This window comes from Actinokineospora cianjurensis (genome assembly GCF_003663795.1).
Classification (GTDB): domain Bacteria; phylum Actinomycetota; class Actinomycetes; order Mycobacteriales; family Pseudonocardiaceae; genus Actinokineospora; species Actinokineospora terrae.
The window spans coordinates 1,035,837-1,149,881 of the sequence record NZ_RCDD01000002.1 but is presented as its reverse complement, the minus strand read 5'-3'; the positions used below and the strand labels follow the sequence as shown (position 1 = coordinate 1,149,881).

Annotated in this window: 106 protein-coding genes, 1 tRNA gene and 1 riboswitch (2 of these 108 running past the window's edge); of the genes, 60 read left to right on the top strand and 47 right to left on the bottom strand. The window is 71.1% G+C overall.

Features of this window, described 5'->3' with window-relative positions; all coding sequences use genetic code 11:
• Together CLV68_RS33440 and CLV68_RS19615 are read right to left on the bottom strand one after the other, a co-directional pair.
• Positions 1 to 458, bottom strand: partial view of a YcaO-like family protein gene (locus CLV68_RS33440; protein WP_147460070.1) — the 5' portion only. It extends 1,447 nt beyond the left edge of the window; the window shows 458 of its 1,905 coding nt (coding positions 1-458); the start codon lies at positions 456 to 458; its stop codon lies beyond the left edge, outside the window.
• A 1,553-nt stretch (positions 459 to 2,011) separates the two neighbouring features.
• Positions 2,012 to 2,085, bottom strand: a tRNA-Leu gene (locus CLV68_RS19615).
• Between the two features lie 144 nt (positions 2,086 to 2,229).
• On the opposite strand from CLV68_RS19615, the gene CLV68_RS19610 reads away from it, so the two are divergent.
• Positions 2,230 to 2,829: an ANTAR domain-containing response regulator gene (locus CLV68_RS19610; protein WP_177215666.1), complete on the top strand. Its 600-nt coding sequence runs from the start codon at positions 2,230 to 2,232 to the stop codon at positions 2,827 to 2,829.
• Between the two features lies 1 nt (position 2,830).
• On the opposite strand, the gene CLV68_RS33435 is transcribed toward CLV68_RS19610, so the two are convergent.
• Positions 2,831 to 4,702: a fibronectin type III domain-containing protein gene (locus CLV68_RS33435; protein WP_170224450.1), complete on the bottom strand. Its 1,872-nt coding sequence runs from the start codon at positions 4,700 to 4,702 to the stop codon at positions 2,831 to 2,833.
• A gap of 265 nt (positions 4,703 to 4,967) precedes the next feature.
• Between CLV68_RS33435 and CLV68_RS19600 the strand changes: the two genes are divergently transcribed.
• The 5 genes from CLV68_RS19600 (at position 4,968) to CLV68_RS19580 (ending at position 10,631) form a co-directional block, all read left to right on the top strand.
• On the top strand, positions 4,968 to 6,200 hold the full coding sequence (locus CLV68_RS19600; protein ID WP_121392237.1) for a branched-chain amino acid ABC transporter substrate-binding protein: 1,233 nt from the start codon (positions 4,968 to 4,970) through the stop codon (positions 6,198 to 6,200).
• A gap of 75 nt (positions 6,201 to 6,275) precedes the next feature.
• A complete protein-coding gene (locus CLV68_RS19595) occupies positions 6,276 to 7,205 on the top strand; it encodes a branched-chain amino acid ABC transporter permease (RefSeq protein WP_121392236.1) in 930 nt (309 codons plus the stop codon).
• Positions 7,202 to 9,040, top strand: coding sequence for a branched-chain amino acid ABC transporter permease (locus CLV68_RS19590; RefSeq protein ID WP_121392235.1), 1,839 nt, complete (start codon positions 7,202 to 7,204; stop codon positions 9,038 to 9,040). The genes CLV68_RS19595 and CLV68_RS19590 overlap by 4 nt, the downstream gene beginning before the upstream one ends.
• Entirely contained in the window at positions 9,037 to 9,921 is an 885-nt protein-coding gene (locus CLV68_RS19585) for an ABC transporter ATP-binding protein (protein ID WP_121392234.1), read from the top strand. Before CLV68_RS19590 ends, CLV68_RS19585 begins: the two co-directional genes overlap by 4 nt.
• Positions 9,918 to 10,631 carry an ABC transporter ATP-binding protein gene (locus CLV68_RS19580; protein ID WP_092780781.1) on the top strand — a complete coding sequence of 238 codons (714 nt, stop codon included), beginning with the start codon at positions 9,918 to 9,920 and terminating at the stop codon, positions 10,629 to 10,631. Before CLV68_RS19585 ends, CLV68_RS19580 begins: the two co-directional genes overlap by 4 nt.
• Positions 10,632 to 11,984: 1,353 nt before the next feature.
• Here CLV68_RS19580 and CLV68_RS19575 read toward each other — a convergent pair.
• Positions 11,985 to 12,425 carry a hotdog fold thioesterase gene (locus tag CLV68_RS19575; protein ID WP_092780778.1) on the bottom strand — a complete coding sequence of 147 codons (441 nt, stop codon included), beginning with the start codon at positions 12,423 to 12,425 and terminating at the stop codon, positions 11,985 to 11,987.
• A gap of 43 nt (positions 12,426 to 12,468) precedes the next feature.
• Here CLV68_RS19575 and polA point away from each other — a divergent pair, with 43 nt between their 5' ends.
• The 4 genes from polA to CLV68_RS33430 all read left to right on the top strand — a co-directional run bounded on the left by polA (position 12,469) and on the right by CLV68_RS33430 (position 17,052).
• Positions 12,469 to 15,183: a DNA polymerase I gene (gene polA, locus CLV68_RS19570; protein WP_211346647.1), complete on the top strand. Its 2,715-nt coding sequence runs from the start codon at positions 12,469 to 12,471 to the stop codon at positions 15,181 to 15,183.
• A 33-nt stretch (positions 15,184 to 15,216) separates the two neighbouring features.
• Positions 15,217 to 15,918 carry a DUF3592 domain-containing protein gene (locus tag CLV68_RS19565; protein WP_121392233.1) on the top strand — a complete coding sequence of 234 codons (702 nt, stop codon included), beginning with the start codon at positions 15,217 to 15,219 and terminating at the stop codon, positions 15,916 to 15,918.
• 202 nt (positions 15,919 to 16,120) lie between these two features.
• Complete coding sequence (locus CLV68_RS34050; RefSeq protein ID WP_170224449.1) at positions 16,121 to 16,264, top strand: hypothetical protein; 144 nt, start codon at positions 16,121 to 16,123, stop codon at positions 16,262 to 16,264.
• A gap of 296 nt (positions 16,265 to 16,560) precedes the next feature.
• Positions 16,561 to 17,052, top strand: a complete 492-nt coding sequence (locus CLV68_RS33430) for a Rossmann-fold NAD(P)-binding domain-containing protein (RefSeq protein ID WP_147460068.1) — start codon at positions 16,561 to 16,563, stop codon at positions 17,050 to 17,052.
• Between the two features lie 680 nt (positions 17,053 to 17,732).
• Here CLV68_RS33430 and CLV68_RS19555 read toward each other — a convergent pair.
• From CLV68_RS19555 to CLV68_RS19545, 3 genes are read right to left on the bottom strand one after another with little or no spacing between them, the layout of a single operon-like run.
• Positions 17,733 to 18,320, bottom strand: coding sequence for a TetR/AcrR family transcriptional regulator (locus CLV68_RS19555; RefSeq protein WP_246009980.1), 588 nt, complete (start codon positions 18,318 to 18,320; stop codon positions 17,733 to 17,735).
• Entirely contained in the window at positions 18,317 to 20,296 is a 1,980-nt protein-coding gene (locus CLV68_RS19550) for a YhgE/Pip domain-containing protein (protein WP_121392230.1), read from the bottom strand. Before CLV68_RS19550 ends, CLV68_RS19555 begins: the two co-directional genes overlap by 4 nt.
• Entirely contained in the window at positions 20,293 to 20,919 is a 627-nt protein-coding gene (locus CLV68_RS19545) for a P-loop NTPase family protein (protein ID WP_121392229.1), read from the bottom strand. The genes CLV68_RS19550 and CLV68_RS19545 overlap by 4 nt, the downstream gene beginning before the upstream one ends.
• 135 nt (positions 20,920 to 21,054) lie before the next feature.
• Between CLV68_RS19545 and CLV68_RS19540 the strand changes: the two genes are divergently transcribed.
• On the top strand, positions 21,055 to 21,345 hold the full coding sequence (locus CLV68_RS19540) for a hypothetical protein (protein ID WP_121392228.1): 291 nt from the start codon (positions 21,055 to 21,057) through the stop codon (positions 21,343 to 21,345).
• Between the two features lie 310 nt (positions 21,346 to 21,655).
• On the opposite strand, the gene CLV68_RS19535 is transcribed toward CLV68_RS19540, so the two are convergent.
• The 3 genes from CLV68_RS19535 to CLV68_RS19525 form a co-directional block, all read right to left on the bottom strand.
• Entirely contained in the window at positions 21,656 to 22,435 is a 780-nt protein-coding gene (locus CLV68_RS19535; RefSeq protein WP_121392227.1) for a maleylpyruvate isomerase family mycothiol-dependent enzyme, read from the bottom strand.
• Between the two features lie 581 nt (positions 22,436 to 23,016).
• Positions 23,017 to 23,937 (bottom strand): GNAT family N-acetyltransferase, encoded by a 921-nt coding sequence (locus CLV68_RS19530; RefSeq protein ID WP_121392226.1) that lies wholly within the window; start codon positions 23,935 to 23,937, stop codon positions 23,017 to 23,019.
• Positions 23,934 to 24,704 carry a class I SAM-dependent methyltransferase gene (locus CLV68_RS19525; RefSeq protein WP_121392423.1) on the bottom strand — a complete coding sequence of 257 codons (771 nt, stop codon included), beginning with the start codon at positions 24,702 to 24,704 and terminating at the stop codon, positions 23,934 to 23,936. The genes CLV68_RS19530 and CLV68_RS19525 overlap by 4 nt, the downstream gene beginning before the upstream one ends.
• A gap of 333 nt (positions 24,705 to 25,037) precedes the next feature.
• Between CLV68_RS19525 and rpsA the strand changes: the two genes are divergently transcribed.
• Positions 25,038 to 26,546, top strand: a complete 1,509-nt coding sequence (gene rpsA / locus CLV68_RS19520; protein WP_121392225.1) for a 30S ribosomal protein S1 — start codon at positions 25,038 to 25,040, stop codon at positions 26,544 to 26,546.
• 126 nt (positions 26,547 to 26,672) lie between these two features.
• A complete protein-coding gene (locus CLV68_RS19515; protein ID WP_121392224.1) occupies positions 26,673 to 27,245 on the top strand; it encodes a hypothetical protein in 573 nt (190 codons plus the stop codon).
• On the opposite strand, the gene CLV68_RS19510 is transcribed toward CLV68_RS19515, so the two are convergent.
• Positions 27,242 to 27,445, bottom strand: a complete 204-nt coding sequence (locus tag CLV68_RS19510) for a hypothetical protein (protein ID WP_121392223.1) — start codon at positions 27,443 to 27,445, stop codon at positions 27,242 to 27,244. The genes CLV68_RS19515 and CLV68_RS19510 overlap by 4 nt on opposite strands.
• A gap of 141 nt (positions 27,446 to 27,586) precedes the next feature.
• Between CLV68_RS19510 and coaE the strand changes: the two genes are divergently transcribed.
• The gene (gene coaE, locus CLV68_RS19505; RefSeq protein WP_121392222.1) at positions 27,587 to 28,759 is read left to right on the top strand and encodes a dephospho-CoA kinase; all 1,173 of its coding nucleotides are present in this window, start codon (positions 27,587 to 27,589) and stop codon (positions 28,757 to 28,759) included.
• Between the two features lie 6 nt (positions 28,760 to 28,765).
• On the opposite strand, the gene CLV68_RS19500 is transcribed toward coaE, so the two are convergent.
• Positions 28,766 to 29,881: a DUF5685 family protein gene (locus tag CLV68_RS19500; RefSeq protein WP_211346646.1), complete on the bottom strand. Its 1,116-nt coding sequence runs from the start codon at positions 29,879 to 29,881 to the stop codon at positions 28,766 to 28,768.
• 128 nt (positions 29,882 to 30,009) lie between these two features.
• On the opposite strand from CLV68_RS19500, the gene CLV68_RS19495 reads away from it, so the two are divergent.
• The 3 genes from CLV68_RS19495 to uvrB all read left to right on the top strand — a co-directional run bounded on the left by CLV68_RS19495 (position 30,010) and on the right by uvrB (position 33,474).
• Complete coding sequence (locus tag CLV68_RS19495) at positions 30,010 to 30,591, top strand: ribonuclease FAU-1 family protein (RefSeq protein WP_121392220.1); 582 nt, start codon at positions 30,010 to 30,012, stop codon at positions 30,589 to 30,591.
• A gap of 144 nt (positions 30,592 to 30,735) precedes the next feature.
• Positions 30,736 to 31,254: a ribonuclease FAU-1 family protein gene (locus tag CLV68_RS19490; protein ID WP_092780729.1), complete on the top strand. Its 519-nt coding sequence runs from the start codon at positions 30,736 to 30,738 to the stop codon at positions 31,252 to 31,254.
• A gap of 45 nt (positions 31,255 to 31,299) precedes the next feature.
• Positions 31,300 to 33,474 carry an excinuclease ABC subunit UvrB gene (gene uvrB, locus CLV68_RS19485; RefSeq protein WP_121392219.1) on the top strand — a complete coding sequence of 725 codons (2,175 nt, stop codon included), beginning with the start codon at positions 31,300 to 31,302 and terminating at the stop codon, positions 33,472 to 33,474.
• Between the two features lie 655 nt (positions 33,475 to 34,129).
• On the opposite strand, the gene CLV68_RS19480 is transcribed toward uvrB, so the two are convergent.
• Positions 34,130 to 35,263: a type I restriction endonuclease gene (locus tag CLV68_RS19480; protein WP_121392218.1), complete on the bottom strand. Its 1,134-nt coding sequence runs from the start codon at positions 35,261 to 35,263 to the stop codon at positions 34,130 to 34,132.
• Positions 35,264 to 35,411: 148 nt separating this feature from the next.
• On the opposite strand from CLV68_RS19480, the gene CLV68_RS19475 reads away from it, so the two are divergent.
• Positions 35,412 to 35,918: a TFIIB-type zinc ribbon-containing protein gene (locus CLV68_RS19475; RefSeq protein WP_246009979.1), complete on the top strand. Its 507-nt coding sequence runs from the start codon at positions 35,412 to 35,414 to the stop codon at positions 35,916 to 35,918.
• 1 nt (position 35,919) lies between these two features.
• On the opposite strand, the gene CLV68_RS19470 is transcribed toward CLV68_RS19475, so the two are convergent.
• Complete coding sequence (locus CLV68_RS19470) at positions 35,920 to 36,564, bottom strand: FMN-dependent NADH-azoreductase (protein WP_121392217.1); 645 nt, start codon at positions 36,562 to 36,564, stop codon at positions 35,920 to 35,922.
• Positions 36,565 to 36,655: 91 nt separating this feature from the next.
• Between CLV68_RS19470 and CLV68_RS19465 the strand changes: the two genes are divergently transcribed.
• The gene (locus tag CLV68_RS19465) at positions 36,656 to 37,111 is read left to right on the top strand and encodes a MarR family winged helix-turn-helix transcriptional regulator (RefSeq protein WP_121392216.1); all 456 of its coding nucleotides are present in this window, start codon (positions 36,656 to 36,658) and stop codon (positions 37,109 to 37,111) included.
• A 741-nt stretch (positions 37,112 to 37,852) separates the two neighbouring features.
• Here CLV68_RS19465 and CLV68_RS19460 read toward each other — a convergent pair.
• The 3 genes from CLV68_RS19460 to CLV68_RS34045 form a co-directional block, all read right to left on the bottom strand.
• A complete protein-coding gene (locus CLV68_RS19460) occupies positions 37,853 to 39,064 on the bottom strand; it encodes an MFS transporter (protein ID WP_121392215.1) in 1,212 nt (403 codons plus the stop codon).
• A 14-nt stretch (positions 39,065 to 39,078) separates the two neighbouring features.
• The gene (locus CLV68_RS19455) at positions 39,079 to 39,576 is read right to left on the bottom strand and encodes an ArsR/SmtB family transcription factor (protein WP_246009977.1); all 498 of its coding nucleotides are present in this window, start codon (positions 39,574 to 39,576) and stop codon (positions 39,079 to 39,081) included.
• A gap of 125 nt (positions 39,577 to 39,701) precedes the next feature.
• Positions 39,702 to 39,866 (bottom strand): hypothetical protein, encoded by a 165-nt coding sequence (locus CLV68_RS34045; RefSeq protein WP_170224448.1) that lies wholly within the window; start codon positions 39,864 to 39,866, stop codon positions 39,702 to 39,704.
• A 127-nt stretch (positions 39,867 to 39,993) separates the two neighbouring features.
• Between CLV68_RS34045 and CLV68_RS19450 the strand changes: the two genes are divergently transcribed.
• Both CLV68_RS19450 and CLV68_RS19445 read left to right on the top strand, forming a co-directional pair.
• On the top strand, positions 39,994 to 40,818 hold the full coding sequence (locus tag CLV68_RS19450; RefSeq protein ID WP_121392214.1) for a crotonase/enoyl-CoA hydratase family protein: 825 nt from the start codon (positions 39,994 to 39,996) through the stop codon (positions 40,816 to 40,818).
• Positions 40,819 to 40,882: 64 nt separating this feature from the next.
• Positions 40,883 to 42,580 (top strand): AMP-binding protein, encoded by a 1,698-nt coding sequence (locus CLV68_RS19445; protein ID WP_121392213.1) that lies wholly within the window; start codon positions 40,883 to 40,885, stop codon positions 42,578 to 42,580.
• Here CLV68_RS19445 and CLV68_RS19440 read toward each other — a convergent pair.
• Complete coding sequence (locus CLV68_RS19440; RefSeq protein WP_121392212.1) at positions 42,569 to 43,240, bottom strand: SAM-dependent methyltransferase; 672 nt, start codon at positions 43,238 to 43,240, stop codon at positions 42,569 to 42,571. The two genes, CLV68_RS19445 and CLV68_RS19440, sit on opposite strands and share 12 nt — an antisense overlap.
• 36 nt (positions 43,241 to 43,276) lie before the next feature.
• On the bottom strand, positions 43,277 to 44,632 hold the full coding sequence (locus CLV68_RS19435) for an FAD-binding oxidoreductase (RefSeq protein WP_246009976.1): 1,356 nt from the start codon (positions 44,630 to 44,632) through the stop codon (positions 43,277 to 43,279).
• An 80-nt stretch (positions 44,633 to 44,712) separates the two neighbouring features.
• Here CLV68_RS19435 and CLV68_RS19430 point away from each other — a divergent pair, with 80 nt between their 5' ends.
• The 8 genes from CLV68_RS19430 to CLV68_RS19395 all read left to right on the top strand — a co-directional run bounded on the left by CLV68_RS19430 (position 44,713) and on the right by CLV68_RS19395 (position 49,182).
• Entirely contained in the window at positions 44,713 to 44,895 is a 183-nt protein-coding gene (locus tag CLV68_RS19430) for a hypothetical protein (protein WP_121392210.1), read from the top strand.
• A 43-nt stretch (positions 44,896 to 44,938) separates the two neighbouring features.
• Positions 44,939 to 45,157, top strand: coding sequence for a hypothetical protein (locus CLV68_RS19425; RefSeq protein WP_121392209.1), 219 nt, complete (start codon positions 44,939 to 44,941; stop codon positions 45,155 to 45,157).
• 76 nt (positions 45,158 to 45,233) lie between these two features.
• The gene (clsA, locus tag CLV68_RS19420; protein WP_121392208.1) at positions 45,234 to 45,890 is read left to right on the top strand and encodes a cardiolipin synthase ClsA; all 657 of its coding nucleotides are present in this window, start codon (positions 45,234 to 45,236) and stop codon (positions 45,888 to 45,890) included.
• A 42-nt stretch (positions 45,891 to 45,932) separates the two neighbouring features.
• A complete protein-coding gene (gene gcvH, locus CLV68_RS19415; protein WP_121392207.1) occupies positions 45,933 to 46,313 on the top strand; it encodes a glycine cleavage system protein GcvH in 381 nt (126 codons plus the stop codon).
• A gap of 144 nt (positions 46,314 to 46,457) precedes the next feature.
• Positions 46,458 to 46,913, top strand: a complete 456-nt coding sequence (garA, locus tag CLV68_RS19410) for a glycogen accumulation regulator GarA (protein WP_092780691.1) — start codon at positions 46,458 to 46,460, stop codon at positions 46,911 to 46,913.
• A 6-nt stretch (positions 46,914 to 46,919) separates the two neighbouring features.
• The gene (ftsR, locus tag CLV68_RS19405) at positions 46,920 to 47,627 is read left to right on the top strand and encodes a transcriptional regulator FtsR (RefSeq protein ID WP_121392206.1); all 708 of its coding nucleotides are present in this window, start codon (positions 46,920 to 46,922) and stop codon (positions 47,625 to 47,627) included.
• Between the two features lie 162 nt (positions 47,628 to 47,789).
• Complete coding sequence (locus tag CLV68_RS19400) at positions 47,790 to 48,263, top strand: bifunctional nuclease family protein (RefSeq protein WP_054046144.1); 474 nt, start codon at positions 47,790 to 47,792, stop codon at positions 48,261 to 48,263.
• Between the two features lie 358 nt (positions 48,264 to 48,621).
• Entirely contained in the window at positions 48,622 to 49,182 is a 561-nt protein-coding gene (locus tag CLV68_RS19395; protein WP_092780686.1) for a MerR family transcriptional regulator, read from the top strand.
• Positions 49,183 to 49,185: 3 nt separating this feature from the next.
• Here the strand turns inward: CLV68_RS19395 and CLV68_RS19390 are convergent, their stop codons facing one another.
• Positions 49,186 to 49,965 (bottom strand): GNAT family N-acetyltransferase, encoded by a 780-nt coding sequence (locus CLV68_RS19390; protein ID WP_211346644.1) that lies wholly within the window; start codon positions 49,963 to 49,965, stop codon positions 49,186 to 49,188.
• A 78-nt stretch (positions 49,966 to 50,043) separates the two neighbouring features.
• A riboswitch (glycine riboswitch) is annotated at positions 50,044 to 50,146 on the top strand.
• A 185-nt stretch (positions 50,147 to 50,331) separates the two neighbouring features.
• On the opposite strand from CLV68_RS19390, the gene gcvP reads away from it, so the two are divergent.
• The 5 genes from gcvP to rnhA all read left to right on the top strand — a co-directional run bounded on the left by gcvP (position 50,332) and on the right by rnhA (position 57,052).
• Positions 50,332 to 53,205 carry an aminomethyl-transferring glycine dehydrogenase gene (gcvP, locus tag CLV68_RS19385; protein WP_121392205.1) on the top strand — a complete coding sequence of 958 codons (2,874 nt, stop codon included), beginning with the start codon at positions 50,332 to 50,334 and terminating at the stop codon, positions 53,203 to 53,205.
• 129 nt (positions 53,206 to 53,334) lie between these two features.
• Entirely contained in the window at positions 53,335 to 54,162 is an 828-nt protein-coding gene (locus tag CLV68_RS19380; protein WP_121392204.1) for an aldo/keto reductase, read from the top strand.
• Between the two features lie 159 nt (positions 54,163 to 54,321).
• On the top strand, positions 54,322 to 56,043 hold the full coding sequence (locus CLV68_RS19375) for a vWA domain-containing protein (RefSeq protein ID WP_170224447.1): 1,722 nt from the start codon (positions 54,322 to 54,324) through the stop codon (positions 56,041 to 56,043).
• Between the two features lie 53 nt (positions 56,044 to 56,096).
• The gene (locus CLV68_RS19370) at positions 56,097 to 56,612 is read left to right on the top strand and encodes a SecDF P1 head subdomain-containing protein (protein ID WP_121392202.1); all 516 of its coding nucleotides are present in this window, start codon (positions 56,097 to 56,099) and stop codon (positions 56,610 to 56,612) included.
• A complete protein-coding gene (gene rnhA, locus CLV68_RS19365; RefSeq protein ID WP_121392201.1) occupies positions 56,609 to 57,052 on the top strand; it encodes a ribonuclease HI in 444 nt (147 codons plus the stop codon). Before CLV68_RS19370 ends, rnhA begins: the two co-directional genes overlap by 4 nt.
• 652 nt (positions 57,053 to 57,704) lie before the next feature.
• Here rnhA and CLV68_RS19360 read toward each other — a convergent pair.
• From CLV68_RS19360 to CLV68_RS19335, 6 genes are all read right to left on the bottom strand, one after another.
• Complete coding sequence (locus CLV68_RS19360) at positions 57,705 to 58,106, bottom strand: DUF1801 domain-containing protein (RefSeq protein ID WP_121392200.1); 402 nt, start codon at positions 58,104 to 58,106, stop codon at positions 57,705 to 57,707.
• Positions 58,087 to 58,977, bottom strand: a complete 891-nt coding sequence (locus tag CLV68_RS19355) for a 3-methyladenine DNA glycosylase (protein ID WP_246009975.1) — start codon at positions 58,975 to 58,977, stop codon at positions 58,087 to 58,089. Before CLV68_RS19355 ends, CLV68_RS19360 begins: the two co-directional genes overlap by 20 nt.
• A complete protein-coding gene (locus CLV68_RS19350; protein ID WP_121392199.1) occupies positions 58,964 to 60,013 on the bottom strand; it encodes a hemolysin family protein in 1,050 nt (349 codons plus the stop codon). Before CLV68_RS19350 ends, CLV68_RS19355 begins: the two co-directional genes overlap by 14 nt.
• Entirely contained in the window at positions 60,010 to 61,332 is a 1,323-nt protein-coding gene (locus tag CLV68_RS19345; RefSeq protein ID WP_121392198.1) for a hemolysin family protein, read from the bottom strand. Before CLV68_RS19345 ends, CLV68_RS19350 begins: the two co-directional genes overlap by 4 nt.
• Before the next feature lie 452 nt (positions 61,333 to 61,784).
• Positions 61,785 to 62,987, bottom strand: a complete 1,203-nt coding sequence (locus CLV68_RS19340) for an MFS transporter (RefSeq protein WP_121392197.1) — start codon at positions 62,985 to 62,987, stop codon at positions 61,785 to 61,787.
• Positions 62,988 to 62,999: 12 nt separating this feature from the next.
• On the bottom strand, positions 63,000 to 63,599 hold the full coding sequence (locus CLV68_RS19335; protein ID WP_092780650.1) for a TetR/AcrR family transcriptional regulator: 600 nt from the start codon (positions 63,597 to 63,599) through the stop codon (positions 63,000 to 63,002).
• Positions 63,600 to 63,774: 175 nt separating this feature from the next.
• Here CLV68_RS19335 and egtA point away from each other — a divergent pair, with 175 nt between their 5' ends.
• From egtA to CLV68_RS19310, 5 genes are all read left to right on the top strand, one after another.
• A complete protein-coding gene (gene egtA, locus CLV68_RS19330) occupies positions 63,775 to 65,049 on the top strand; it encodes an ergothioneine biosynthesis glutamate--cysteine ligase EgtA (protein WP_170224446.1) in 1,275 nt (424 codons plus the stop codon).
• Positions 65,046 to 66,401 carry an ergothioneine biosynthesis protein EgtB gene (gene egtB, locus CLV68_RS19325; protein WP_121392195.1) on the top strand — a complete coding sequence of 452 codons (1,356 nt, stop codon included), beginning with the start codon at positions 65,046 to 65,048 and terminating at the stop codon, positions 66,399 to 66,401. Before egtA ends, egtB begins: the two co-directional genes overlap by 4 nt.
• A gap of 4 nt (positions 66,402 to 66,405) precedes the next feature.
• Positions 66,406 to 67,191: an ergothioneine biosynthesis protein EgtC gene (egtC, locus tag CLV68_RS19320; RefSeq protein ID WP_121392194.1), complete on the top strand. Its 786-nt coding sequence runs from the start codon at positions 66,406 to 66,408 to the stop codon at positions 67,189 to 67,191.
• On the top strand, positions 67,172 to 68,152 hold the full coding sequence (gene egtD, locus CLV68_RS19315) for an L-histidine N(alpha)-methyltransferase (RefSeq protein ID WP_121392193.1): 981 nt from the start codon (positions 67,172 to 67,174) through the stop codon (positions 68,150 to 68,152). Before egtC ends, egtD begins: the two co-directional genes overlap by 20 nt.
• 237 nt (positions 68,153 to 68,389) lie before the next feature.
• Positions 68,390 to 69,979 (top strand): alpha/beta hydrolase, encoded by a 1,590-nt coding sequence (locus tag CLV68_RS19310; RefSeq protein ID WP_246009974.1) that lies wholly within the window; start codon positions 68,390 to 68,392, stop codon positions 69,977 to 69,979.
• A 499-nt stretch (positions 69,980 to 70,478) separates the two neighbouring features.
• On the opposite strand, the gene CLV68_RS19305 is transcribed toward CLV68_RS19310, so the two are convergent.
• The 5 genes from CLV68_RS19305 to CLV68_RS19285 all read right to left on the bottom strand — a co-directional run bounded on the left by CLV68_RS19305 (position 70,479) and on the right by CLV68_RS19285 (position 76,483).
• Complete coding sequence (locus CLV68_RS19305; protein ID WP_147460067.1) at positions 70,479 to 70,772, bottom strand: hypothetical protein; 294 nt, start codon at positions 70,770 to 70,772, stop codon at positions 70,479 to 70,481.
• Between the two features lie 220 nt (positions 70,773 to 70,992).
• Positions 70,993 to 71,187, bottom strand: coding sequence for a hypothetical protein (locus CLV68_RS19300; RefSeq protein WP_121392190.1), 195 nt, complete (start codon positions 71,185 to 71,187; stop codon positions 70,993 to 70,995).
• A 292-nt stretch (positions 71,188 to 71,479) separates the two neighbouring features.
• Positions 71,480 to 74,299 (bottom strand): aconitate hydratase, encoded by a 2,820-nt coding sequence (locus CLV68_RS19295; RefSeq protein ID WP_121392418.1) that lies wholly within the window; start codon positions 74,297 to 74,299, stop codon positions 71,480 to 71,482.
• A gap of 232 nt (positions 74,300 to 74,531) precedes the next feature.
• Complete coding sequence (locus tag CLV68_RS19290; RefSeq protein ID WP_211346642.1) at positions 74,532 to 76,007, bottom strand: proline-rich domain-containing protein; 1,476 nt, start codon at positions 76,005 to 76,007, stop codon at positions 74,532 to 74,534.
• The gene (locus tag CLV68_RS19285) at positions 76,004 to 76,483 is read right to left on the bottom strand and encodes a hypothetical protein (protein ID WP_121392189.1); all 480 of its coding nucleotides are present in this window, start codon (positions 76,481 to 76,483) and stop codon (positions 76,004 to 76,006) included. Before CLV68_RS19285 ends, CLV68_RS19290 begins: the two co-directional genes overlap by 4 nt.
• A 228-nt stretch (positions 76,484 to 76,711) precedes the next feature.
• Here CLV68_RS19285 and CLV68_RS19280 point away from each other — a divergent pair, with 228 nt between their 5' ends.
• Positions 76,712 to 78,004: an NlpC/P60 family protein gene (locus tag CLV68_RS19280; RefSeq protein WP_425454864.1), complete on the top strand. Its 1,293-nt coding sequence runs from the start codon at positions 76,712 to 76,714 to the stop codon at positions 78,002 to 78,004.
• Between the two features lie 67 nt (positions 78,005 to 78,071).
• Here CLV68_RS19280 and CLV68_RS19275 read toward each other — a convergent pair whose 3' ends face one another.
• Entirely contained in the window at positions 78,072 to 78,818 is a 747-nt protein-coding gene (locus tag CLV68_RS19275) for a class I SAM-dependent methyltransferase (RefSeq protein WP_211346636.1), read from the bottom strand.
• Positions 78,819 to 78,986: 168 nt separating this feature from the next.
• On the opposite strand from CLV68_RS19275, the gene CLV68_RS19270 reads away from it, so the two are divergent.
• Positions 78,987 to 79,877, top strand: coding sequence for a MerR family transcriptional regulator (locus CLV68_RS19270; protein WP_121392188.1), 891 nt, complete (start codon positions 78,987 to 78,989; stop codon positions 79,875 to 79,877).
• A gap of 544 nt (positions 79,878 to 80,421) precedes the next feature.
• On the opposite strand, the gene CLV68_RS34040 is transcribed toward CLV68_RS19270, so the two are convergent.
• Positions 80,422 to 80,598, bottom strand: coding sequence for a hypothetical protein (locus tag CLV68_RS34040; RefSeq protein ID WP_170224445.1), 177 nt, complete (start codon positions 80,596 to 80,598; stop codon positions 80,422 to 80,424).
• A gap of 135 nt (positions 80,599 to 80,733) precedes the next feature.
• Here CLV68_RS34040 and CLV68_RS19260 point away from each other — a divergent pair, with 135 nt between their 5' ends.
• On the top strand, positions 80,734 to 81,297 hold the full coding sequence (locus CLV68_RS19260) for a GrpB family protein (protein WP_121392186.1): 564 nt from the start codon (positions 80,734 to 80,736) through the stop codon (positions 81,295 to 81,297).
• A 70-nt stretch (positions 81,298 to 81,367) separates the two neighbouring features.
• Here CLV68_RS19260 and CLV68_RS19255 read toward each other — a convergent pair whose 3' ends face one another.
• Entirely contained in the window at positions 81,368 to 83,383 is a 2,016-nt protein-coding gene (locus tag CLV68_RS19255; protein WP_246009973.1) for a S9 family peptidase, read from the bottom strand.
• Between the two features lie 155 nt (positions 83,384 to 83,538).
• Here CLV68_RS19255 and CLV68_RS19250 point away from each other — a divergent pair, with 155 nt between their 5' ends.
• Positions 83,539 to 83,958: a pyridoxamine 5'-phosphate oxidase family protein gene (locus tag CLV68_RS19250; RefSeq protein WP_121392185.1), complete on the top strand. Its 420-nt coding sequence runs from the start codon at positions 83,539 to 83,541 to the stop codon at positions 83,956 to 83,958.
• Between the two features lie 323 nt (positions 83,959 to 84,281).
• Here the strand turns inward: CLV68_RS19250 and ligD are convergent, their stop codons facing one another.
• Positions 84,282 to 85,238: a non-homologous end-joining DNA ligase gene (gene ligD, locus CLV68_RS19245; protein WP_121392184.1), complete on the bottom strand. Its 957-nt coding sequence runs from the start codon at positions 85,236 to 85,238 to the stop codon at positions 84,282 to 84,284.
• Between the two features lie 122 nt (positions 85,239 to 85,360).
• Here ligD and CLV68_RS19240 point away from each other — a divergent pair, with 122 nt between their 5' ends.
• From CLV68_RS19240 to CLV68_RS19215, 6 genes are all read left to right on the top strand, one after another.
• Positions 85,361 to 85,978: a PadR family transcriptional regulator gene (locus CLV68_RS19240; RefSeq protein WP_121392183.1), complete on the top strand. Its 618-nt coding sequence runs from the start codon at positions 85,361 to 85,363 to the stop codon at positions 85,976 to 85,978.
• Positions 85,957 to 87,219 carry an FAD-dependent oxidoreductase gene (locus CLV68_RS19235; RefSeq protein WP_121392182.1) on the top strand — a complete coding sequence of 421 codons (1,263 nt, stop codon included), beginning with the start codon at positions 85,957 to 85,959 and terminating at the stop codon, positions 87,217 to 87,219. Before CLV68_RS19240 ends, CLV68_RS19235 begins: the two co-directional genes overlap by 22 nt.
• Before the next feature lie 35 nt (positions 87,220 to 87,254).
• A complete protein-coding gene (mobA, locus tag CLV68_RS19230) occupies positions 87,255 to 87,812 on the top strand; it encodes a molybdenum cofactor guanylyltransferase (protein ID WP_121392181.1) in 558 nt (185 codons plus the stop codon).
• Positions 87,813 to 87,890: 78 nt separating this feature from the next.
• Positions 87,891 to 88,949, top strand: coding sequence for an AAA family ATPase (locus CLV68_RS19225; protein WP_170224472.1), 1,059 nt, complete (start codon positions 87,891 to 87,893; stop codon positions 88,947 to 88,949).
• Between the two features lie 65 nt (positions 88,950 to 89,014).
• On the top strand, positions 89,015 to 89,896 hold the full coding sequence (locus tag CLV68_RS19220) for a DUF58 domain-containing protein (RefSeq protein ID WP_211346681.1): 882 nt from the start codon (positions 89,015 to 89,017) through the stop codon (positions 89,894 to 89,896).
• A 2-nt stretch (positions 89,897 to 89,898) separates the two neighbouring features.
• Positions 89,899 to 90,882 carry a VWA domain-containing protein gene (locus CLV68_RS19215; protein ID WP_121392415.1) on the top strand — a complete coding sequence of 328 codons (984 nt, stop codon included), beginning with the start codon at positions 89,899 to 89,901 and terminating at the stop codon, positions 90,880 to 90,882.
• Between the two features lie 33 nt (positions 90,883 to 90,915).
• Here CLV68_RS19215 and CLV68_RS19210 read toward each other — a convergent pair whose 3' ends face one another.
• Positions 90,916 to 91,566 carry a DUF2461 family protein gene (locus tag CLV68_RS19210; protein ID WP_121392179.1) on the bottom strand — a complete coding sequence of 217 codons (651 nt, stop codon included), beginning with the start codon at positions 91,564 to 91,566 and terminating at the stop codon, positions 90,916 to 90,918.
• Between the two features lie 291 nt (positions 91,567 to 91,857).
• Here CLV68_RS19210 and fabG point away from each other — a divergent pair, with 291 nt between their 5' ends.
• The 3 genes from fabG to CLV68_RS19195 are packed head-to-tail and all read left to right on the top strand — an operon-like array spanning position 91,858 to position 94,399.
• On the top strand, positions 91,858 to 92,562 hold the full coding sequence (gene fabG / locus CLV68_RS19205) for a beta-ketoacyl-ACP reductase (protein ID WP_121392178.1): 705 nt from the start codon (positions 91,858 to 91,860) through the stop codon (positions 92,560 to 92,562).
• Positions 92,563 to 92,600: 38 nt separating this feature from the next.
• Entirely contained in the window at positions 92,601 to 93,368 is a 768-nt protein-coding gene (gene fabI, locus CLV68_RS19200; protein ID WP_121392177.1) for an enoyl-ACP reductase FabI, read from the top strand.
• On the top strand, positions 93,365 to 94,399 hold the full coding sequence (locus CLV68_RS19195; protein WP_121392176.1) for a ferrochelatase: 1,035 nt from the start codon (positions 93,365 to 93,367) through the stop codon (positions 94,397 to 94,399). The genes fabI and CLV68_RS19195 overlap by 4 nt, the downstream gene beginning before the upstream one ends.
• On the opposite strand, the gene CLV68_RS19190 is transcribed toward CLV68_RS19195, so the two are convergent.
• Positions 94,396 to 95,052, bottom strand: a complete 657-nt coding sequence (locus tag CLV68_RS19190) for a TetR/AcrR family transcriptional regulator (protein WP_121392175.1) — start codon at positions 95,050 to 95,052, stop codon at positions 94,396 to 94,398. The genes CLV68_RS19195 and CLV68_RS19190 overlap by 4 nt on opposite strands.
• A gap of 121 nt (positions 95,053 to 95,173) precedes the next feature.
• On the opposite strand from CLV68_RS19190, the gene CLV68_RS19185 reads away from it, so the two are divergent.
• Complete coding sequence (locus tag CLV68_RS19185) at positions 95,174 to 95,827, top strand: DUF4386 family protein (RefSeq protein WP_170224444.1); 654 nt, start codon at positions 95,174 to 95,176, stop codon at positions 95,825 to 95,827.
• Between the two features lie 165 nt (positions 95,828 to 95,992).
• Here the strand turns inward: CLV68_RS19185 and CLV68_RS19180 are convergent, their stop codons facing one another.
• From CLV68_RS19180 to CLV68_RS19170, 3 genes are all read right to left on the bottom strand, one after another.
• Positions 95,993 to 96,232: a hypothetical protein gene (locus tag CLV68_RS19180; RefSeq protein ID WP_147460066.1), complete on the bottom strand. Its 240-nt coding sequence runs from the start codon at positions 96,230 to 96,232 to the stop codon at positions 95,993 to 95,995.
• Positions 96,233 to 96,242: 10 nt separating this feature from the next.
• Positions 96,243 to 96,815, bottom strand: a complete 573-nt coding sequence (locus CLV68_RS19175; RefSeq protein ID WP_121392172.1) for a hypothetical protein — start codon at positions 96,813 to 96,815, stop codon at positions 96,243 to 96,245.
• Positions 96,816 to 97,426: 611 nt separating this feature from the next.
• The gene (locus CLV68_RS19170; RefSeq protein WP_121392171.1) at positions 97,427 to 98,221 is read right to left on the bottom strand and encodes a hypothetical protein; all 795 of its coding nucleotides are present in this window, start codon (positions 98,219 to 98,221) and stop codon (positions 97,427 to 97,429) included.
• 61 nt (positions 98,222 to 98,282) lie between these two features.
• On the opposite strand from CLV68_RS19170, the gene CLV68_RS19165 reads away from it, so the two are divergent.
• The 4 genes from CLV68_RS19165 to CLV68_RS19150 all read left to right on the top strand — a co-directional run bounded on the left by CLV68_RS19165 (position 98,283) and on the right by CLV68_RS19150 (position 103,443).
• A complete protein-coding gene (locus CLV68_RS19165; RefSeq protein WP_121392170.1) occupies positions 98,283 to 98,771 on the top strand; it encodes a YcxB family protein in 489 nt (162 codons plus the stop codon).
• Positions 98,768 to 99,991, top strand: coding sequence for a low temperature requirement protein A (locus tag CLV68_RS19160; RefSeq protein ID WP_121392169.1), 1,224 nt, complete (start codon positions 98,768 to 98,770; stop codon positions 99,989 to 99,991). Before CLV68_RS19165 ends, CLV68_RS19160 begins: the two co-directional genes overlap by 4 nt.
• A gap of 96 nt (positions 99,992 to 100,087) precedes the next feature.
• Positions 100,088 to 101,506, top strand: coding sequence for an ATP-binding protein (locus CLV68_RS19155; protein ID WP_211346635.1), 1,419 nt, complete (start codon positions 100,088 to 100,090; stop codon positions 101,504 to 101,506).
• On the top strand, positions 101,503 to 103,443 hold the full coding sequence (locus CLV68_RS19150; RefSeq protein ID WP_121392168.1) for a vWA domain-containing protein: 1,941 nt from the start codon (positions 101,503 to 101,505) through the stop codon (positions 103,441 to 103,443). The genes CLV68_RS19155 and CLV68_RS19150 overlap by 4 nt, the downstream gene beginning before the upstream one ends.
• 947 nt (positions 103,444 to 104,390) lie before the next feature.
• Here the strand turns inward: CLV68_RS19150 and CLV68_RS19145 are convergent.
• Positions 104,391 to 105,179, bottom strand: coding sequence for a hypothetical protein (locus CLV68_RS19145; protein WP_121392167.1), 789 nt, complete (start codon positions 105,177 to 105,179; stop codon positions 104,391 to 104,393).
• Complete coding sequence (locus tag CLV68_RS19140; protein ID WP_147460065.1) at positions 105,176 to 105,397, bottom strand: hypothetical protein; 222 nt, start codon at positions 105,395 to 105,397, stop codon at positions 105,176 to 105,178. Before CLV68_RS19140 ends, CLV68_RS19145 begins: the two co-directional genes overlap by 4 nt.
• A 283-nt stretch (positions 105,398 to 105,680) precedes the next feature.
• On the opposite strand from CLV68_RS19140, the gene CLV68_RS19135 reads away from it, so the two are divergent.
• Both CLV68_RS19135 and CLV68_RS19130 read left to right on the top strand, forming a co-directional pair.
• Entirely contained in the window at positions 105,681 to 106,937 is a 1,257-nt protein-coding gene (locus CLV68_RS19135; protein WP_121392165.1) for an Rv0361 family membrane protein, read from the top strand.
• A gap of 14 nt (positions 106,938 to 106,951) precedes the next feature.
• Positions 106,952 to 108,154 (top strand): TIR domain-containing protein, encoded by a 1,203-nt coding sequence (locus CLV68_RS19130; RefSeq protein ID WP_121392164.1) that lies wholly within the window; start codon positions 106,952 to 106,954, stop codon positions 108,152 to 108,154.
• Here CLV68_RS19130 and CLV68_RS19125 read toward each other — a convergent pair.
• Positions 108,143 to 108,982, bottom strand: a complete 840-nt coding sequence (locus CLV68_RS19125) for an ADP-ribosylglycohydrolase family protein (protein WP_121392163.1) — start codon at positions 108,980 to 108,982, stop codon at positions 108,143 to 108,145. The two genes, CLV68_RS19130 and CLV68_RS19125, sit on opposite strands and share 12 nt — an antisense overlap.
• A gap of 36 nt (positions 108,983 to 109,018) precedes the next feature.
• Here CLV68_RS19125 and CLV68_RS19120 point away from each other — a divergent pair, with 36 nt between their 5' ends.
• A complete protein-coding gene (locus tag CLV68_RS19120) occupies positions 109,019 to 109,801 on the top strand; it encodes an alpha/beta fold hydrolase (protein WP_121392162.1) in 783 nt (260 codons plus the stop codon).
• A gap of 64 nt (positions 109,802 to 109,865) precedes the next feature.
• Here the strand turns inward: CLV68_RS19120 and CLV68_RS19115 are convergent, their stop codons facing one another.
• The 4 genes from CLV68_RS19115 to CLV68_RS19100 form a co-directional block, all read right to left on the bottom strand.
• A complete protein-coding gene (locus CLV68_RS19115; RefSeq protein ID WP_246009972.1) occupies positions 109,866 to 110,996 on the bottom strand; it encodes a J domain-containing protein in 1,131 nt (376 codons plus the stop codon).
• Positions 110,997 to 111,530: 534 nt separating this feature from the next.
• The gene (locus tag CLV68_RS19110) at positions 111,531 to 112,676 is read right to left on the bottom strand and encodes a nucleoside 2-deoxyribosyltransferase domain-containing protein (RefSeq protein WP_121392161.1); all 1,146 of its coding nucleotides are present in this window, start codon (positions 112,674 to 112,676) and stop codon (positions 111,531 to 111,533) included.
• A gap of 32 nt (positions 112,677 to 112,708) precedes the next feature.
• Entirely contained in the window at positions 112,709 to 113,590 is an 882-nt protein-coding gene (locus CLV68_RS19105; RefSeq protein ID WP_121392412.1) for an ABC transporter permease, read from the bottom strand.
• A 113-nt stretch (positions 113,591 to 113,703) separates the two neighbouring features.
• On the bottom strand, positions 113,704 to 114,045 hold the 3' end of the coding sequence (locus CLV68_RS19100; protein ID WP_170224443.1) for an alpha/beta fold hydrolase. 2,520 nt of this gene lie beyond the right edge of the window; the window shows 342 of its 2,862 coding nt (coding positions 2,521-2,862); the start codon falls outside the window, past its right edge — the gene reads right to left on this strand; the stop codon is at positions 113,704 to 113,706.

Sequence of the window (114,045 nt, the reverse complement as noted above, 5' to 3'; positions counted from 1 at the left end):
ATAGGGGCGGCCTCGCGATCTTCAGTTTGGTCGACACTCCTGGTGCGCAGTCCTGATAATCGACAGGCCGCTTCCACTGCCTGAGCGAGTGGCGAGCGCCCAATAATGAGGGCAGACATGCTGCAGTACTCTGAGTACGTTCGGGCGGCGTCATCTTGAAAGTACTCGATGAACCGGACCTCCGGTTGACTGCTTTGAATCTTGAGACGCTCGATATCCCGCACGATGTCGAGGTCAAGCATTCCGGTCAGCAGTTTAACCGCTACTTCTCGCGCTCTCTTATTGATTCGGGCGGCGAGTTGATCAAGTGTATATTCGCCGTTGATGTATGGTTTGATTGTCGTTAGGAGCGCGAATATCGTATGTCCGGTAAAAGTGTACGAGCCGCTGTTTGTGAGCACGAAGGCTCCGTTTGGTGTCTCGGCGACGTAGGCGTCCGGTCGCAGAACCAGTACCACATCATCCCCAATGGGCCGTGTCTATAAGCTGATGGCTGTAGAGATCGGTGTCATAGTTCTGCTTCGTTGATCTGTGGTTGTCCGGGATCCAGATCATGTTGTCCCGTGTCGGAGGTGCCAAGTTGGCGACCATCCAGTGTGATCGCCCGGTTAAGTGCCCTATTGGCAAATTATTGGGCGAATTCGAACCCGGATCGATTCCAGCATAATCTCCCCAGAACGCTAGTGATCTCGCATGTGAGCATGCCGTCCGAATGAATTCGTGTCAAGGGTATCGCGAAACTATATGTAGCAATTGCCGGTCACGAGGGTAAGCCTGTGGCCGGTTGATAAAATGCGTGATCCGGACCTATTGCAGGCATGGGCCGCGGCAGCTGATGCAGATGAGGACAGGGTTGCTGCTATGGCGGGCGCAATCCCTGAGATGTCAAGCCGTCCATTTCCTGTTCATCCTACCCTTTTCCGAAGAGGGATCTCAAGTATGCGCCGCTGCTGTCGACTTCAATCAGGTAGTCCCGTGGAAACGCTGCAAGGCTAGCCGTACGCGCTCGAAGTTGCGTCAACACAGCGCTGCGGCAAGGCGCTGCCTCCGATATGTGGTACTTGCCATGTACGAACGAACGTAGTCAGAGCGGCTCTTGGTGCGCTAAACATCAGCTAACGAGAGCACGGAGTGCGAAGTTCTTGAGGCCCCATGGTAGGGTCGGATAGTGTGTGCGCATGGCCCGGTCCAAGGACAAGGCCAGGTTTGTCGGGCGGACCTGAGGTTGTGTCCCGGGGAGAAGATGTCGAACGACCCAGCTCGCCCTTCCGCAGGTACGGACTGCTTGGAGTGAGTGCCACGCGCGGGTGAAAAGTGGTGCGGGAACAATCTTCGATCTGCTCCCGCTCTCTGCATTCACTTCGCCTGGTCCAGATTGATTGGCAGTTCCTCGGAGACCTGCGACGACAAGGCCACTCAGCGAACTTGCGCTGGCGCGACGAGGGATCGGAACTACGTGGCGATATCGGTTCGCGTCGACTTGCGGTCAGGGGCTGGCCTGGCGGCGGGCCAGTGATGCGGCGGGACTACGTCGTATCTATACCCTCGCCGCACTTGAGGCAGTAGAGGCGGCGATGCTGGGCGGGGGCTGTCCGAGGATGGGACGAATGCCATCTATCGGGTGCTGCCCCGATCGGTGGCGCTGTGTGGACCGACACCGGTAACCGACGCGGTCCTAAGCGCCGCGCTCACCTCGGACGAATGCCTCCGACCTGAGGCTCGGGTGCGCGTCCTTATGGTTTGGCCGTTGCGGTGCAGCCTGCACAGATCGTCGAGTGGACGGGACACGCGATCTGAGTGCTGCTCTAGCCACGCACCGGTCATCGCAAGACTCGAACACCAAGCGCGCAAGCGCATTGGCCAGACCCTAAAGGGCACGGGTCGTCGTGGCGGTGGTTAGGGGGAGATCAGCTGTACGGGACCGAATCCGGCCGGACGCAGTCGGACAGGCAAGCAGCAGGCCCTGTCAGCGTTCGCGCTGGTCAGGGCCTGTTCTGTGAGGTCATGGGAGTGCCCCCGGTGCGATTCGAACGCACACTGGACGGATTTTGAGTCCGCTGCCTCTGCCGGTTGGGCTACGGGGGCGTCGGGGGGTGACTCTACGGGATGGGGTGTGGCGGGGTGGGGGGTGGGTGTCAGCGCGATCACGCGTGGTGGGGAGGGGGTGGGGGGCTACCTGGCGGTATGGTTCAGGCTCTGTCTTTCCTGGTTAAGTGGAGGAGGACCACGGTGAGCGATCTGGCTGCCGAGGCCCGGCCTGCCCCGCGGCGGGTGTTGGTGGCTGAGGACGAGGCGTTGATTCGGCTTGACCTGGTCGAGATGTTGCGGGAAGAGGGGTACGAGGTCGCCGGGGAGGCGGGGGATGGGGAGGAGGCTGTCCGGTTGGCCGGGGAGCTCCGGCCCGATCTGGTGATCCTCGACGTCAAGATGCCGCGGATGGATGGGATCGAGGCGGCGACGATGATCGCGGGGGAGCGGATCGCGCCGGTGGTGATGTTGACCGCTTTCTCGCAGCGCGAGTTGGTGGAGCGGGCGCGGGACGCGGGGGCGATGGCGTACCTGGTCAAGCCGTTCGCCAAGCACGACCTGGTGCCCGCGATCGAGCTGGCGGTGAGCCGGTTCGCCGAGGTGCAGGCGCTGGAGAACGAGGTCGCGGGGCTGACCGAGCGGCTGGAGACGCGGAAGGTCATCGAGCGGGCCAAGGGGCTGCTGATGAACAAGCAGGGCCTGTCCGAGCCCGAGGCGTTCCGCTGGATCCAGCGCACCGCCATGGACCGGCGGACCACCATGAAGGCCGTCGCCGAGGCCGTGGTCGACAACATCACGTAGCTCACGTGGTGGTGAATTGGGTGAGGGTTGAGCCGCGGGTGCCGTTGGTTCCGATGACTCTTACCTCTACCGCGTGCTCGCCCACCGCGCGGCCTGTTAGGGCTACCGGGATCGCGTAGCGGCCCGCGGGGGCTCCGGTATGGGATGACGTGGGGAGGCTGGCGGTCATTCGGCCGTCTACCCATAGCTGGAAGCCCTGTACGCCCTCCAGACTGCCGGTGTCCCATTGGGCTGCGGCGCCGTTAAGGGTCACTGTGAGGACGAGTCTTCCCTGTGCTGGTAGGGAAGGGGTTGTCAGGGGGCGGCCCGTGGAGTCGCCCAGGGTGAGCGTGGCGGTCGGCAGGGCGTTGACGGTTGGGCGTTGGCGGTTGGTGCGGGCGGGTTGGGTTGTTGTTCTGACTGACGCGATGGGGCCGGGGACCAGTTCCAGGTAGCTCTCTTGTACTAGCGCGCCCTGGCCGGCTCCGGGTGCGCGTACGACTAGAGGTGACAACGAGTCGGAGCCGTTGCCTCCCAATAGAGACTGCGGTACGTCGGCGATCACGGTTACCACTGACCCAGGCTCAGGCGGCGGTGGCGCTACCGGACGCGCGGGCAGTACTGCCGTGCCCAGTTGGATCCAGCTAGCACCCACGTCCATCCCCGGTGACACCACCATGGTCACGACAAGACGGGCCGACAGTGCTGTAGCCAGTGGACGCCGCAAGATGCCTGCCGAGGGTGCCGTTGCCGACGGGTCCAACACCTGCCGGGTAGCCAGGTTGACCGGCGTCTCCACTACCTGCGGAACCGGCGATGCCACCCCCGTGAACCCCGCCGACGCCACATGTACCCGCGCCCGACGCCCCTCAGGCCCCCGCACACCCACCAACAACCAAGCCGAACGCCACGACGGCACCACCGGCGACGACGCGATAACCCTGCCGTCCTGCGACAGCGTCACCCCGGTCGTAGTCACCCTGACCTCATACAAGTGCAACGCCCCAGCCCCGCGCGGCCCAGGAGCCTCGACGAACTCGCCCCGCTCACCCACCCGCGCGCCCGTGTCGTCCACAACGGCCCGCACCGTCCCCGGCGGCAACGACCCCACACCGTCCACGGACCCCACCCGGTCCGCCGGTCCCGGCACGAGGTCCAGCGTCAGCCGTCCACCAGGGCCCGCCGCGTCGGTCACCACCGCGACCCGGCCGAGGTCGCCGTCCGGTGTGGACTCGTCGAGAACCATGGGCGCACGCGCGCGCAGGACCGCCTCATCCGCGCCGCAACCGAGGTCGATCGGTAGTCCTACCTCGCCAACGGCGCGGGCGCCCAGATCGACGCACCCGCGGTAACCGGACAGGTGCCAGAGTGACCCGACCGTGTCCGCGCGCAGGCTCGAATCGTCCGGGAAATCGTCGAGGAGGCCGGTCAGGCCGCGCCGCCAGGAAGTATCACCCGGTCCGGGATTCCCCTTTGCCGGTGCGGGCGCCGAAACCTGGCCGAACGCGTCGACGGCGCGTACCTCGATCCGGTATTCCCGCCCGTCGACGAGCCCGTCGAGCTGCGTGTCCCTGGTGGCCACCAGTCGCGTGCCGGGTGACTGGTCCGCGCCGCTCCACCGGACCTCGTATCCCGTGGCCCTGGCCGCTTCCGCCCACGACACCACCAGCAGCCCCGGCGCCGCGCGGACCCGGAGGTCACGCGGAGTGTCCGGCGGCGCGCCGACTTCCGGTAGCACCACGTCATCGGCGGCGAAGCGGCTAACCCGTTCCGGCGACGGCATCGGCGCTGGTCCAGGCTTCGGCGGTTCGACCGGCGCCCGCAGCAACAGCACGGCAGCACCGATCGCGAGCCCGGCGGATCCCCAGGCCAGGACCCGGTTTCGCAGTCGCACGCCCCGCACCCTAGGTCCGCCGGTGACAGCGTGTGACACGTTGTTGTGAAGTTGAGACCGGGTCATGGTCGCGCTGTTCATGCCCGGATGTCCGGAGTGCGGACACCGCCCCATACTTTCGTTGCAGTCTGGTCACGAGGAGCCCAGGTGCGTGACTACGTCGCATTCGGTCACTACTTTCCGGCGCAACCCTCCAACAGGTATGAGGGCGAGGTTCGGCATGCTTACACGCATTGTCCGGACGAAAGCGGAGAAGGGACATCACGTGCGAAACCAGACGGTGAAGGCCGCGGTGCTGGTCGCTGGCGCGTTGTTGCTCGCAGCCTGTGGCACGAACAAGACCGAGTCGGGCTCCGGCGGGGGTAACAACCAGAGTTGCGACCAGAGCAAGGGCACCCTGGTCATCGGCGTCATCGCGCCGCAGTCAGGTGGCCTGTCCGCGCTCGGTCTCGGCATCCGGAACTCCGCGCAGCTCGCGGCCGCACAGGCCAACGAGAAGTGCGCTACGCCGGGCTACAAGCTCGAGGTGCAGACCGAGGACGACCAGGCGACCGCCCAGGTCGGCGCCCAGGCGGCGACCCGCCTGTCCTCCAACGCGAACGTCGTCGGCGTCGTCGGCACGCTGAACTCGTCGGTCGCGCAGAGCGTGCAGCCGATCCTCAAGGGCAAGAACATCGTCCAGGTGTCGCCCGCCAACACGAACCCCTCGCTGACCCGCGGCGCCGAGTACGGCACCGCGCCCAAGCGCCAGTTCGAGAACTACTTCCGCGTCTGCGCCACCGACGACCTGCAGGGCCCGTTCGCGGCCAAGTACCTGGTCGGCAAGGCGGGCAAGAAGTCCATCGCCATCATCACCGACGGCAAGACCTACGGCGAGGGTCTGGCCGCGGAGTTCAAGAAGCAGGCCGAGAAGGACGGCGCCAAGATCGTGGCGACCGCCAAGGTCGGCGAGAAGGACACCGACTTCAGCGGTGTCATCGGCACCATCAGCGGCTCGAAGCCGGACGCGGTCTACTACGGCGGTGAGTACCCGCAGGCCGGTCCGCTGTCCAAGCAGCTCAAGGACGCGGGCCTCAACATCCCCGTGATGGGCGGCGACGGCATCTACGACGGCAAGTACATCGAGCTCGGCGGCAAGGAGGGTGACCTGGCCACCTCGGTCGGCGCCCCCACCGACACGCTCGACACCGCCAAGGCGTTCGTGTCCGCGTACAAGGCCAAGGCGTACAAGGACGACTTCAGCGCGTACGGCGCGTTCTCCTACGACGCCACCAACGCCATCATCGGCGCGCTGTCGAAGACGCTGACCGGCGGCGGCGAGTGGTCCGAGGCCAAGCGGACCGACGTGATCAAGAACGTCCAGTCGTACTCCGCGGAGGGCGCGACCGGCGAGGTCAAGTTCGACGAGTACGGCGACAGCACCAACAAGCTGCTGACCGTCTACAAGGTCTCCGGCGGCAAGTGGGTGGCTGACGAGACCGGCACCTTCGGCGGCTGAGCCGGAACTTCTTGTCCAACCGCACGTGGCGGGGGCGGGCCCACCAGCCCGCCCCCGCCGCTCTTGGAGGTAGACGTGGCCACGCTGCTACAGCAGCTCATTAACGGCCTGGTGCTGGGTGGCTTGATCGCGCTCATCGCACTCGGCTACACGATGGTGTACGGCATCATCCAGTTGATCAACTTCGCGCACGGCGAGGTCTTCATGGTTGGCGGGTTCGCCTCGCTCGCCACGTACCGGTACTTCCTCCCGCCGAGCTGGCGCAGCGACTGGTGGCTGGCACTGCCGTTGATGGCCATCGGGGGTGCCGTGGTCGCCGTGGTCCTCGCGGTGGTCATGGAGCGCTTCGCCTACCGGCCCCTGCGCAACGCACCCCGCCTGGCACCGTTGATCACGGCGCTCGGCGTCTCGGTCATCCTCAAGGAGGTCGTCCGCCTCGGCTACCCGGGCGCGACCGCCCCCGTCCCCTTCCCCCGCGCCTTCGTCGACCACCAGTTCCGGTTCGAGTTCTTCGACGGCACCGTGAACATCGGCTCGACGGCGATCCTGATGATCGTGGTCTCCATCGTGGGCGCCATCGTCCTGCAGACCTACATCACCAAGTCCCGGATGGGCCGCGCGATGCGCGCGACCGCCCAGGACCCGGACACCGCCCGGCTGATGGGGGTCAACCCCAACCGCACGATCGTGCTCACCTTCACCATCGGTGGCGCGCTGGCGGGCATCGCGGGTGTGCTCTACGGCATCCACATCACCAACGTCGACACCGAGGTCGGCTTCCTCTACGGCATCTTCGCCTTCACCGCGGCCGTGCTCGGTGGTGTCGGCAGCATCAAGGGTGCCGTCATCGGCGGTTTCGCCATCGGCCTGATCAAGACCCTCTCCGGGCAGTACTTCCCCGGTGGGACGCAGTACGACCTGGTGTGGATCTTCGTCCTGCTGATCGTGGTGCTCGTCTTCCGGCCGCAGGGCCTGTTCGGTGAGCCGGAAAGGGTGCGCGCGTGAAAGAGTGGATCGAGTACCCGGACGGCTGGATCTGGCTCGGCCAGGTCCTGCTCGCCATCGCGGCCATCATCGCCGTCGTGTTCGTGCTGCGCCTCGGCTGGCGCGCGGCTGTCGCGTTCCTGGCCCCGCGCCCGGCGCTGGTCCGCCCACTGGGCCTGGCAGGCGGTGTCATCGCCGTCATCGGTGCCCTGCTGCCGTGGGTGACCTTCCGCCTCAACGACGGTCCCTACCCCGACAAGGCGACCCTGCAGTTCTTCGACGCCCCCTTCGCGCTGAGCGGGTTCCGCCTGCACACGCTGGTGCTCGGCGTCCTCGCCATCGTCGTGCTGTTCCTCCCGCTGCCCAGGCGCAGGGTGCTGCGCGCGCTCGGCCTCGGCGCGATCGGCATCGCGCTGGTGAACATCCTCTTCCCGGTGATCGACGGCGGCGGTCTCGGCGCGATCACCTCCGACGGCGAGACCTTCGCCTTCGGCGGCATCGCGACCCTCGTCGCGGGCCTGCTGCTGCTGTTCGCCGCCAAGACCGGTGGCGTGTTGGAACCGGTACCGCACTGGAAGGCCGCGGTCCCCAGGCTCGTCGCCTACGCGGTGCTGGTCATCTCCTTCGTCGTGCTCCTGCTCGTCGTCGCGATGATGCTCAACGCCGGTGGTCAGGGCGGTGTCGGCAACCCGTACGCTGGCCCGATCTTCCTGTCCCTGCTCGCCTTCCTGGCCGGTGTGCTCGGCACGCTACAGGCGATCGGCCTCACCACCTGGATCTCCGCGCTGTCGGACCAGCACAAGTGGTTCAGCGTCGTGGTGCTGCTGCTGGTGGCGCTCGGGTTGCCGTTCACCGAGGCGGGCACCGACTACTGGATGACGACGGCGGCCAACATCGGCGTGTACGCCGCGACCGCCATCGGCCTCAACATCGTCGTCGGCCTCGCCGGTCTGCTCGACCTGGGGTACGTGGCGTTCCTGGGCATCGGCGCGTTCGTCGCGGCGAACTTCTCAGGTGCCGCGGCCGCCGCGTTCGACATCGAGCTGCCGTTCGTGGTGGCGGCGATCATCGCCGCGGTCGTGGCGGGCATCTTCGGCGCCGTCGTCGGATCCCCGACGCTACGGGTGCGCGGTGACTACCTGGCCATCGTGACCCTTGCCTTCGGTGAGATCTTCAAGAAGGCCGCGCAGAACAACATCGGCGACCTGACCGGTGGCGCGAACGCCATCCCCAACGTGCCGCCGATCAACTGGTTCGGTCAGTCCTTCGAGAAGCCGCTGACCATCGGCTCGGTAGAGCTGCCTTCCGGCGTTCTCTACTACGTGCTGATCATCGTGCTGGTGGCTCTGGTCATGGTGGTGTTCGCGAACCTCAAGAACTCGCGCATCGGCCGTGCCTGGATCGCCATCCGCGAGGACGAGGACGCCGCGCGGGCCATGGGCATCAAGACCGGGCAGGCGAAGATCCTCGCCTTCCTGATCGGTGCGACGCTGGCGGGCCTGGCGGGCGCGGTGTTCGCGCACAAGACGTCCACAGTGGCCTACGACAGCTTCCAGTTCATCGAGTCGGTGACGCTGCTCGCCGCGGTCATCCTCGGCGGCATGGGGTCCATCCCGGGCGCCGTGCTCGGTGCCGCGCTGCTGCTGGTGCTGCCGGAGAAGCTGCGCGAGTTCTCCGACTACCGGCTCATGCTGTTCGGCCTGGCACTGGTGCTGATCATGCGGTTCCGGCCGCAGGGCCTGGTGCCCGACCGGCACCGCAGGGCCGAACTCGCCGACGAGGGCGCCGACGGGGTGCCGATCGAGGAGCTCAACGTGCACGACACCCCCGGTGACGAGAAGGCGGTGACCCGATGAGCGCGCCCCCGGTGCTCGCCGCCAACAGCGTGTCGATGGTCTTCGGTGGCCTCACCGCGCTGTCCAACGTCAGCCTGCGCCTGCAGGAGGGCCAGATCCTCGGGCTCATCGGGCCCAACGGCGCGGGTAAGACCACCTTCTTCAATTGCCTCACCGGCCTGTACTCGCCCACCACGGGCAACGTGCAGCTGCGCGGCAAGGTCCTGCCGACCGACCCGGCCGCGGTGACCGTCGCCGGTGTCGCCCGCACCTTCCAGAACATCCGGCTGTTCCCCAGCATGACCTCGCTGGAGAACGTCCTGGTGGGGCGGCACGCGCGGATGAAGCAGGGCCCGCTGGCCTCGCTGTTCCACGGCCCCGCCTACCAGAAGGGCGAGCGGGACGCGCGAGACCGCGCGCTCGAGCTGCTGGAGTTCGTCGGGCTCGGCAAGGCGCACGACGAACTGGCCCGCAACCTGCCCTACGGCGACCAGCGCAGGCTCGAGATCGCCCGCGCGCTGGCCACCGACCCGAAGGTGCTGCTGCTCGACGAGCCCACCGCGGGCATGAACCCGCAGGAGACCGAGGCGACGAGGCAGCTGATCTTCGCGATCCGCGAGACCGGCGTTGCCGTGGTCGTCATCGAGCACGACACGAAGTTCATCTTCTCGTTGTGCGACCACGTCTCCGTGCTCGTGCAGGGCCAGCTGCTGGTCGAGGGCACGCCGGACGTGGTGCGCGCCGACCCCAGGGTCATCGAGGCGTACCTGGGCAAGCCGCCGGACGAGGTCGAGGCCGAGGTGCGCCAGTACGCCGACGAGGTCGCGCACGGTGGGCCAGAAGCGACCCAGGTCATCCAGCCGGTCCGCGACCAGGACGGCCACGAGGGAGGCAAGCGGTGACCGCACTGCTGGAGGTGCAGAACCTCAGCGTCGCCTACGGCGCCATCGAGGCCGTCCGGGACGTGTCGTTCGCCGTCGGCGAGGGCCAGATCGTCAGCCTCATCGGCAGCAACGGCGCGGGCAAGACCACGACGCTGCGCACCATCTCGGGTCTGCTGCGGCCCAAGTCCGGCACCATCCTGCTGGAGGGCAAGCCGATCGCGGACCTCGCCGCGCACACCATCCTGGAACGCGGCGTCGCGCACTGCCCCGAGGGCCGCAGGCTCTTCGGCCGGATGACGGTCGAGGAGAACCTGCAACTCGGCGCCTACGTCCGCAAGGACTCCGGCGTCGCCGCGGACATGCAGCGGGTGTACGACCTGTTCCCGGTGCTCGGCCAGCGCCGAACCCTCAAGGCGGGCCTGTTCTCCGGCGGCGAGCAGCAGATGCTCGCCATCGGCCGCGCCATGATGTCGCGCCCCCGCCTGCTCATGCTCGACGAGCCCTCCATGGGCCTCTCGCCGATCATGACCCAGCGGATCTTCGACACCATCAAGGAACTGCAGGCCGCGGGCACCACCATCCTGCTGGTCGAGCAGAACGCCCTGGCGGCGTTGGCCCTGTCCGACCGGGGGTACGTGGTCGACCTCGGGCGCACGACGCTGGAAGGTCCGGGGCACGAGCTCCTGGCCGACGAGCGGGTGCGGGCGGCTTATCTGGGCGAGGACTGACGTTCTTCTGGGATTGGGCCGCATCCGGGGTTCCCGGGCGCGGCCCTTTCCTTTGTGGACAGTTGTGGTGACGGGGCTGGTTGCCGGGTTTTGGGCGGCTTTGTTTGCTGGTCGCTGATGTGGGTTACCTGCTGGGGCTCGACGTGGCGATCCTTGGCGCGACATTCACCCGGCTCAGCGACAGAAGTTGTCCACATGTGGATCTTCGGCGCCCTGTTTCAAGATCGCCTGTCGGTGGGTGCCGATAGACTGGCACTGGGACGCCCCCCGGAGTGGGTGGGGGCTGGGCGGGGGTCCTCGCGGGCGCGCGAGGCGGCGATTTCGGGGAGCCGTGTCTGGGTACCGGTCGCTTGGCGGGGGTCGGGGCTGGCCGGGTGGGGCGGGGATCGCGGGGCGGCAGGCTGGGGCAGGGGGCGCTGTGCTGTCGTGCGGGAGTGCTGGTGTTGGGCGAGAGCTGCGCCGTCGGGCGGGAGCGGTGACCTTGGGCTGGAACGGTGCAGTCGGGCGAGCGCGGGGCTGTCGTGCAGGAGCGGGGCTGTCGCGCGGGAGTGGAGATGTCGAGCAGGAGCGGCGATGTCGGGCGAGGGCGGTGCAGCCGGGCGGGAGCGGGGCTGTCGAGCCGGAGCGGGGCAGCCGGGCGGGAGTGGCGCCGTCGGACGAGAGTGGGGCTGTCGGGCGGCAGTGGCGAGCCGGTGATCTTGGGCTGGAGTGGCGCCGTCGCGGAGTCGATCGCCTGGATGCGGGCAGCGAGGGTTCGCCGCGTCGTCGCCCTGTCGCCCTGTCGTCGTGCGGAGGCGGCGCTGTCGGGCGGGAGTGCTGATGTCGAGCCGGAGCGGCGCTGTCGAGCCGGAGCAGTGCTGTTGGGCAGGAGCGGGGCAGCCGGGCTGGAGCGGGGCAGCCGGGCTGGAGCGGGGCAGCCGGGCTGGAGCGAGGCCGTCGGGCTGGAGCGAGGCCGTCGGATGGGAGCGGCGATGTCGGGCGAGGGCAGTGCAGTCGGGCGAGAGTGGTGCAGTCGGGCGAGAGTGGTGCAGTCGGGCGAGAGTGGTGCAGTCGGGCGAGAGTGGTGCAGTCGGGCGAGAGTGGTGCAGTCGGGCGAGAGTGGTGCAGTCGGGCGAGAGTGGTGCAGTCGGGCGAGAGTGGTGCAGTCGGGCGAGAGTGGTGCTGTCGAGCCGGAGCGGTGCTGTTGGGCAGGAGCCGGTGCTGTTGGGCAGGAGCGACGCTGTCCTGCGGGAGCAGCGCCGTCGGGCGGGAGTGCCGATGTCAGGCGGAAGCGGCGATGTCGGGCGGGAGCCGGGTGGCCTGGGGCTGGAAGCGTTCCAGGAGCACCGCCGGGCGGCACGACGGGCGTCGGGCCTACGCGGGTGGGGTCTCGCCGGGGGCCTTGGTGATGGTGACGCAGGTCAGGCGGGCGGTGCAGGTTCGGCGGTCGTGGTCGTCGGTGATGGTGATCTCGAAGGTCGAGGTCGTCCTGCCGACGTGCAGGGGGACGCAGACCGCGGTGACCAGGCCGGAGCGGACGGCGCGGTGGTGGGTGCAGGACAGTTCCAAGCCGACCGCGAGCTTGCCTTCGGGGGCGTTGAGCACCGCGGCGATCGAGCCGAGGGTCTCGGCGAGGACGGCGTTCGCGCCGCCGTGCAGCAGGCCGTAGGGCTGGAGGTTGCCCGCCACCGGCATGGTGCCCACCAGCCGCGTGGGGGTCCAGTCGGTGATGTCGATGCCGAGCTTGTCCGGCAGGAACTGGTCGGCCACCTCCGGGCGCGCCCCGGGCAGCTTGTCGCGGTCGATCCCGCTCATGGGTCCTCCGAAGGGTGTCGGTGCCCCACCCTAGACTCGGACCGTGCCTGCGAAGACTGAGACCCGTACCACCCCCCGGCTGCTGCTCATCGACGGCCACTCGATGGCGTACCGGGCGTTCTTCGCGCTGCCCAAGGAGAACTTCCAGACCGGCACCGGCCAGCACACCAACGCCGTCTACGGCTTCACCTCGATGCTGATCAACCTGCTGCGCGACGAGGCGCCCACCCACCTCGCGGTGTGCTTCGACGTCTCGCGCAAGACCTTCCGCACCGACCACTTCGCCGAGTACAAGGCGAACCGCAGCGCCAGCCCGGACGAGTTCAAGGGCCAGGTCAGCCTGATCGAGGATGTCCTGGGCACGCTGAACATCCCGAAGCTGGCCAAGGACAACTACGAGGCCGACGACCTCATCGCCACCCTGACCACGCAGGCCACCGCCGCCGGGTTCCAGGTCGCGATCTGCACCGGCGACCGCGACGCGCTGCAGCTGGTCACCGACGACGTCACCGTGCTCTACCCGGTCAAGGGCGTCTCCGAGCTGGCCCGCTACACCCCGGAGTTGGTGCAGCAGAAGTACGGCCTGACCCCGGCGCAGTACCCGGACTTCGCGGCGCTGCGCGGCGACCCCAGCGACAACCTGCCCAACATCAAGGGCGTCGGCGAGAAGACCATCACCAAGTGGATCCAGCAGTTCGGCTCCCTCGGTGAGCTGGTCGACCGGGTGGACGAGGTCAAGGGCAAGGCGGGCGAGGCGCTGCGCGCGAACCTGGCCGCGGTGCTGCTCAACCGCCAGCTGACCGAGCTGGTCCGCGACGTCGAGCTCGAGATCGGGCCGGACGACCTCGAGGTGCGCGACTGGGACCGCGACGCGGTGCACCGGCTCTTCGACGAGCTCGAGTTCCGGGTGCTGCGCGACCGGCTGTTCGCGACCCTGTCCACCGCCGAACCCGAGGCCGAGGAGGGCTTCGAGGTCAGCGGCGGCGCCGTCGCGGCGGGGGAGCTGCCCGGCTGGCTCGCCGCGAACGCCCCCAGGGGCACCCGGATCGGACTGTCCTTCCGGGAGGTCGCGACCGGCGTGTCCGGGCAGGCCGTGGAGCTCAAGTCGGTCGCGCTGGCCACGGCGGGGGGCGAGGGCGTCTACGTCGACGTCACCACCCTCACCGAGGACGACGAGAAGGCGTTCAGCGACTGGCTGGCCGACCCGCAGGCGCCCAAGCTCGCCCACGACGTCAAGCGCTCCCTGCACGCCATCCGCCACCGCGGCTGGGAACTCGCGGGCCTGGCCACCGACACCGCGCTCGCCGCGTACCTGGTGCGCCCCGGCCAGCGCACCTTCAACCTCGACGACCTGGTCTTGCGCTACCTGCAGCGCGAGCTGCGGGTCGAGGACGGCGACGGCGAGCAGCAGCTGTCCCTGCTCGACGACGAGGGCGACGACGACCGCAAGCTGGCCGCCGGGGAGATCCTGCGCGCCCGTGCGATCGCCGAGTTGGCCGACGCGCTCGACACCGCGCTCGCCGAGACCGGGCAGGCGCCGCTGCTGGCCGACATGGAGCTGCCGCTGCTGCGGGTGCTGGCCGAGCTGGAGGCGGTCGGCATCGCCGTCGACGGCGAGCGGCTGTCCATCCTGGAGTCGGAGTTCGCCGCCAGGGTGCGCGACGCCGAGCGGGCCGCGTTCGACGTGATCGGCAAGGAGATCAACCTCGGCTCGCCCAAGCAGTTGCAGGTCGTGCTGTTCGACGAGCTGCAGATGCCCAAGACCAAGCGCACCAAGACCGGCTACACCACCGACGCCGAGGCGCTGACCACGCTCTACGAGCAGACCGAGCACCCGTTCCTGGCGCACATGCTCGAGCACCGGGACGCCACCAGGCTGCGGGTCACCGTCGAGGGCCTGATCAAGTCGGTGTCCGAGGACAGCCGCATCCACACCACGTTCAACCAGACCATCGCCGCCACCGGCCGGTTGTCCTCCACCGAGCCCAACCTGCAGAACATCCCGATCCGCACCGAGGCCGGGCGCACCATCCGCGAGGCGTTCGTGGTCGGCGCTGGCTCCGCGGAGCTGCTCACCGCCGACTACAGCCAGATCGAGATGCGGATCATGGCGCACCTGTCGGAGGACGCGGCGCTGATCGAGGCGTTCAACTCCGGCTTCGACTTCCACGCCGCCACCGCCGCGCGCGTGTTCACCGTCGAGCCGACCGCGGTGTCGCAGGAGCAGCGCGCCAAGATCAAGGCGATGAACTACGGCCTGGCCTACGGCCTGTCCGCCTACGGCCTGTCCCAGCAGCTGCGGATCTCCACCGAGGAGGCCCGCGGCCTGATGGACGACTACTTCCAGGGCTTCGGCGGGGTCCGCGACTACCTGCACGAGGTGGTGGCGCGGGCGCGCAAGGAGGGCTACACCGAGACCCTGTTCGGCCGCCGCCGCTACCTGCCCGACCTCACCAGCGACAACCGGCAGCGCCGCGAGATGGCCGAGCGGATGGCGCTCAACGCCCCCATCCAGGGCAGCGCGGCCGACATCATCAAGGTCGCCATGCTCAACGTGCACCGCGAACTGGTCGCCGCCGGTCTGCGCACCAGGATGTTGCTGCAGGTCCACGACGAACTGGTGCTCGAGGTGGCCGACGGCGAGCGCGAGCAGGCCGAGGCGCTGGTCCGCGCGCAGATGGCGGCCGCGTTCTCGATGCGCGTCCCGCTCGACGTGTCGGTCGGGTTCGGCCAGTCCTGGAACGAGGCCGCGCACTAGTCGAAGATCCTCCCCGGAGCAGGGGAGGGGATCGTGCGGAGCGAACCGCTCGGTGGGTCCGCGGCGACGGCGGCGGTGCGCCGCGCGGTGCTGCGGTCGGTGGCGGGTCTGGTGGTCGGGGCGGCGCTGTTCGTCGCCGGTGGGCTGCTGGGCTCCGCGATCGACGGCAGGCGGGCCGACCTGCTCGCCGACGGGGTACGCGTGTCCGGTGTGGTTGTCGGCGTGGTGGAACGCGGCCGCTTGGCGTCCGGGTCGGTCGAGGTCCGGTTCGCGGTGGACGGTCAGGACCGGGTGCGTTCGCTGGCTCTTGTCGTGCCGGACGCGCTGCCGCGTGTCGGCGACCTGATCACCCTGTTCTACGACGCGGCGGAGCCGGAGCAGGTGGCGTCGGCGCAGGCGGGTACCGAACCGCCGTTGGTACTAGCGGCCGCCCACCTTGGTGCGTTCGTCGCCGCGGTAGGTCTAACGGCTGCGGGCGCAGTCCTCACCGGCAGGTGGTCCCGCCGGTTGTTCGCGGTCCGCCGCCACGGTTGGCGCTCCGGCACCGCTACCGCCGACTCCGGCGCGCTGCGGGTCAACCTGGACGTCGCGGGCGTGGTCGTCGTCGAGGCGCACCGCGCCCCCGCCCGCACTGGCCGCGTCCTGCTCGGCGGCACCACCGGGGCCGCGGTCCTCGTCTTCGCCGACGGCCGGGTGGTCTCGGGACGAGAGCTTCCTGGGCGGGTGCCGGACTGAGATCATGGCGTTCACCAGGGGGAGGTGACCGGGCTCGTGAGTCGGGTCGAGGGGTTCCGCGGCGCGCTGGTGTCCCTGCTGGCCGCCGTCGTGACCGACGTCCACCACAGCACGCGGACCGGGGACTGGATGAAGGTCCGCTTCGCCATCCCCGGCGACAAACGCGAGCACAACCTGCCCCTCGCTCTCCGCGATCATCCCGATGCTCGGCAGCCTCGCCCTGGTCGTCCTGGCGGGCCTGCTCGCGGTCAACGGCATCCGGGACGCGGTGGCGGCGCGACGGGTGAACCGGCCCGGTAGGCGCCGCGCGCGGGCCCCGAACGGCGACGGCAGGCACAGCCGCTGACCGTCCCCTTGAGTCACGGTGCTCGGCTCGCCGTGTCCCCGAGCGATCGCCGACGCCGGGCCGCACTCGGTGTGCCCGGTGATCCAGCACCTCTGGCCGTCCGCGACGACCGGGAATCCGGGCGTCGGGTGGGTTAGCTTTACCGGAGGACCCCCTCCGGTCCCTCCTGGACATCCCGCGTCGGCACGCCCGGTCGCCTGGCTCTGCCTCGGCCCGGTCGAGCGGCTCCGGGAGGTCCCGGGTACGGCGTGCGGAGCCGCGTCCCGACGGCACCGCCTGAGACTTCAGGAGGCGACGTGGCGATCAGAAGAGCGTTGGTACTCGGCGGCACCGGCATGCTTAACGGCTGCGCCTTGCGACTAGTGGCCAACGGCTGGCGCGTAGTGCTGCCATCCCGCCACTACGCCCCACTGCCTGCCGACCACCACACGGGTACCGGTAGGGCTATCTGGGTAGAAGCCGACTGGTCAAAACCCCACACCCTCGCCACCAAAGCCGCCCACGTCCTCGGCGCCCCCGCCGACCTCCTCATAACCTGGCTCCCCGACGAAGCCCTCCCCCCGACGCTGCGCGCCATAGAACCCCTCCTGGCCCCCGGCGCCCCGGTAGTCGAAACCCACGCCGCCCGCGACCGCTGGCCCACCCCACTCCCCAACCACCCCACCCACCACGTCGTCCTGACCCCCATCGGCTACGCGGGCCGCACCCGCCGCCCCACCCAAACCGAGATCACCGAAGCCCTCCTCCACACCACCCGCCGAGCCCTGGTCACCGCGGCCCACTCCTAGCCCTCGAGCGCCGCTTCCGAGTCTCGCCGTAGTTGTCCCGGTCTATGCCTAAGAAGCACGCCGCGAATCTCCTAACCCGCGCGACGAGCCCTACGCGGACTCCACCAGCGCAACCAGGACCCGCCTGCTCCGGCCCACTGCGCGCGAGTTCAGACCTGTCCACATCCCCGCCAACCATCCACAGCCCACTCCGCACCCCTATTGACAACCCGCTCGGCTCGATAGGTTCAGAGATGGGCCCCCGGCCCCCGGGAGGGAGGGCCCCGGCCGCGGAGTTGATCTTGGTCGGCGGCGGCTTCCGGGGCCGGGTGGGCCGGTTTTAGGGCCAGATGGGGCCGTTTTCAGGGTCGGGCGGGCCGGTTCTTGGGCTAAGTGGGGGCGACCTCACAGGGTCGGGCGGGCCGGTTCTTTGGGGCTAGATGGGGGCCGATTTCAGGGCCGGGAGGGGCGGTTCTAGGGCCAAGTGGGGGCGATCTCAGGGTCGGGCGGGGCGGCTTCGGGGTGGAGTTCGCGGTATGCGAAATGCACGGACCGGGCCAGGCGGCTTGGCGTGCAATGGGTGGGGTGGGCGGGTCAGCGGTGGGTTGGCCTGGGCCGCAGGGGATCCAGGCCCTGTGAGAGGCCGCCTGCCTCGGCTGGCCGGGCGCCGCTTGGGGGCGATCGGAGCCGCGGCGGGGTGCTCAGGGGGTGCGCAGTCCTCGTACCAGGCCGATCACCGAGTCCCGCACCTCGTCCAGGGTCTGCTCCGGGTTGAACACCAGCCAGTCCAGCGACACCACCAGCACCGTCCCGAACAGCGCCGACGCGGCCGTCGGGACCTGGACCCCGCCGGGCAGTTCCCCCGCGTCCGCGAGCACCCGCAGCTTCCCCCGGATGATCGACGTTACCTCCTCCCGCAGCAGCGACAGCGTCTGCTGCCACTGCCCGGGAGTCCGCCACAACTCGCTCACCAACAGCTGCGCGAACGTCGGGTACTCCGCGAAGAACCCCAACATCCCCCCGACCAACGCCGTCAACGTGTCCGCGGCCGACCCCTCCGCGCCCCGGAGTCTGGCGGCCAACAAATCGACCCCGTACCGCAGCAGTGCGTCGACGAGGCCGTCCTTGCTGCCGAAGTTGTAGTAGACCGTCCCCTTGGCAACGCCCGCCTCGGCGGCGATGTCGTCCACCGTCAGGCCGACCATGCCCTTGGTGCCCGCGAGCCGCAGGGTGGCGTCGAACAGCTTGCGCTTGGTGGCGTTGGTCCTACCGGGGCGCGTCGCCGTCACAGCACCAGTTCCGGCTTGAGGCGGGCTGGGGTCCACACGCGTTGGCGGCGGGCGGCCAGGGTCGACACGGTGAGTCCTCCGATCAGGTAGGCCAGCAGCACACCGACGTCGGTGCCGATGCCGCCGGAGGCGCCACCGTAGAGCAGGTGGCGCAGGCCGTCGACCACGTAGCCCATCGGCAGCACCCGGTGCAGCGGGATCAGCGCCTCCGGCAGCGTCTGCCAGGGGAACGTGCCGCCCGCGCTGATCAGCTGCAGGATCAGCACCACCAGCGCCACGAACTTGCCGACCGGGCCGAGGAACGCGTTGAGCGCGTGCACCACCGACACGAACGCCAGCGAGGTCAGCACCAGGAACCCGAGGGTGGCCAGCGGGCGCGCCGGGTGGATGCCGATCAGCGTGGTGACCGCGGCGAACATGATCACGACCTGGGCGACGCCGAGCGCGGCCGGGGTGAGCCAGCCCGCCAGCGCGGTGCGGGCCGCGGAGTGACCGGCGGCCATGGCGCGGGCCGAGAGCGGGCGGATCAGCAGGAACAGCACGAACGCGCCGATCCACAGGGCCAGGCCCAGGAAGAACGGGGCGAGCCCGGCGCCGTAGCTGCCCGCGCTGTTCTCGCCGACGGTGTGCACCGACACCGGGTCGCCGATGGTCTGCGCGGTGGCGTCGCGGGTCGCGTCGTCCGGGTGCGGGATCTGGCCGAGACCGGCGGTGAGGCCGTCGCGCAGCTGGACGGAGCCGTCGGACAGGGACTTGGTGCCCGCGGCGAGCTCGTCGGCGCCGGTGACCGCCCTGGTCTCGCCGTCGCGCAGCTGCAACGCCCCGGTGCGCAGCTGGGACGTGCCGGAGGCCAGGTCACGCGCGCCACCGGCCGCCTCGGAGATGCCACCCGAGAGCGCGGGAGCGGCCGCGGCGAGCGTCTCCGCCCCGTTCGCGACCTGGTCGGCGCCGGTGGCCAGCGCCCGCAGCTGCCCACTGGCGGAGTGCACCTGCGTGTTCGCCTGCTCGACCGGTGTGCGCAGGGTCCGCAGCCGCGCCAGCACCCGCTCGACGTCGGCGTCCGGCAGCCCGGCGTCGCGCAGGCTCTGCTCGATGCCCGTGTCCAGCTCGTCGAGGTGGTTCACCGCGGCCTGCGCGGCGGCCGACAGGTTCTCCGCCGTGCGCGCGGCCTGGTCGTTGCCGGTCGCGACCTTGCGCGCGCCGGTCGCCAGCTGCGTCGTCTGCGCGGGCAGGTCCTTCGTCTTGGACTCCAGGGTGTCCAGACCGGTCGACAGCTTCTTGGTGCCCGCCGCCGCCGCGGTGGTGCCGTCGGCGAGCTTGGTTGCCCCGTCCGCCAGTTCGCGCTGACCCGCCGCGAGCTGGCTCGCGCCCGTGTTGGCCCGCGACGCGCCGTCGGCCAGTTGCGACGCGCCGTCCGCGGCCTGCCGGGTGCGCTCGTAGACGGTGCCGAAACCGACCAGGAACTTCTCCGCCGCCTCCGTGCCCACCGACGCCGCGACCGACTCGCGCACCGCGCTGACCACCCGGTCCGCGATGGTGCCGACCAGGTAGTTGTTGGCGTCGTTGGTGGTCACCGTGATCATGCCCTGGCGCGGCGCGAAGTCCGACGACGACGCCAGCGACGCGGAGAAGTCGTCCGGCAGCGTGATCGAGAAGGTGTACTTGCCGGTGCGCACGCCCTCCTCGGCGGTCGGGGCGTCCACCTCCTGCCAGTCGAACTTCCCGGACGCGGCCAGCTGGTCGGCCACCTTGCGCCCCGCCTCCAGCCGCGAGCCGTCCGAGCGCGTGACGCCCTTGTCGGTCACCACGAGCGCGGCCGGGATCTTGTCCAACCGGTTGTACGGGTCGGCGTTGGCGTACAGGTAGAGCGAGCCGTAGAGCAGCGGCACCAGCACGAGCGCCAGGACGGCGAGCTTGGGCAGCGTGCCGGAGCTGATCCGGCGCAGCTCGTTGCGGGCGAGGCGGAAGACGCTCACAGGGTCGACTCCAGGGGGGCGGGCTGGTCCGACTCGCCGAGCCGGGCCGGGATCATGGGCAGGCGCAGCGCGGTGGACGTCCCGCACAGCACGACGACCGCGTGGCCGTCGCGGGCGTGCGCCATCGCCGTGGGCAGCCAGTCGGCCGGGTTGCTGGAGTGCCGGTCGGGGGTGTCGATCACCAGCAGCTCGGCGCCGGGGCGGCGCGCGGCCAGCCCGGTCAGCAGCGCGACCCTGGCCGCGCCGGGCACGTCCTCGAAGCGGGTCCCCGGCTCCAAGCCGTGCTCGTCGAGCAGCGCGGTGGTCGCGGTCCTGCGTTTGCGCGCCCCGGCCAGCGCCAACTCCTCGGCGATCACGTCGGCCACCCGCAGGTTCGGCTCCGGCGCGGTCACCTCCGGGGCGTCCACCAGCACGGCGTGCGCCCGCAGTTCACCACCCGACGGGGTGACAGAACCCTCCGACGGAGTGATGCGACCGGTCAGGGCGAGGCCGAACGCGGTATGCCCGGCGTTGGGTTCACCGGCGACCACCACCAGCTCACCCGCGCGCACCCGCAACGACGTCGGCTCCAGCAGCCGCCCGTGCGCGCCGGTGACCACGACCTGGTCCGCGTGGACCTCCATAGCGCCTCCCCGTAGTTGAACTGACTGGTCAGTTCAAATAGTGCGCCGGGTCGGCTCTGTTCGCAACCGGGCGCGGGGTGATCCCGGTGACTCGATCGGGGGAACCCGGGGACGAACCGGACCATCAGAACCCGCGTGACAAGACAGCTGAAACTGCTCATCGGCGGCCTGGTGTGCGCGCTCGCGCCCTACGTGTTCTTCGTCGGCATCACCGAGACCAAGCGGGTCAACGGCCAGGTCGTCGTCCACGAGTCACTCAACATCGGCGGCCTCATCGCCGCGCTCGGCGCCATCGCGATCGCCTGGACCATGGCGATGAAGTGGGAAACCACCGCCGACAAGGCCCCGCACTGGCGGATCGCCGCGGCCGTGATCGCCCTGCTGGGCGCCTTGCAGCTCGCGATCAGCCTCGACCTGGTCGGCTAGCCCTCCTCTTTTCACCCGGTTCAGCGACAGAAGTTATCCACATCTGGATCTTGGGTGGGGTGCTTTCAAGATCGACTATCGGGGGGTGCCGGTAGACTGGGCACTGGGACGCCCCCCGGTGTGGGCGGGGGCTGGGCCGGGACGGGACCGCGCGCGAAGCGGTTGGTTTGGGGCTAGAGGGCTCGTGGGGGTTAGAGGGCTTGCGCGGTGTAGGGGCGCCTGAGTTGGGTTGGGGTGTGGATTGCTCTGATCTCGGTCGCTGGTCTGCCGTGCCTTCTTTGACAGCTTGCGGCCGGGTCCGAGGGTGGGGTCAGTTGCTGGCGTGGGCGGTGTTGTCGAGCCAGTGGCGGGCGAGGGTGATGTCGCCGTCGGTGGTGGTGTTGGCGAGGGGGAGTCGTCGGGTCAGGGTCAGCAGGAGGGATTGGGCTGGGCCTGACACCGTCACGTCGGCTTGCTGGGTGCCGGGCTGCCAGGTGGCTCCGTCGGGTCGGCGTTCGACGAACCAGGCGTCGGTGGTGTCGGTGGCCAGCCAGTGCAGGGTCTGGCCGGTGCCCTGGATAGCGCGGGCGGACTCGGGCCGCTGCAGCGCCCAGGTGGGGGAGGTCAGCATCGTGAAGTGGTTGCTGATGAGCGCGGCCGCGATGTCGGCGTCGACTTCGGCCGGTCGGCCCGCCGCGGCGGCCGCGTCAAAGCCGTGGACGACGGCCTCGTTGAGCATGCTGGACAGCCAGAACCGCGTCCCGGACCGCCCGTCGCCCGCGGCGTTGAACACCGGGGCGTCCAGCGCGTCGTCGGAGCACGCGTTCGCGACCCGCTGGGCGGACTCCGACAACCATCCCTGCCACTGACGGGGATCGGTGGGGGGCACGGCCAGCTCCGTGGGCAGCTGGGTGGGGTCGGTGACGCGCCGCTCGATGATCTCCGCGACCCAGTGCTGGGCCTGGCCGAGGTGCCCGACCAGATCGGCGACGGTCCACTTCGGGGTCGTGGGCACAGCGGTACCGGGTCCGGCCGCCGTCGCCGACTCCGCCAGCCGCCGGGTGTGGTCGACGATCGCTCGCCGGGCGTGGTCCACGTTCAGCTCGGTCATGGTTGGTCCTCCGTCATCGTCCTGCTCCAACCACACGTCGAACGGCGCCAGCCCGGATCGACACACCCGCCGCGCCACTTTCCCGGCCCACGTCGAGAGCCGAGGCGCTGGCGTCCTGCTCTGTCCACTGTGGACGCACCGCTCGCCCGTCCGGCCGTTGTCGATCTCCCACCGATCGACTTGAGCCCGGCGCCGCCGCCAGCGGGGGCGCCCATGCACCTGACCTGGGGTTTCCCGCTCCGGCCGACCTCGACATTCACCCGTTCCAGCGACAAAAGTTATCCACATGTGGATCTTCGCGCGGCCGTTTCAAGATCCTCTGTCGGCGGCTACCGGTAGGCTGGGACCTGGGACGCCCCCCGGAGAGGGTGGGGGCTGGGGCCGGACTGGCGTGCGCGCGCGAAGCGGGGGCGGTGGGGCAAGAGCGGGGCGGTGGGGCAAGAGGCGCTGGAGGGTAAGAGGGCGCTGGAGGGTAAGAGGGCGCTGGGGGTGAGAGCGCGTTGTGGGGAAGTGGGCGTTGCGGGTAAGCGAGCGTTGCGGGTAGAGGGCGTTGCGGGGTAAGGGGATTCCGCTCAGGGGGGCTAGCGGATGGCGGTGGCGGGGCGGGTTTCCCAGACGGTCCATAGGGGGCGGTAGCCCTGGCGGGCCCAGAAGATCGGGGAGACCGGGTTCGGCGGGTTGTAGTAGAGGAACGAGCCGACTGTGGTGGGGCCCAGTAGTTCCGCGTGGGCGACGTCCATCAGGGTGCGGCCGACTCCGGTGCCTCGGGCGGATGGCAGTACGGACAGGCAGTTCACGTACCCCCAGCGCCCGTGGCGGACCCGGGTTTCCGCCCACGAGCCGCGCACGGAGTCGGTGTGCCAGCCCTCGGCGTGGCCGACCGGGATCCCGTCGACCTCCGCGATCCACACCGGGTCGCCCTGGGCGAGGTGGCGGCGCAGGGTTTCCCGCTTGATGCTCGCCGCGCCCGCGCGCAGGACGGCGCCGCCCACCAGGCTCGAGTACTCGACCTCGGCCATCGCGGAGGCCACCAGGGCGTCGAGGTCGCCGAGGACCGCGCGGCGGACCGTCGCGGGCGAGGTGCCGCCGGACGGGTCAGGGCCGCCGGTGCGGACGGCCAGGACCGCGAGCGGGACGAACCCGTGCGCGAGGAACGCCGCCGTCGCCGTGACGTCGCGGCTGGGCCAGGTCGACAGGCACGCCGAGTCGCGGCCGGGGGACAGGTTGGCCACGATCGACGGCCACCTGCGCAGCAGCGCGTCCACCCCGGCGCCGCCGCTCGACCCCACCATCGGGTGCAGCTCCCACACCTTCGCCGCCGACCACAGCGTCTGCGGCGTGCCGGGGTCCAGCGTGGTCTTCGTGATCATCCCGGCCACCCGCTCGCCGTCGGGCAGCGCCGCGGTGATCAGGTCGCCCGGCGGTGGCGCCACGGCGGCCGGCAGCAGCGGGTCGAGGGCGGCGAACCGGGCGGACTGCGCCTTGAGCAGGGGAGCGGTCACCGGCGGCAGCGGAAGATCGCGGTCCCCGGGAACAGTTCACCGCGCAACGGGCTCCACTGCCCCCACTCCTGCGTGTGCCCCTCCGGCCACTCCGGCTCGACCAGGTCGAACAGCTCTAAGCCTGCCGCGTTCAACGCCCGCACGTAGTCACCGAGCGTGCGGTGGTGCTCGACGTAGGTGGGCGTGCCGTCCTCGTCGACCTCTACATAAGGAGTGCGGTCGAAGTAAGAGCCCGTCACCCGGAGACCGTCCGGGCCCGGGTCGTCCGGGAAGATCCACCGCATCGGGTGGGTGACGGCGAACGTCCAGGTGCCGCCCGGCCGCAGGACCCGCGCCACCTCGGCGAACACCGCGCCGACGTCCGCGACGAACGGGACCGCGCCGAACGCCGAGCACGCGAGGTCGAACGACCCGGACGCGAACGGCAACCGCTCGGCGTTCGCCCGCACCAACGGCACGCGCGTCCCGGTCAGCGTGTTCGCCGCGGCCGCGTACCGCAGCATCCCGCTCGACAGGTCCAACGCCACCGCCCGCGCGCCCTGGTCCGCCAGCCACCGCGCACACGGGGCCGACCCGCAGCCGATCTCCAGCACGTCCTTGCCCGCGACCGGCCCGAGCAACCCCACCTCGGCCTCGCGCAGCCGCTCCGGGCACCACATGAAATCGCTGACGCCCAGGAACTCGCCGTGCTCGCGGTGGTAGTCGTCGGCGTCGGCGTCCCACCAGGCGATGTTCGCCGCGACCGACTCGGCGGAGCCCACCGCCATCCGCGCCACACCGGTCGTCCCCAAGGCATGCTCCGCGCTGGTCTCGCTCACCACCGGGTCATCCTGTCAGCCCGGACCCGGCAGGAACCGGCGGGAGGGTACCCCCGGGTTTGCCCGGCGATCGCGGGGCCGCGTAGGATACATCCGCGCGGTGGTAACGCGCTGCCCCGGGTTTCCTACCGCTGGGAAGCCGTCGGCGGGATGTGGTCCGGGGTGGCGTTCGTTGGCGGTGTTGGTTCCTGTGGTCCGGGTGTCCGTCGGCGGCACAACGCCGCGGCGCGCCCCAAGAACTGAACCCAGCGACCCCCAATCCGTACCGGAGCCACCTACCTAATGTCCACCGACACCACCATTGTCCCGGCTGCGTCCACGCCGAAGCAGCAGGTCGCCATCAACGACATCGGGACGGAGGAGGAGTTCCTCGCCGCGATCGACGCGACGATCAAGTACTTCAACGACGGTGACATCGTTGAGGGCACGATCGTCAAGGTCGACCGGGACGAGGTCCTGCTCGACATCGGCTACAAGACCGAGGGTGTCATCCCCTCGCGCGAGCTGTCGATCAAGCACGATGTCGACCCCGCCGACGTGGTCAGCGTCGGTGACGAGGTCGAGGCCCTGGTTCTCCAGAAGGAGGACAAGGAGGGCCGCCTGATCCTGTCCAAGAAGCGCGCTCAGTACGAGCGGGCCTGGGGCACGATCGAGGCACTCAAGGAGTCGGACGAGCCGGTCAAGGGCACGGTCATCGAGGTCGTCAAGGGTGGTCTCATCCTGGACATCGGTCTGCGCGGCTTCCTCCCCGCGTCGCTGGTCGAGATGCGCCGCGTGCGCGACCTGCAGCCGTACGTGGGCCGCGAGCTCGAGGCGAAGATCATAGAGCTGGACAAGAACCGCAACAACGTGGTCCTGTCCCGCCGCGCGTGGCTGGAGCAGACCCAGTCCGAGGTCCGCAGCGAGTTCCTCAACCAGCTGCAGAAGGGCCAGGTCCGCAAGGGCGTCGTGTCCTCGATCGTCAACTTCGGTGCGTTCGTGGACCTCGGTGGCGTCGACGGCCTGGTGCACGTCTCGGAGCTGTCCTGGAAGCACATCGACCACCCCTCCGAGGTCGTCGAGGTCGGCCAGGAGGTCACCGTCGAGGTGCTCGACGTGGACATGGAGCGCGAGCGCGTGTCGCTGTCGCTCAAGGCCACGCAGGAAGACCCGTGGCGCCAGTTCGCCCGCACCCACGCGATCGGTCAGATCGTGCCGGGCAAGGTCACCAAGCTGGTTCCGTTCGGTGCGTTCGTCCGCGTCGACGAGGGCATCGAGGGCCTGGTCCACATCTCCGAGCTGGCCGAGCGCCACGTGGAGATCCCGGAGCAGGTCGTGCAGGTCGGCAACGACGTCATGGTCAAGGTCATCGACATCGACCTCGAGCGGCGCCGCATCTCGCTCTCGCTGAAGCAGGCGAACGAGGGCTTCACCACCGAGACCGAGTTCGACCCGACCCAGTACGGCATGGCTGCCGAGTACGACCCCGAGGGCAACTACATCTACCCCGAGGGCTTCGACCCGGACACCCAGGAGTGGCAGGAAGGCTTCGAGAAGCAGCGCGAGGAGTGGGAGCGCCAGTACGCCGACGCGCACGCCCGCTACGAGCAGCACATGAAGCAGATCGCCAAGGCCGCGGAGGCCGACGCGGCCGCCGAGGCCGAGGGCGTCATCGCCAGCGCGACCGGCGGCGGCACCGAGCAGAACTACTCCTCCACCGGCGGCGGTGAGAAGCCCGCCCAGAGTGGCGGCACCCTCGCCAGCGACGAGCAGCTCGCGGCACTGCGCGAGAAGCTCTCCGGCGGCGTGTGAGCTAGCTGAGCTCCCCGAGGGCCCCGCACCTGTTCGCCAGGTGCGGGGCCCTCGGCTTTCCTGCGGACTTCGACAGGCCCCGAACGTGCTCTTTCGCCGGTGGGGATCGCGGTTTACCGTCTCCGGATGCGGACCCTGCTGCTGGCCCTGGTGATGGCGGTGGCGGCGGGCTGCACGTCGGCGCCGCCGCCCGCGGCCAAGGCGCCGGAGATTCCGCGGATCTCCACGAGCGCGGCGAAGCCGAGGGTGGAGCGGGTAGCGCTACCGGCGTCGTGCGGGCGGTTGCTGACTCGGCAGGATCTCGATGACGTGGTGGAGACCGTCATCACCGGGCGGACCGAGGTCGTGGTGGGGGTGGGGCTGCCGAAGATCGGTCGGACCGGTCGGATTGACTGCTACTACGGCATCCCGCAGGACCAGCCACCAGCAGCGGCGGTTCTTACCGTGGGCATGGCCGCTTACACCGATCAGACCTCAGCGCGGCAGCGGGTTCAGGAGACGGTCGACGCCGAGAGGGACAAGGGGATCGCGGCAGAGGAGATCAAGGTCGGTACGGATACCGGGTTCTTGATCGAAGGTGACACAAGGACCGTCGTAGTCGCGCACGGCACGCTCACGGTCGCGGTCACCGTCGCGAAGACCCTCGCCACTCCCGAACAGGTCGCGAAGCTGGCCGACCGGGCGCTCACCGAACGCTAAGCGGTACGGACCTGCGGGGCCCACGCGCGTTCCACGGCGGCCGCGGCAGCGCGGCGGCGCAAACCCGCGAGGCTGTGCCTGGCGGGCATCAGGACCACCGACCACCACGTCCGGTGTGCGGGCACGGACAGGTACTCGGTGCAGTGCACCAGGCCCGGCGTGCCGAGCCGGTGCCGTCCCCGGCGCCTCGTGTCGCGCATTGGTTCCTCCGCTTGGGTGATGGCCCTGAGGGCACCGTAGCCGGCTGAAGTGGCAAAACGCCGACATCCGCGCGGCGTGTCCCCGGCGCGCTTGTCAACAGTTCACCCGCCGACCACTCGGTGGTGGAAGAATGCGGCCCCATGCTGCGAGTCGGCCTCACCGGCGGGATCGGGTCAGGGAAGTCCACAGTGGCGGCCGCGTTGGCCGAGCACGGGGCGGTCGTCGTGGACGCCGACCGGGTCGCCAGGGAGGTCGTCGAGCCGGGCACCCGGGGGCTGGCCGCGATCGCCGCCGAGTTCGGGCCGGGCGTCCTCGTCGACGGCGTGCTCGACCGGCCCGCCCTGGCCGCCATCGTGTTCACCGACGACGCCGCGCGGCAGCGCCTGAACGCGATCGTGCACCCCCTTGTCCGGGAGCGCACCGCCGAGCTCGTCGCCGCCGCGCCGCCTGACTCGGTCGTCGTGCAGGACGTGCCGCTGCTGGTGGAGAACGGCATGGGCGCGCTGTACCACCTGGTCATCGTGGTCGACACCCCCGTCGAGGACCGGGTCCGCAGGCTGGTCGACCACCGCGGCCTCGCCGAGTCCGACGCCCGCGCCAGGATCGCCGCCCAGGCCGACGACGACGCCCGCCGCGCCGCCGCCGACATCTGGCTGTCCAACGCCGGGACCCCCGAGCAGACCAGGACCGCCGTCGACGCGCTGTGGACCGACCGGCTCGCCCCGTACGAGGCCAACACCCGCCTGCGCCGCTCGTTCAGCCGCGGTGCCCCCCGCGTCGTCGACTACGACCTGACCTGGCCAGCCCAGGCCGAGCGGCTCCTCGCCCGCCTCCGCCTCGCCGTCGGCGGCGCCGCCCTGCGCGTCGACCACATCGGCTCGACCTCGGTGCCCGGCCTGGCCGCCAAGGACATCCTCGACTTCCAGATCACCGTCCCCACCCTGGACGACTCCCTCGCCGAGGCGCTCTCGAACGCCGGGTTCCCCCGCGCGCACGGCTTCGACAGCGATGTCGGGCACCCACCCGGTTCGCCGGAGACCCCGAAGCACGTCCACGTCGGCGTCGACCCCGGCCGGTGGGCCAATGTCCACGTGCGAGCGCGGGACTCACCGTTCGCGCGCCTCAGCCTGCTGTTCCCCGCCTGGCTGCGCGCCGATGAGGGGGCCCGCGACGAGTACGAGAAGGTCAAGCGCTCGGTCGCGGGGGAGCACGCGACCATCCCCGCCTACGGCAACGCGAAGGAACCGTGGTTCGAGCAGGCCATCCAGCGCGCCGAGGCGTGGGCGACCGCGACCGGCTGGACGGCGGGCTGACCCAGCTCAGCAGTTGCAGTCGCAGCAACACCCGTCGCCGCAGGAGCAGCAGTCGCAGCACGAGCAGTCGCAGTTCGACGACTGGCACCAGCCGGACTTGGGCTCACCGGTCCACGGATCGCGATACGGGTCCGCGCAGCAGTACTGGCACGTGCAACACAGCACCATCGCGACACCGCACCCAGGCAGCGTCGACCGCTTCTTACCCCAACGCGGCGCGTCCTTGGGCGGGTTAGGAGGCGGTGCGTGCCCTGGCGTCTGGTGCGAGTGCTGGTGACCGAAGGTGCGATTAACGGCCGCGTCCAACTCGTGCACAAGGAGGGCGTGCACTAGTCCTTGGTCGGCGAAGTCCGCCTCGCGTAGAGCCAGCTTGACCCCGAGCACGGCGTCGTCACACAGCCTGCGCGCCTCGGCCATGTCGGTGCCGGTCGCGGCCAGCGGGTTCCACGCCCCGGACTCGGCGTCGGTGTCGATGTCCTCCACCGCGTCGAGCAGGTGCGCGACCCGGCCGAACAGCCGCCCGGCCTCCCCGAGCGCGGCAGCGTTGCCCGGCCGTCCGGCCAGGACCGCCGTGTGCGCGAACGCGGCCGCGGTGGCCGTCTCGGTCGGTTCGGTGGCCAGCAGCACCGACGACCCGGTGGCCAGACCGGACTCCAACTCGCCCTGCCTGCCGACGGCGTCGAGCAGCACCGCGGTGGAGAACCCGATCCGCTCACCCGTCGCCGCGCCCTGCCGCGCCCACCGGGTCGCGACCTTCCTGGCGACGCCCGCGACCGGGGCCCTGCCGAACGCGCCGTCACCGTCGTCGACGTGGTCGCGGACCTTCGCCGAGGCCAGCACCAGCGACACCGCGGCGGCCAGCCGAGCGCCCGAGCCATCCGCGACGGGGGCGGTCCGCATGCCGCGCAACGGGCACGGCCCGGCGACCCGGCGGGTGCCCACGGTCGGCGACTGGGCCTCGACCAGGGCGGAGACGACGAGGCCGTCGTAGTTGGTGACCGTGCGGGCGAGGTGCCCGTGGTCGTCGCGCAGCGCGAGGCAGAGCCCGCACAGGTGAGCCATCCACGAGGTGCGCAAGGTCGGCGACAACCGGTGCCTGCACGGCCGAAGGATCCCGAACACGCTGTCTGACCTCCACGAACTCCCACGACCCGACCGGGGCGGGAGCCTAGCGCCCATTCACCCGTACGGGGGGCAGAAACCCGCCAAAAGCTCTGGGCTTCTTCGAGGCCGGTAGGCACGATGTCGGCATGCGCGCGCGTGTCGAGCCCGTAGTCGGTGACCTGCCCATCCCGGTGACCCGCCGGGACGACACCTCTCATGAGGTCCACCCGCCCAAAGTGGAGCTGTTCGACCAGGTCGAGATGACCAATACCGACCCCAAGGGGTTCGTGCGGGTGGTCGAGACCTTCCGCGAGACCGAGCACGGCCTCTATATGTCGCGCCCGGTGGACGGCCACCCACGGATCGCGCACTTCGAGTCGTTGCTGCTACCCGAAGACGGCCTGCGGGTGTCGAAGTGGCGCGGTAGGTCTGGAGTGGACCTCGGGCACGACTTCTACCTGGACATCGTCGACATCACCCGCGACGGGCAGTGCTGGCGGACCGTGGACCTGTACCTGGACGTGCTGGTGCGCACGGGCCGCGACGTGCGGGTCGAGGACAGCGACGAGTTGCTCGCCGCGTTCCGGGCCGGGCTGGTCGACCTGTCCACGGCCGAGCGGGCGATGACCAGGACGCACACGACGGTGGCCGGGATCGCCGCCGCGGGGCACGACGTGGACGCCTGGCTGGCCGAGCGCGGCATCCCCGCGCCGTGGCAGCCCCGATAGTGGCTGGGGCGACTCTGCGTCAACGGTTCGGGACGGCGAGCGCGCGGATTTCGCCCAACCGATAGCTGAGCGCACACGATCTGTGACATAACGAATCGACCCCGGTAGTCACAGAACGCATGTCCGCGACTACGCTCTGGCCGCGTGGGCACGGCCATCACCCCGCAGCTGGTCGACATCGTCGACACGGTCACCGCGGTACGCAGCTACTCCTCCGGGATGACCCGGACCCTCCGCACCTGCCAGGTCGAGCGGTGGGGCCTGCGCATGGAGTGCCCGACCCCGGAGGACCCGTTCTCCGACGCCGAGGTGACCTGGCTGCTGCCGCACCTGAACCTGCGGCTCACCCAGAGCAAGCCCCGCTCCCGCCACGCCAAGGGCGGTCCGAGCGTGCTGACCGCGGTCCGGGTGCTGCGCGACGGCCGCACCTGGCGCACCACCGACCTGCTGCTCGGCCTGGCCGCGCCGGGCGGGACGACGGCCAGGATCGTGCGCTCGGAGGAGTTCGCCGCCGCGGTCGCGGGCCGGGTGCTGCGCGTGGGCGACGCCGACCTGGCGCTGTGCACGGTGCACCAGACCCTCGAGGAGCTCAGCCGCTTCCGCCACGACCTGTCCTCCTGGTTGGCCTACAAGCACGTCTTCGAGGTCTGGCCCCCCTTCTGACCGGCTCATCCCGGATTGTCGGTGCGCGGGCGTAACCTCGTCCCCGTGGCTTTCGCGACCGAGAAATCCCAGCAGAACGCACCCGTGCTCGCCCACTCCGAGCACCGGCCCGTCAGCGACATCCCGCGCTCCGACGGGAAGTTCCGGATGGCCGCGCCCTACCAACCCGCTGGCGACCAGCCCACCGCGATCGCCGATCTGGAACGGCGGATCCGGGCGGGCGAGCAGGACGTGGTGCTGCTCGGCGCGACCGGCACCGGCAAGTCGGCCACCGCGGCGTGGCTGGTGGAGCGGGTGCAGCGGCCGACGCTGGTGATGGCGCCGAACAAGACGCTGGCCGCCCAGTTGGCCAACGAGCTGCGGGAGTTCTTCCCGGACAACGCGGTCGAGTACTTCGTCAGCTACTACGACTACTACCAGCCAGAGGCGTACATCCCGCAGACCGACACCTACATCGAGAAGGACTCGTCGATCAACGACGACGTCGAGCGGCTGCGGCACTCGGCGACGATGAGCCTGCTGTCGCGGCGGGACGTGATCGTGGTCGCCTCGGTGTCGTGCATCTACGGCCTCGGCACACCGCAGTCCTACCTGGACCGCTCGATCGGGCTCACCGTCGGCGGCGAGGTCGATAGGGACACCTTCCTGCGCGCGCTGGTCGACGTGCAGTACGCGCGCAACGACATCGCCTTCGCCCGCGGCACGTTCCGGGTCCGCGGTGACACCGTGGAGATCATCCCGGCCTACGAGGAGCTGGCGATCCGGGTCGAGTTCTTCGGCGACGAGATCGACAAGCTGTACTACCTGCACCCGCTCACCGGCGACGTGGTCCGCGAGTGCGAGGAGCTGCGGATCTTCCCGGCGACGCACTACGTGGCGGGCCCGGAGCGGATGGAACGCGCGATCGGCGGCATCGAGCAGGAGTTGGAGGAGCGGCTCGCCGAGCTGGAGCGGCAGGGCAAGCTGCTGGAGGCGCAGCGGCTGCGGATGCGCACCAGCTACGACCTGGAGATGATGCGCCAGGTCGGGTTCTGCTCCGGCATCGAGAACTACTCGCGGCACATCGACGGCCGCGCGGGCGGCACCGCGCCCGCCACCCTGATCGACTACTTCCCGGACGACTTCCTGCTGGTCATCGACGAGTCGCACGTGACGGTCCCGCAGATCGGCGGCATGTACGAGGGCGACATGTCCCGCAAGCGCAACCTGGTCGAGCACGGCTTCCGGCTGCCCAGCGCCGTGGACAACCGGCCGCTGACCTGGGAGGAGTTCACCCAGCGGATCGGCCAGACGGTCTACCTGTCGGCGACCCCGGGCCCGTACGAGATGGGCCAGGCTGGCGGCGAGTTCGTCGAGCAGGTCATCCGGCCGACCGGGCTGGTCGACCCCGAGGTGGTGGTCAAGCCGACCGAGGGGCAGATCGACGACCTGGTGCACGAGATCCGCGAGCGGGCCGAGCGCGACGAGCGGGTCCTGGTCACCACGCTGACCAAGAAGATGTCCGAGGACCTCACCGACTACCTGCTCGAACTCGGCATCCGGGTCCGGTACCTGCACTCCGAGGTGGACACGCTGCGCCGCATCGAGTTGCTGCGCCAACTGCGCTCGGGCGAGTACGACGTGCTGATCGGCATCAACCTGCTGCGCGAGGGCCTCGACCTGCCCGAGGTGTCGCTGGTCGCGATCCTCGACGCGGACAAGGAGGGCTTCCTGCGCAGCGGCACCTCCCTCATCCAGACCATCGGCCGCGCCGCCCGCAACGTCTCCGGCCAGGTCCACATGTACGCCGACAAGATCACCGACTCGATGCGCCACGCCATCGACGAGACCGACCGGCGCCGCGCCAAGCAGACCGCGTACAACACCGAGCGCGGCATCGACCCGCAGCCGCTGCGCAAGAAGATCGCCGACATCCTCGACCGGGTCTACGAGGAGGCGGCCGAGTCGGACACCGTCCCCATCGGCGGTTCCGGCCGCAACACCTCCCGCGGCAAGCGCGCCACCGGCGAGGCGGGCACCAGCAAGTCCGCGGGCATCGTGTCCGACCGCGACGTCAAGACCATGCCGCGCGCCGAACTCGCCGACCTCGTCCAGCAGCTCACCGACCAGATGATGAACGCCGCCCGCGACCTGCAGTTCGAACTCGCCGCCCGCCTGCGCGACGAGATCCACGACCTCAAGCGCGAACTGCGCGGCATGGACGCCGCGGGCATCCGCTGACCCGGCACCCCGGGGCGGGTTGGTGATCGCCCGCCCCGGAGTGGCTGGTTCGCGCGCTGTGTCCTGTGTGGATGGACGGGGCCAGGGCCTGTCCTGTGAGTCATCGGGGCCTGCGGATGATGGCGGCGGTGGCGAGTTCGGTTGGGTAGTCGGTGGCGCGTTGTGCTCACCGCCAACCACGCCACCGACGACCGCCACCCGACACCAACGGCTCGATCACCGCCCACCATGGAGTGCCACGGGTTTTTCGGACAGTGGTTAGTGGGGTTTCAGGCTGCCAGTGGTGGTGCGTGGTGGTGGTTTTCGGCTTCGTTGGGGGCGATGTGTCCGGGATGGTCGGCGGTGAAATCGCGTTGGACGAGATCGGGTGTGGCATGGACGTCCGGTGCCGGGACGGCCGTGACCGGCCGGCGTCGTGGGTCCGACCGGGACCGGGCCCAGCTCGCGCATCAGCGCTCGCACGAGTTCCGGTCCGCGGATGACGGCTCGGCGCGCGAGTTCGACGCGTGTGGTTCGTGAGGTTCTATGCGGGCGGCCGGATAGATCGTTCCTGGTTCTCCCGCTCCCACTCCCGCAGCCGGGCACGCTCAAAATCCATGGCACTCCACCACACCCAAGATCACACCAGCAGGCAGATCGCTCACAGGACACGGGCCTAGTTGATGGCCACCGGCTGCGCCGCCGACGCGGGCTGGGGGATGCTGATCGCCGAGTCGGTGTAGCGCGCGACGGTGGCCCGCAACGCGTCGGCGTACCGGTAGATGTCCTCCACCCGGTCGATCGCCACCCGGGTCTCCACCTTGTTCTCGTCGAACACCCCGAGGTACTTCTTCGACCGGTTGAACCACAACCGCGCGATCGGCCTGCGGTTGTTGTCGTCGAGCAGCACCCCGAAGTACGTCTTCGTGTCCCTGGCCACCACCCGGTCGCTGCCCACCGCCGCGCACACGATGGCCCGCACGACCCGGAACCCCTCGAGCTCGTCCTCGGTGGTCACCACGTCCGCAGGCGTCTCCACCTCCACCGCCGCGCTCGGCTCAGGCGGGGCGCTCGGGACCGCGACGAACGTGTCCGGTCCGCCCAGCGCGTTCTTCAACCGGTCGTTGACCTGCTCGTTGACGAACTGGTGCCCCGCCTTGTCCACCAGCGTGGTGAACTGCTCGCGCACCTTCTGGGTGAACGACCCCTCGTACACCTTCGTCGTGAAGTAGCGGACCCACGCCTCCGACGGCTCCCGGAACTCCGCCGCCAGCGCCCGCTTGATCTGCCCGATGTACTTCAGCTCACCAGCCGCGCTGATCACCGAGTCGAGGTCGAACGCCTCCTTGCTCAGCTTCGCCAACTCCGGCAGCAGCGTCGGGTCGATGTCGGAGAAGTCCAGCACCAGGAACGGCTTCGCGTCCATCCGGTTGGGCGCGTCGAGGTCGGTGTAGAACTGGTACACCTCGCCGTTGGTCAGCACCGCGATCCTGGCGTTGGTGACCGAGAAGTAGCGGAACAGCTGCGAGGCGTGCTCCAGCTTGAGCGGGTCGTTGACCTTCTTCGCCTCGACCAGCACCTGCACCTGGCCGTTGTGGACGATCGCGTAGTCGATCTTCTCGCCGCGCTTGGTGCCCACGTCGGCGGTGAACTCGGGGATCACCTCGTCCGGGTTGAACACGTCGTAGCCGAGCACCCCGCTGATGAACGGCATCACGAACGCGTTCTTCGTCGCCTCCTCGGTCTCGATCGCCGCCTTGTGCTTGCGGATCTTCACCGCCAGCGCCTGAGCTCTCTCCGCGATCTCCATCGTCCACTCCCGGGCGCCGTCCTGCTTGCACGGCCTCGATTTCCACTGTGCGGAGAGTCGAGCCTGCCCGGCGCCGTGTTACGAGCGTGTCCGACTCGTGACTCAACGAGTCGATCACTCCGGTGTGGAGCGCCGGGGGGATATCGGGATGACCGGGATGGGACCGGTCGTCGATGATGGTCGGATGGGTGGGGTGCCGGAGCGGTTCGAGGACCCGTTGATCCGGCTGTACGCGTTGGCGGACGAGGGGATCCTCGTCGTGTGCCCGCGGTGTCGGGGGCGCGCGGTTGTCGTGCCCTGGCCGGATAGGGGAGGGGATGTGTTCGAGTCACCCCGGCGGTTGGCTTGCGCGGGGTGCGGCCACGTGGCGACGGTGGTGCCGGAGTGGTCGGAGTGGGGCGGGGCGACGGATCCGTACTTCGGGTTGCCGCTGTGGTTGCGGGCGCGGTGTTGCGGTGGGCGCACGGTGTGGGCGTTCAACGAGTCGCATGTGGACCTGCTGGAACGCTTCGTCGGCGCGCGGGTGCGGGAGCGGCGGGCGTCGCCGGGGACCATGAGCCTGGTGGCGCGGTTGCCGCGGTGGATGAAGACCGCGAAGAACCGGGACGAGGTCCTGCGGGCGATCGGCGCACTCCGCGCGTCCCTGACCGGCTGAGTCAGACCGCGGTCGTGGCGAAGGACTTGCCGGTGGTGGCGGCGAGGGCGTGGGCGGCGGTGGCGGACTGGTGGGCGAGGGGGATGAGGTCGGCCATCGCCGGGACCACCTCGGCGAGGGTCAGGTCGGCCTCGACGAGGGTGACGGTGGCGCCGAGGACGTCCTGGAAGATGCGGACCAGCCAGGGGGTGGCGTGGTCCCAGCCCTCGCGCGGGGTGCCGGGGGCGTAGCCGCCGCCGCGGGCGATGACGAGGGCGACCGGCTTGCCGGTGAGGGGCTGCCTGCCCGGGGCGAACCTGGGGTCGGTGATGAGCAGGTCGATCCAGGTCTTGAGGTGCTGCGAGGTCCCGAAGTTGTACAGCGACGTGGCGATGACCAGCGCGTCGGCGGCCGCGACCTCGTCGGCGATGGTGGTGGCGAGTGCGACGGCGGCGGCCTGGGCGGGTGTCCGCTGGTCGACCGGGGTCGGACCACCCGCGACGGCGTCGGTCCACGCGGTGCTCGGCACCCCGTCGACGGCCAGGTCGCGGCGGACGACGGTGCCGGTCGGGTTCGCGGCCACCCAGTTCTCGGTGACGGTGTCGGCGACCGCGCGGCTGACCGAGTCGGTCTGGCGGATGCTGCTGTCGAGGCGGAACAGGCTCATCGGAGTCCTCCGTGGTTCAGATCGTCTGTAGCACAGACTATCTTGCATGCGGAGTAAGTGACTGTCCATCCCGGGTCGGTAAGATGCGACCGTGACCACACCAGCCGTCGAGTCGGACCTGGGGTGGGCGCTGGGCGCGGTCTTCCGCCGGTACGTGCGCTCGGCCGAGCGGGTCCTGGCCGGGCTGCCCGGCGGTCCGCGCGGGTACCAGGTGCTCACCAGCGCCGTCGAGGGCGAGGCGTGCAGCCAGCAGACCCTCGCCCACCGCCTCGGCCTCGACAAGACCGTGATGACCTACCTGATCGACGACCTCGAACGCGCGGGCCTCGTCGAGCGCCGCCCCGACCCCGCCGACCGCCGCGCCCGCCTGCTCTCCGCCACCGCCGCGGGCCGCGACAGCCTCACCGCCACCGCCGCCGCCCTGCGCCGCGCCGAGGACGAGGTCCTCGCCCCACTCGCCGCCCCCGAACGCGACCTCCTACGCGACCTCCTACGCAAACTCGCCACCCGCGAAGACGCCAACGAAGCCTGCAACGCCCCTTGCTGAGTCGGTCCACTGTGGACTCTGTCTACTGTGGACACTCGGCGGCCTGGTGTGCTACTTGTCGATCTTCGTCCGGACGACTTGGTGCCCGGCTGCGGATGTCGGCGTACCTGCACGCGCCTGACCTGCGGCTTCATTCCTCGGACGTGCTGGCAATTCACCCGGTTCAGCGACAGAAGTTATCCACATGTGGATCTTCGACGGCTCGTGTGAAGATCGACTGTCGGTGGGTGCCGATAGACTGGCACTGGGACGCCCCCCGGAGTGGGTGGGGGCTGGGGCAGGACTGGCGTGCGCGCGCGAGGCCGGGGTGGTGGGGCCGCCGGTGGGTGCGGTGGGGGTGGGGTTGAGGGCGCGACGGGGCTGCTGTGGGAGGCGTTCCGGGAGGGCGATGGGGGTCCGCTGCGACTGGTGTTTCGAGGCCGTGGCGGGGGCGTGTTGTGGTGGCGTGACGGGGGCTGGGAGCGGCGTGTTGTGCCAGGGGCGGTCGGGCGGCAGGCATCGCTGAGGCGTGTTGTGGGGGCGCGGCCGGGCCTGTCGGAGGAGGGCATCGTCGAAGGGCGCGGCGGGGCGGTGATTGCTGGGCGGGGGCAGTTCGGGGAAGTGGGTGCATGTGTGTGTGTGGGGGGGGGGCAGTCGGCGGCGGGGTTGCGGCGGTCGTGGGTTGCGCTGAGTGCGCGTGGCGAAGCTGTTCAGTCGGCCGAAGCGGCCCGCCCCGCGGGTAGGCGTGGGGGTGAGCGCGGGTCAGGCGGGGGCGGGGGTTTGTTTGCGGGTCAGGGATCTGACGCTGGGGGTTAGGGAGGCTGCGAGGATGGCGAGGAAGGTGAGGGCGCTCAGGGCGGTGAGGGTGGCCGCGGTGCCGAAGTGCAGGGAGAGGGGGCCCACGGCGATCTCGCCCAGGGGCAGCGCGATGAACGAGCCGACGGCGTCGTAGGAGTAGACGCGGGCCAGGCGGTCCGGGGGGATGTTCTCCTGGAGGGAGACGTCCCAGGCTATTCCGAATTGTTCTATCGCGATGCCGCCGACGAACATGGCGGCGAGCATCAGCAGGACCTCGGGTGCGTGCGCCAGCACCAGCACCGGGACGGACTCCACGGCGATCAGGGCGGTGCCGAACAGCAGGGCGCGGCGCGGTTGCCAGCGGCTGGCGATGATGGCCCCCAGCAGCGCGCCGACCGTCTGCGCGCCGAGGATGAAACCCCAGGCGAGCCTGCCGAAGGTGGCGTCGGCGATGGACGGGCCCAGTACCTGCAGGCCGCCGGTGACCGCGGCGTTGACCACCATGAACGCCAGCACGATCGACCACACCCAGGTGCGGGCGGTGAACTCGGCCCACCCGGCGCGCAGGTCGGCGATCGGGCGGGTCGGCTCGCTGGCGGCGATCTCCGGCGCGCGGACCCTGGCGTAGCAGAACGACGCCACCAGGAACACCACCGCGGTCACCGCCATCGCCCACCCCGGGCCCGCGAGGGCGGCCAGCATGCCGCCGAACGACGCCCCGGTGATCAGGGCGGCGTTGATGCCCATCCGCACCACGGCGTTGGCCTGCAGCAGCAGCGGCGCGGGCACGGTCTGCGGGGTCAGCGCCGCCGCCGCGGGGAAGGAGACCGCGGAGACGGCGCCGTTGACCACGCTGAGCACGACCAGCAGCGGGATCGAGGCGAACCCGAGCAGGACCGAGAGCGCCGTCGCCGCCTGGGAGACGGCCGCGGCCAGGCTCGCGCCCTGCAGGATGACCCCGCGGGGGAGCCGGTCGGCCAGGACGCCGCCCATGAGCAGCAGCAGCACGTTCGCGATGGACCTGGCGCCGACGACCAGGCCGAGGGCCACCACCGACCCGGTCAGGTCGAGCACGGCGAACGCCAGCGCGACCGGCGCCACGGCGTTGCCCGCGTAGGTGGTCACCCGGCCGATGGCCAGCCTGCGGAACATCGGTACGCGCAGCGGGGCGAGCATCCCGGCCGACGAGGTCAACAGCTGTCCATCTCGAACATCGAGATCGTGGTGCTGACCCGGACCGTGCCCGGTGTCATCGGCGGTTGGGCCGCGTCGCGCAGCCGCAGCCCCAGTTCCCGCGCGTGCGCGACCATGTCCCGCCAGACCTGCGGGTCGACCCACAGTTCCGCGTCGGTGGCGGTCTCGGCGTTGCCGGGGGCGTCGCTCCTGCGCCGCGCGGTGCGCGCCCCCAGGCCCGCCGCCAGCGCCGTGGCCAGCAGGTGCTCGGAGTCGCCCGGCTCGCGCGGCGCGGCGACCGCGGGCGGGATGTGCCGGTACCGCTTGGCGATGCCGCCGCGGATCGGCACCTCCTCGACGATCTCCACCAGGTCCGCGTCGGCCAGTTTGCGCAGGTGGTAGCTGATGTTGGGCTGGCTGTCGCCGAGTTCCCGCGCCACCTCCGCCGCGCTCATCGCGCGGTCGGTGACCAGCGAGAGGATGCGCATCCGCAGCGGGTGCGCGAGCGCGCGCATCCCGTGCAGTGTCGAGCGTGTGTCCCCCATGTCCATACCGCGAGTTTCTGAATGCGGACCTACCGTGTCAAATGACTATGGTGCGGTCCCGCCGGTCCCACCCCGGCTGGGAGCGCTTCCGGTCCTCAGCTGGTGCGCGCCCGCCGCCTGCCGCCCTGGCTCGGCTTGGGGGCCGGGGTGTCCGCGGGCGGCGTGCTGACCTGTTGCGCCTCCGCGGCCGCCGCGCCCTCGGTCATCTCGCGCAACAGCTCGTCGAAGATCGGCGTCGACATCGCGCCCGTGTTCGCCATCCGCAGTCTCCCTCGCTACCTGGCTTGCCGAGGAACCTACCTCGCGCCCCGCCGTGCCCCGGTGATCACGACGCCACACGATCGGGGGAAGTGTCCGCGCCGGTTACCACTGAGTAAGGTCGCCGGTATGACGGAGGACCTGGTGTCGTTGACGGTCGAGGTGTCCGACCACGTGGCCGAGGTGACCCTGCTCGGGCCCGGTAAGGGCAACGCGATGGGGCCGGATTTCTGGCGCGAGCTGCCGGTCGTGTTCGGCGCGCTCGACGCCGACCCCGAGGTGCGCGCGGTCGTGCTGACCGGTAGTGGCGCCCACTTCTCCTACGGGCTCGACCTGCCCGCGATGATGCCGAGGTGGGGCGAGGTGCTCGCCGAGGGCGCGCTGGCCGCCCCGCGCGCCCGCTTCCACGACGAGGTCCGCGCGTTGCAGCACGCCGTGACGTCGGCGGCCGCGTGCCGTAAACCGGTGATCGCGGCCGTCAGCGGCTGGTGCGTCGGGGGCGGGCTGGACGTCATCGCCGCCGCCGACATCCGGGTCGCGAGCGCGGACGCCCGGTTCAGCCTGCGCGAGGTGAAGGTCGCGATCGTGGCTGACCTGGGCAGCTTGCAGCGACTCGCGGGGGTCATCGGTGAGGGTCACCTGCGGGAGTTGGCGCTAACCGGCAAGGACATCGACGCTGACCGCGCGCTGCGCATCGGGCTCGTCAACGATGTCTACCCCGACCAGACGGCCGCTCTTACCGCCGCGCGGGCCACGGCCGCCGAGATCGCCGCGAACCCGCCGCTGGCCGTGCAGGGCACCAAGGACGTGCTCGGCCACGAGCGCGAGCACCGGGTCGCCGACGGCCTGCGCTACGTCGCCGCCTGGAACGCCGCGTTCCTGCCGAGCAAGGACCTCGGCGAGGCCGTCCAGGCGTTCCTGGGGCGCAGGCCGCCGGAGTTCACCGGCCAGTAGCGCTGCTGGCCAACCCGCCGCGCCTGGGGCAGGCTCGGGGTCCACCCACCAGAGGGGAGCCGCAGTGACCGCAGCGTTCCGCGCCGCCCGGGATTTCCTGCTCGACCACCGCGAGGACTACGCCGCCGCCCGCGCCGGGTTCGCCTGGCCCAGGCCCGCCGAGTTCAACTGGGCGCTGGACTGGTTCGACGTCATCGCCGCCGACGGGCCGACCGCTGACCGGGTGGCGCTGTGGATCGTCGAGGAGGACGGGTCCGAGCGGAGGTGGACCTTCGCGGAGCTGTCCCTGCGTTCCGACCAGCTCGCGGCCTGGCTGCGGGCGCGCGGCGTGGCCAGGGGCGACCGGCTCGTGCTCATGCTGGGCAACCAGGGCGAGCTGTGGGAGACGGTGCTGGCCGCGATCAAGCTCGGCGCGGTGGTCATCCCGGCGTCCACCCTGCTCGGCCCGGCGGACCTGCGGGACCGGATCGACCGCGGCCAGGCCCGGCACGTCGTGGTCCGCTCCGGCGACACGGCGAGGTTCGACGACGTCCCCGGCGAGTACACCCGCATCGCGGTAGGGGAACCGGTCGACGGTTGGCTCAACTACGCGGACTCAGCCGACGCACCCGCGGACTTCACGCCAGACAGTCCCACCAAGGCCGACGACACACTGCTGCTCTACTTCACCTCTGGCACTACCGCGCAACCAAAGCTGGTGGAGCACAGCCACGTCTCTTACCCCATCGGGCATCTGTCCACGATGTACTGGATCGGGTTAGAGCCAGGAGACGTGCACCTCAACATCTCCTCGCCCGGCTGGGCCAAGCACGCCTGGAGCAACGTCTTCGCGCCGTGGAACGCGGAAGCCACCGTGTTCCTCTACAACTACACGCGGTTCGACGCCGCGGCGCTCATGGCCCAGATGGACCGCTGCGGGGTCACCAGCTTCTGCGCCCCGCCGACCGTGTGGCGGATGCTGATCCAGTCCGACCTCGGCCAACTCAGCACCCCGCCGGGCAAGGTCGTCGGCGCGGGCGAGCCGCTCAACCCCGAGGTGATCGAGCAGGTCTCCCGCGCGTGGGGCGTGACGATCCGCGACGGGTTCGGTCAGACCGAGACCAGCGTGCAGGTCGCCAACACCCCGGGGCAGCCGGTCAAGCCGGGGTCGATGGGCAGGCCGTTGCCCGGCTTCACCATCGACCTGGTCGACCCGGCCACCGGTGAGCCCGGCGACGAGGGCGAGATCTGCGTGGCGCTCGCCGACCAGCCCGTCGGCTTGATGACCGGCTACGCCGCCGACGGCGACCGCACCGCGGAAGCCATGCGCGACGGCCGCTACCACACCGGCGACGTCGGATCCCGGGACGCGGACGGCTACATCACCTACGTCGGCCGCGCGGACGACGTGTTCAAGGCGTCGGACTACCGGATCTCCCCGTTCGAGTTGGAGAGCGTCCTGATCGAGCACCCCGCGGTGGCCGAGGCCGCCGTCGTCCCGTCGCCGGACCCGATCCGCCTCGCGGTCCCCAAGGCGTACGTGGTGCTCGCCGCGGGCCACGAACCGGACGCCGACACCGCCCGGTCCATCCTGGCCTTCGCGCGCGAGCACCTCGCCCCGTACAAGCGGATCCGGCGGCTGGAGTTCACCGACCTGCCCAAGACGATCTCGGGGAAGATCCGCCGGGTCGAGCTGCGCGGCCGCGAGCGGGAGATCCGCGGCGGCGGCGCGAGCCCGTCCGGCGAGTTCACCGAGGACCAGTTCCCGGAACTACGCGCCTAGCCGCACCCGCAGCACGTTGTCGGTGCGGATGCCCTCGACCCCCTCCGGGCTGGTCGATGGCCGCTCGACGATGTCCTCGAGCTCGACCACCCACCGGTCGTCGAGCTCCAGGCCCGCCAGCACCTGGCCGGTGGTGGGGAAGTCGTAGTCGTGGCGCGGCTCCGCCATCCAGGTCGGCCAGCCGAAGTGGCCGACGACCAGCAGCACCCCGCCGGGCGCGACCGCGTCCGCCGCCCTGCGCAGTGCCCGCTGCCGCTCACCGGCCTGCTCGACGGGGGAGTGGAAGTACTGCGCGTTGACCAGGTCGAACCTGCCCTCGGGGAAGGTCTCGGCCAGGTCGTGGCGCTCGAAGGTGATCGCGTCGCTGACCCCGCGTTCGGCGGCGAGCTTCTTGGCGCGCTCCAGCGCGGTCGCGGACACGTCCACACCGGTCACCCGCCAGCCCCGCTCGGCCAGCCACACCGCGTCCCCGCCCTCCGCGCAGCCCAGGTCGAGCACGGTGCCGGGCGGCAGGTCGGCCGCCTCGCGCACGAGCAGGTCGTTGGGCTTGCCCGACCAGATCTGGTCGCGCTCCGAGTAGAAGGTCTCCCAGAACTCGGCCGCGGGCGGGGTGTCGGCCGTCGCGGACGCGTGGGTGCCGTGGGCGTGGGTGTCAGTCATGGGCCGATGATGCGTGCGGGCCGCGCGGGTGGCGAATTATGTTGCCGAACCAGCAACGAGCACGCCGGGGTTGAGCAGCCCGTCCGGGTCCCACGCGTGCTTGACGGCCCGGTAGAGCGCGCGTTCGACAGGGGAGCGGGTCAGCTCCAGCCATCGCGCCTTGGCCACCCCGACGCCGTGCTCGGCCGAGATGGTGCCGCCCTTGGCCGCGGCGGCACGCAGGACCCGATCGGTCAGCTCCAGCTCGGAGTCACCCGCGCCGACCACGTTCACATGGAAGTTGCCCTCCGCTAGATGTCCGAAGAGGACAAGCGTGGCTGTTGGCGCTACCTCGGTGACGATCGAACGCACCTCACGCTCGAACTCGGCAGCCAGTGCCGGCGGTACTCCTACGTCCAACTTCAGCGGTGGCCCCAACGCGTTGATCGCCTCGGCGTGCGCCTCGCGGTGCGTCCACAGTGTCCGCCGGGATGACTCGTCTACGGCAAGAGCCGAATCCCGCAGCCCTTGCAGTGTCTCGACAATCTCGCCAAGAGACTCCGTTGGGTCTACATCCGCTGCGCACTCCACGAGCAAGTACACCGGGTAGGACTCGGCGAACGGTGGCGCTACCTGGCGATGCGCGCACACGAGCCGCAAACCATCGTCGTAGAACACTTCGGCTGAGGTGAGAGAGGGGAGAACGCGAAGCGCCCCGATAGCGGCTACGGCGTCTTCCGTGCGGTCAAAGGCTAAAGTCGCTGTAGCGCGTTCACGGAACGCTGGGATCAGGCGCAACCTGGCCGCTGTCACCACCGCGAGTGTCCCCTCGCTGCCAACGAGTGACCCCGCGAGGTCGTACCCGGTGCTGTCCTTCGGTAGCCCGACAACCCTGCCGACAACCTCCCCGTTCGCCAGCACGCCTTCGACATCCACCACCTGGTCGCGCATCGAACCCCACCGTAGGACACGCAATCCACCCGCATTGGTCGCGACCAAACCACCGACGGTAGCGCTGTCACGAGACGCGATGTCGATCGCGAAGTCCATGCCGGCCTCAGCCGCATGCGCGGCTAGTGCTGTGAGCGTCACCCCGGCTCCAGCAGTCACCTGACGCGTGACTGGGTCTACCGGGCCCAGGTAGGTCAAACGGGTCAAGCTCAGTACAGCCTCGCCTTGGTAAGGGATTCCGCCGCCGACAAGCCCGGTGTTGCCACCCTGCGGTACGACCGCGACACCCAATTTCTGGCACACCCGCAGCACGCCCGCGACCTCGTCGCGGTCCGCGGGGCGCACGACCAGCCTTGCTGAACCGGTGAAGCGCCCGGTCCAGTCTGTCGCGAACCCGGCCACCACCTCGGGATCGGTCAGGACGTGCCGCGATCCGACCACCTCGCTGAGCTTGTCGACCACCCCACCGCTCGCAGCGCACATGGTTGGAATCGTCCCGGATGGGAACCCGGTTCACATACCCGAGTGGAGGAAGTCTCGATATGTCGGCTCTGACCGACCGCGGCCTCGATGACCTGCTCGCCTTCCGCTCCGCGCTGATCAAGGCATTCGTCCGCGCCGCCGACTGGCGGCAGACACCACCCTCGCGCGCAAGCCACTCGCTTAGCGCTGCCACGGGCTGGGAGCGCATCGATTCAGTTCGATTCGGCGGCCAAGAGAGCTAACACACACTCCCTGGCTGCCGACGTCCGGAGCGGAGGTAAGCCGATGAGTACCGAAACGATCTTCCACCAGGCCGGATCCGGTTCCGGGCCGACTTTGCCCACCGCGCCGTGCAGCGTCGTGTGGAGCCACGGGCACGCCTACGTGCTGGAGTACACCGGAGGTGCGGGCCGCTGGGTGGGGCTTGACGCCTTCGGTAGGCCCACCGCGCTCACCCCGGCCGCGCTTGAGCGGCAGGGCTGGACGCAGCACCGCGAAGCCTGACCGACCAGCACGGATACGACTAACTGGGGGACTGGGGGATAAAGAGCCGCCGAGTGGCCTGCCCTACTCTTCCCGCATGGCTGACGTGCGGGAAGAGGGGGCGGGTCCGGTAGACGGCTCGGGCGATCCAGGCCACGTGACCGGCCCCGATGAGCCGGTGATCTCGGACCGGGTCTGGACGATCCCGAACATCCTGAGCATGCTCCGGCTCACCGGGGTGCCGCTGTTCCTGTACCTGCTGCTGGTGCCGCAGGCCGATGGGTGGGCGCTGGCCGTCCTGCTGTTCAGCGGCCTCAGCGACTGGCTCGACGGCAAGATCGCCCGCTGGCTCGACCAGACCAGCAAGCTCGGCGCCCTGCTCGACCCCGCGGCCGACCGGCTCTACACGATCGCCACCATCGTCGCCTTCGTAGTGCGCGACATCGTGCCGTGGTGGGTCGCCGCCCTGCTGCTCGCCAGGGACGTCCTGGTCGCCGGGTGCATCCTCGTGCTGCGCCGCGCCGGATTCGGCCCCCCAGAGGTCACCTACGTGGGCAAGGCGGCCACGTTCAACCTCATGTACGCCTTCCCGCTGCTGCTGCTCGCGCAAGGTGGGTCCACCTTCGCCTCGGTGGTCCGCCCGGTCGCCTACGCCTTCATCATCTGGGGCGGGGTCTTGTTCATCTGGTCCGGCTTGCTGTACCTGGTGCAGACACGGGCAGCGCTGCGGTTGGCGCCCACAGCCGCCGTTTAAGCTCTGCGCCACACCACATCCCGGTCCGAAAGAGGGCGGCGCGTGATCCCCGAAGAACTCCGCTACACCGACGAGCACGAGTGGGTGGCGACCAAGGCCGACGACCTCGTCCGGGTCGGCATCACCGAGTACGCCCAGCAGCAGCTCGGCGACGTCGTGTTCGTCCAGCTGCCCGAGCTCGGCGACCGGGTCGAGGCAGGCGCCTCGATCGGCGAGGTCGAGTCGACCAAGAGCGTCTCCGACCTCTACGCCCCGCTCACCGGCGAGGTCGTCGCGGTCAACGACGCCGCCGTCGAGCAGCCCGACCTGCTCAACGACGACCCGTACGGCGAGGGCTGGCTCTTCGAGATCAGGGTCGACGACCCCGACGCGCTCGACGCCCTGCTCGACGCCGACGCCTACCAGGCCATCACCCAGGGCTGACCCCGCCGTGGGACGATCTTGGGGCGCTCGTCCGGCCGTGCTCGGCCCGCGGGAACCCCCCAGGGGGTACCACCGGTCCGGCGCCTGATCGCGCACGGTACGTTGGGAACTGTTCAGCGGAACTGACCAGCAGGAGGAGCTCAGGTGAGCACCAACGACGGGCCCGGCGTCCCGCCGGAGCAGTCTCCGGAACGGACTTCGGTCTTCCGGGCCGACTTCCTCACCGACCCCGAGGCCCAGCAGGCCGCCCCGGCGCCAGAACCCGCGGTCGCGGGTGTCGACGCGCTGCCGGCGGGCTCCGCGCTCCTGGTGGTCAAGCGCGGCCCGAACGCGGGGTCGCGATTCCTGCTCGACCGCGACACCACCAGCGCGGGACGGCACCCCGACAGCGACATCTTCCTCGACGACGTCACCGTCTCGCGGCGGCACGCGGAGTTCCGCCGCGAGGGCGGCGAGTTCGTGGTGATCGACGTCGGCAGCCTCAACGGCACCTACGTCAACCGCGAGCCGGTCGACCAGGCCGTCCTCGCGGGCGGTGACGAGGTGCAGATCGGCAAGTTCCGCCTGGTGTTCCTCACCGGCCCCGGCGCGGGGGCCTAGGGGCGCGTGACGGCCGCCGGTCGGCAGGCGCGGGCCGGGTCGAGCATCGGCGCCGTGCTCGCGCAGCTTCGGCCCGAGTTCCCGGACGTCACCATCTCCAAGATCCGCTTCCTCGAGGCGGAGGGGCTGGTCAGCCCGGAGCGCACGCCGTCGGGCTACCGGCGGTTCACCGCGGCCGACGTGGCGCGGCTGCGCTTCGTGCTCGCCGCCCAGCGCGACCACTACCTCCCGCTGAAGGTCATCAAGGAGCAGCTCGACCGCCCGGGCGGGCCACCGGAGCAGGTGGCCCGCCCGGTGCGCGGTCTCGTCTCCCTCCCCGAACTGCCCGAGCCCCCCGCGCCCGCGGTCCCGTTGACCCGGGCCGAGTTGCTCGACCGCGTCGGGATCCCCGAGCGCACGCTGGCGGAGCTGGAGCAGTTCGGCCTGCTCGCCGCGGCGGCCGACGGCTCGTTCGACGCCGACGCGCACGCCGTGGCGGTCACCGCGTCCGCGTTGGCCGACTACGGCATCGAACCCCGGCACCTGCGCGCCTTCCGCGCCGCGGCCGACCGCGAGGTGTCGCTGTTGGAGCAAGTGCTCGCACCCGTGTTCCGGCAACGCGACCCCGCGGCGCGGGCGCGCGCGGACGAGTCCGCCGACGACCTGGTGGCGTTGGCGATCACCCTGCACTCGCTGCTGGTGAGGACCGGTCTGCGCAGAGTGACCCAGAAGTAGCGCGCGGCGGCCGAGGCCGCCGGTGGTGAACCGATCATCCTGGAATAGACGTGAGATAGGCGGGCGTGGGGACCAGATGGCGGGTAGCGTCGAAGTAGGCGATGAGCGATCCTCGAAGGATTGGGACGCCGATGCCCCAGCGAGCGGAGGGAGGCGAGCCCGATGAGCGAGATGCGCGTCGTGGGGGTGCGGGTGGAGTTGCCCGCCAACCAGCCGATCTTGTTGCTGCGTGAGACCGAGGGAGAGCGGTACCTGCCGATCTGGATCGGATCGGTGGAGGCCACCGCGATCGCGCTGGAGCAGCAGGGGGTGCGGCCCGCCCGGCCGCTGACCCACGACCTGCTCAAGGACGTGATCGGCGCGCTCGGCCGCGAACTGGAGCAGGTGCGGATCACCGACCTGCGCGAGGGCACCTTCTTCGCCGAACTGGTCTTCGACGGTGACGTCCGCGTCTCCGCCCGCCCGAGCGACTCGGTCGCCCTCGCCCTGCGGGTCGGCGTGCCGATCCACGCCGAGGACTCGGTGCTGCAGGAGGCCGGGCTGATCATCCCGGACGAGCAGGAGGACGAGGTCGAGAAGTTCCGCGAGTTCCTCGACTCCGTCTCCCCCGAAGACTTCCGCGGCGCCGATACGTAACACCCTCTCCCGCCACCCACCCCCTCATCCCCGCCCGGCACCGTCCCCGACTTGGCAGGTCGCGGTCACTCGTCCGGTCTCCGGTTTGACGGGTGGGAGCACTCGGGGGACCGTGTGACAGTGCTCCAACAAGCGAGTACCGCGATGGACCCGCGCGTCGCGTTGACCTCCTCGCGCGCCCGTTTTACCGTCACAGACGAGCGAAACACGCTGAGGTCGCAGGCAGGGGTACCGCCAGCCGGTACCGCTACCACCCACCGCGCGACCCCACGTGTGTGCCGCTCGGCCGACGGTTCCCCAGAGCGGAACGGGCGGTCTCGTTCGCCGGCCATCGGTGGCCGGACGAGGGGAGGCAGGCGTGTTCGAGGAAGGTCCCGCCGGGGCTGACTCCGGTGAGCAGGGCGAACTGTTCCCGGACGCCTCGCTGCCCGACGAGCTCGTCGGCTACCGGGGTCCGGCCGCGTGCCAGATCGCGGGGATCACCTACCGGCAGCTCGACTACTGGGCGCGCACCGGACTGGTCGTGCCCACCGTGCGCAGCGCGCACGGCTCCGGCTCGCAGCGGCTCTACTCGTTCAAGGACGTGCTCGTCCTGAAGGTGGTCAAGCGGCTGCTCGACACCGGGGTCTCGCTGCAGAACATCCGGGTCGCGGTCGACCACCTGCGCAGGCGCGGGGTGCGCGACCTGGCCAGGATCACCCTGTTCAGCGACGGCACCACCGTCTACGAGTGCACCTCCCCCGAGGAGGTCGTCGACCTGCTCCAGGGCGGCCAGGGCGTGTTCGGCATCGCGGTCAGCGGCGCCATCCGCGAGATCAGCGGCACCATCCACGAGTTCCCCGCCGAGCGCGCCGACGGCGTCGAGATCCCGGCCGACGACGAGCTCACCCAGCGCCGCAAGGCCCGCAACGCCGGTTAGGCATCAGGGCAGCGTGTACGGGGTGGTCAGCGCGACGCAGGTGAAGCCGACCCGTTCCAGGATGGGCCTGCTGGTCGGTAGCGCGTCCACCTGCAGGTAGCGCACCCCGCGCTGTTGAGCCCTACGGGCGCGGTGACTGACCAGCGCCCGGTAGATCCCACGTCCCCGCCATGGTTCTAGCGTGCCGCCGCCCCAGAGGCCCGCGAAGTCGGTGCCCGGGTGATAGCTCGTCCGCGCCGCGCTGACCGCCTCGTCGCCCGCCACCGCCAGCACCACGTCCATCGAGCCCTCCGCCACCCCGGCCTGCATCTCCGCCCTGAGCCTGCTGTGGTCGTCGCCGAACGCCTCGTCGTGCACCCGGACCACGCGATCGATGTCCTCGTCCGAGGTCACGTCCAGCAGCTCCACGCCCGCGGGCGGCGCGAAGTCCGGCACGCTCGCGGTCTCGGCGACCATCACCGCCTCCACCGAGCCCGCCACCAGCCCGGCGCGGGTCAGCCGCTCGCCCAGGTCGGCGGGGGAGTCGTGGTGGTAGAGCTTCCACTCGCCGTGACCCTCGACCGTCCGCAGCCACGCCACAGCGGCCGCGATGGTCTGATCGGCGGACGCCCGGTCGAGTGACGACCACACCACCCCGGACCAGCTGTCCCGGCCGACGCCGACGTGCCTGCTCAGCCGGTCGTCGCGCTCGGCACTCGCCCGGACACCCGAGGGTGCCAGGTCGCGCCGCAGTTGCCGGTCGAGGACGGCCCGCACGGCCGCGATGTCCAGGTCGGAGCCCATGTGCGGCAGTCGACCGCGAACCGCACCCCGGCCGCAATCGAATTGCACCCCGGACGGGTTAGACTCGGGGAGCGTCGCTGAACCCGTGCGGGAGAGTCCGGCCGGTCCACCAGACCGGAACCGGCGCCGAAGGAGCAACTCCTCCCCGGAACCTCTCAGGCAAACGGACCGTGCGGGTGAGACGCCTCTGGAAAGCGGGCGACCCGGCACGACCGGGGAGCCCCGCCGAAGGTGCAAGTCGCGCGCCCGCTCCCGGGTCCGCGGTGAAGCTCTCAGGCGCCTTCGGGCACGGACAGAGGGGGAGGGCCACACGGGCGGACCGCCCGTGCCAGGCCCGACCCCTGCTGCACCGCCCCGAGGAGACCCATGACGACCGGCCGGATCCCGCTCGCCGCGCTCGAGCACGGCACCCCGTTCGCCGACCGCCACGTCGGTCCCCGGCCCGCCGAGCTGGCCAGGATCCTCGACGTCGTCGGTGTCGGGTCGCTGGAGGAACTGGCCCAGCACGCGGTGCCGGAGTCCATCCGCGAGGGCGACCTGGCCATCGACCTGCCCGCCCCGGCCACCGAGGTCGAGGCGCTGGCCGAGCTGCGCGACCTGGCCGCCCAGAACGCCACGCTCACCCAGATGATCGGCCTGGGCTACTACGGCACGCACACCCCGCCGGTCATCCGGCGCAACGTGCTGGAGAGCCCCGCCTGGTACACCGCCTACACCCCGTACCAGCCGGAGATCAGCCAGGGCCGCCTGGAGGCGCTGCTCAACTTCCAGACCATGGTCGCCGACCTGGCCGGGCTGCCCACCGCCAACGCGTCCATGCTCGACGAGTCGACCGCCGCGGCCGAGGCGATGACGCTGCTGCGCCGCGCGGGCCGCTCCAAGTCCAACCGGTTCGTCGTCGACGCCGACACCTTCCCGCAGACCATCGCGGTCATCGAGACCCGCGCCGAGCCGCTTGGCATCGAGGTCGTCGTGCACGACCTGGCCGAGGGCCTGCCGGTCGAGGACTTCTTCGGCGTGCTGTTCTCCTACCCCGGTGCCTCCGGCGCGGTCCGCGACTTCGCCGAGCTGACCCGCGAGGCGCACGGCCGCGACGCCAAGGTCGCCTTCACCGCCGACCTGCTCGGGCTGACCCTGCTGCAGGCACCCGGCGAGATCGGCGCCGACGTGGTCGTGGGCACCACCCAGCGCTTCGGCGTCCCGATGGGCTTCGGTGGTCCGCACGCGGGCTACATGGCCGTCGGCAAGGGCCTGGAGCGGCAGTTGCCCGGCCGCCTGGTCGGCGTCAGCACCGACGCCGACGGCAAGCCCGCCTACCGGCTGGCGCTGCAGACCCGCGAGCAGCACATCCGCCGCGAGAAGGCGACCTCCAACATCTGCACCGCCCAGGTGCTGCTCGCCGTGGTCGCCTCGATGTACGGGGTCTACCACGGCCCCGAGGGCCTGCGCGCCATCGCGACCCGCACCCACCGCATGGCCGCCGTCCTCGCCGAGGGCCTGCGCCGCGGCGGGGTCGAGGTGGCCGGGGCCGCGTTCTTCGACACCGTCACCGCCAAGGTGCCCGGTCGCGCCGCCGAGGTCGTTTCCGCTGCCCGCGGGCTAGGGGTCAACCTGCGCCTGGCCGACGCTGACACCGTCGGGATCGCGACCGACGAGACCACCACCCGCGCGCACGTCGACCTGGTGTGGAAGGCGTTCGGGGTCAGCGCCGACATCGACGCCCTCGACGCCGAGACCGGCGACGCGCTGCCCGCCGACCTGGTGCGCACCAGCGAGTTCATGACGCACCCGGTGTTCTCGACGCACCGCTCCGAGACCGCGCTGCTGCGCTACCTGCGCGCGCTGTCGGACAAGGACGTAGCGCTCGACCGCAGCATGATCCCGCTCGGCTCGTGCACGATGAAGCTCAACGCGACCGCGGAGATGGAGCCGATCACCTGGCCCGCCTTCGCCGACCTGCACCCGTTCGCGCCGGTCGAGGACGCCAGGGGCATCCTGAAGATCATCGCCGACCTGGAGGACTGGCTGGCGAAGCTGACCGGTTACGACGCGGTCAGCCTCCAGCCGAACGCGGGCAGCCAGGGCGAGTTCGCGGGTCTGCTGGCGATCCGCGCCTACCACCGGTCCCAGGGCCACGGTGAGCGCGACGTCTGTCTTATCCCGTCCAGCGCACATGGCACCAACGCCGCGAGTGCGGTCATGGCGGGCATGCGCGTCGTTGTCGTTGCCTGCGACGACTCGGGCAACATCGACCTGGACGACCTGCGCAAGAAGGTCGCCGAGCACAGCGCCGACCTCGCCGCCATCATGATCACCTACCCGTCCACGCACGGCGTGTACGAGGACACCGTGCGCGAGGTCTGCGGCCTGGTGCACGAGGCGGGCGGCCAGGTCTACGTCGACGGCGCGAACCTCAACGCGCTCATCGGCCTCGCCCGCTACGGCAAGTTCGGCTCGGACGTCTCGCACCTCAACCTGCACAAGACGTTCTGCATCCCGCACGGCGGCGGCGGCCCCGGCGTCGGCCCGATCGGCGTGCGCGCGCACCTGGCGCCGTTCCTGCCCAACCACCCGCTGCAGCCCACCGCCGGTCCCGCGACCGGTGTCGGCCCGATCAGCGCCGCCCCGTGGGGCAGCGCGTCGATCCTGCCGATCTCGTGGGCGTACGTGCGGATGATGGGCGCCGACGGCCTGCGCCGCGCGACGCTGACCGCGGTGGCCTCGGCCAACTACATCGCCCGCCGCCTCGACGAGCACTTCCCGGTCCTCTACACCGGCGCGGGCGGTTTCGTCGCCCACGAGTGCATCCTCGACCTGCGGCCGATGACCAAGGCCACCGGCATCACCGTCGACGACGTCGCCAAGCGGCTCGCCGACTACGGCCTGCACGCCCCGACCATGTCCTTCCCGGTCGCGGGCACCCTCATGGTCGAGCCGACCGAGAGCGAGGACCTCGCCGAGATCGACCGGTTCTGCGCCGCGATGATCGCCATCAAGCGCGAGGTCGACCGGGTCGCCGCCGGTGAGTGGCCGCTGGCGGACAACCCGCTCGCCAACGCCCCGCACACCGCGGCGTCGATCACCGGCGAGTGGGACCACCCGTACACGCGCGAAGAGGCCGTGTTCCCCGCCGGGCTCGGCGCGCCCAAGATCTGGCCGCCGGTGCGCCGCATCGATGGCGCCAAGGGCGACCGGAACCTGGTCTGCTCCTGCCCGCCGCTGGACGCCTACAGCAGCTGACAGGCTTTGTCGAGAGTGGCCCGCCGAGTGGTTGTCGGCGGGCCACGCCCGTTTCACCGGGGGAAGATAGCGCTGCCCCACGGTGTTGGGTGCCACTGAGGACTGTCCCCGAGAACGGTGAGGAACCCCATGCCGAACGTCCCTGGCGTCACGCTCAACGACGGCACCACCATCCCGCAGCTCGGTTTCGGGGTGTGGCAGGTGCCCGACGACGTCGTCGGTGCCGCGATCAGCACAGCGCTAGAGGCCGGGTACCGCAGCATCGACACCGCGGCCGCGTACCGCAACGAGACCGGTACCGGTAAGGCCATCGCCGAGTCCGGCCTGGCGCGCGACGAGATCTACGTGACCACGAAGCTGTGGAACACCGACCAGGGCTACGACTCGACGTTGCGCGCCTTCGACGCCAGCCTGGAGCGCCTCGGCCTCGACCAGGTCGACCTGTACCTGATCCACTGGCCGACGCCCTCGCGCGACGCCTACGTCGACACCTGGCGGGCCTTCGAGAAGATCCGCGCCGACGGCCGCGCCCGCTCCATCGGCGTGTCCAACTTCCACGTCCCGCACCTGCGCAGGCTCTTCCAGGAGACCGACGTGGTGCCGGTGCTCAACCAGGTCGAGCTGCACCCGAACCTGCCGCAGGCCGAGCTGCGCGCCTTCCACGCCGAGCACCGCATCGCGACCGAGGCGTGGAGCCCGCTCGCCTCCGGCGCGTTGCTGTCCGACGCCGCGGTCGCCGGGCTGGCCGACAAGCACGGCAAGAGCGCCGCGCAGGTGCTGCTGCGGTGGCACGTCCAGCTGGGCAACGTGGTGATCCCCAAGTCGGTCACCCCCGAGCGGATCAGGGCGAACATCGAGGTCTTCGACTTCGAGCTCGACGCCGACGACCTCGCGGTGCTCGCCGGGCTCGACACCGGGCAGCGGGTCGGCCCGAACCCCGAGCAGTTCAACGGGTAACGGTGAATTTCCTCCCGCTTCACCTGGGTTGACGCATATCGAACCCCTAATAGAGTGCATGGCGCCTGGCGCGGACACGGACCGGCATATCCGTCGCGCGGAAAGGACGCAATGTCACGGCATCGGGGGCAAGTGAGCGGCAGAAGAGTGAGCGTGGGGGTGATCGCCTTCGGTCTGGTCTCCCTGCTGGTATTGGGCTGGGCGGGCTGGGGGTGGCTCAGCGCTCGCCTGGACCGGGCGGCCGCCACCGAGCAGGGCTGCCCGGCGGGCGCCGAGGTGCTCCGGGTGGCGGTCTCCCCGTCGGCCGAGCGGCCGGTGCGGGAGGCCGCCAACCGGTGGAACTCCGGTCCCACCGTGGTCGACGAGCACTGCGTGCGGGTCAACATCGGCTCCGCCGAGTCGGCCGCGGCCTACGCCGGGCTGACCGGCGAGTGGAACACCCGGGAACTGGGCGACCGCCCGGACGCGTGGCTGCCGGAGTCGTCGCTGTGGACCGACCGGTTGGCCGCGACCGACGACGCGCTGCTGGCCGCCGCGCCGGAACCGGTGGCCAGCAGCCCGGTCGTGCTGGCCACCCCGGAACCGGCGGCCGAGGTGCTGACCAGGGCGGCCCGGTTCCGCTGGGCCGATCTGGCCGCGTTGACCTCGGACACCAACGGCTGGACCAGGTTCGGGCACGCGGACTGGGGACGGCTGACGGTCGCGCTGCCCGCGCCGCTGACCAACCCGGCGAGTGCACTTGCCGTGCAGAGCGCACTGGTGGGGGTAGCGCAAGAGAGCCCGGTGACTCAGAACGCGCTGGCGCGACAACCGGTCTCGTCAGCGCTATCCGCCCTGGCGCGTGCGCAACCTTCTGAGGTGCCGGACACGACACGTGCCGCGTTGGCCGCGTTGGGCGAGAGCCCGGACATGGCCGACGCCCCGTACGGCGCGGTGGCGACGCTCGAGGTGGACCTGTACCGCCGCAACCTGGGTGACGACGGCAGGCCCGCGGCCAAGCGCCCGCTGTGGGAGGTCGTCGCCGACGGTCCGACGCCGGTGGCCGACTTCCCGTTCGTGGCGCTGACCGGTCCCGACGTGGGTCCGGTGCGCACCGAGGCAGCCGACCGGTTCCGCGCGTTCCTGCAAGAACCCGCGCAGCAGCGCGAGTTCTCCCGAGCGGGCCTGCGCGGCAAGGACGCCCCGGACCGGCCGACCGCGGCGATGGGCATGTCCTGGGCCGAGGTCGGGCCCGGGTTCGCCAGGTCGGACCCCAACACCACGCAGCGGATCGCCACCACCTGGGCCAACGCGGTGGAGGGCGGCGGCATCGTGACGATCATGGTGGACGTCTCGCGCACCATGGGCGGCGACGGCGGTGACGGGCGCAGCAGGCTCGACTGGGTCAAGGACGCGTTGAAGGGGTACACGGACTACACCGTCTCGGGTTCCCTTGGCCTGTGGCCGTTTTCGCGCTCCCTGGAGAAGGGGAAGCCTTACGCGGTAGCCGTACCGACAGGGCCTGTCACCAACCGGCGGGCATCGCTACATGTCGCCATCGACGGTCTTACGCCTAACGGGGCCACGGACTTCTATGAGTCCGTTGTGGCTGGATACCGCTCTGCTGTTCAGGGTTACGTTCCCGGGCGCCGAAACCAGTTGGTGGTAATCACCGACGGTGGCGCTGACGGTGCGATGTCGTTGTCCCAGGCCAAAGCCGCTCTCCGGCGCGTGTCGGAGAAGGGCAAGCCGGTGCCGATCGACGTCATCGCCATCGGTCGCGATCCGGACCGTGCGGCGTTGCGCGACCTCGCCACGTCCACCGGCGGGACGTTGACCGTGCTGCCGGACGCCCGCGGTGTCGTGGGCGCCCTCGGGCAGGCCGTCACCGTCCGGGATTGAGCCTGTGGACAAGTGGCGGCACCGGATCGGGACCTGGCCCTAGGATCCTGTCCATGCGGAAACCGATCCTCGCCCTGCTCCTCGCCGCCGTGCTCCCGCTGGCGGCGTGCGGCTCCGACGCGACCCCGGCCGCCCCGCCGTCCACGGCTGCTTCCGCTGCCGGTGGTGGGCTGCTCGCGGCGCGGGTGCCGGTGGAGCTGCGGCCGGTGACCTCGGTCAAGCCGGGGCTGGAGGTGTCCGGGCCGGACGAGGTGATCGGGCCGGACGAGTCGGTCTACACGCTGGGCCCGTCGATCGGCGAGTTCACCGAGTTCAAGGACGTCCGCCCGGAGAAGACCGACTACGGGTGGGTGATCACCATCGACCTGCCGTCGGCCACCTCGGCGGTGTTCGCGAAGTGGACCACCGAGCACGTCGACGAGCAGCTGGCGGTCATGGTCGACGGCAAGCTGGTCTCCGCCCCCAAGATCGCCTCCCCGATCACCGGCGGCGCGCTGCAGATCTCCGGCAACTTCACCGAGGCATCGGCCAAGCAGCTGGTCACCGACATCACCGGCGAGACCCCGTGATCGTCGAGATCTACACCGACGGCGCCTGCTCACCCAACCCCGGCCCCGGCGGCTGGGGCGCCCTGCTGCGCTACGGCACCCACGAACGCGAACTCTCCGGCGGCACGGCCGAGGAGACCACCAACAACCGCATGGAGCTGATGGCCCCCATCGCCGCCCTGGAGGCCCTCACCCGCCGCTCCACGGTGAAGCTCTACACCGACAGCACCTACGTCCGCAACGGCATCACCAAGTGGGTCACCCAATGGCGCGCCAACGGCTGGAAAACCGCCGCCCGCCAACCAGTCAAGAACGTCGACCTCTGGCAACGCCTGGAAGAAGCCGTAGCCCAACACGACGTCGAATGGCACTGGGTCAAGGGCCACAACGGCCACCCCGAGAACGAACGCGCCGACCAGTTGGCGGTAGCGGGCATGCGCGCGGTACTGACCAGTGGATGACCACCGCACCCACACGCTCCCCAACGAGTGGCACCTCGACGGCCTGCCCTGGTGGAACACCGCAACCCCTGCCGGCGCCAACTGGTAGAGACTGCGCCACGTTGGCCCCAACCTGCCCCCAACAACGTTGGCCGACCACGCGCTCCTCGGAGTCACCGGTCCCAACTGGTCGAGACTGTGCGACGTTGGCCCCCACGCGCCCCTCTCAGGCGTTTGCTCCAACATGCCCCTCCCAGGCGTTGGCCGAACCGCGCTCCTCGGAGTCGCTGGTGCCAGGCCGGCTCGATGGGGTGGACTTGTTTTGTGTGGGGGGACAGCAGCCGTAGCGTCGTTCACGCGGCAGGGCCTGCTTTTGGGCCCCTGCTTTGTGGTTCTGCCACGGTTGTTGTAGGGGCCCCGCGCAAAACAAGTTCGCCGCATCGAGCAAAGCTCGTAACTCGCGTCTAGGCCAATGCCGCAGGCGAGGCGTTCATCGTCGACGCCGCAGGCGAGCACGAGAGCCGGATCCCTCTCAGCCCAAGATCAAACCCGCCGAAGCACCCCCCGATATACAGCTTACCGAGCACCACCGACAGAACGCCCCGACCGAGCCAGCCCCCTGTGGACAACCCCCATCCACAAGATCAAACCGCCCCAGCCACCCGCCCCGCCATCAGCCGCCCATCTCCAACGCGGCCTGATACGACCGCGTGACGACAGCGCGCAGTACCGCCGAGTCCACCTCATCCACCCGCCTCAAGTACAGGCAAGACTTCCCCGTCGTGTGCTTGCCAAGCCCAGCAAGCAGATCCGCGTAATCCTCCAACGACCCAGTCAAGTACAACACAGTCTGAGCCTTGCGCGGAGAGAACCCCACAGCAACAGTGTCACCCTCCCGCCCCGTGTCATACCGGTAATGGCGTGACCCGAACCCGATGATCGAGGAGCCCCACAGCACCGCGGGCTGACCCGTCACCTCAGACATGAGCGCCACCAACAACTCGGCATCCGCGCGCCGCCGCGCGTCCGGGACAGCGGCCAAGAACTCCGGGATGTCACTCGCAGTGGGTTCCAACGTTGACCTCTTTCAACAGCCGCCGACACAATCCGATCAGTTGAGCCCGCAACGGTGCCGCGCGTTCGGCAAAAGCCGACTGCGCACGCACATACTCCGCCCGCCCCCGCTCCGTCTCGATCCGCACCGGCTCGTACCCCAAGTCGGACAAGTCATACGGACTGGCCCGCATGTCCAACGTCCGCACGTCCACCGCCAACTCGAAGCAGTCCACAACCAGCGACGACGGCGCGAAAGGATCCAGCTTGTATGCCCACTTGAACAGGTCCATGTTCGCGTGCAAGCACCCCGGCTGTTCCAGCGCCACCTGCCCCTCCCGGCTCGGTTCGAGCGTGTTCAGCGGCCGGGCGGGTGGGGTGAAGAAGCGGAAGGCGTCGAAGTGGCTGCACTTGATGGTCGAGGATTCCACCACCTCGTCCGTCCCCGAGGGCCCCAGGCGCAGTGGCCAGGCGGCGTGGCGGAGGTCGGGGGTTCGGTACACCATGGCCCACTCGTGCAGGCCGAAGCAGCCCAGGCGTGGTGGGCGGGAAGCGGTGGCGGACAGCAGGTCCTGGATGAACGAGGCGGTGGCGGTGCGGCCGGGGGAGAGGGGGCCGAGGGTCACGCCGTCAGGGGTTGAGCGATAGGCGGGCCAGCGCAGGTACTCCTCGGCCGAAGGGCCTTCCAGCACGACGCCGGGGCCGGGGTGCCAGCGTTCCAGGTGGGCCGGGCGGTGCGAGTAGTAGGTGAACAGGAAGTCCAGGACCGGGTGCTTCTCCTTGCGCTGCCTGCGTTCCTGGTGCGGGTCGGTCCAGCGGCGGGCTCGGGCCACGTGGGCGTCGCGCAGGTCGTGCCAGGTCTGCTCGGGCAGCAGGCTCTCAGGTGGTGTCACCGATGTGTGTCCCGTCGCGCACCGTGCCAACGTACTCCTCCACCAGGTCCTCCAGCGCCACCACGCCCAGCACCTCGCGGTCGGCCGACACGGCCTTGGCCAAGTGGCTCTGGGTGCGCCGCAGCGCGGCGAGCGCCTCGTCGAGCCGGGAGTCGGCAGGCAGTTCCGGCAGGCCGCGCACCCTGGACCAGGCCACCCTGGTCGCCGGGTCGGAGTCGACCTGGTCCAGGACGTCCTTGACGTGGACGTAGCCGTTGAGGGTGCCGTCGGGCATGCGGACCGGGAAGCGGGAGAAGCCGGTCTCGGCGACCGCGTCGGCCACCGCGCCGACCGTCGGCGGGTGCGGCACCGTCTTGAGCTTCTCCAGCGGTACCAGCACCTCGGCGACCGTGCGCCCGGCCGAGGACAGCGTGTTGGTCAGCCGCCGGTGCTCGGAGTCGTCGAGCAGGCCCTCGCGGCGGGACTCGGCGATCAGGGTGGCCAGCTCGTCGGAGGTGTAGGAGTTCTCCAGTTCCTCGCGCGGCTCGACCCCGAACCGGCGCAGCACCGCGGTGGAGATCCGGGTGAACATGCCCAGCAGCGGCCGGACCAGCTTGCAGAACGCCAGGTGCACCGGCACCAGCGTGGTCGCGGCCCGCTCCGGCCCGGCGATGGCCAGGTTCTTGGGCACCATCTCGCCGAGCACCGTGTGCAGCGTGACAACGATGCCCAGCGCCAGCGCGAACGCCACGCCGTGCACGACCGCCTCCGGCAGCCCGAGCGCGCCGAACGGGCCCTCCAGCAGGTGCGCGATGGCGGGTTCGGCCAGCGCGCCCAACCCCAGCGAGCACACCGTCACCCCCAGCTGCGCGCCCGCGATCAGCAACGGCAGCTGCCTGCCCGCCTCGACCGCCAGCGCCGCCCGGGTGTCGCCCTCCCTGGCCAGCGCCTCCAGCCGGTCGCGGCGCGCGGTGATGATCGCGAACTCCGCGCCGACGAAGAACGCGTTGCCCAGCAACAGCAGCACGGTGGCGCCCAGCGCCAGCACGTCGCTCACGTGCTCACCCCCGGCAGCCGCGCCACGCGCAGCTCGGCGACCCGGTGCCGGTCCATCCGCAGCACCGTGATCCGCCAGCCGTCGACCCGGATCTCGTCGTTGACCTCGGGGATGCGGCCCAGGTTCGTCAGCACCAGCCCGGCGACCGTCTCGTACTCGCCGGTGGGCATCCGGAACCCGGTCGCCTCGGCCAGCTCGTCGTCGCGCAGCAGCCCGGACACCAGCCAGCTGTCGCGGCCGAGCGGGCGCACCGGGTTCACCTCGCCCCGGTCGTGCTCGTCGCGCACGTCGCCGACGATCTCCTCGATCAGGTCCTCCAGGGTGACCAGCCCGGCCGTGCCGCCGTACTCGTCGACCACCAGCGCCACCTGCAACCCGGAGCCGCGCAGCCGGTCGAGCAGCACGTCGCCGCCGAGGGTCTCCGGCACGGTCGGGACCGGCCGCGCCAGCGTGGCGACCCTGGTGCCCGCCCGCTGCTCGCGCGGCACGCCGAACACCTGCTTGACGTGCACCACGCCGTGCACGTCGTCGAGGTCGCCGCCGTGCACCGGGAACCGGGAGAACCCGCTGCTGCGGGCCAGGTCGATCAGGTCGACCACGGTCGCGTCGGAGCGCAGGGCCTGCACCCGCACCCGCGGCGTCATCAGCTCGTCGGCGGTGCGGTCGCCGAAGCGCAGCGAGCGGCTCAGCAGCGTCGCGGTGCCGGTGTCGATCGCGCCCGCCGCGGCGCTGGAGCGGACCAGACCACCCAGCTCCTGCGGGGACCGGGCCGAGCGCAGCTCCTCCTGCGGCTCCACGCCCAGGCCGCGCACGATCCAGTTGGCCGACCCGTTGAGCGCGTTGATCAGCCAGCGCAGCACCGAGGCGAACACCGCCTGGGCGCCCGCGACGGCCCGCGCGGTCGACAGCGGGCGGGCGATGGCCAGGTTCTTGGGCACCAGCTCGCCGAACACCATCGACAGCGACGTGGCCACCAGCAGCGCGATGACCAGCCCGACGGCGTCCACCGCGGTCTCGCCCATCCCGGTCAGCGCCAGCAGCGGCTCGACCAGCGCGGCCAGCGCCGGTTCGGCGATGTAGCCGGTGATCAGGGTGGTGATGGTGATCCCGAGCTGCGCGGCCGACAGCTGGAACGACAGCGACCGGTGCGCGCGCTTGATGGCCAGCGCGCGCCGGTCACCGACCTGGTCGGCGTGGTGGTCGACCTGGCTGCGTTCGAGCGTGGTCAGGGAGAACTCGGCCGCGACGAACAACGCCGTGCCCGCGGTCAGCGCGCAGACCGCCAGCAGGCCGAGGGCGCTGAGCAGGAAACCGGTCACCGAGCACCCCGCTCGGGATCCGGGCCGATATGGCCGCCGGGACTCTCTCCCGGCCCGCTACTGCGGCCCGGCCTCTTCTTCTGCGCCTTGCGCACGGGAAGCCGCACTCCTCGGGTCTGTTCTGACGAACCGGCCCAGTGTAGAGCGATCCGACCCCCGAACGCGCGGGTGGAGTCGCGTGCGACACGCCGCGATCAGCCCGACGGGTGCCACCCGGGGTCCCGACCGAGCGGCGCGACCAGCCGGGTTTGCGGCCGTGGGGATCGGCACCGGCCTGTCGAAGGTGCCCGCGTCGCGCCACTGGTCGACCTGGTCGGTGCACTCGGCGAGCAGGGCAGAGGACACCTACTCGATCGCGGGCGCCCCCGCTGCTCATGTGCGCCCCCTGGTCGTCCGGCACCCCGTCCCAGGTCTCGCGGGACGCTGCCGACGCCCACGCGGCGACTGGATCATCAGCGAACTCCGGCGGGTCGTGCCCGACGCACCCCGGCGAGCACGCCCAGCGCCGCCGCGAGCAGTTGCAGGCCCGCTGTGACGGTGATCGCCGTCGCCGGACCGGCCGCGGGCACCAGCCACCCGCCCGCCGCGGCGCCGAGCGAGAAGGTGCCGATCTTGAGGCTGGCGCCCGTGGTGGACACCTGCGCCAGCAGCGCGCCCGGGGTGTGCCGCTGCCGGGTCGCCATGATCGCGGGCAGCGCCAGCCCTTCCGCGAGACCCGCCGCGACGGCGAAGGTGAGCGTCCAGGTGACACTGTCCACGATCGGCCAGCACAACATGAGGACACCGAACGCGGCCGTGCTGACGACCACCGTCACCTGGGGATGTGGACCGGCGATGAACCTACCGAGAACAACCACGGCGACGAGGCACCCGATCTCCATCGCGGTCCACACGTAACCCGCGGCCGCGCGGTCTTGGCCCAACTCCTGCATCCGCAGCGGTAGCGCTGTCGCGAGCACACCAACCGACCCGTAGCCAATGACGGTCGTGAGTGTCGCGCCGCGCAGTGCAGGGGTATGGACCAAGTGGGTCAGTCCCGCTCGGACTGTCCGCAGCAGTGAGGTGTGGTGGTCATCGGACACACCCGTCACCGGCGGTAGGAACAACGTGCACACAGAGCCAGACAGCGCCAACACCGCGATCAGCCACACCGCCGCCGCCGGACTCGCTATCGCCGCCACCGTCCCAGCCAACGCGGGACCGGCGATCGCGCCGATGTTGAAGGTAGCCGCGTCCACCGCGTTAGCCCTGGGCAACCGTTCCGTCGCGACCAACTTGGGGACCAGGCTGGAGTAACCGCCACTGGTCAACGGCAACGCCAGCCCGGTAAGCGCCGCGAGCACGAACGGCACCACGGGAACCCTGCCCACGGTGAGTACCAAGCCCGCGCAGGTCAGCGCCAACAGAACGCCGCTGGCACCCAGTACCGCCCGCCGGTAGGGGACACGGTCGAGCCAGGCGCCGAGCACGGGACCGGACACAATGGAGGGCAGGGTGTACGCGGTCACCATGGCCCCGGCCAACGCCGGGCTGCCGGTCCGGTCCAGCACCAAGAGGACCACCGCGACCGCCACCATCTCGTCCGCGACCCTGGCCGACGACGCGGCGGCGGCGTACGCGCGGAGTCGGGGCGAGGGCGCGGTGTGGTCGGTCACGCGGTGGCTGGTCTAGGTGGCGCGCCGGTGCCGTCGAACGGTTTCCTCGACCAGGTCGAGCACCGGGTCCATGTCGTCGGCGGGCAGGCCCATGGCCAGGTGGGACACCAGGCCCTCCAGCACCAGTTCCAGGAACGCGGTCAGCACCTCGACGTCGATGTCGTCGCGCAGGTTGCCCGCCTCGCGCTGGCGCAGCAGGCGTTCCCGGGTCGCGACGGTGAGCTGTTCGGAGCGTTCCGCCCAGCGGGACCGGAACTCCGGGTCCGTGCGCAGCCGCCGCGACACCTCTAGCCTCGTGCCGAGCCAGTCGGCCGGGTTGAGCGCCTCGCCGTTGGCCGAGGGGGTGGACGAGAGCAGTTCGCGCATCACCTGCACCAGGCCCTGGGCGGCCACGACCTCGGTCATCCTGAGCACGTCGTCCTCGGCGAGGGCGAGGAAAAGGGACTCCTTGTCGCGGAAATGGTGGAAGATGGCTCCTCGGGACAGTCCGGTAGCCTCTTCCAGCCTGCGGACGGTGGCCCCCTCGTACCCGTGGCGGGCGAAACACGAACGGGCCCCGTCGAGGATCTGGCGCCGTCGCGCGTCGAGATGGTCCTGGCTCACCCTGGGCACCCGACGATCGTGTCAGCCGGGGGCCGCCGAAGCAATCCGTACGTACGTTTTGGGTACGCGGCGCGCATCACGCCCACCGGCGGTTACCCGATCGGCCCAGCGGGTTCGTGCGGCTGTCGGTGCCCGCGTGTAGCGTCGATTCCCGGCACAGCGGGAAGGAAAGGAGTGATCACCTTTGTCCGCTTCGCGCGAGACCGACGCGCCTGAGCGCAGTCGGTTGCGGGCCAGAGTGGAGGCCGAGGCTTACGTCGCCTCGGTCTGCTTCAAACACGGTCCGCCCTGTCTACTGGGTGTCGAGCTGGAGTGGGTCGTGCACCACCGCGACGACCCTCGGCGGCGACTCGACCCCGACCACCTAGCCGCCGCGCTCGGCCAGCACGCCCCCACCACGCTCAGCCCCGGCAGCCCCTGGCTCCCGCTGCCCTCCGGGTCCCCGCTCACCCTCGAGCCAGGCGGCCAGGTCGAGATCTCCTCGCTCCCGGCCCGCGCCCTCGGCACCGTGGTCGACGCCGTCACGGCCGACCACCGCTACCTCGCCGATCTCCTCGACCGCGCCGGTCTCGTGCTGGGACGCCGCGGTCTCGACGCCCACCGCTCCCCGCGCCGCGTCCTGGACACCCCGCGCTACGCCGCCATGGAACGTGCCTTCGCCCCGATCGGCGACCACGGCATCACCATGATGTGCGCCAGCGCGGGCCTGCAGGTCTGCATCGATGTCGGCCTGCCTGCCGACGCCGCGGCCAGGTGGGCGGCGATCAGCTCGCTCGGCCCGGTCCTGATCGGACTGTTCGCCAACTCGCCCGACCTGGCCGGGGAACCGACCGGCTGGGCGTCGGCGCGGACGCTGCACGTGCTCGGTGTCGACCCGCGCCGGTCCCGACCGGTGCCGATCACCGACGACCCGGCCCAGGCGTGGGCGGACTACGTCCTCGACGCGCCGCTGCTGTGCGTGCGCAGGCCGGACGGGCAGTGGGACGCCCCGGAGGGGGTCAGCTTCGCCGACTGGGTCGACGGCGCGCTCGAGCACCGGCCCACCGTCGACGACCTCGACTACCACATGTCCACGCTGTTCCCGCCGGTCCGACCGCACGGCTACCTCGAGGTCCGCTACCTCGACGCCCAGGACGGCGACGACTGGATCGCCCCCTCGGCGCTGCTGGTGGCGCTCATGGCGGACCGGGCCGCGGTGGACGCCGTGGTCGAGGTGTGCGCGCCGGTCGCCGACCGGTGGCTCGACGCGGCCCGGCTCGGGGTCGCCGACCCCGACCTGCGGCTGGCCGCGCGCCGGGTGCTCGACCTCGGCATCCCGAGGATCCCGGCGCTCGACCTGCCCGCCGCCCACGCCGCGACCGCCACCGACCGGCTGGTGGCGCTGCGCGAGTCGGTGGGCACGGCGGTGCCGGGTTCGGCAGTGGACAGACCGGATGCGACGAACGGGAGGAAGTCGTGACCAGCACCGACCAGACCAACCGGCTCCCCGCGGCGAGCACCACCGAGGTGGAGCGCGCCAGGGAGCGGGTCGCCGAGGCGCTGCTGCGCTCACGGGCCCGCAGCACCCTGCTCACCGACGCGGTCGACGACGACGACCTCGTCCGGCAGCACTCCAGGTTGATGTCACCGCTGGTGTGGGACCTCGCCCACATCGGCAACCAGGAGGAGCTGTGGCTGGTGCGCGACGTGGGCGGCCGCGAGCCGGTCCGCTCCGACATCGATGAGCTCTACGACGCGTTCCAGCACTCGCGCGCGAGTCGGACCGAGCTGCCGCTCTTATCGCCGGTCGAGGCCCGTGCCTACGTCGCACAGGTCCGCGACAAGGTCTTCGACGTGCTCGACCGGGTCCCGCTGCACGGCAACCGGCTGGTCGACGGCGGGTTCGCCTTCGGCATGATCGTGCAGCACGAGCAGCAGCACGACGAGACCATGCTGGCCACCCACCAACTGCGGGTCGGCACCCCGGTGCTGCACGCGCCCGACCCGGACCCGGCGCTGGTCGCGCCGATCGGGGCGCGCGAGGTGTTCGTCCCGGCGGGGGAGTTCACCATGGGCACCTCCACCGAGCCGTGGGCGCTGGACAACGAACGGCCCGCGTTCCAGACCCACGTGGACGCGTACTTCATCGACACCGTCCCGGTCAGCAACGGCGACTACCTCGCCTTCATCGACGCGGGCGGGTACGACAACCCGCAGTGGTGGAGCGAGGTCGGGTGGGCCTACCGGCAGAAGGCGACGCTGACCGCGCCCCGTTTCTGGCAACGCGACGGCGACCGGTGGCTGCGCACGCGCTTCGGTGTGGTGGAACAGGTCCCGGTGGACGAACCTGTCGTGCACGTGTGCTTCCACGAGGCCGCCGCGTACGCGAAGTGGGCCGGTAAGCGACTGCCCACCGAACCGGAGTGGGAGAAGGCCGCCCGGTACGACCCGGCAACCGGCCGCTCCCGCCGCTACCCGTGGGGAGACGACGACCCGGGCATCGAGCACGCCAACCTCGGTCAGCGCCACCTGCGACCGGCCCCGGTCGGCTCGTACCCGAAGGGCGCCTCGGCGTTGGGGGTCCGCCAGCTCATCGGCGACGTCTGGGAGTGGCTCGACTCGGACTTCCAGCCCTACCCCGGGTTCGCGGCGTTCCCGTACCGCGAGTACTCCGAGGTGTTCTTCGGCGGCGACTACAAGATGCTGCGCGGCGGGTCGTTCGGCACCGACTCCGCCGCCGTGCGCGGCACCTTCCGCAACTGGGACCACCCGATCCGGCGGCAGATCTTCTCCGGGTTCCGCTGCGCCCGCGACGCCACCCCGACCAGCTAGTCGCATGTGCCGCCACCTGGGTTACCTCGGTCCCGCCGTGCCCATCGCCGGTCTGCTCGACGGGCCGACCGGGCTGTTGCGCCAGACCTGGGCCCCCGCCGACATGCGCGGCGGGGGCACCGTCAACGTCGACGGCTTCGGCGTCGGCTGGTACACCGGCGAGGGGGATGAGCCCGTGCGCTACCGGCGGGCCGTTCCGATGTGGACCGACCAGTCGTTCGCCCAGGTCGCGGCCGCCACCCGCAGCCACGCGGTGCTCGCGGCGGCCCGCTCGGCCACCATCGGCATGCCGGTCGTGGACACCGCGTGCGCCCCGTTCACCGACGGGCCCTGGCTGTTCAGCCACAACGGCCGGGTCACCGGCTGGCCGGACAGCCTCGCCGGGCTCGCGGGCACGCTGTCCGCGGTGGAGCTGATGACCCTCGACGCGCCCACCGACAGCGCGGTGCTGTGGGCGCTGGTGCGGCGCGAACTGCGGGCGGGTACGCCGATGGCCGACGCGCTGGAGGGCGTCGTCACCGCCGTCGCCGCGGCCGCCCCCGACTCCCGGCTCAACCTCATGATCACCGACGGCACGAGCATCGCGGCCACCACCTGGTGGCACTCGCTGTCCGCGCTGACCGGCCCCGATTTCGTCGTGCTGGCGTCCGAACCGTGGGCGCAGGACCCGCTGTGGACGCCGATCGGCGACCGCTGCTTGGTAACGGCCACCCTGACCCCCACTCCCGCCGTCCGCGTGCGCGCGCTCGGCAGTGCAGACAAGGAAGCAGATGACCGACTCCCGGCTTGATCCCGTGGAAGTGCACCTGCCAGACGACCACGCCGCCCGAGCGCTGGCGGCGGACGCCCGCGAGGGGCTGACCGCCACCCCGAAGACCCTGCCGCCCAAGTGGTTCTACGACGCCAGGGGCAGCGACCTGTTCGAGCGGATCACCCGGCTGCCCGAGTACTACCCGACCAGGGCGGAGCGGGAGATCCTGGCCGCCCGCGCCGACGAGATCGCCGCGGCCACCGGCGCGCAGACCCTCGTCGAACTCGGGTCCGGTTCCTCGGAGAAGACCAGGCTGCTGCTCGACGCGCTGCGCTCCGCGGGCACCCTCACCCACATCGTCGCCCTCGACGTCTCGGCGACCGCCCTGCGCGACGCCGCGGCGGCACTCGCGGCCGAGTACGGCGGCGTCCAGGTCAGCGGCGTGGTCGGCGACTTCACCGAGCACCTCGGCCTGCTCCCCGGCCAACCGACCCGCCTGGTCGCCTTCCTCGGCGGCACCATCGGCAACTTCCTGCCCGCCGAGCGCGCCGAGTTCCTCACCGCCGTCCGCACCGTGCTCAAGCCGGGGGAGTGGCTGCTGCTGGGCACCGACCTGGTCAAGGAGGAACACACCCTGGTCCGCGCCTACGACGACGCCGAAGGCGTGACCGCCGAGTTCAACCGCAACGTCCTGCACGTGCTCAACCGCGAACTGGGCGCCGACTTCGACCCGGCCGACTTCGACCACATCGCCCGCTGGGACCCCGACCACGAGTGGATCGAGATGCGGCTGCGCGCCAAGCGCGCCCTCCGGGCCACCATCACCGACCTGGACCTGGCGGTGGACTTCGCCGAGGGCGAGGACGTCCGCACCGAGGTCTCCGCCAAGTTCCGCCGGGAGCGGGTGGTCGGCGAACTGGGCGCGGCCGGGTTCTCGCTCGAGCACTGGTGGACCGATGAGGGAGGCCGGTTCGCGCTCTCGCTGGCGCGCGCCGACTAGTCCGCTGTGTCGTGACACGCCCCGTCCGTGCTGGTGCGCGGGCGGGGCGGTCCGTTGTCCCGACCGTGGTTCACCTGCGGTGGCTGGACTTTCGCCAGGTCCGCCACCCGATCGGCCCCTGCCCGTCGACAGCCGCCGCAAGGCCGCCCTGGTTGGGCCCACCAGGTGATTTCCCTTCCCGCGCAGGCGTGTGAGCCTCAGGGGGTCACAGTTGTCGATGTGTCCAGGGGGAAGCACGTGACTGTTCGTTCAATGCTGCGCGCCACGATGGTGGGCGCGGTGGTTGTGCTGGGGGCCGGGGGACTGGTCTTACCCGCCGTCGCCATCCCGCAAGCTCCTGCCGTACCCGCGACTCCCGTGGTGTGGCGGGACTGCGCCGCAGACCAACTGGCCGACGTACCGCCCGCGGAGCGGTTCCGGTTTACCTGCGCCGATTACACCGTCCCGCTCGACCACGACCGGCCGGGGCTCGGCACCATCAACATCGCCCTGCTGCGCCGCGCCGCTGGTGTGCCGAGCGCCCGGGTCGGCTCGATCTTCGTCAACCCCGGTGGTCCCGGTGGCCCTGGCACGGTGCTGCCGTTGCGGGCGGCGGGATTCCTGCAGGCGTCCGTGCTGGACCGGTTCGACGTCGTCGGGTTCGACCCGAGGGGCATCGGCCGCAGCACCGCCGTCCGCTGCTTCGCCACCCAGGAGGACGCCGACGCGCTCCAGCGCCGGGGGACGCTCATCCCGCGCACCCCCGAGCAGATCCGCCAGACCAGCGCCGCGCGCCGCGATTACGCGCGGTACTGCGACCGGTTCGCCGGTCCGCTGCTGGCGAACATGTCCACCGAGGCGGTCGCCCGCGACCTGGACCTGCTGCGGGCCGGGGTCGGCGACGAGAAGCTCACCTACGTCGGCTTCTCCTACGGCACGTTCCTCGGGGCCACCTACGTCAACCTGTTCCCGCACCGGGCGCGCGCCATCGTCCTCGACGGCAGCGTGGACCCGCGGCTGCGCAGCACCGACGGCCTGGCCTACGACCGGCAGCGCACGGAGGGCTTCGAGATCGCGTTGGCCGCGTTCCTCGCCGAGTGCGACCGCGTCGGTCCGCTGTGCGCGTACAGCGGTGGGGCGCGGGCGAAGTACGACGCCAGCCGGGAGTACCTCAAGAGCCACGGCCCGGTCACCTTGCCGGACGGCACCTTCGTCGATTACGAGCGGTTCGTCGCGGCGACCGGCAGCTTCCTGTACCAACGCGCCTACCTGGCAACCTTCGCGGAACTGTTGCAGCACCTGCACTCGGCGATCCAGCCGGGACAGCTCCGGGTCGCGGCCGAGCCCAGGGCGCGCTTGTTCGCCACCGGCGTGCCACCGCGCACCGACACCCGACCGGACACCCCGTACACCGGCGAGGACTCGTACGCCTCGGTCAACTGCTCGGACAAGCCCTTCACGAACCGGTTGTCCGATGTGCCCGGTATCGCGGACCGGTGGGACCGCGCCATGAGCACCTTCGGCCGCTACGGCGCCTGGGGCGACGCGGCGACGTGCCCGCCGTGGCCCGCCGCCGACCGCTACTCGGGTCCGTGGAACCGCAAGACCGCGAACCCGGTGCTGGTGGTGGGCAACTACCACGACCCGGCCACCCGCTACGACTTCGCCAAGCGCATGGCCGCCCAGCTGGGCAACGCGCGCCTGGTGAGCGTGGACGCCTTCGGGCACTGCGTCCTGGGCGAGAGCACCTGTGTGGACCGCATCACCGCCGACTACCTGGTCAACCTCACGGCGCCCGCACCAGGCCAGGTGTGCGCGCCGGACCTGCCGATCTTCGGTGCCCCCTGACCTGATGGGGGCTCCGGTGACCTGATAGGACAGACGGCGCCGTTCCCCGGGACGGCGCCGTCCGCTATCGGTGACCAGGGCTCGCGGGAATCAGACCCGGTGGTGGTACACGAGAGCCCAGGTGGGCGGTGTCAACTGGACACCACGCGCACCTGGGCTCCCGGGCTCACCCACTAGAGTGCCGATGCCCCCTTCGCGGCCGGTGTGGTGCGCCGCGGTCCCGCCGCGACGCCGAGCCACTCCCGGTCATCCCCAGTCGATCCACGCGCCGCCAACGAGATACCGTGTCCGACGGTGCCCGTGGCGGCGATTCCCAGGTGGAACTTCCTGTTTTCCAAAGGATCCCCCAATCCCTCGTTCCCCCAAAACCATCCTGACACAGCGTGACGTCACTTAGGGGCCGATCGAGCGAACCTCCGTATGACCACTGTCACCCCGCGCACGGGAACTCTTGCGAGGAAAGGGTTCGAGGCGGCAGGGCACGCGCGGGCCGGTGCCGCTACGGGGTCGACGACAACTTGAGTTCCGCCCTGGCGCGCCGCACCGTCTCCAACGCCACCCGCCAGTCGGTGCTGAGTTGTTGGCGCGCGCGCACCAAGTCCGCCAGGGTCTCCTTGTTTCGCAAGACATCGAACGTCGGGCTGAAGACCGCCAGCACCGTCCCCGACAACAGGGCGAACGTCGCCGCCTGGCCGCAGACCCTGCGCAGTTCGCCCGTGTTCGACGGCTTGACGCCCGCGTCCAGTTCGGCCACTTCCCGAAACGAGCTCAAGGACTCCAGCCAGGACAGCACCAGCGGCGCCCCGTCGCAGGCGCGACTCGCGTGGCAGACCCGCGGACAGGCAGTGGCAGAACGCCACGAACTCCTGGGACAGCGTCGGCACGCGCTCGTGCAACCACTGCGCGCTCTCGTGGTGCGAGAACGGCTTTCACCACCAGCATCTTGGCGAACGCGTCGCGGACCGCGATCCCCCGCCGCTCGAAGCTGGTGATGGCGTCGTCGGACACCGAGATCAGGAAGAGGCACCCGGGCACCCCGAAGGTCCCCGGCGGAAATCGGCTACCACCTCGGGGTGGGTGAGCGGTTGCTCGATCCGCTGCGCCAGCCTGGTCTGCCCTACCTCGGCCGGGGGCAGGCTGATCTTACCGGACCACCCCGTGGTGAACGTTTGCAGGAACCGGATCCGGTCCAGTTGGTCGATCGCCACCGCCCGCAGTCGTGAACACGGGTGCGCGTTCCACCGCGGCCTGCACGACGACGCTCACCACGGTCTGGCGACGGTGAGCGCGGGTTTCCCCGTCAGCGCCAGGCTTCCTCGTGACAGTGCCCTGATCGGGGCGGGCTTGCCGACACCGCGCTGACCCGCCAGTGCGACCGCACCGGAGTCGGAGCAGCAACTGCTGGACGGACTTGGTCTCCACCAGTTCCCGTACGCCTGTAGTGCAGACGACGGCGGGGGTCGCCGGAAGGCGACCCCCGCCGGGGAGAGCACGATCAGGTCAGCTGGTGACCATCTTGCGCAGCACGTACTGCATGATGCCGCCGTTGCGGTAGTAGTCGGCCTCGCCGGGGGTGTCGATGCGGACGACGGCGTCGAAGTCGACGGTGGTGCTGCTGCCGTCGCGGGCGGCGGAGACGCGGACCGTGCGGGGGACCTTGCCCTCGTTGAGGTCGGTGACGCCGGTGACGAGGAACAGTTCCGTGCCGTCGAGGCCGAGGGACTCGGCGGTCTCGCCGTCGGGGAACTGCAGCGGCAGCACGCCCATGCCGATCAGGTTCGAGCGGTGGATGCGCTCGAACGACTCGGCGATGACCACGCGCACGCCCAGCAGCGAGGTGCCCTTGGCCGCCCAGTCGCGCGAGGAGCCGGAGCCGTACTCCTTGCCCGCGAGGACGACCAGCGGGGTGTCCTCGGCGGCGTAGTTCTGCGCGGCGTCGTAGATGAACGCCTGCTCGCCGCCCCTGGTGAAGTCGCGGGTGTAGCCGCCCTGGACGCCCTGGCCGTCGTTCTCGCCCGCCAGCAGCAGGTTGCGCAGCCGGATGTTGGCGAAGGTGCCGCGGATCATCACCTCGTGGTTGCCGCGGCGGGAGCCGTAGGAGTTGAAGTCCCTGCGCTCCACGCCGTGCTCGGTGAGGTACTTGCCAGCCGGGGTGTCCTGCTTGATGGCGCCCGCGGGGGAGATGTGGTCGGTGGTGACCGAGTCGCCCAGCAGCGCCAGGACGCGGGCGCCCCGGATGTTGGTGACCGGCGCCGGGGTCATCTCCATGCCGTCGAAGTACGGGGGCTTGCGCACGTAGGTGGACTTCGGGTCCCACTCGAACACGTTGCCGGTCGGCGTGGGCAGCGACTGCCACCGCTCGTCGCCCGCGAACACGTCGGCGTAGCTGCTCGCGAAGCTCTCCGCCGACAGCGCGGAGGCGATCACCTCGGCCACCTCCTGCGGCGACGGCCAGATGTCGGTCAAGAACACCGGCTGACCGTCCGAGCCCGTGCCCAGCGGCTCGGTGGTGATGTCGATGTCCATCGACCCGGCCAGCGCGTAGGCCACCACCAGCGGCGGCGACGCCAGGTAGTTCATCTTGATGTCCGGGTTGATCCGGCCCTCGAAGTTCCGGTTGCCCGAGAGCACCGACACCACGGCCAGGTCGGCGGACTGCACGCCCGCGGAGATCTCGTCCTGCAGCGGGCCGGAGTTGCCGATGCACGTGGTGCAGCCGTAGCCGACCAGGTTGAAGCCCAGCTCGTCCAGGTACGGGGTCAGGCCCGCGCGGTCGTAGTAGTCCATGACGACCTTGGACCCCGGCGCCAGCGTGGTCTTCACCCACGGCTTGCGCGAGAGGCCGCGCTCGACGGCCTTCTTCGCCAGCAGCGCCGCGCCGATCATCACCGACGGGTTCGAGGTGTTGGTGCACGAGGTGATGGCCGCGATGGCCACCGCGCCGTGGTCGAGCTCGAACTCGACGCCGTCGAGGGTCACCTTGGTCGGCTTGCTCGCCCGACCCCGCGCACCGCGCGCCGCCGAGTGCTGCTCGACCGGCGCGCCGGAGCCGTTGCCGCCGCTGACCGCGGGGGCGTCGCTGGCCGGGAAGGACTCCAGGCCGGCCTCGTCGACCGCGGAGGTGGCCACGTCGGTCGTGTAGCTGCCCAGGGCGGCCCGGAACGACTCCCTGGCGCCCGAGAGCTCGATGCGGTCCTGCGGCCGCTTGGGGCCCGCGATGGAGGGCACGACGGTCGCCAGGTCCAGCTCCAGCGTCTCGGAGAAGACCGGCTCGACCGACGGGTCGTGCCAGAGGCCCTGCTCCTTGGCGTACGCCTCGACCAGCGCCACCTGCTCCTCGGAGCGGCCGGTGAAGCGCAGGTACTCGGTGGTCTCGGCGTCGATCGGGAAGATCGCCGCGGTCGAGCCGAACTCCGGGCTCATGTTGCCGATGGTGGCCCGGTTGGCCAGCGGGACCGCGGTCACGCCGGAGCCGTAGAACTCGACGAACTTGCCGACCACGCCCTGCTTGCGCAGCATCTCGGTGATGGTCAGCACCAGGTCGGTCGCGGTGGCGCCAGCGGGCAGCTCACCGTGCAGCTTGAAGCCGACGACGCGCGGGATCAGCATCGACACCGGCTGGCCCAGCATCGCGGCCTCGGCCTCGATGCCGCCGACGCCCCAGCCCAGCACGCCGAGGCCGTTGACCATGGTGGTGTGCGAGTCGGTGCCGACCAGGGTGTCGGGGTACGCCTGCCCGTTGCGGACCATCACGACGCGCGCGAGGTGCTCGATGTTGACCTGGTGCACGATGCCGGTGCCCGGCGGGACGACCTTGAACTCGTCGAACGCGCTCTGGCCCCAGCGCAGGAACTGGTAGCGCTCCTTGTTGCGCTCGTACTCCAGGTCGACGTTGCGCTCGAAGGCGTCCGGGCGGCCGAAGACGTCGGCGATCACCGAGTGGTCGATGACCAGCTCGGCCGGGGCCAGCGGGTTGACCTTGTCCGGGTCCCCGCCGAGCTGGGTGACGGCCTCGCGCATGGTGGCCAGGTCGACCACGCAGGGCACGCCGGTGAAGTCCTGCATCACGACGCGGCCGGGGGTGAACTGGATCTCCGTCGACGGCTCGGCCGAGGGGTCCCACGAGGCGAGGGCGCGCACGTGCTCGGCGGTGATGTTGGCACCGTCCTCGGTGCGCAGCAGGTTCTCCAGCAGGATCTTCAGGCTGTACGGCAGGCGCTCGGCACCCTCCACCGCGTCCAGTCGGAACACCTCGTACGAGGCGTCCCCGACCTTCAGCGTGGCGCGGGCGCCGAAGCTGTCCTTACTCGGTGTGGTCACGTCCAACTCCAGTGGCGGCGCAAAGTCAGTCCGGGTTACTCGTCGGTGAGTCTCGCGCACCCCCGAGGGGGGCGCAGCGACGGCCTCACCCTTCAAACAGTACGCTTGTCCTGTATAGCGCTCAAGGGGGCGCGCCGGGTCGGCGCCCGCCGATCCCTGTGATCCAGCACCCACGCGCGACGGCCCGCCCCCGGAGATCGGGAGCGGGCCGTCGGGAGAACGCGCTGGTGGACTACTTGGCCAGCTTGAACAGCGCCTTGACGTCCTCGGGCTGCAGGCTCTTGAGCGCGGTGATCTGCAGGTCGGTGACCGAGCGGATCGGGCTCACGTACCACTTGCCGTCGACCTCGGTGGTGACCACGCCGGTGTTGGCGATCATGCCCTTGACCAGGTTGGTCAGCGCCTGCTTGGCGTCGGCGGCCATCGACCGGCCGCCGATCTTGGCCGCCAGGTCGTCGGCGCAGATCTGCTCGCGCTCGCCCTGCACCTCGGCGGCGTAGCACTCGCCGTCCTTGGTGACCTTGACCGTCTGGCCGTCCGCCTCGACCTCGAGCTCCTTGAGCAGGACCTTCGTGGCGTCCTCGACGTCCTGGGTCTCGGTCTCCAGCTTGAGGATCTTCACGTCGGCCGGCTTCTGCTTGCCAGCCGCCTCGACCAGCACCGGGCCGACGTCGTGCAGCACGGCCATCTCGTCGGGCGGCAGCAGCTCGATGACCCGCGACAGGTCCGCGTTCACCGACGCCTGCGCCAACTCGCGCACCGCGTCACCCGGCGACGACGCGCCGCGCGCGGCGATCGACTTCTTCGGCCACTCCAGCTTCTCGCTGGCCAGGCCGTAGTCGGCGATCGTGTAGAACAGGCTCGGGTACCACTCGTCGTCGACCTTGACGGTGGCGATCCGGATCGGCTCGCCCTTGTTCTCCTTGACCAGGTCGGCCACGTCGTAGGTCTGCGTCTGCGGGGCGTCGGTCATGCCGCGCGGGAACGCCAGGTCGATGAACTCCTCGGTCAGCGGCAGCTTGCTCGCGTCGGAGGAGATGGTGACCTTGCCGCCGACCAGCTTGGTGATGGTCAGGTGGTCGTTGACCTTCTCCGCGCCGGACTCGTCGAACTTCAGGTTCTCGGTCTTGAGCTCGAAGCCGTTGATCTGGTTCGGGTCGACGTCGGCCTTGTAGACCTCGAGCCGCTTGAGCTCCTTGGTGGTCTCCGAGTTCAACGTGGTCATCAGGTCCCGCTCGGCCGGGGCGAGCCCGGTCAGCAGGCCGAGGACGTCACCCTTGCCGATGGCGTTGACCAGGTTCGTCGCCGCCGCGGTCGGGCTCTCGGCGCCTGCCTGCGCGCTGCCCCGGTTGAGCGCCCACACCGTCACGCCCGCGCCAGCGGCCACCGCCAGCACCGCGACGACGACACCGATGATCAGGCCCTTGCGCTTCTTCGGCGCCTCCGGCGGCACCGGGTAGCCGTACTGCCCGCCGCCGTAGGGCTGCTGCGGGAACTGGTAGCCCGGCTGCGCCTGCTGTGGACCGGTCTGCGGGAAACCGCCCTGCGGGAAACCCGCCTGCGGGAAGCCGCCCTGCGCGGGCTGCGGACCGGTCTGCGGGAAGCCTGGCTGCGGTTGCGCGGGAAAACCGCCGCTGCCCGGACCCCCCTGTTGTTGGTACGGGTCGTTCGGCTGCCACTGGCCGCCGCCTCCGGGTGGATAGGTCACGGTTCCCCTCCTGCGATCCTGCCGGCGCCTCTGCGCCCGTTCACCACGATCCAGACCGCGCCGAGCACGGCGAGCGCCGAGCCGATGAGCGTGGTCGTCGGTCCGGTTGCCGCGATGCCGAGCGGGCTGTCACCGCCACTGCTTTCGACGGTCGCCCCACCCGAAACGGTTCCAGTGACTATCGCCAGGAACGCCCCGATCGTTGCGGCCGTCGCGCGCATGCTCAGCGCGTACAACACGATGCTCAGCGTGATCGCCGGGACGACCCCGTACCAGGCGTAGAGCAGCACCTCGAGCGCGGTCCCGTCGAGGAAACCGAGCGTGCTGATGACGCCGACGGCCTGGAAGCTGTCGCGCAGCACCGACCCCGAGCGGAACCACGGCAGGAACATCCCGACGGCGACGGCCAGCAGCCCGACCGCCGTGGTGGCGGCGGGCAGCGCGGTCGCGAGCACGCGGGAGTTCCGTTCGGACACGGCACCATGCTCGCACCCCTGTCCCCGGTCGGGTTACATCGCCCTCGTTCGAGTGGGCGCGACCGTCCTCTTTCGACGGACGCGCTACACGCTGCGTCGAATACCGGCCGCGGCGATGTCCCCGAGCACGATGTTTCTGCTGGTACGGCTGGTTGGCGAGTGTCCCAAGTGGCACAGTCGAGGTCAGCTGGGCGGGGCGAACCGCCCCTGCGCAGGGAGGAGGCAGCGGTGGCCGTACGACGGACGCTCCCGCTCGGTCTGGTGGTCACCTCGGTCGCGCTGGTCTCGGCGATGACCTCGACCGCGGTCGCCGCCGCGGTCCCCCCGCCGCCGCCCAACCCCAGCGACAGCGAACTCGACACCAGCCGCGCCGCGGCCAAGGAGAAGGCTGGCCAGGTCGGTCGGCTGACCAACCAGCTCGCCGAGGCCGAGTCGCAGCTCATGCGGTTGCAGGCCGAGGTCGAGGCGAAGCTGGAGGACGCCAACAAGGCCCTGGTCGACCTGCACGCCGCCGAGGACGCCGCGGCCGCCGCCCGCTCCGACGCCGACGCCGCCCGCCGCGAGTCCGCGGGCGCGGACAAGGCCGTCGGCGACGCGCGCAAGCAGTTGGACGACTTCGCCGCGGGCAGTTACAAGCAGGGCAACACCATCGGATCGCTCACCGCGTACCTGGGCGCCAAGAGCCCCAAGGACCTGTTGGACCGCGCGCACCTGCTCAACGCCGTCAGCGGCAGCGAGCTTGACGCGATGAACACCATGGAACGCGCCCGCACGCAGAAGGCGAACGCCGACTCCCGCGCGCGGGCGGCACTGAACGTCGCCAACCGGCGACAGACCGAGGCCGAGGATGCCAAGCGCGTCGCCGACAAGGCCACCGCGGAAGCCCAGCGCGCCCAGCAGGACCAGCTCGCCAGGTCTCAACAGCTGTTGGCGGACCGCACCTCGTTCGAGCGCCAACTGGAGGCCGCGCAGGCCGAGGTCGGCGGGCTGGAGAGCCAGCGGGAGCGTTACCAGCGATGGTTGGCGGCCAAGCAGCGCGAGGACGAGGAGAACGCCCGCCAGGCCGCGGCGGGCCGTCCCACGGCGGCGGCCCCGTCGGCCGGTCGTGCGCGCACGGTGATCGAACGCGCACTCTCCCAACTCGGCGTCGAGTACGCCTGGGGCGGCGGCAACAGCAAGGGCCCGACCCGCGGCATCCGCGACGGCGGCGTGGCCGACTCCTACGGCGACTTCGCCAAGGTCGGCTTCGACTGCTCCGGCCTGATGATCTTCGCCTTCGCCGGCGTCGGCGTCCCGCTCCCGCACTACAGCGGCTACCAGGCCACCGCGGGCCGCCAGATCCCGCTGTCCCAGATGGCCCCCGGCGACATGCTCTTCTGGTCCACCGACGGCCGGATCCACCACGTGGCCCTCTACATCGGCGACGGGCAGATGGTCGAGGCCCCGTACTCCGGCTCCGTGGTCCGCATCTCCCCGGTCCGCTACGGCGGCATCGTCGCCCACGCCACTCGCGTCCTCTAGGCCATCTGCGCCCTCTAGACCTCTCGCGCCTCTAGGGCACCTGCGTCCTCTAGGCCGCTCGCGTCGTCTAGGCCACCAGCAAGCGCAGACCCAACTCCGCCGCGTCGAGGCCGACGAGCTCGCGGTTGCGTTCGGCCCACCGGCCGGAGGCGAGGTCGTCGCGGAGTTTGTCGACGGCCCGCTGTTCGGCTTCCGGGCCCACCTTGGTCCACACCGACACCGCGCGGCGCACGTGGTCCTCCAGGTATGCCTCCGGCCTGCGCCAGTACGCCTCGAAGAAGCCGTCCGCGCAGTCCCACGGGATCAGCACCGGCTCCATCCTCGCCCCGATCGCGTCGGCCAGAGCGTGCACCGATGGCCTTCCCTCGATCAGGTTCGCGACCTCGGGCAGGTAGTCCCGGGACAGCCAGAATCTCCGGAGCCAGCCCGCTTCGCTGTCGTCGTGGGTGAACACGACGACCCGCTTCGCGACCCGCCGCATCTCGCGCAAACCGGCGATCGGGTCCGGCCAGTGGTGCACGGTGCTGAACGCCATCGCCGCGTCGAAGGACTGGTCCGCGAACGGGAGGTCCTCGGCGGAAGCAGCCACACACGGGGCCGCGCCTGCCGGTCGCTGCGCGCGCATGACCGCCGAGGGTTCCACCGCGGTGACTTGGCGGTCGGGTGGTTCGTAGGAGCCGGTTCCTGCCCCTACGTTAAGGACCGTGCGCGCGTCTCCTAGCGCCGCCCAGACTTGCGCGGCAATCCGAGGTTCGGTGCGGCGCGTGGCGGGATAAGCGGCTCCGATGACGTCGTACAACTGCTCGTCGAACATCTTCAGCTGCTCCTCTGAGGTTGTTCTACCTGCGGCCGGTTCGTCGACTCTCCTCCAATCGACACTGCCCAACACGCCACGTGGGGGTCAAGGCAACTGCCGGGTGTTCGCGTGCCGCCGGGAGAACCGGGTTGAGTCTCCAGTGGGTGGAAGGTGGACGCTTCTGTCATGGGCGATCCGGGCGAGTTGTTCACCATCGGGCAGTTGGCCGCGCGCACGGGGTTGTCGGTCCGGACGATCCGGTTCTGGTCCGACAGCGGGGTGGTTCCGCCGACGACCAGGTCGTACGGGGGGTACCGGCTCTACGACGTCGAGGCGGTGGCGCGGCTGGACCTGGTGCGGACGCTGCGGGAGCTGGGGTTGGACCTGGAGACGGTGCGCGCCGTGCTGCACCGGCAGGTCACCGTCGCCGATGTGGCGGCGGCGCACGCGCGGGCCATCGACGTCGAGATCAGGGCGTTGCGGGTGCGGCGGGCGGTCCTGCGCTCGGTCGCCGGACGGGGAAGCACAACCGAGGAGATGAGACTGATGCACGAGATGGCCAGGTTGTCCGCGGCGGAGCGCAGGCGAGTGGTCGACGAGTTCGTGGACCGCACCTTCGCCGGGGTCGACGAGACCGCGCCGGGGGCGGGCATCGCCACCGCCATGCGCCGCGTCGACCTGCCGGACGACCCCACCGACCCCCAGGTCGACGCCTGGGTCGAACTCGCCGGACTGGTCGCCGACGAGGACTTCCAGCACCGAGTCCGCCAGATGGCGGTCATCGGGGCAGCGGGTGCCCCACCGGTCCCGCACGACCCGGCCCTGGTGGTCGACCACGCTGGCCCCGCCGAGGCCGCCGGGATCGACCCGGCTTCCCCGCAGGGGCAGGAGATCCTCGCCAGGATCGCGCCCGGTCTGTCCACTGAGGACCGCTCCCGCCTCGCCGACACCATCGAGACGTTCAGCGACCGCCGGGTCGAGCGCTACTGGCAACTCCTGGGAATCCTCAACGGTTCCGCCCCGTTCGAACCCCGCGTCCCCGCCTTCGAGTGGTTCGCCGCCGCCCTCCGCGCCTAACCCCTTGCACGCTGCCGCCTAGCTCCTTGCGACGCTTGCGCCTAGCCGCAACCTTGCGACGACGCGCGTAGTCGAATCTGGGCGCCGTTGGGCTTACCTGCCCATCTACGCGGACACCCCGCTCGCCCTCGCCCCCGCCGAGCGCCCACTGCCCCTAGGCGACGGACCCTGCACCGCGCAGGCCCTCCTACCCCACCCAAGCCGCTTCGCGCGCACGCGGTCCCGACCCTGCCCAGCCCCCACCCACTCCGGGGGGCGTCCCAGTGACAGTCTATCGGCACCCCCCGACAGTCGATCTTCAAGCAGGGGGTCGGAAGATCCAGATGTGGATAACTTCTGTCGCTGAACCGGGTGAATCTGGGGCTTGCCGTCGTGGCGGCGGGCGAGGTGTCGTCGTGGCGGCGGCCGGGGCTTGGGGTGTGCGTTCGCGGTGGGGCACGCGCTCGCCGAGGCAAGGCGGGGGGCCGAGTAGGGCGCGATCGCGGATGGCCGCGGGTCGGGGGGACCGGCCCGCGGCTACTACCCCCGCCCGTGCTGGGGTCGCTCAGTCGAGAGATGGGCAGTACAGCGGTTCGGCGGGGGTCAGGGCCGGTGGCGGGGTGGGGCGGGCGCTGCCGTGGGGGGAGTGGGTGACGGGGGCGGCCTGGTGGGCCGCCGCGGTCATCGGCAGGGTCGCGAGCAGCACGGCGACGGCGCCGAGGGTTCTGGTGTGCGGCCGCATGGTGCGCTCCTCGTGCGGCTGGGGGTCCCGGTCGGACCAGTACACCGCGCCGAGCGGGGGAATCCATGACGCCCTTTCGGGGGTCACCTGTTACGTTGGCCTGCTGCCTTCGTCCACCGACAGTGAAGGAGCACCATGCCTCCCATCAGCGATGACGACCTCCAGCGGGTCATCGTCGGCGAGGTCCGGCCGCATGCGGCGCCGATCACCCTCGCCGAGTACGACCCGCGCTGGCCCGACCTCTACGCCCGCGAGGAGCACCGGGTCCGCGCCGTGCTGGGACTGGTGGCGCGCCGCCTGGAGCACGTCGGGTCCACCTCCGTGCCGGGGCTGACCGCCAAGCCGATCATCGACATGCTGCTGCTCGTGCCGGACGCCGCCGACGAGTCCGGGTACCTGCCCGCGCTGGAGGCCGCCGGGTACGTCCTGCGGGTGCGCGAGCCGGACTGGTTCGAGCACCGCCTGGTCAAGGGCCCCGACACCGACATCAACCTGCACGTCTTCGGCGACGGCTGCCCCGAGGCCGACCGCATGCTCCGCTTCCGCGACCGGTTGCGCGCCAACGACTCCGACCGCGACCACTACGCCGCCACCAAGCGCCACCTGGCCACCACCACCTGGCGCCACGTCCAGAACTACGCCGAAGCCAAGACCGACGTCGTCGCCCAGATCATGGCCAACGCCCGAACCGAAGCCTGACCCGGATCGGGGCCGACTCCGGACCGGGCTCAAGGCACGTTCCCACGCAGAGCCGAGCCCGGCCCGGGCGTCAGCCCAGGAACGCGGGTCGGTGCCATTCCTCGCCGAGGACGTGTTCGGCGAGGAAGGCCAGCACGGTCGCGTACCAGAGGCGGACGTTGTTGGGGGCCAGGATGAAGTGGTTCTCGTCCGGGAAGTACAGGAAGCGGTGCGGGCCGGTGCCGTCCGCGCAGCGGGCCGAGAGGTCCCACCACAGCCGCAGGGCCTCGCTGATCGGGACGCGGAAGTCGCGGGCGCCGTGGATGATCAGCATGGGGGTGGTGATCTTGTCGGCGTGGTGGTGGGGGGAGTTGGCCTCGGCGACCTGGGGGGTCATCTCGCGGCGGAAGTCGTAGGCGATGTCGGCGGTGTCGGTGGAGTGGTCGAGGTCCCACACCGAGGCGTGGGTGACGATCGCGGCGAAGCGGTCGGTGTGGCCCGCGATCCAGTTGGCCATGTAGCCGCCGAACGAGCCGCCCATCGCCGCGGTCCTGGTCGGGTCGAGGTCGGGTCTGCGCAGCGCGGCGTCGGTGATCTCCATCAGGTCCGTGTACGGGGTCTCGCCCCAGGCGCTCCAGCCGCGGCGGATGAAGTCGACCCCGTAGCCGGTCGACAGCGCGGGGTCGGGCATCAGGACCGCGTAGCCCCGCGCGGAGGCGATCCACGGGTTCCACCGCCAGGACCAGTTGTTGCGCGAGAGCACCGGCCCGCCGTGGATCCACAGCAGCAGCGGCGCGGGTGATTCCGGGCTCGCGGTCGCGGGCAGCGTCAACCACGCCCGTAGCGGCGTCCCGTCCGACGCGGTCGTGGTCACCTCGGTGAGCCTGCCGCGCACGTGGGTCGCGATCCCCAGCGCCGACGCCGGGTCCGGCAGCGGGGTGATGTCGCCGCCGGGCAACGAGACGCGCACCGGGACCGGCGGGCTGTCGATCGTCGAGCGCAGCGCGTAGACCCACCGGCCGTCGGGGGAGACGCAGGTGTCGGTGTAGGCGGCGTCGTCGGTGGTGAGCCTGGTCGCCTCGCCGGTGGCCGCGTCGACCAGCCACAGCGGGGACCGGCCGCGGTCGTCGGCGGACACCACGATCGCGGCGCCGTCCGGGGTCCACCGCGCGGTGTGCGGCCACCGGTCCCACGCCGCGGTCAACGCCTCGACCGGCCCACCGTCGAGCGGTACCAGACCGAGCCAGCGGTCGCCGGGGTCGTCGGGGCACTTGCGGCGCTGGACGACCACCGCGACCCGGGTGCCGTCGGGGGACACGCGGGGGGACTCGTACTCGTGGCCGTGGTCGTCGGCGAGGACCCGCCTGGCGCCGGTGGCGACGTCGATGGCGACAACGGTGTGCCGTTGCGAGCCACCCGGTTCACCGACCGCCCACATGGTGACCACGGTCCGGCCGTCCGGGCTGAGGTCCCAGCCGCACTCCTCGCCCAGGGCGCGGCCGACGTGGCCGGTCAGGTCCCGCACGCCGTCGGGTCCGCGCACCAGCAGCCGGGTGCGGTCGGGGCCGAGGTCGTGGTCCCAGTGCCGGATGGGGAACTCCTCGTGCAGCACCGCGGACACACACGCGTCGGCCCGCACGTCCCGCAGCGCGCGGTCGGAGGCCAGGTCGACCGCGGAGGGCAGCATGCCGGAGCCGAACACGATGGTGCCGTCCGCCGCGGTCTGCACGCCGCGGATCCCGCCGCCGGGCCGGACGAGCGGCTCGGGGTCGCCGCCCGCCGCGGGCAGCACCCACAGCGCCGGGCCGTCCTCGGCGGCGGACCGGGTCGAGGTGAACAGCACATCGCCCGATGGTGTGAACCCGGCGCCGGTCTCACCCTCCGGACCCCGGGTGAGCCTGCGCGCCACCCGCTGCCCGCGCGGGTCGACCTCCCACAGCGACCGGGTGTGGCGGGTGCCCGTCTCGTCGGGCAGCGAGACCCCGACGACCAGCCGGTCGCCGTCGTGGGACAGCCACAGCCCGGCCACCTGCGGCATCCGCACGAAGGCGTCGAGGTCGGCCAGCGGCCCGGCAGCCGCCCGGTTCCGGGCGTCGTCGAAGATCACGTCTCCTTATACCGAACCCGGGCCGCCCGCGCGCCCGCCAGGTCAGCCGCCCACCCGGTGAGACGTCCCGTTCAGGGGTACCCCTGAACCGGTGGTCGTGTCGGAAACCGTTGGTGGTGCGGGGTTGTCGGTGAATTGCCGGTAGGCTCGACGTCATGCCACTGACTCTTGAAGAACGTGAGCAGTTCCTCCTCGAACCGCACATCGGGTCGCTCGCCGTGTCCGCCGACGGCGGCCGCGGGCCGCGGCAGGTCCCGATCTGGTACAAGTACGAGCCGGGTGGCCAGCTGTGGATCACCACCAAGTCCACCTCCCGCAAGGCGCGGCTGATCGAGCGCGCCGGCCGGTTCTCGCTGCTGGTGGAGCGCCTGTCGCCGACCATCCGCTACGTCTCCGTCGAGGGCCCCGCCGTCGGTGAACCGGGCAACGAGGACTACCTGCGCGAGATGGCGTCGCGCTACGTCCGCCCCGAGCGCCTCGACGCCTACCTGGCCTACCTCAAGGAGGAGGGCCAGCAGACCGTCTTCCGCCTCAAGGTCGAGCACTGGACCTCCGCCGACCTCGGCCCCGCCTGACCGCCCCGCTGCACGACGCCGCCCGCCTCGAACGGGCGGCGTCGTGGGCTGATCGCCTCTCCAGCGCACCCAGCCGCCTTCGCTCGCGGGTGCTCGTCCCCAACGCCGTGACCTGTCCACAGTCCGATCTCGCCGCTGGTTTCCCCTGCTCAGCGCCAACTAGGCTGGATTCGGGGGCTGCTCAGCGCCGAGGACCACCCGGGACGGCGGCCAAGCCCGCGGAGACCAGGGGGTCGGTCACTAGGGCTCGACGATCGTGAGGCTGGTCACCGCGAACGGTATGGGCCGGGCGGAAACCGTTGCAGCGCAAGGGGGATCAAGCGCTACTCGGGTTCGCCGGGGTCCACCGCGCCCGCGCGTTCGTCGCGGTCGGCCCAGTCGAGCAGGGTGTCCAGGCGGTACTCGGCGTCGTCGATCCCGGCGTGCAGGTCGCCCAGTTCGGCGAAGCGGGTGGGCACGGTGGCGATGGTGCAGTCGCGCGGGTCCACGGCGTCGACCTCGTCCCAGCGCAGTGGTGTGGACACCGTCGCCTCCGGTACGCCGCGCACCGAGTACGCGGAGGCGATCGTGTGGTCGCGCGCGTTCTGGTTGTAGTCCACGAACAACGCCGCCGGGTCGCGGTCCTTGCGCCACCACGTGGTCGTCACGTCTTCCGGAGCGCGTCGCTCGACCTCCCGGGCGAACGCCAGCGCCGCCCGCCGCACCTCGCCGAACGACCACTCCGGGGCGATCCGCACGTAGACGTGCAGCCCCTTGCCGCCGGAGGTCTTCGGCCAGCCCACCGCGCCGAGTTCGTCGAGCACCTCGTTGGCGACGTGCGCGACCCGGCGGACCCGGTCGAACCCGCAGTCCGGCATGGGGTCCAGGTCGATCCGCCACTCGTCCGGGCGCTCGGTGTCGGCGCGGCGCGAGTTCCACGGGTGGAACTCGACAGTGGACATCTGCACCGCCCACGCGACGTCCGCGGGCTTGGTGACGCACAGCTCGTCGGCGTACCGGTTGTACCGGGGGAAGTGCACGCGCACCGTCTCCAGCCACGGTGGCGCGCCGTGCGGGACCCGCTTCTGGTGCACCTTGTCGCCGGTGACGCCCTTGGGGAAGCGGTGCATCATGCACGGCCGCTCCCGCAGCGCGCGCACGATCCCGTCGCCGACCGACAGGTAGTAGTTCACCAGGTCGAGCTTGCTGGCCCCGATCGCCGGGAAGTACACCCGGTCCGGGTTGGACACCCGGACGGTGTGGTCACCGACCTCGATCTCGACCGCCGGGGCGTCCGCCATGGGCACAACGTAACCAGCGCGGCGCGGGCCTGCCAGGGTGTGCGGGGGATGGTCCGGAACTAATTAGTTGACACTGACTAGTCGAGTCGGGATAGTTGGTGTCGGCTAGAGATGAGGATGTGGTGGCCAAGCGACGCGCGGTGGGCAACCCGCTGGCGCTCGCGGTGCTCTCCGGTCTGCTGCTGGAGCCCATGCACCCCTACGAGATGGGGCGCAGGCTCAAGGAGACCGGCAAGGACCGCAACATCAAGTACAACCGGGGCTCGCTCTACATGGTCGTGGAGCAGCTGCGCAAAGCCGGGTTCATCGCCGAGCAGGAGACGGTGCGGGACACGGCGCGGCCGGAGCGCACCGTCTACGCGCTCACCGAGGGCGGCCGGGCGGAGCTCTACGACTGGATGCGCGAGCTGGTCGCCGAACCCGAGCACGAGTACCCGCGGTTCGGCGTCGCGCTGTCGCTGCTCGGCGTGCTCGAACCGGGGGAGGCCGTCGAGCTGCTCGGCACCCGGCTGGTCGCACTCGACCGGGAGGCCGCCGAGATCACCGCCGACACCGCCCAGGCGAAGGCGCAGGGCCTGCCGTGGGTCTTCCTCGTGGAGGAGGACTACCGGCTCGCGCTGATCGAGGCCGAGCGGCGGTTCGTCAGCACCCTCATCGACGGCCTGAAGGCGCCGGAATACCTCCGCGCCTGGCAGGAAGCGTTGGGAGAGGGGACACCATGGAGCGCACCGGAGCGCTGAACAGGTCAACACAGGGCACGGCAGCAGTGAACACGTCAGCACAGGGCACGGCAGCAGTGCGAACGGCGCTGGTCATCGGCGGCGGTATCGCGGGGCCGGTCACGGCGGCGGCGCTGCGCCGGGCCGGGGTCGCGGTGACGGTCTTCGAGGCGCACGCCGAGGCGGCGGACGGGGTCGGCGGGATGCTGATGGTCGCGCCCAACGGGCTCGACGCGTTCGCCGCGGTCGGCGTGGGGGAGCAGGTCGGCGCTCTCGGGCAGCCGACCACCACGATGGTGATGGAGGACTTCCAGGGCAGGAAGGTCTTCGCCTTCGACGGTCTGCCGGGTCTGCCCGCGAGCCGCACCATGTGGCGCTCGGACCTCTACCGGGTGCTGCACGACCGCGCCGTGGAGCTGGGCGCGAAGGTCGAGTACGGCAAGCGGCTCGTCGGTGTCGAGGAGAGCCCTGACTCGATCACCGCCGTGTTCGCCGACGGCACCACCGCCACCGCGGACCTGCTGGTCGGCGCGGACGGCATCCGCTCCACGGTCCGCACCCTGATCGACCCGGACGCGCCGGGCCCGGAGCCGGTGGGCCTACTCGGCATCGGCGGCTGGGGTCCGCCGGTACCCGGCATCGGCGGGTCCGAGGTCATGCACTTCGCGCAGGGCAAACGCGCCTTCTTCGGCTACTGGGGGACACCCGGCGGCGACACGGCGTGGTTCAGCAACCTCCCGCACCAGGGGGCGATGTCGACCACCCAGGCCCGCGAGGTGCCCGCCGAGGAGTGGCTGCGCCGACTGCGCGAGGCCCACGCGGGCGACCACCCGGCCGAGTCGGTGCTGGCGGGTGCGCGGGACCTGCAGGTCACCGGCGCCCTGGAGATCCTGCCCTCGGTCCGCCACTGGCACCGTGACCGCATGGTCCTCGTCGGCGACTCCGCGCACGCCCCGTCCCCCAGCTCCGGCCAGGGCGTGTCGATCACCGCCGAGAGCGCCGTCGAACTGGCCAGGTGCCTGCGTGACCGCCCGGACCTGCCCAGCGCCTTCGCCGCCTACGAACAGCTCCGCCGCCCCCGCACCGACAAGATCATCGCCGGCGCCCGCCGCACCAACAACTCCAAGGCAGCGGGCCCGGTCGCCAGGGCGGTCAGCCGCGCGTTGACCCCACTGCTGACCCGCACCCTGTTCACCCCGAAGCGCATCTTCGGCGACATCCACGCCCACACGATCAACTGGGACGAGAGGGTCGACGCTTGAGCGCTGCCCGGCACGGCAGCGCCTAGGCTCGGGGCGTGCGGTGGGCGGCGGTGGTCTTGGCCGGGGGGAAGGCAACCCGGATGGGTGGTGTGGACAAGGTCGCGCTCGTCGTCGGGGGGCTTTCGTTGCTCGACCGGGTGCTCGCCGCCGTCGTGCACGCCGACGAGGTGGTGGTCGTCGGTCCGTCGCGGCCGACCGTCCACCCTGTCCGGTGGATCCGCGAACCCGAGCCGGGCACCGGGCCGGTCGCGGGTCTGGCTGCCGGGCTCGGCCTCGTCACCGCGGAGGTCGTCGTGCTGCTCGCGGCCGACCTGCCCGCGCTAACGAAAGCCACCGTCGACCGCCTCCGTGCCACGCCACCCGCCGTCCTCGTCGACCGCGGCGGGCGCGACCAGTGGCTGCTCGGCGCCTGGCCGACCGGCGCTCTCCGCGCGGCGATGCCCGCCAGGCCCGCCGACGCCGCACTGCGTAAGGTCCTCACAGGACTCGCGCCGGTCCGCCTCCCCGATCTCGACGGCAGCGCACGCGACGTGGATCACCCGGGGGACCTGGCCGATCACGTTCCCAGTACCGGGGCCCCGTTCCCAGAGTGAGTTCACAGGGCTCACACCGGTGTTCCGGTTGGCTGTACGCGGTAGACCGCGAGGTCTGTCGTGAGATCCACGAGGAGGATGCCGGTGACCGACCCCGGGCAGGCCGAGGCGCCCACGACCCCCGCGCGTGACGCGCAACTGCTCGAACGCACCGTGTTCGAGGTCAAGCGGGTGATCGTCGGGCAGGACCGCCTGGTCGAGCGGATGCTGGTCGGCCTGCTGGCCAAGGGGCACCTGCTGCTCGAGGGCGTGCCCGGCGTGGCCAAGACGCTCGCGGTGGAGACCTTCGCCAGGGTCGTCGGCGGGTCGTTCTCCCGCGTCCAGTTCACCCCCGACCTGGTGCCTGCCGACATCCTCGGCACGCGCATCTACCGGCAGGGCAGCGAGCGCTTCGACGTCGAACTCGGCCCGGTCGTGGCCAACTTCGTGCTCGCCGACGAGATCAACCGCGCGCCGGCGAAGGTGCAGTCGGCGATGCTCGAGGTGATGGCCGAGCGGCACGTGTCCATCGGCGGCAAGACCTTCCCGATGCCCACCCCGTTCCTGGTGCTGGCCACCCAGAACCCGATCGAGAACGAGGGCGTCTACCCGCTGCCGGAGGCCCAGCGCGACCGGTTCCTCTTCAAGATCATCGTCGAGTACCCGACGGTGGAGGAGGAGCGCGAGATCGTCTACCGGATGGGCGTGACCCCGCCGGAGCCGAGCCAGGTGCTCACCCCGGAGGAACTGAGCCGCCTGCAGTCGGTGGCCGCCAACGTCTTCGTCCACCACGCGCTGGTCGACTACACCGTCCGGCTCGTGCTCGCGACCCGCACCCCGGCCGAGCACGGCCTCGCCGACGTCGCCGGCTGGATCGCCTACGGCGCCTCGCCGCGCGCCAGCCTCGGCATCGTCGCCGCCTCCCGCGCGCTCGCCCTGGTCCGCGGCCGCGACTACGTGCTGCCCCAGGACGTCGTCGACGTGGTGCCCGACGTGCTGCGCCACCGGCTCGTGCTGTCCTACGACGCGCTCGCCGACGGGGTGCCCATCGACCACATGATCTCCCGCGTCCTGCAGACCGTGCCGCTGCCGCAGGTGTCGGCGCGCCCGCAGGCCGTCGGCCACCCGACCCCGGCCGGGGTGAACGGCAGGCCGTGAGCAGGCACAGCTCCACCGACGGCGAACGGCCCAGCTGGGTCCCCCCGGTGCTGCGCGGCGACCGGATGGAGGCGGGGCTGCGGCTGCTGGAGATCGACGTCCGGCGCAGGCTCGACGGTCTGCTGCAGGGCAACCACCTCGGCCTGGTCCCCGGTCCCGGCTCCGAACCCGGTGAGGCGCGGCCCTACCAGCCGGGCGACGACGTGCGCCGGATGGACTGGGCGGTCACCGCGCGCACCACGGTCCCGCACATCCGGGAGACCGTCGCCGACCGCGAACTGGAGACCTGGCTGGTCGTCGACCTCTCGGCCAGCCTCGACTTCGGCACCGCGGGCTGCGAGAAGCGCGACCTGGCCGTCGCCGCCGTCGCCGCGATCGCGCACCTGACCAGGGGCGGCGGCAACCGCGTCGGCGCCCTGATCTCCACCGGCGAGCGGATGATCCGGGTACCCGCCCGCGGTGGCCTCGCGCACGCCAGGGGACTGGTGCGCAAGGTCGCCGAGACGCCGCGCGCGTCCGAGGGCGTGCGGGGTGACCTGGCCGAGGCGATCGAGCAGCTGCGCAGGCCGCCGCGGCGCCGGGGACTGGCGGTCGTGATCTCGGACTTCCTGGGCGCCACCGAGTGGCAGCGCCCGATGCGCGCGTTGTCGCTGCGCCACGAACTCGTCGCGGTCGAGGTCGTCGACCCGCGCGACGTCGACCTGCCCGACGTGGGCACCGTCGTGCTGGCCGACCCGGAGACCGGGCGCCAGCGCGAGGTGACCGCGTCCCCGTTGCTGCGCAAGGAGTTCGCCGCGGCGGCCGCCGAGCACCGCTCCGCCGTCGCCGCGGGCATCCGCCGCGCGGGCAGCGGACACCTGGTGCTGCGCACCGACTCCGACTGGATCGCCGACACGGTGCGGTTCGTCGTCGCCCGCAAGCGCCGTTGGTCCGGAGGAGCCGCGTGACACTGAGCCTGCGGAACTTCTCCGCCCCGCTGTGGTTCTTACTGCTGATCGCCGTGGCCGGGCTCGTCGCCGGTTACGTGCTCGTGCAACGGTCCCGGCGCAAGCGGACCCTGCGGTTCACGAACCTGGAACTGCTGGAACGGGTGTCCTCGGCCGGTCCGAGCCGGTGGCGGCACGTGCCCGCGATCGTGCTGGTGATCGCGCTGCTGCTGCTGACCACCGCGATGGCCGGGCCGACCGCCGAGCAACGGGTGCCGCGCAACCGGGCCACCGTGATGCTGGTGATCGACGTGTCGCTGTCCATGGAGTCCACCGACGTCGCCCCGACCCGGCTCAAGGCGGCCCAGGTGGCGGCCAAGTCGTTCGCCCAGGGGCTGACCCCGGGGGTGAACCTCGGGCTGATCACCTTCGCGGGCACCGCCACCGTCCTGGTCGCCCCGACCACCGACCGCGGCGGCGTGGCCAAGGCGATCGACAACCTCAAGCTCGCCCAGTCCACCGCCACCGGCGAGGCCATCTTCGCCGCCCTGCAGTCGATCGAGGGCTTCTCCCAGGTCGTCGGCGGCCCCGAGGGACCACCCCCGGCGCGCATCGTGCTGATGTCGGACGGCAAGCAGACCATCCCCACGGAGAACGAGGACGACCCCCGCGGCTCCTTCACCGCCGCCAAGGCCGCCGCCGACCGCAAGATCCCCATCACCACCATCTCCTTCGGCACCGCCGACGGCACCGTCGAGATCGAGGGCCGGGTCCAGTCCGTCGCCGTCGACGACGGCGCCATGGAGGAGATCGCGGGCCTGTCCGGCGGCGACTTCTACAAAGCCGCCACCGCCGACCAACTCCGCAAGGTCTACGACACCCTCGGCGAACAGATCGGCTACGAGATCAAGGAAGCCGACGCCAGCCGCCCCTGGCTCATCCTCGGCACCCTCGCCGCCCTCATCGCCGCCGCCCTCTCCCTCACCCTCACCCAACGCCTGCCCTGAGCCGGGTAACCCACGCAGCGGGTGATTCTCCCGCTAGCGCCTCGCGGGCTTTCGGGGCTGGGGGAGGGGGACGTGCCGTGCGAGCCAGGACAGCAGGGCGTCGAGTTCTTGGGCTACCGCAAGGACTTGGTCGACCGCTGCGGCAGTGTGGATGGCGTCGTCGGGCCATACGGGGCGGGTGGCGACCAGGGAGCGGTAGCGCAAGAGGTCTGCTCGTGGGTGGTCTGGTGGGTAGTCGCGGGGGCCGCGTTTCATGACGTCGCCGGTTACCTCGAACTGGTCCGGTAGCGCTGCCAGGATCTCGACGAGTTCCGTGCCGGTGGAGTCTTCGGCGACGGCGCTGCGGAATTGGCGGACCTGGCCGGGGTCCGGGTAGTGCCAGGCGCCTTTGACGTGCAGGCCGTCGAGGTCGAAGCGCAGGCCGATCTCGACGTTGCGCGCCAAGCGCACCACCGCGCCCTGGTGCTGCCACCAGAACGGGTCCTTGGCGAAGTGCCACACCGAGAAGTCGGCGTACCGCGGGTCGGCGTCGGCGAGGTCCGAGAGCAGGTCCACCATCGGCGCGCGCACCAGCCGTTCCCGGTCCGCGCGGGTGTCCTCGCGCACCTCGGTCGTGGGAACGCCCTCCAGCTTGTGCAACACATCGAGCGCCTGCACCGGCCAGCCGGTGAACCGTCGGGACATACACCAATTCTATGCGGGCCGCCCAGCCACGAAAGTGTGGCCGACCGAATACGCACGGTGCCTATTTCCGGTGCCCTTTCGGCCGTCCGAGGTAACTCCCTCGACGAACAACGGATCCGCCCCGGAAATGGCTCGCGCGTGTTCCCCCGAATGAGCCAGGACGGCCGACCCGCGCATTCCTGTGTCCTGGCTCACGTCGCGTTCACCCGTCGGTCCGCCCCGGTCCGCCCCCGGGTCGGCGCCGCCCGATAGCCTCCGTGCGGACGTGCTCGCCGGGTGGATGGGATGGCAATGGGACGGTCGGTACTGGTCACGGGCGGCAACCGGGGCATCGGGTTGGCCATCGCGCGCGCCTACCAGGAGCGGGGCGACAAGGTCGCCGTCACCCACCGCGGCTCCGGCGCGCCGGACGGGCTGCTCGGCGTCCACTGCGACGTCACCGACTCCGCCGCCGTCGACGCCGCGTTCACCGAGGTGGAGAACGCGCACGGGCCGGTCGAGGTGCTCATCGCGAACGCGGGCATCACCGACGACACGCTGCTGATGCGCATGTCGGAGGACCAGTTCACCCGGGTCGTCGACGCCAACCTCACCGGCGCGTGGCGGGTCACCAAGCGGGCCACCCGCGGCATGCTCAAGGCGCGCTTCGGCCGCATCGTCTACATCTCCTCCGTCGTCGGCCTGATGGGCTCGCCCGGGCAGGTCAACTACGCCGCCAGCAAGGCCGCCCTGGTCGGCATGGCGCGCTCGATCGCCCGCGAACTCGGGTCGCGCGACATCACCGCGAACGTGGTCGCCCCCGGTTTCGTCGCCACCGACATGACCGACGCGCTCACCGAGGAGCGCAAGCAGCAGATCCTGGCGACCATCCCGTCCGGCCGCTACGCCACCCCCGAGGAGGTCGCCGCCGCGGTCACCTTCCTCACCTCCGACGCCGCCGGGTACATCACCGGCGCCGTGCTGCCGGTCGACGGCGGCCTCGGCATGGGCCACTGACCACCCCACATCTCTCCCCGGAAGGACCCTGCCAAGCCATGACCGGACTGCTCGAGGGCAAGCGGCTGCTGATCACCGGCGTCATCACCGACGCCTCCATCGCCTTCCACGTCGCCAAGGCAGCCCAGGAGCAGGGCGCGCAGGTCGTGCTGACCGGCTTCGGCAGGCTCAGCCTGGTCGAGCGGATCGCCAAGCGGCTGCCCCAGCCCGCGCCGGTGGTCGAGCTCGACGTGCAGGACCAGGAGCACCTCGACACCCTCGCCGACCGGGTCCGCGAGCACGTCGACGGCCTCGACGGCCTGGTGCACGCCATCGGGTTCGCCCCCAAGAGCTGCCTCGGCGAGCCGTTCCTGGACGCGCCGTGGCAGGACGTGTCGGTGGCGCTGGAGGTCTCGGCGTTCTCGCTGAAGTCGCTGTCGGTGGCCGCGCTGCCGCTGCTGGCCGAGGGCTCCTCCATCGTCGGCCTCGACTTCGACGCCAGGGTCGCCTGGCCCGCGTACAACTGGATGGGCGTGGCGAAGGCCGCGTTCGAGTCCACCAACCGCTACCTGGCCCGCGAGCTGGGCCCCAGGGGCGTGCGGGTCAACCTGGTCGCCGCCGGTCCGGTGCGCACCATGGCCGCCAAGTCCATCCCCGGCTTCGCCGACCTCGAGGCGGGCTGGGCCGGCCGCGCCCCGCTCGGCTGGGACGTCAACGACGCCACGCCGGTCGCCAAGTCGGTCTGCGCCCTGCTCTCGGACTGGCTGCCCGCCACGACCGGGTCCATGGTCTGGGTCGACGGGGGCGTGCACGCCCTGGGCATGTGATGGTCGACGCGCTGCTGTGGCTGTCCTTCGGCGGGCCTGAGGGGCCCGCCGAGGTCCGGCCGTTCCTGGAGAACGTCACCCGGGGTCGGGGTGTGCCGCCCGAGCGGTTGGCCGAGGTGGAGGCGCACTACCAGCACTTCGGTGGGGTGTCGCCGATCAACCGGCTCAACCAGGAGGCCATCACCGCCGTCCGGGCTGAGCTGGCCCGGCGCGGCATCGACCTGCCGGTGTACTTCGGCAACCGCAACTGGCACCCGATGGTCGAGGACACCCTCGCCACGATGGCCGCCGACGGCGTGCGGCGGGCGCTCGTGTTCCCGACCAGCGCGTACGGCGGGTACTCGGCGTGCAGGCAGTACCACGAGGACATCGCCCGCGCGCGTGCGTCGGTCGGCGAGGGCGCGCCGGACCTGGTGAAGCTCCGCCAGTTCTTCGACCACCCGCTGTTCATCGCCGCCGTCGCCGACGCGGTGCGGGCGGCCCAGGCCCAGGTCCCGCCCGGCAGCCGCCTGGTCTTCACCGCCCACTCGGTCCCGGAGTCCGCCGACCGCGCCTCCGGTCCGCCCGACGAGGGCGGCCACCGCTACTCCCGCCAGATCGCCGAGGCCGCCCGGCTCGTCGCCGTGGCCGTGGGGGTGGACTCGTTCGACGTCGTCTGGCAGTCCCGCTCCGGTCCGCCGCGGATCCCCTGGCTCTCGCCCGACATCCTCGACCACGTCGACACCCTGCACGACGCGCCCGGCATCGTCGTCAGCCCGATCGGGTTCGTCAGCGACCACCTGGAAGTCGTCTGGGACCTCGACACCGAGGCCGCCGAGAAAGCCGCCGCCCTGGGCATCCCGTTCGCCCGCGCGGCCACGCCCAACGCCGATCCGCGGTTCGCGGAGATGGTGGTGTCGCTCGTCCAGGAACACCTGGCCGAGGCCGAACCCGCCAAACTGTCCGCATTCCCCAGCGCGGGCTGCACCCTCAACGGAACTCTTTGCGCCCCTCTTTGCTGCGAGCCCGCGAAGCGTCCCGCACGCCCTTAGGGCGCGATTCCTAGATCCTCGGAAAGAGCGTGGAAGCGGGATTCGGCTAGAGGGGCGGGGTCTTCGCCGAGCCACGCGAGGTGACCGAAGGTCTCTAGGACTACCTGGCCGTGGATCGCGGTCCAGGCCGCGAACGCCACCGCCGCCGCGTCCGGAGGTAGGTCTACCGCGGCGGCGAACGTGTTCAGTGCGGGCGTGTCCTCTCGGCGCTTGAGGGTGCCGCGGTGCCAAGCGGCGACGATCGGCGGCACGAACGCGGCGCCCACGTCTCGGCTCGCGTGCGACGTCGGGCCGGCTTCGGGTGCCTGGTAGTCCGGGATCGGCGTTCCGTACAAGAGCGCGAACTCGTGCGGGTGGGCCAACGCCCACTCCCGGTACGCCAGCGCCGCCGCCACGAAGGCATCCCCCTCCGCCGCGTCCCTCGCCCGCGCCACTTCCCGCGCCAGCGCCGCGAACCCGTCGGTGATCAGCTCGGTCAGCAGCGCGTCCCGGTTCGGGTAGTAGCGGTACAGACCCGCCGGGCTCATCCCGATCGACACCGCCACCGCGCGCAACGACAGCGCCGCACCGCCGCCCTCCCGCAGGTGCGCCAACGCCGCGGCCTTGATCTCGGCCGACGTCTGCTCCCTGAGCCGTTCTCGCCTGGTCGCCATGTGCGTGAGGGTAGCGCGTTGCGATCAGTGTTCGCAGTGCGCTACGGTGGCTTGCGTGAACACTGATCGCAGTGCAGTTACTGATCGCAAAGCAAGTGGTGAACGCGGACGGGCGGCCGCCGTGTTGTTGCTGGTGGAGGGGGTGCTGCTGTTCGTCCCACTGGTGATCCTCGGCGCCGCCGTCGACTGGCCCGCCAGCCTGGGCGAACCCGCCGCGACGGTCTTACCGCGCGTGGCCGAGAACGAGACCGCTCTAAGACTCGGGTACGTCGTGTACCTCGCCTACTCGGCGTTGTTCCTACCCGTGGCGTTGTGGGCAACTGCAACCCTTGCGCCCAACCGCCAAGACTCACACCTCGCCAAACTCGGCCTGGCCTTCGCCGCCCTCTCCACCCTGGCCCGCTGCGTCGGCATCATCCGCTGGCTCACCACCATGCCCGACCTCGCCCAGTCCTGGCAGTCCGGCACCCACCGAGAGGCCATCGAGGTCCAGTACGACGCCCTGAACTCCTTCGCAGGCGGAGTCGGCGAACTCCTCGGCGTCTCCCTCTTCGCGGCGGGCTGGCTCTTCTGCCTGGCCAGGATCGCGAACATCCCGTTGTGGCTCAGGGTTTTCACCGTGCTCACCGCCGCCGCCCTGGCCCTACCCCTGGTAGAACTCCTCGGCGCCGACGCGGGCCCGCTGATCAGTATCAGCAGCGCCACAGTCCAACTCTGGTTCCTCGCCACCGCCGCCTACGTACTCCGAAGCGGCAAACGACAACCAGCCGCCTAGAGCCTTGATCGAGCCGAACCGCGACAGTGCGGATACACCGAATCGCGATTGGGTTTATACGCCGAACCGCGACAGTGTCGACTACGCCGAACCGCGACAGTGCGAATACGCCGAACCGCGGCGTCGGAGGTGCAGGGGGACCTCCGACGCCGCGGTTCGGTTTTCTCAGGCGCGCAGCCGGACCTCGTGCCGGAGGTCTGGCGCTGTCACCTCGGTGGGGAAGACGGCGGCCACGTAGGAGATGGCGCAGTCGGGGCAGACGGGGCGGGCGGTCGGGCGGTCCTGGTAGCGGGTGTCGACGGGTTGGCCGCACAGGCCCGTGCCGCTGCCGTGCAGGACGACGTGGGCTCGGCCGCCGTGGGTCGTGTTCGTGCCCCAGCAGACCTCGCTTCGGGGGTTCCTCATCATCGCCGCCTCACCCGTGGTTGCTCTGGGACAGGTCGAGACGCGTGTGCAGTGCCCTGCCGGTCTCGCTGAGGGTGATCATGCGGCAGTCGCGCAGGCGGGCGGCGCCGACGACCAGGTGGCCCGCGCTCACCAGCTCGCGCATCCTGGCCGCGAGCCTGCTCTCCACCGGGCTGCCGCGGTCGACGACCTGGTTGGCCTCGGTCATGCCCAGGTCGCCGCGCTGGGCGCAGCGCAGCAGCACGAACCAGTCGCGGGTGCGGGCGGCCTCGTCGGGGGAGCGGCGGCCGCGGCGCAGCCAGATGTCGAGCAGCCGCTCACCGGCGGAGGTCAGACCTGCCTGCAGCCAGCCGTCGCGCGGGTCGGGCACCGCGTCGCCGAAGCCGACGAAGCCGTCGCGGCGCAGGGTGAACAGGGCGCTCACCATCAGCACCCCGAGGTCGTCGGTGCGGTGGCGCAAGGCCGCCGCAGCACCGTAGGCGCCGACCTCGCCGCGCGCGACCATCTGCAGGGCACCCAGGTGGTTGGTGTCCAGCGCCAGCGGCCGGGCGGCCTGCTTGGGGTCGAGTAGTTGTGCGGTCATGGTGTGACTCCGGTGACAGCGGTTGGTCCAGTGCGATCACTATCGGCGACCCGGGCCGCCCGCGCTCATCCCAAAGACCCATAGCACTGGGTTATGTCGCCGGTGATGGCCGCGTTGGCGCAGCTGGGGGCCGCAAGGCCGGTCGTTGGCGACGGCAATCGTCGTGAAGACAAGGGTTTCCCCGGACCTGTGCCGGGAAGATCTACGGGGGCGGCGGTTCCCGGCCGTCGCCGCGGGCATCACCTTGGCGGACGGGGGAATTCGACGAACGGCGGCACGCACGCGGGGTGACCCGGCGGTAGTTTCCCAGCGCCACACCGGTGAACGGGCCACCGCGCCGTGTTCGTCTCCGTGCAAGATGCTGTTCGCAAGCCCACGTACGGTGACCCCTGAGCGTGAGCGCGGGCCACACCGGACAGATCGGGATTGGTCTAGTGGCCCCGAGGGCGGTCGGACCCACCGGTGAGACCCACGCCACGAAGCCGCCCGTGAGCGGCGCTACCGCAGGTCAGCGGCCGACTCGACAGCGGAACCGGTCATCCGCCGGTCACCGGGGAGCGGCGCGGTCCCGGCCGCGGCGAGCGGCCGGGGAGACCGGCAATGGTTTCGATTCAGTGCTTGTCAGCGTGGTCGGAGAAGACCCTGACGGCCTCGTCCACGGCGGCCAGCCTGGCCACCCGCACCGCGTCGAACAGCGGCCGCAGGGCGTCCGCGCGCCTGCGCGCCGAGGACGACGACAGCGCGCCGCCCGGGGCGTCCTCCGCGGCCAGGTCGAGGATCGCCGAGACCTCGTTGGCGCGTTGCAGCACCCGCAGCGCCCGCGGCGGGGTGCCCTCCGGCCACGGCGCCGCCGAGCGGTGCGCGACCCGGGCGGTGATCTCCTCGCGGACCCCGGAGCGGTGCTTGGCGACACCCAGCTCGGTCAGCACGCCCGCGGCGACCCGCATCGCGCCGGTCAGCTCGTGCTCGGCCTCGCCGAGGGGCACGTGCTCGGCGGCGGGGGCCTCGCCGATGTCGAAGGCCGTCCAGCGCAGCACGCCGTCGGCGATGGGCTCGGGGACCAGGCCGATGGGGGCGCCGAGCAGCACCACGGCCTCACCGGCGTGCAGGGCGGTACCGGCGAACTCGCTGCGGCCGCCGAGGCCGCGCACGTCACCGGGGACCGGCAGCACGAGCCGCCCGCCGGTGCACTCGGCGCGGCGGACCGCGGCCAGCAGACCGGCCACCTGGCCGCCTGCCTGACCGCGCAGGGGGACGTCGAGGGAGTCCGCGGTGGACTGGCCGACCGCGACCACGTCGTGCAGCGGCGCCCAGTGGGTGAGCGCGTCGAGGACGTCGTCCGAGGCGGCCGAGCCGTTCAGCCACGCCGAAACCCACACCGCGAAGGTGGCACTGGGAGTTGACACGGGGACCGAGGGTACGCGACCCGCTCCCGACCGGGCAGATCAGCTCCCTAAGCTGCCCGTCATGCGACTGCGCTGGACCCCGGTGCCCGCCGACTGGGCCGACGGTGTGCGCGCCGTGGTGCCGTTCACCCGGTGGGTGCCGTGGTTCGCGCTGGCGCTCGGGGCGTTCTCCGCAGTGCTGTTGGTGCTGGGCCAGAACCTGCCCGGTGTGTTCGGGCTGGTGTGCGCTGTCGTCATCGCCGCCATGCCGTTCATCGCGGTCCGGCATGCCTTCCGCGGTAACCCTGTCGCCGGTCGGACCGTGACCGCGGACATCGACGACCACTCGGTGCGGATGATGACCGCGGACGGCAGCGCCTACAGCGACCTCGTCCTCACCGACCTCACTGGCTGGGTGGAGACTGACCGGAGCTTCTTACTGCGCACCGGGCCGTCGGGCTTCCACCCCGTGCCGGGCCGCGCGTTCGACACCACCGAGGACATCGACCGGTTCCGCGACCTGCTCACCCGTGCCCTCGGTCCGGCGGGCGTGCCACCATCTGCGCCATGAGCAAGCCGTACCGGTCCAGGTTGGAGCGGGTGGGCGAGTCGGCGACGGCCACCACCCTGGAGCTGTTCTTCGACCTGGTGTTCGTCTTCGCGCTGACCCAGGTGACCGCGCTGATGGCCGAGGACCCCACCTGGCTCGGCCTGCTGCGTGGCACCCTCGTGCTCGCCGTCGTGTGGTGGTGCTGGGTCGGCTACTCGTGGCTGTCGAACCTGGTCAAGGCCGACGAGGGGACCGCGCGCACCGCGATGCTGGGCGCCATGGCCGCGATGTTCCTCATCGCGCTGGCCATCCCCGAGGCGTTCGACGACCTGCCGGGCGGGCTGTCCGGGCCGGTCGTGTTCGCCTTCTGCTACCTGCTGGTCCGCGCGGTGCACCTGGTGCTGTTCTGGATCAGCGCCGCGGACGACCCCGGTCTGCGCAAGCAGCTGCTGCGGTTCGCCCCGACCATGCTCGGCGGCACCCTGCTGCTCCTGCTCGCCGCCCAGACCAGCGGCGCGGCGCAGATCGGGCTGTGGGTGGCCGCGGTCGCCGCCGACTACGGCGGCACCTTCGCCATCGGCGCCTCGGGGTGGCGGCTCAACTCCGCCAAGCACTTCGCGGAGCGGCACGGCCTGATCGTCATCATCGCGCTCGGCGAGTCGATCGTGGCCATCGGCGTGGGGGTCACCGCGCTGCCGATCTCCTGGCCGGTCATCGCCGCGGCCACCCTCGGGCTGACCGTCGCGGCCTGCCTGTGGTGGGCCTACTTCGACACGCACGTGCTCATCGCCGAACGCGCGCTGGCCGAGGCGACCGGCGTGGAGCGGGCGAGCATGGCGCGCTCGGCGTTCAGCTTCCTGCACCTGCCCCTAGTCGTAGGCATCGTGATGCTGGCTCTTGGCCTCAAGAAGGTGCTCAACTACGTGGCGGGCGCCAACGGCCACACGGTCGCCGACCACCTCTATGGGCCGCCGCTGTGGGCCTTGTTCGGCGGCACAGCGCTCTACCTGTTCGCGCAAGCCGGGGTTTCCTGGCGCTGCGGCCGCAACCTCAAGCCCCAGCGACTCGCGGTCGGCACCCTTCTTATCGCGGTCACGCCGCTTGTCGCGTTCCTGCCCGCGTTGGTCGCGCTGGCGGTGCTCGCCGCCGTGCTCATCGCCCTCATCGCCTACGAGTGGGTGCACTACCGGGGTGTCCGCGACGAGATCCGGCACGCCGAGCACGAGCCGGCCGACGCCTAGAAACCGCGCGGGCCGGTTGTCCCCAACCCCCGCGGTTGTCCACAGTTGGAGCCACTCCACGTCGACCTCGTGGCGGAACCTGCGTAGCGTCGAAGCGTGACAGTCGTGAACACGCCGGTACCCACACCCCCGCCGCACCTGCCCCGCACGGTGGGCGCCCTGCGCGCGGCGGGCCACACCCCCAGGGGAGTCAAGGACGAGGTCCGCGCCAACCTGCTCGACGCGCTGCGCGCCGGGCGGGACCCGTGGCCGGGGATCGTCGGGTTCGGCCAGACGGTGCTGCCGCAGCTGGAGCGCGCCCTGCTCGCCGGGCACGACGTGGTGCTGCTGGGCGAACGCGGCCAGGGCAAGACCAGGCTGGCCCGCACGATCACCGGCCTGCTCGACGAGTGGACGCCGGTCATCGAGGGCTCCGAGCTCGGTGAGCACCCGCTGGCGCCGATCACGCCGCGCTCGCTGCGGCTGGCCGCGGAACTCGGCGACGACCTGCCGGTCGCCTGGCGGCACCGCAGTGCGCGCTACACCGAGAAGCTGGCCACGCCGGACACCGCCGTCGGCGACCTCATCGGCGACGTCGACCCGGTCAAGGTCGCGCAGGGCCGCGCGCTCGGCGACCCCGAGACCATCCACTTCGGACTCGTGCCGCGCGCCCACCGCGGCGTGATCACCATCAACGAGCTGCCCGACCTCGCCGAGCGGATCCAGGTGGCGCTGCTCAACGTGATGGAGGAGCGCGACATCCAGGTCCGCGGCTACACGCTGCGGCTGCCGCTGGACGTGCTGCTGATCGCGACCGCGAACCCGGAGGACTACACCAACCGCGGCCGCATCATCACCCCGCTCAAGGACCGCTTCGGCGCCGAGGTGCGCACCCACTACCCGCGCGGCGTCCAGGCCGAGGTCGACGTGGTGCGCCAGGAGGCGGAGCTGGTCGCCGAGGTGGGCGACCCGCTGCTGGAGGTGCTGGCCCGGTTCGTGCGCAACCTGCGCGAGTCCAGCGCCATCGACCAGCGCTCCGGGGTGTCCGCCCGGTTCGCCGTCGCCGCCGCCGAGACCGCGGCCGCCGCCGCGCTGCGCCGCTCCGCGCTGATCGGCGAGGAGCCCGCGGTGGCCCGCCCGATCGACCTGGAGGCGGTGCCCGCGGTGCTGCGCGGCAAGCTGGAGTTCGAGTCCGGCGAGGAGGGCCGCGAGGTCGAGCACCTCGAGCACCTGCTGCGGCGCGCCGTCGCCGAGACCGCCCGCGACCGCTTCGCCGGTCTGGACCTGGGGCCGCTGGTCGACGCCGTCGTCGACGGGCACCTGGTCGCCACCGGTGAGCGCGTGCCCGGCTCCGAGGTGCTGGCCGCGCTGCCGGAGCTGCCGCTGCTGCACGAGGTCGCCGCCCGGCTCGACGTGCGCGCCGGTGATCCACCCGGTCGGATCGCCGCCGCGGTCGAGCTGGCGCTGGAGTACCTGTACCTGACCAGGAAGCTGGCCAAGGACTCGGCCGACGGGGAGGCGGTGTACGGACCGTGAGCTACCGCTACGGACCCTGGCACGACGGTCCGGACCCCCTGGCACCCCCGGTCGACCTGCGGGCAGCCCTGGAGGCCCTCGGCCGCGACGTCATGGAGGGCGCCTCCCCGCGCGCGGCGCTGCAAGAGCTGCTGCGCCGCGGCGTCGGGGACGCGGCCGGCCTCGACGACCTCACCCGCAGGCTGTGGGAGCGGCGCTCGCGCATCCAGCGCCGCCACCGCCTCGACGGCACGCTCACCGAGGTCAGGCAGCTGCTGGAGCAGGCGCTGGCGGCGGAGCGGGCCGAGTTGTTCCCCGACCCGGCCGACGACGCCCGCTTCCGCGAGGCCCAGCTCGACGCGCTCCCGTCCGGCACCGCGGCGGCCGTGCGCGAACTGGCCGATTACGACTGGCGCTCGCCGAAGGCCCGCGAGGCGTTCGAGCAGATCCGCGACAAGCTCGGCCGGGAACTGGTCGAGTCCCGCTTCCAGGGCATGAAGCAGGCGCTGCGCGAGATGCGGCCGCAGGACACCGAGCACATCCGCGCGATGATGGCCGACCTCAACGCGCTGCTGCTCGCCCACCTGCGCGGCGACGACACCGACGAGCGGTTCGACCGGTTCATGCGCGAGCACGGCGAGTTCTTCCCGGAGAACCCGCGCACCGTCGACGAGCTGGTCGACGCGCTCGCCGCCCGCGCCGCCGCCGCGCAGCGGATGATGAACTCGATGAGCGCCCAGCAGCGCCAGGAGCTGGGCGAGCTGATGGCGGGCGCGTTCGGCGACCCGCGCTTCGCCGACCAGGTCGCCACCCTCGACGCGAACCTGCGCGCCCTGCGCCCCGGTGAGGACTGGACCTCCTCGGCCCGCTTCCGCGGCCAGGACCCGCTCGGCCTCGGCGAGGGCGCGCAGGCCATGACCGACCTCGCCGAGCTGGACGCCCTCGCCGAGCAACTCGGCCAGTCCTACCCGGGCGCCCGGCTGGAGGACATCGACCTGGAAGCGCTCGGCCGCCAACTCGGCGACGAGGCGGGTGTCGACGCGCGCAGACTGTCCGAACTGGAGCGTGAGCTGCGCAGGCAGGGCTTGGTCGACCGCGCGCCGGACGGCTCACTCACCTTGTCCCCCAAGGCGATGCGCCGCCTCGGCGAGACCGCCCTTGCCGAGGTCGTCGGCCTCTCCCGAGCCAAGCGCGGCGAGCGCGACACCGCCACCGCGGGCGCGGCGGGCGAGCTCACCGGCGCCACCCGCGCCTGGACCTTCGGCGCCACCGAACCCTGGGACGTCTCCCGCACCGTCCGTAACGCCGTCCTCCGCACCCTCACCGCGGGCGACGCCCAGGTCCACCTGGACGTCACCGACGTCGAGGTCTCCGAAACCGAACAACGAGCCAGAGCCGCCGTCGCCCTGTGCGTCGACACCTCGTGGTCCATGGTCCAAGACGGCCGCTGGGTCCCCATGAAGCGCACCGCCCTCGCCCTGCACCACCTGGTATCAACCCGCTTCCGCACCGACGACCTCCAACTCATCACCTTCGGCCGCCACGCGACCACAGTGGACATAGCCGAACTGACCGCCCTCGAAGGAACCTGGGAACAGGGCACCAACCTGCACCACGCCCTGCTACTCGCAGGCCGCCACCTACGCCGCAACCCGGACGCCCACCCCGTGGTCCTCATCGTGACCGACGGGGAGCCGACAGCGCACCTGGAGCCGGACGGGGAGGCGGTGTTCCACTATCCGACCACACAGGACACACTGCGGAAAACACTGGCCGAGGTGGACTCCCTGGCGAAGCTGGGAGCCTCGGTGACGGTGTTCATGCTGGGGGAGGACCCGAGCCTGGCGGCCTTTGTGGACCTGGTGGCCCGACGAGGTGGGGGGCGAGTGGTGGCACCGGATCTCGACGGCCTCGGCAGCGCCGTGGTGAGCGACTACCTGCGGAACCGGCGGAGGTGACCTCGCAGGCATCGGCCCCCACGCGCCCCTAAACACCGTCGGCACCAACGTGTCCCTCTCAGGCAGTGGTCCTCAACGTGCCCGTCCCAGGCGTTGATCCGCAGGTGCCCTCCCAGGCGTTGGCCCCAACGTGCCCCTCTACAACGTTGGCCCTAGCCCGGCCCTCACAGGCGTTGGCCCCCACGCGCCCCTCTCAGGCGTTGGTCCCTACACGCCCCTCTGAGGCGTTGGCCGAACCGCGCTCCTCGGATTCGCTGGTGCCAGGCCGGCTCGATGGGGTGGACTTGTTTTGTGTGGGGTGGCGGCGTCCGTAAGCTCGCTGCGCGGGGGAGGGCCGTCTCTTCAGGCCCCGCCTTTGTGCTCTTCCCAGGAGGGTGCAGGGGCCCCGCGCAAAACAAGTTCGCCCCATCGAGCTTGGCTCGTAACTCGCGTGCTGGCCAATGCCGTAGGCGAGGCGGTTTCGTCGACGCCGCAGGCGAGAACGGGAGCAGTTGGGGGAGGGCGGCTCTCTTGCTCGGCTGCGCCATCGACGGTCAACGGCTCGCCTTCGGCATTGCGTGGGGGCGCGAGAAAGCGAAGAGCTCGATGGGGCGAACTTGTTTTGCGCGGGGCCCCTACAACAACCGTGGCAGAACCGCAAAGCAGGGGCCGAAAAGCAGGCCCTGCCGCGTGAACGACGCTACGGCTGCTGTCCCCCCACACAAAACAAGTCCACCCCATCGAGCCGGCCTGGCACCAGCGCCTCCGAGGAGCGGCTGTCGGCCAACGCCTGTGAGGGGCGCGTGGTTGGCCAACGCCTGTGAGGGCTGGGTTAGGGCCAACGCCTGATAGGGGCGTGTTGGGACCAACGATCGTGAGGGCCGGGCTGGGGCCAACGTCTGTGAGGGCAGGGTGGGACCACTGCCCGAGAGGGCGCGTGAGGGCCTACGTCTGGGGGGCGCCGAGGGTTAGGTGAGGGCGGCGGCCAGTGGGCCTAGTTCTTCCAGGACGTTCATCTCCCGGACTGTGGCGCTCAGTCGAGCACGGTCGGCGTCAGGCAGCGCCCGGACCGCGTCGGCGAGGCGGGTCAGGCTGGGGGTGTCGAGGTGGAGGAGTACCGGGATCAGGTCCTCCGCGAACTCCCCACTGGCAGTGGCGATGATGGTGGCGATCCCGGGTAGGCGGCTGTCCGGGATGAGCGCGAACAGGGCCGGTAGGCGGTCGGTGCTGTCGGTGTAGATGGCGGTGTGCAGGAGGGAGTGGTCGTCGAGGGTGGTGACCATGGCTTGGAGGGCGGGTTCTGGCAGGTCGCCGACGAAGCGGCCGGTGGTGATGTGGTCGGATCGGCGGATGAGTTCGCGGCCTACCTCGACGACCTTGGTGATGGGGAGCAGGCCGAGGACGGGGGCGATGCGGCGCGGGTCCAGTTCGGCGGCGACGTCGGCGAGGAAGGGGACCGGGAGTCGGGTGGCGAGGTCGACGGCGCGGTCGGGTTCCAGGGCGCCCGCGACCCTGGCGCTGAGCAGGGGGCCGAACGAGCGTTGCGCGATGCCGGCGGTCAGCGCGGCGGGCACCAGCTTGCTGGCTGACCCGATCCGCTCGAACAGGGCCTGGTTCGCTCCGAAGAGGACCTCCGCCGCCTGGTCCCGCACGGCGCGGACGTCCTCGGGCGAGAGCGCCGCCAGGTAGTCGAACCGGGCCGCCTGCTCGCCGAGCAGCCGGGCGAGTTTGGCGATCTCGGCGCGGGTGCCGCTCACAGGCCGATCGCCCGGCGGACCAGCGGGCGCAGCAGCCGGGGGAGTTGGCGCAGTGAGTCCTCTGTGGCGTCGGTCAGGTGCTTGGCCTGGCGCCTGCGGGCCGCGTGCATCGCGTCGGCGAGGTCGAGCGCGTCGGCGGCGGGCAGCGCGGTCACCGAGGGCGGCAGCGGGCCGCGGAACTGGGCGCGCAACGCCGCGGCGGGGTCTTCTCCAGGCACGCGGCCCAGCCTGCCCGCACCGTCTCGATCAGCCAACTCGAACACGCTCGGTCACCGGTGGCCATCACATCGCAGTGAGCTCCCCGGTCATTCCCGGACCGTCTGCAAGATCATCGGGTGACTCCCCGACGAAACGCCCGCAACGCCTCCGGCCTGCGATCTTGTGGCCACGCTTGGCGACCGGGAGGGGCGCGCCAGGGCCATTGGTCCCTGTCATTACCTCGAACTCCCACATAACGTGCGTGCACCCCTGAACTACTCCCTGTGAACGTGAGAAGTGAGGATGCACGTATTCATCAGCTATGCCCGCCGGGACCAGGCGCCGATCGCCGCGCTGCGCGCCGACTTCGAGCGGTTCGGCAACCGCGTGTGGTACGACCGCGAGAGCCACGGCGGCCCGGACTGGTGGGACGACGTGCTCGGCCACGTGCGCGGCTGCGTGGTCTTCGCCTTCGCGCTCTCGCCCGACTCGCTGCGCTCCAAGGCGTGCCTCGCCGAGTTGGACTACGCCAAGGACCTGCGCAGGCCCATCCTGCCGGTGCTGGTCCGACCCGTCGACCGCGGGGACATCCCCGACGGCCTGCAGGTGCCGGTCGACTACGTCAACCGCACCGAGGAGAGCGTGATCCGGCTGCGCAAGGCGCTCAGCGCCCTGCCTGCCGCCCGCGCGCTCCCGGCCAGACTGCCCCAGGAGCCCGAGATCCCCACCTCCTACCTCAACGCCTACCTCGCGCGCATCGACGCGCCGAAGCTCGACGACCGCGAGCAGATCGAGCTGCTCGGCCAGTTGCGCGAGCGGATGGTGCTGGCCGACGAGCGCGCCGACGTGTGGGACCTGCTGGTGCGGCTGCGCGACCGGCCCGAGCTCAACCGCGGCGTCGCCGACACCGTCGAGGAGATCCTCGCCCCCGGCTGGCAGCCCGACCCCAGGGAGAACTTCGAGGCCAGGTACTGGGACGGGCAGAGCTGGACCACGCTGGTCTGGCAGAACGGCAAGGAGTTCAACGACCGCAACACCCCGCCCCGGCTGCACCAGCACCTGCCCTCGAGCACCGGGCCGGTGCCGGTGGTCGAGCCGGAGCCCGAGCCGTCGCGGCGCCAACCCCAGCGGATCAAGCACAAGCTGCGCCGTCCGCGCGGGACCCGGCAGAAGCTCATCGCGCTCGGCGTCGGCACCGCCGTGCTGGTCGCCGGGGGCGTCACGGCGGGGGTCGTGCTGCTCGGTGGCGGGCCGGACGAGGTGTCCGCGACCCGGATGGCGCGCAACTTCGTCGACGCCGTCAACACCCGGGACAAGAACGCGATGGAGCAGTACGTCTGCGACTCGGATCGCGAGAAGAACGCCCATCTCTACACCGCGTTCCTTGACGCGGCTAACGTTACCCTCGAAAGTGTCGACGTAAGCGGGTCCGACCCCCGTTTCACCGTCCTCGCGACACGCACCGTAGGCGCAACCTCGGTGCGGTTGCGGATTCCACTCGTCGACGAGAACGGCGCGTGGAAGGTGTGCGACATCAGCCGGGCGCTGTCGGGTCGCTGACCGCGGAGTGAGTCATGCAGGTGTTCGTCAGCCACGCGCCGTCCGATCGTGACGTCGCAGCGGGCCTGCGCGCCGACCTGGCCCAGCTGGGCCGCCAGGTCTCCCTCGACCGGGGTGAGCCGACCGGTCCGCGCTGGTGGGAGGGCGTGCTGCAGCGGGTCCAGCGCTGCGACGTGTTCGTCCTGGTCGCCTCCCCGGCGGCCGTGCGCTCGCCGGGGTGCCTCGCCGCGCTCCGCTACGCCCGCGCGCTGCGCCGACCGGTCCTGGTGGTGACCGCGGTGGCCACCGCGCTGCCCGCCGACGCCGAGACCGCGCCCGTGTTCACCCCGGCGGGCATGGAGATCAGCGAGCGGGTGCCCAAGCTGCGCGGCGTCCTGCTGGCGCTGCCCGCCGCGCCGCCGCTGCCCGACCCGCTGCCCGCGGACCCGGCCGTGCCCTACCTCGACCCGATCCGGCAACGGCTCGACGAGCCGAGCCTGGAACCGGCCGAGCTGCGCGAGCTGCTGCGCCAACTCCGATTACGGCTGCGCGACGAGCACGAGCGCGCCGCGGTGTGGGGGCTGCTGGTGCGGATGCGCGCCCGCACCGACCTGCCCGCGCCGCTGGCCGCCGAGGTGGAGAAGGTCCTCGCCCCCGGCTGGCAGCCGGACCCGGAGCGCAGGGTGGAGAAGCGCTACTGGGACGGACAGGCGTGGACCACCCTGGTGCGGCACGAGAACCGCGAGTTCAACGAGCGCCGCGTCCCGCCACCGGAGGCCACGTGGTCCGGTGATCCCACCCCCACCCGGCCCCGACCCGCCACCGCGGCCCGCCCGGCGCCCAAGTCCAAGGCCGTCGTGCGCACCCAGGACCGCACCCGGCTGTTCGTCATCGGCGGCGGGGTCGTCGTCATCGCCGCCGCGGTCATCGCGGGTGTGCTGCTGTTCGACCCGAGTTCGTCCGACCCCACCGCGGCCGCGCGGGAGTTCGTCGACGCGGTGAACATCGCCGACACGACGGTCCTGGCCCAGTTGACGTGCGAACAGGACAGGCCCAGGGCCGCCGACATCTTCCTGCGCCCCGGCACCCGGTTCACCCTGGAGTCGGTGGACGCCGACGCCGACCCGCCCAGCTTCACCATCCTCGCCACCGACGCGGCGACCACGGCCACCGACCGGCGCACCTACCCGATGGTCGAGGAGTCGGGGGAGTGGCTGGTGTGCCAGTCATCCCGCTAGTCGGGGAGTCACCAGCCGGGTGTCCAGTGCGGTGAGGTGGTCGCGGCCGTAGCGGCCGTTCTCCAGGTCGTCCACAAGGGACGCGGGGAGATCGCTGGGCACGGCCAGGGAAGCGGCACCCAGGGCGACCGTGGCGACGGTGTCGACATCGCCGGTGAACGCGACGCACGCGCCGAGGATGTCGGTGAGGCCGCCCGCGCCCATCGCGGTCAACGCGGCGCGGACGCTCATCGACCCCTTCGAGCCGACCGGGCCCTCCCACGGGGTCGCCCAGTCGTCGTCGAGGACGGAGCTGACCCAGGCGCCGACACCGGTGAGCGGGCCGAGGTCGTGGCGGCAGTAGTACGCGGCCAGCGCGGCCGCCTGGGCGGAGGCGACGCCCGCCGGGGTGTCGTGGGTGACGCGTGCCTGGACCGCGGCGTGGTGGAGGACGTCGCCGACGGTGGGGAGCAGGCCGATCGGGGTCGCGCGCATCGCGGCACCGCTCTTGTCGCTCTCCGGGCGGAGACGGTCCAGCAGTTCGGCGCCGGTGTGCACTTCGGACAGCAGGGCGTGGAACCGGGACGCGTACCCGGCCCGGGGGTCGCGGTGGAAGACCTCGACGAACTTGTCGGCGAGCACCTCCGGCGTCCACAGCGCGCCGTCGACCAGCAACTCGGCGACGGCCAGGGTCATCTGGGTGTCGTCGGTGTACTGGCCGGGCGCGAGGTCGGTGTGCCCGGGGTGCTGCCGGTACCCGGCGACGTCGTTGTGCGCGGCGACGAACCCCGGCTCGGCGTACTCGAACCCGGCCCCGTACGCGTCGCCGACCGCCAACTCGACCAACATCGACCCTCCCAGGTCCGAGCGGATAGTGTCGAGCCCATGCCCGCCATCGAGGTTCCCGGTGCCACTGTGCACTACCAGGTCGCGGGCACGGGCCCGACCCTGCTGCTGATCCCGGGCGGCGGTGGCGACGCCGACACCGTGTCCGGCCTCGCGGCGCGGCTGGCCGACCGCTTCGCCGTGATCTCCCACGACCGCAGGGGACTCTCCCGCAGCACGCTGGCCGACCCGGGCGAACACCCCTCGATCGCGACCCACGCGGACGACGCCGCCCGGGTGATCGCCGCGGTCGGCGCCCCCGCGGCGGTGTTCGGCAGCAGCCTCGGCGCGATCATCGCGTTGGACCTGCTGGCCAGGCACCCGGACTCGGTGCGGTTCCTAGTCGCGCACGAGCCGCCGCTGCCGCAGGTGTTGACGGTGGAAGGGCGGCGGCAGGCGCGGGCCGTTCAGGAGCTTCTGGAGCAGCCAGGTCCACAGTGGAGGGACGTCGCGCTCGCGCTGGCCATCGACCACTCCGACACCGAGCCGGGCGTGGAGATCCCCCGACCGACCGAGCGCGAGTTCGCCAACCAGCGCTTCTTCCAGACCCGCGACGCCCCCACGGCCCACCGATACCACCTGGACCTGGACGCCCTACGCCCCAATACTTCCCGCCTGGTCCTGGCGGGCGGCACCAAGTCCGCCCACGCCTTCCCGCACCACTGCGCCCTCGCGCTCGCCGAGGCATTGTCGGTGCCCTTCGAGGAGTTCCCCGGCGACCACGTCGGCCTCGTCACCCAACCCACGACATTCGCCACCCGACTCGCGGAACTGCTGCCCTGAGCCACTCCCTTGCGCCTGCGAGTTGTCCCCGTGGATCGGGGGCGCGGTGGGGCTTTCGCGGGTGTCAGGCGGCGGGTTCGCGGACCACCTGGGCTCGGACGGCGCGCAGGACGTGGTGGTCGACGGTGGCGCAGTCGGCGGCGAGCCAGGTGCCGATGTCGTCGACGAAGCTGGAGGGGGTCATGGCGGAGACGCCGTTGCCGGGGGTCTCGTCGGTGGTCACCTCGCCGGAGCGGCTGGGGTAGACCAGGACCACGCCGCGGACCTCGACGCCGGGGAGGTGCTCGGCGAACGCGGCGACGGCCTCGAACAGGTGCGTCGAGCCGCCGCGGAACGGGTGGCCGTTGCGCCACAGGGAGCCGTCGTCGTCGATCTCGTAGTGCCCCGGCAGCCACAGCTTCGACTCGACCAGCACCAACCGGTGCCCGCACAGCACGGCGTGCTCCACGTCGGCGAACACCGAACCCGGGCGCGACAACCCGTGGAACACCCGTGCCCCCGGCAGCCGCGCCAGGTAGTTGACCAGCAGGTCCGAGGTCAACCGCTCACCGACCGGCTCGTCGTCGGCGACCCCGAACACGGTGCGCTCACCGAACTCCGCCTGCGCCGCCCGCTGCGCCCGCGCCGCCGCCAGGTACAACCGCGCCAACCGCACCGCGACGGCGATCGCCGCGGCCACGAACGCCAGCCAACACACCAGCAGGAACGGCGGCAACCACTCCGGTAGCACCAACGGGACCGCTAGAACCACCGCCGCCAGTCCCATTCCGATCGCGGGCGCGTGCCCGGGCGTCCGGACGTACCCGATGCGCGGCTGGTGCTTCGTCAGGTGCCACCACGGCAACGACGACGGCGGCACGTCACACCCAGCGGGCACGAACGCGGGCTCGTCCCGGTACATCCGCCGCCGAGCCCGCGGCGCCGGTGCCGCCGCGGGAACAGGCGCCGCCGTGACCCCACGGTCGTACTCCGCCCGACTCCGCGCATCCGCCAACGTCTCGTACGCCGACTTCAACAGCCGAAACGTCCCCGCCGTCCCACCCGCGTCCGGGTGCATGACCTTCGCCAACGCCCGGAACGCGGACTTGATCTCCCCAGCCGACGCGTCCCTCCGGACCCCGAGCAGCTCGTAGTAGTCGACGTCGTCCAGCGCACACCCCTCCTCGGTCGGCCGACCAACGGTATCGAACCCCAATGATCAACTTCGGAGGAGCACCGCCCCCGGCCGCCGCCACACCAGCCGCCCGGCACCGGCACCCTCCCGGCACCCCGGCACCCTCCGCCCGGCACCCCGGCGGACGGCAGACCCCCACCCACCCGGGGGCCACCCGCATCCAGCGTATCGCTTCGCGGGATTTGTCAAGAGGGTGAACCGAGTGGCTGTGGATAGGTCGGACCCATGTGGACAACCGCGGCGGGCGCGGGCCGCTCAAGTCGCCGAGTTGTGCGGTTGTGGTCCTGGGTGGGGGCGCCGATTGCCGGGCAGTACTTCGGAACTGCCCGGCGACACCGCGTGGCGACCCACCGCGCGGTACTCGCCCGCGCAGCGGCCCCGGCCCCGAGCGGCTTCCCGGTGCCCGAACAGCAACGGCACACCCCAGCGGATCCCCAGTGGCCCTGGAGAGCCTCCGCCGCCCACTAGCGCCTTGCCCGCTCAGCGGCTCCTCATTCGGTCCCCAGGTGCCCCTCGCTGACGGCCCGCCCAACAGCGGCCACGCCGCCCAGCGCGTCACCCGCCCAGCAGTACCTCCGCCACCGCCCCCAGCGTCGTCCAGTCCGCGTGGCCGTCCGCGAATAGGTCGCCCACCCGCCACACCACCGGGTACGTCACCTCGGTCCCGTCCACAACCGGAGCGGCCCCCCGCAGCTCCGCCATCTCCGCCTCCGTCAAGCGGACCGAGAACACCGCCTGCCGGTGTGTGCTCATGGTCCCCGCCAGTTGCCGGGACGTGTGCGCCACCAGCCGGTCGGCTGCCACGGTCAGCCCTGTCTCCTCGCCGAACTCCAGGGCCGCCAGGGTCACCGGCTCGATCACCGCCTGGTGCGATCCGCCCGGCAACTCCAGCACGAACCCGTCCGAGGTCCGCGCGGCGGGTCGGAACTCCCGCACCAGCACCACCTCTGTGTCCTGCGCTGTGGCCCCCGGCAGGTACGCCACGACCGATGCCAGGTCCGGGCGGGACAAGATGACCTCGCCGGACTTCAGCCGGTTCTCCAGGGCTACCCACATCGACACCCGCAGCGCCCAGAACACCACTGGCCCGGTGATCGGGAACACCCACATCTGCGTCGCGTCGACCACCTGGTTGCCGGATCGCTCGACCGTGGTGATCCACCGGCGGAAGGCGTCGGTTCGCCAAATGCGCAGCGGTACGAACCTCTTACCGCCCTCACGCTCGACACCTCCCGCGAGCTCAGTCAGCGCAAGATCGATGGTGTCGGTCAAGGTGTCCGCTAGAGGAATCCCGTTGTCCGTGGCGTAAGAGCGCTGGTACCGCACACTCTCCGCGCCGGGCGGTGTGCCCAGCACCGCGCGCCCGCTGTCCTTCCAACGGCCGAACTCGTCGTTGGTGGTCAGCGCGGGCATGCCGGGGCTGCGGGGGATCCAGAACAGGACCACGTCGCAGCGGTCGCCCCACTGGAGTTCCCAGGTGCGCTGGTGGGTGTAGTCCGGCCACAGCCCGTCCGCCGGTTCCGGCACGAACACCACGAGCGTGCCGGGGCCGGTCCACCGCGCCTCGATCTCCGCGACCGCCGCCGGGCGCCAGGACGCCACGTCCGGTGAGCGCGGGGTCGGGCCCGCGAGGAAGACGCTCGCCGACCACGTCGCGGGGGGTTCCTCGCCCGCGCGCACCACCACAACCCGTTCCGCCATACCCCTGCTCACGTCCCCCACCGGCCGCGCGTTCAGCTCGTGATGTCCTTCGTCCGGAACCTGCGCGCCGCCAGCAGCCCGAACACCGCCGCGAAGGTGACCGCCGAGAACGCGCCCTTGGTCATGTTCGACCAGTCGATGTCGGTGGAGATCAGGTCCGACCAGGCGAACGCGAAGTGCGTCGGCAGGTAGTCGCGGATGCCCTCCAGCGCGGTGATCTGGTCCAGGATCTGCGACAGGATCGACACCAGCACCGCGCCGCCCACCGCGCCGAGCGGGGCGTCGGTCGCCACCGACAGCAGCAGCGCCAACGCGGCCACCCACAGCAGGTTCACCGCGATGTAGGCCACCGCGAACACCATCGCCAGCAGCGAGTCGGAGAACGCGATCGCGTCGCCGGTGGGGCTCACCGCCTCGCCTGCGCCGTAGAAGATCACCCCGACCAGCAGGGCGACCGCGGGCAGCAGCACCAGTGCCAGCAGCGAGAGCAGACCCGAGGTGACCGCCTTCTGCCGCAGCAGCCGACCGCGCGGGATCGGCATCGCCAGCAGGTACTTCAGGCTCGACCACGACGCCTCCGAGGCGATCGTGTCGCCGAAGAACAGCGCCACGATCATCGGCAGCAGGAAGCTCCCGGCCGCGAACAGCACGAACACCACGAAGTTCGGCGCGCTCGCGGTGGCCAGGTCGACGAACCCGCCGGAGCGGCGCGCGTTGCCGCTGGTGCCGAACTCGAACGCCGCCCACAGGATGAACGGCAGCAGCACCAGGAACCCCAGCAGCAGCTGCGTCCTGCGCCGCCGCAACTGCCTGGCCAACTCCACGCGCAGAGGCAACGTCCGACCCTGCCGGAAGCCGTCGACCGCGCCGTCCGACCCGGAGCCCACGTGTTCGTGCGAGGCGGCGCTGACCATCTCGTCGATCGCGGCCGGGTCGGTGTGCACGGTGCTCACGTTCTCGGCCACCGCCGATCCAGCTGCCTTAACGCCGCTCGACCTCACGCTCGGTGCCTGGTTCCCGTTGTCGCTCACGCGGACGACTCCTCTCCGACCAACTGCAGGAACGCGTCCTCCAGGCGGCGCCGCGGCCCCGCCTGCTCCACCGCGACACCCGCGGTCACCAGTGCCGCCAACGCCGTCGACCTCGGCAGCCCGTCGAGGTCCGCGTGCACCAGCGGGCCCTCGACCACCACGTCCCGCACGCCGTCGACCGCGCGCAGCGCCGCCTCGGCCGCCGCCGGGTCGTCCACCCGGAACGTCGCCTCGCCGCCGCCCGCCACGATGTCGTCCACCGCGCCCGAGGCGACCAGCCTGCCCTTGTGCATCACGACCACGTGGTCGCACGCCTGCTCGACCTCGGCGAGCAGGTG

What these genes read in the sequence shown, in the direction of transcription:
- CLV68_RS19525 (WP_121392423.1), bottom strand. Translation starts at nt 24,704, where the DNA reads ATGGCGGTGGGCTCCGCCGAGTCGGTCGCGGCGAACATCGCCTGGTGG.
- CLV68_RS19460 (WP_121392215.1), bottom strand. Translation starts at nt 39,064, where the DNA reads ATGCTCGCCCCGCTGCGCGTACCGATGTTCCGCAGGCTGGCCATCGGC.
- fabG (WP_121392178.1), top strand. Translation starts at nt 91,858, where the DNA reads ATGGGACGGTCGGTACTGGTCACGGGCGGCAACCGGGGCATCGGGTTG.
- CLV68_RS19370 (WP_121392202.1), top strand. Translation starts at nt 56,097, where the DNA reads ATGCGGAAACCGATCCTCGCCCTGCTCCTCGCCGCCGTGCTCCCGCTG.
- CLV68_RS19250 (WP_121392185.1), top strand. Translation starts at nt 83,539, where the DNA reads ATGCCACTGACTCTTGAAGAACGTGAGCAGTTCCTCCTCGAACCGCAC.
- egtD (WP_121392193.1), top strand. Translation starts at nt 67,172, where the DNA reads ATGACCGACTCCCGGCTTGATCCCGTGGAAGTGCACCTGCCAGACGAC.
- CLV68_RS19180 (WP_147460066.1), bottom strand. Translation starts at nt 96,232, where the DNA reads ATGAGGAACCCCCGAAGCGAGGTCTGCTGGGGCACGAACACGACCCAC.
- CLV68_RS19495 (WP_121392220.1), top strand. Translation starts at nt 30,010, where the DNA reads ATGCGCGCGCGTGTCGAGCCCGTAGTCGGTGACCTGCCCATCCCGGTG.
- coaE (WP_121392222.1), top strand. Translation starts at nt 27,587, where the DNA reads ATGCTGCGAGTCGGCCTCACCGGCGGGATCGGGTCAGGGAAGTCCACA.
- CLV68_RS19120 (WP_121392162.1), top strand. Translation starts at nt 109,019, where the DNA reads ATGCCCGCCATCGAGGTTCCCGGTGCCACTGTGCACTACCAGGTCGCG.
- CLV68_RS19470 (WP_121392217.1), bottom strand. Translation starts at nt 36,564, where the DNA reads ATGAGCCTGTTCCGCCTCGACAGCAGCATCCGCCAGACCGACTCGGTC.
- CLV68_RS19430 (WP_121392210.1), top strand. Translation starts at nt 44,713, where the DNA reads ATGTCGGCTCTGACCGACCGCGGCCTCGATGACCTGCTCGCCTTCCGC.
- egtC (WP_121392194.1), top strand. Translation starts at nt 66,406, where the DNA reads ATGTGCCGCCACCTGGGTTACCTCGGTCCCGCCGTGCCCATCGCCGGT.
- CLV68_RS19425 (WP_121392209.1), top strand. Translation starts at nt 44,939, where the DNA reads ATGAGTACCGAAACGATCTTCCACCAGGCCGGATCCGGTTCCGGGCCG.
- clsA (WP_121392208.1), top strand. Translation starts at nt 45,234, where the DNA reads ATGGCTGACGTGCGGGAAGAGGGGGCGGGTCCGGTAGACGGCTCGGGC.
- CLV68_RS19190 (WP_121392175.1), bottom strand. Translation starts at nt 95,052, where the DNA reads ATGGCGACCAGGCGAGAACGGCTCAGGGAGCAGACGTCGGCCGAGATC.
- CLV68_RS19575 (WP_092780778.1), bottom strand. Translation starts at nt 12,425, where the DNA reads ATGAGCGGGATCGACCGCGACAAGCTGCCCGGGGCGCGCCCGGAGGTG.
- CLV68_RS19515 (WP_121392224.1), top strand. Translation starts at nt 26,673, where the DNA reads ATGCGGACCCTGCTGCTGGCCCTGGTGATGGCGGTGGCGGCGGGCTGC.
- CLV68_RS19260 (WP_121392186.1), top strand. Translation starts at nt 80,734, where the DNA reads ATGCCTCCCATCAGCGATGACGACCTCCAGCGGGTCATCGTCGGCGAG.
- CLV68_RS19110 (WP_121392161.1), bottom strand. Translation starts at nt 112,676, where the DNA reads ATGGCGGAACGGGTTGTGGTGGTGCGCGCGGGCGAGGAACCCCCCGCG.
- CLV68_RS19545 (WP_121392229.1), bottom strand. Translation starts at nt 20,919, where the DNA reads ATGGAGGTCCACGCGGACCAGGTCGTGGTCACCGGCGCGCACGGGCGG.
- CLV68_RS19165 (WP_121392170.1), top strand. Translation starts at nt 98,283, where the DNA reads ATGCGACTGCGCTGGACCCCGGTGCCCGCCGACTGGGCCGACGGTGTG.
- CLV68_RS19125 (WP_121392163.1), bottom strand. Translation starts at nt 108,982, where the DNA reads ATGTTGGTCGAGTTGGCGGTCGGCGACGCGTACGGGGCCGGGTTCGAG.
- CLV68_RS19210 (WP_121392179.1), bottom strand. Translation starts at nt 91,566, where the DNA reads ATGTCCCGACGGTTCACCGGCTGGCCGGTGCAGGCGCTCGATGTGTTG.
- CLV68_RS19235 (WP_121392182.1), top strand. Translation starts at nt 85,957, where the DNA reads ATGGAGCGCACCGGAGCGCTGAACAGGTCAACACAGGGCACGGCAGCA.
- CLV68_RS19105 (WP_121392412.1), bottom strand. Translation starts at nt 113,590, where the DNA reads ATGGTCAGCGCCGCCTCGCACGAACACGTGGGCTCCGGGTCGGACGGC.
- CLV68_RS19225 (WP_170224472.1), top strand. Translation starts at nt 87,891, where the DNA reads ATGCCGGTGACCGACCCCGGGCAGGCCGAGGCGCCCACGACCCCCGCG.
- CLV68_RS34040 (WP_170224445.1), bottom strand. Translation starts at nt 80,598, where the DNA reads ATGCGGCCGCACACCAGAACCCTCGGCGCCGTCGCCGTGCTGCTCGCG.
- CLV68_RS19275 (WP_211346636.1), bottom strand. Translation starts at nt 78,818, where the DNA reads ATGTTCGACGAGCAGTTGTACGACGTCATCGGAGCCGCTTATCCCGCC.
- CLV68_RS19175 (WP_121392172.1), bottom strand. Translation starts at nt 96,815, where the DNA reads ATGACCGCACAACTACTCGACCCCAAGCAGGCCGCCCGGCCGCTGGCG.
- CLV68_RS19130 (WP_121392164.1), top strand. Translation starts at nt 106,952, where the DNA reads ATGCAGGTGTTCGTCAGCCACGCGCCGTCCGATCGTGACGTCGCAGCG.
- CLV68_RS19160 (WP_121392169.1), top strand. Translation starts at nt 98,768, where the DNA reads ATGAGCAAGCCGTACCGGTCCAGGTTGGAGCGGGTGGGCGAGTCGGCG.
- CLV68_RS19450 (WP_121392214.1), top strand. Translation starts at nt 39,994, where the DNA reads ATGACGGAGGACCTGGTGTCGTTGACGGTCGAGGTGTCCGACCACGTG.
- CLV68_RS19585 (WP_121392234.1), top strand. Translation starts at nt 9,037, where the DNA reads ATGAGCGCGCCCCCGGTGCTCGCCGCCAACAGCGTGTCGATGGTCTTC.
- CLV68_RS19475 (WP_246009979.1), top strand. Translation starts at nt 35,412, where the DNA reads ATGACCGGGATGGGACCGGTCGTCGATGATGGTCGGATGGGTGGGGTG.
- CLV68_RS19455 (WP_246009977.1), bottom strand. Translation starts at nt 39,576, where the DNA reads ATGCGCGCGCTCGCGCACCCGCTGCGGATGCGCATCCTCTCGCTGGTC.
- CLV68_RS19440 (WP_121392212.1), bottom strand. Translation starts at nt 43,240, where the DNA reads ATGACTGACACCCACGCCCACGGCACCCACGCGTCCGCGACGGCCGAC.
- CLV68_RS34045 (WP_170224448.1), bottom strand. Translation starts at nt 39,866, where the DNA reads ATGGCGAACACGGGCGCGATGTCGACGCCGATCTTCGACGAGCTGTTG.
- CLV68_RS19510 (WP_121392223.1), bottom strand. Translation starts at nt 27,445, where the DNA reads ATGCGCGACACGAGGCGCCGGGGACGGCACCGGCTCGGCACGCCGGGC.
- CLV68_RS19535 (WP_121392227.1), bottom strand. Translation starts at nt 22,435, where the DNA reads ATGACCGAGCTGAACGTGGACCACGCCCGGCGAGCGATCGTCGACCAC.
- fabI (WP_121392177.1), top strand. Translation starts at nt 92,601, where the DNA reads ATGACCGGACTGCTCGAGGGCAAGCGGCTGCTGATCACCGGCGTCATC.
- CLV68_RS19135 (WP_121392165.1), top strand. Translation starts at nt 105,681, where the DNA reads ATGCACGTATTCATCAGCTATGCCCGCCGGGACCAGGCGCCGATCGCC.
- CLV68_RS19220 (WP_211346681.1), top strand. Translation starts at nt 89,015, where the DNA reads ATGGAGGCGGGGCTGCGGCTGCTGGAGATCGACGTCCGGCGCAGGCTC.
- CLV68_RS19380 (WP_121392204.1), top strand. Translation starts at nt 53,335, where the DNA reads ATGCCGAACGTCCCTGGCGTCACGCTCAACGACGGCACCACCATCCCG.
- ligD (WP_121392184.1), bottom strand. Translation starts at nt 85,238, where the DNA reads ATGGCGGACGCCCCGGCGGTCGAGATCGAGGTCGGTGACCACACCGTC.
- CLV68_RS19270 (WP_121392188.1), top strand. Translation starts at nt 78,987, where the DNA reads ATGGGCGATCCGGGCGAGTTGTTCACCATCGGGCAGTTGGCCGCGCGC.
- rpsA (WP_121392225.1), top strand. Translation starts at nt 25,038, where the DNA reads ATGTCCACCGACACCACCATTGTCCCGGCTGCGTCCACGCCGAAGCAG.
- gcvP (WP_121392205.1), top strand. Translation starts at nt 50,332, where the DNA reads ATGACGACCGGCCGGATCCCGCTCGCCGCGCTCGAGCACGGCACCCCG.
- CLV68_RS19400 (WP_054046144.1), top strand. Translation starts at nt 47,790, where the DNA reads ATGAGCGAGATGCGCGTCGTGGGGGTGCGGGTGGAGTTGCCCGCCAAC.
- CLV68_RS34050 (WP_170224449.1), top strand. Translation starts at nt 16,121, where the DNA reads ATGCTCGGCAGCCTCGCCCTGGTCGTCCTGGCGGGCCTGCTCGCGGTC.
- CLV68_RS19480 (WP_121392218.1), bottom strand. Translation starts at nt 35,263, where the DNA reads ATGGAGATCGCGGAGAGAGCTCAGGCGCTGGCGGTGAAGATCCGCAAG.
- CLV68_RS19390 (WP_211346644.1), bottom strand. Translation starts at nt 49,965, where the DNA reads ATGGGCTCCGACCTGGACATCGCGGCCGTGCGGGCCGTCCTCGACCGG.